Source organism: Altererythrobacter sp. MTPC7 (genome assembly GCF_042851395.1).
Lineage (GTDB): Bacteria > Pseudomonadota > Alphaproteobacteria > Sphingomonadales > Sphingomonadaceae > CAJXSN01.
Map to the genome: position 1 here is coordinate 1 of NZ_BTGS01000007.1, position 111,685 is coordinate 111,685.

107 protein-coding genes, 2 tRNA genes, 1 other RNA gene and 1 pseudogene (1 of these 111 cut by a window edge) are annotated in these 111,685 nt (G+C 64.7%); 52 read left to right on the top strand and 59 right to left on the bottom strand.

Annotated features, from left to right (window positions below):
* From ACGHJ7_RS07455 to ACGHJ7_RS07480, 6 genes are all read right to left on the bottom strand, one after another.
* A partial coding sequence (locus ACGHJ7_RS07455; protein WP_390475981.1) for an energy transducer TonB occupies window positions 1-1,317 on the bottom strand: 1,317 nt, incomplete at its 3' end.
* A 99-nt stretch (window positions 1,318-1,416) separates the two neighbouring features.
* The gene (locus tag ACGHJ7_RS07460) at window positions 1,417-2,205 is read right to left on the bottom strand and encodes a hypothetical protein (protein ID WP_390475983.1); all 789 of its coding nucleotides are present in this window, start codon (window positions 2,203-2,205) and stop codon (window positions 1,417-1,419) included.
* Between the two features lie 43 nt (window positions 2,206-2,248).
* An RNA gene (gene rnpB / locus ACGHJ7_RS07465) (RNase P RNA component class A) lies at window positions 2,249-2,655 on the bottom strand.
* Between the two features lie 7 nt (window positions 2,656-2,662).
* Complete coding sequence (locus ACGHJ7_RS07470; protein ID WP_390475985.1) at window positions 2,663-3,430, bottom strand: N-acetylmuramoyl-L-alanine amidase; 768 nt, start codon at window positions 3,428-3,430, stop codon at window positions 2,663-2,665.
* The gene (locus ACGHJ7_RS07475) at window positions 3,430-4,089 is read right to left on the bottom strand and encodes a histidine phosphotransferase family protein (RefSeq protein ID WP_390475987.1); all 660 of its coding nucleotides are present in this window, start codon (window positions 4,087-4,089) and stop codon (window positions 3,430-3,432) included. The genes ACGHJ7_RS07470 and ACGHJ7_RS07475 overlap by 1 nt, the downstream gene beginning before the upstream one ends.
* Window positions 4,090-4,267: 178 nt before the next feature.
* On the bottom strand, window positions 4,268-4,696 hold the full coding sequence (locus ACGHJ7_RS07480; protein WP_390475989.1) for a Mov34/MPN/PAD-1 family protein: 429 nt from the start codon (window positions 4,694-4,696) through the stop codon (window positions 4,268-4,270).
* A gap of 17 nt (window positions 4,697-4,713) precedes the next feature.
* On the opposite strand from ACGHJ7_RS07480, the gene ACGHJ7_RS07485 reads away from it, so the two are divergent.
* Together ACGHJ7_RS07485 and rpoH are read left to right on the top strand one after the other, a co-directional pair.
* On the top strand, window positions 4,714-5,670 hold the full coding sequence (locus ACGHJ7_RS07485) for an RluA family pseudouridine synthase (protein WP_390475991.1): 957 nt from the start codon (window positions 4,714-4,716) through the stop codon (window positions 5,668-5,670).
* A 125-nt stretch (window positions 5,671-5,795) separates the two neighbouring features.
* On the top strand, window positions 5,796-6,707 hold the full coding sequence (rpoH, locus tag ACGHJ7_RS07490) for an RNA polymerase sigma factor RpoH (RefSeq protein ID WP_390475994.1): 912 nt from the start codon (window positions 5,796-5,798) through the stop codon (window positions 6,705-6,707).
* A gap of 138 nt (window positions 6,708-6,845) precedes the next feature.
* Here the strand turns inward: rpoH and ACGHJ7_RS07495 are convergent, their stop codons facing one another.
* Window positions 6,846-8,258, bottom strand: a complete 1,413-nt coding sequence (locus ACGHJ7_RS07495) for an H-type lectin domain-containing protein (protein WP_390475995.1) — start codon at window positions 8,256-8,258, stop codon at window positions 6,846-6,848.
* Window positions 8,259-8,402: 144 nt separating this feature from the next.
* Window positions 8,403-9,746, bottom strand: a complete 1,344-nt coding sequence (locus ACGHJ7_RS07500; RefSeq protein WP_390475997.1) for an amidohydrolase — start codon at window positions 9,744-9,746, stop codon at window positions 8,403-8,405.
* 111 nt (window positions 9,747-9,857) lie between these two features.
* On the opposite strand from ACGHJ7_RS07500, the gene mtgA reads away from it, so the two are divergent.
* The 3 genes from mtgA (at window position 9,858) to ACGHJ7_RS07515 (ending at window position 12,206) form a co-directional block, all read left to right on the top strand.
* A complete protein-coding gene (mtgA, locus tag ACGHJ7_RS07505; protein WP_390476291.1) occupies window positions 9,858-10,526 on the top strand; it encodes a monofunctional biosynthetic peptidoglycan transglycosylase in 669 nt (222 codons plus the stop codon).
* A gap of 4 nt (window positions 10,527-10,530) precedes the next feature.
* Window positions 10,531-11,460 (top strand): cation diffusion facilitator family transporter, encoded by a 930-nt coding sequence (locus ACGHJ7_RS07510; RefSeq protein ID WP_390475998.1) that lies wholly within the window; start codon window positions 10,531-10,533, stop codon window positions 11,458-11,460.
* 155 nt (window positions 11,461-11,615) lie between these two features.
* Entirely contained in the window at window positions 11,616-12,206 is a 591-nt protein-coding gene (locus tag ACGHJ7_RS07515) for a fasciclin domain-containing protein (RefSeq protein WP_390476000.1), read from the top strand.
* 63 nt (window positions 12,207-12,269) lie between these two features.
* On the opposite strand, the gene ACGHJ7_RS07520 is transcribed toward ACGHJ7_RS07515, so the two are convergent.
* The 6 genes from ACGHJ7_RS07520 to ACGHJ7_RS07545 form a co-directional block, all read right to left on the bottom strand.
* Window positions 12,270-13,778, bottom strand: coding sequence for an ArnT family glycosyltransferase (locus ACGHJ7_RS07520; protein ID WP_390476002.1), 1,509 nt, complete (start codon window positions 13,776-13,778; stop codon window positions 12,270-12,272).
* Window positions 13,778-14,185 carry a GtrA family protein gene (locus ACGHJ7_RS07525; protein ID WP_390476004.1) on the bottom strand — a complete coding sequence of 136 codons (408 nt, stop codon included), beginning with the start codon at window positions 14,183-14,185 and terminating at the stop codon, window positions 13,778-13,780. Before ACGHJ7_RS07525 ends, ACGHJ7_RS07520 begins: the two co-directional genes overlap by 1 nt.
* Window positions 14,182-15,222 (bottom strand): glycosyltransferase family 2 protein, encoded by a 1,041-nt coding sequence (locus ACGHJ7_RS07530; RefSeq protein ID WP_390476006.1) that lies wholly within the window; start codon window positions 15,220-15,222, stop codon window positions 14,182-14,184. The genes ACGHJ7_RS07525 and ACGHJ7_RS07530 overlap by 4 nt, the downstream gene beginning before the upstream one ends.
* Window positions 15,223-15,339: 117 nt before the next feature.
* Entirely contained in the window at window positions 15,340-15,687 is a 348-nt protein-coding gene (locus ACGHJ7_RS07535; protein ID WP_390476007.1) for a hypothetical protein, read from the bottom strand.
* Window position 15,688: 1 nt separating this feature from the next.
* Window positions 15,689-16,957, bottom strand: a complete 1,269-nt coding sequence (gene clpX, locus ACGHJ7_RS07540) for an ATP-dependent Clp protease ATP-binding subunit ClpX (protein WP_390476009.1) — start codon at window positions 16,955-16,957, stop codon at window positions 15,689-15,691.
* A gap of 187 nt (window positions 16,958-17,144) precedes the next feature.
* On the bottom strand, window positions 17,145-17,849 hold the full coding sequence (locus ACGHJ7_RS07545) for an ATP-dependent Clp protease proteolytic subunit (protein ID WP_390476011.1): 705 nt from the start codon (window positions 17,847-17,849) through the stop codon (window positions 17,145-17,147).
* A 275-nt stretch (window positions 17,850-18,124) separates the two neighbouring features.
* On the opposite strand from ACGHJ7_RS07545, the gene ACGHJ7_RS07550 reads away from it, so the two are divergent.
* Together ACGHJ7_RS07550 and ACGHJ7_RS07555 are read left to right on the top strand one after the other, a co-directional pair.
* Window positions 18,125-20,242, top strand: coding sequence for a TonB-dependent receptor plug domain-containing protein (locus tag ACGHJ7_RS07550; protein WP_390476013.1), 2,118 nt, complete (start codon window positions 18,125-18,127; stop codon window positions 20,240-20,242).
* A gap of 116 nt (window positions 20,243-20,358) precedes the next feature.
* Complete coding sequence (locus tag ACGHJ7_RS07555) at window positions 20,359-21,729, top strand: cation:proton antiporter (protein ID WP_390476015.1); 1,371 nt, start codon at window positions 20,359-20,361, stop codon at window positions 21,727-21,729.
* Between the two features lie 66 nt (window positions 21,730-21,795).
* Here ACGHJ7_RS07555 and tig read toward each other — a convergent pair whose 3' ends face one another.
* The gene (gene tig, locus ACGHJ7_RS07560; protein WP_390476017.1) at window positions 21,796-23,337 is read right to left on the bottom strand and encodes a trigger factor; all 1,542 of its coding nucleotides are present in this window, start codon (window positions 23,335-23,337) and stop codon (window positions 21,796-21,798) included.
* Window positions 23,338-23,414: 77 nt separating this feature from the next.
* Window positions 23,415-23,499: transfer RNA gene (locus ACGHJ7_RS07565), tRNA-Leu, on the bottom strand.
* 207 nt (window positions 23,500-23,706) lie between these two features.
* Between ACGHJ7_RS07565 and ACGHJ7_RS07570 the strand changes: the two genes are divergently transcribed.
* The 3 genes from ACGHJ7_RS07570 (at window position 23,707) to ACGHJ7_RS07580 (ending at window position 24,580) form a co-directional block, all read left to right on the top strand.
* Window positions 23,707-23,991, top strand: coding sequence for a hypothetical protein (locus tag ACGHJ7_RS07570; protein WP_390476019.1), 285 nt, complete (start codon window positions 23,707-23,709; stop codon window positions 23,989-23,991).
* 11 nt (window positions 23,992-24,002) lie between these two features.
* Window positions 24,003-24,179 carry a hypothetical protein gene (locus ACGHJ7_RS07575; RefSeq protein WP_390476021.1) on the top strand — a complete coding sequence of 59 codons (177 nt, stop codon included), beginning with the start codon at window positions 24,003-24,005 and terminating at the stop codon, window positions 24,177-24,179.
* Between the two features lie 74 nt (window positions 24,180-24,253).
* Window positions 24,254-24,580, top strand: a complete 327-nt coding sequence (locus ACGHJ7_RS07580; RefSeq protein ID WP_390476023.1) for a DUF3297 family protein — start codon at window positions 24,254-24,256, stop codon at window positions 24,578-24,580.
* A gap of 42 nt (window positions 24,581-24,622) precedes the next feature.
* On the opposite strand, the gene ACGHJ7_RS07585 is transcribed toward ACGHJ7_RS07580, so the two are convergent.
* A complete protein-coding gene (locus ACGHJ7_RS07585) occupies window positions 24,623-25,396 on the bottom strand; it encodes a CHAP domain-containing protein (protein ID WP_390476025.1) in 774 nt (257 codons plus the stop codon).
* Between the two features lie 130 nt (window positions 25,397-25,526).
* Between ACGHJ7_RS07585 and der the strand changes: the two genes are divergently transcribed.
* Complete coding sequence (gene der, locus ACGHJ7_RS07590; RefSeq protein ID WP_390476027.1) at window positions 25,527-26,969, top strand: ribosome biogenesis GTPase Der; 1,443 nt, start codon at window positions 25,527-25,529, stop codon at window positions 26,967-26,969.
* Window positions 26,970-27,013: 44 nt separating this feature from the next.
* Window positions 27,014-27,571: a DUF2721 domain-containing protein gene (locus ACGHJ7_RS07595; protein WP_390476028.1), complete on the top strand. Its 558-nt coding sequence runs from the start codon at window positions 27,014-27,016 to the stop codon at window positions 27,569-27,571.
* Here ACGHJ7_RS07595 and bfr read toward each other — a convergent pair.
* Window positions 27,568-28,086 (bottom strand): bacterioferritin, encoded by a 519-nt coding sequence (gene bfr, locus ACGHJ7_RS07600; RefSeq protein ID WP_390476029.1) that lies wholly within the window; start codon window positions 28,084-28,086, stop codon window positions 27,568-27,570. The genes ACGHJ7_RS07595 and bfr overlap by 4 nt on opposite strands.
* Here bfr and ACGHJ7_RS07605 point away from each other — a divergent pair.
* Window positions 28,085-28,216 (top strand): hypothetical protein, encoded by a 132-nt coding sequence (locus ACGHJ7_RS07605; RefSeq protein WP_390476030.1) that lies wholly within the window; start codon window positions 28,085-28,087, stop codon window positions 28,214-28,216. The genes bfr and ACGHJ7_RS07605 overlap by 2 nt on opposite strands.
* 12 nt (window positions 28,217-28,228) lie before the next feature.
* Here ACGHJ7_RS07605 and ACGHJ7_RS07610 read toward each other — a convergent pair whose 3' ends face one another.
* The 3 genes from ACGHJ7_RS07610 to ACGHJ7_RS07620 form a co-directional block, all read right to left on the bottom strand.
* Window positions 28,229-28,417: a bacterioferritin-associated ferredoxin gene (locus tag ACGHJ7_RS07610; RefSeq protein ID WP_390476032.1), complete on the bottom strand. Its 189-nt coding sequence runs from the start codon at window positions 28,415-28,417 to the stop codon at window positions 28,229-28,231.
* A gap of 106 nt (window positions 28,418-28,523) precedes the next feature.
* On the bottom strand, window positions 28,524-29,837 hold the full coding sequence (locus ACGHJ7_RS07615) for a DUF418 domain-containing protein (protein WP_390476034.1): 1,314 nt from the start codon (window positions 29,835-29,837) through the stop codon (window positions 28,524-28,526).
* A 92-nt stretch (window positions 29,838-29,929) separates the two neighbouring features.
* Window positions 29,930-31,171 carry an SPOR domain-containing protein gene (locus ACGHJ7_RS07620; protein ID WP_390476036.1) on the bottom strand — a complete coding sequence of 414 codons (1,242 nt, stop codon included), beginning with the start codon at window positions 31,169-31,171 and terminating at the stop codon, window positions 29,930-29,932.
* Between the two features lie 237 nt (window positions 31,172-31,408).
* Between ACGHJ7_RS07620 and ACGHJ7_RS07625 the strand changes: the two genes are divergently transcribed.
* The 3 genes from ACGHJ7_RS07625 to ACGHJ7_RS07635 are packed head-to-tail and all read left to right on the top strand — an operon-like array spanning window position 31,409 to window position 34,202.
* Complete coding sequence (locus tag ACGHJ7_RS07625) at window positions 31,409-32,125, top strand: AAA family ATPase (RefSeq protein ID WP_390476037.1); 717 nt, start codon at window positions 31,409-31,411, stop codon at window positions 32,123-32,125.
* 26 nt (window positions 32,126-32,151) lie between these two features.
* Complete coding sequence (locus ACGHJ7_RS07630; protein WP_390476039.1) at window positions 32,152-32,757, top strand: hypothetical protein; 606 nt, start codon at window positions 32,152-32,154, stop codon at window positions 32,755-32,757.
* A 35-nt stretch (window positions 32,758-32,792) separates the two neighbouring features.
* Entirely contained in the window at window positions 32,793-34,202 is a 1,410-nt protein-coding gene (locus ACGHJ7_RS07635; RefSeq protein ID WP_390476041.1) for an SPOR domain-containing protein, read from the top strand.
* Between the two features lie 110 nt (window positions 34,203-34,312).
* On the opposite strand, the gene ACGHJ7_RS07640 is transcribed toward ACGHJ7_RS07635, so the two are convergent.
* The 3 genes from ACGHJ7_RS07640 to ACGHJ7_RS07650 are packed head-to-tail and all read right to left on the bottom strand — an operon-like array spanning window position 34,313 to window position 37,017.
* Window positions 34,313-34,684, bottom strand: coding sequence for a PilZ domain-containing protein (locus ACGHJ7_RS07640; RefSeq protein WP_390476042.1), 372 nt, complete (start codon window positions 34,682-34,684; stop codon window positions 34,313-34,315).
* A 45-nt stretch (window positions 34,685-34,729) separates the two neighbouring features.
* The gene (locus ACGHJ7_RS07645; RefSeq protein WP_390476293.1) at window positions 34,730-35,977 is read right to left on the bottom strand and encodes a dihydroorotase family protein; all 1,248 of its coding nucleotides are present in this window, start codon (window positions 35,975-35,977) and stop codon (window positions 34,730-34,732) included.
* Complete coding sequence (locus ACGHJ7_RS07650) at window positions 35,974-37,017, bottom strand: aspartate carbamoyltransferase catalytic subunit (protein ID WP_390476044.1); 1,044 nt, start codon at window positions 37,015-37,017, stop codon at window positions 35,974-35,976. The genes ACGHJ7_RS07645 and ACGHJ7_RS07650 overlap by 4 nt, the downstream gene beginning before the upstream one ends.
* Before the next feature lie 133 nt (window positions 37,018-37,150).
* On the opposite strand from ACGHJ7_RS07650, the gene sppA reads away from it, so the two are divergent.
* Window positions 37,151-39,037, top strand: coding sequence for a signal peptide peptidase SppA (sppA, locus tag ACGHJ7_RS07655; protein WP_390476046.1), 1,887 nt, complete (start codon window positions 37,151-37,153; stop codon window positions 39,035-39,037).
* A 77-nt stretch (window positions 39,038-39,114) separates the two neighbouring features.
* Window positions 39,115-39,189, top strand: a tRNA-Val gene (locus ACGHJ7_RS07660).
* Here ACGHJ7_RS07660 and ACGHJ7_RS07665 read toward each other — a convergent pair.
* The 6 genes from ACGHJ7_RS07665 to ACGHJ7_RS07690 are packed head-to-tail and all read right to left on the bottom strand — an operon-like array spanning window position 39,168 to window position 46,541.
* Entirely contained in the window at window positions 39,168-41,315 is a 2,148-nt protein-coding gene (locus ACGHJ7_RS07665) for a S9 family peptidase (RefSeq protein ID WP_390476048.1), read from the bottom strand. The two genes, ACGHJ7_RS07660 and ACGHJ7_RS07665, sit on opposite strands and share 22 nt — an antisense overlap.
* 17 nt (window positions 41,316-41,332) lie before the next feature.
* Window positions 41,333-41,989, bottom strand: coding sequence for an NTP transferase domain-containing protein (locus ACGHJ7_RS07670; protein ID WP_390476050.1), 657 nt, complete (start codon window positions 41,987-41,989; stop codon window positions 41,333-41,335).
* Entirely contained in the window at window positions 41,979-42,857 is an 879-nt protein-coding gene (locus ACGHJ7_RS07675; protein WP_390476051.1) for an XdhC family protein, read from the bottom strand. Before ACGHJ7_RS07675 ends, ACGHJ7_RS07670 begins: the two co-directional genes overlap by 11 nt.
* Window positions 42,854-45,043, bottom strand: coding sequence for a xanthine dehydrogenase family protein molybdopterin-binding subunit (locus ACGHJ7_RS07680; protein WP_390476053.1), 2,190 nt, complete (start codon window positions 45,041-45,043; stop codon window positions 42,854-42,856). Before ACGHJ7_RS07680 ends, ACGHJ7_RS07675 begins: the two co-directional genes overlap by 4 nt.
* A complete protein-coding gene (locus ACGHJ7_RS07685; protein ID WP_390476055.1) occupies window positions 45,040-46,026 on the bottom strand; it encodes an FAD binding domain-containing protein in 987 nt (328 codons plus the stop codon). The genes ACGHJ7_RS07680 and ACGHJ7_RS07685 overlap by 4 nt, the downstream gene beginning before the upstream one ends.
* Complete coding sequence (locus tag ACGHJ7_RS07690; RefSeq protein ID WP_390476057.1) at window positions 46,023-46,541, bottom strand: 2Fe-2S iron-sulfur cluster-binding protein; 519 nt, start codon at window positions 46,539-46,541, stop codon at window positions 46,023-46,025. The genes ACGHJ7_RS07685 and ACGHJ7_RS07690 overlap by 4 nt, the downstream gene beginning before the upstream one ends.
* 198 nt (window positions 46,542-46,739) lie before the next feature.
* Between ACGHJ7_RS07690 and ACGHJ7_RS07695 the strand changes: the two genes are divergently transcribed.
* Window positions 46,740-48,032, top strand: coding sequence for a sugar MFS transporter (locus ACGHJ7_RS07695; RefSeq protein WP_390476059.1), 1,293 nt, complete (start codon window positions 46,740-46,742; stop codon window positions 48,030-48,032).
* A 72-nt stretch (window positions 48,033-48,104) separates the two neighbouring features.
* Here the strand turns inward: ACGHJ7_RS07695 and ACGHJ7_RS07700 are convergent, their stop codons facing one another.
* The 3 genes from ACGHJ7_RS07700 to ACGHJ7_RS07710 are packed head-to-tail and all read right to left on the bottom strand — an operon-like array spanning window position 48,105 to window position 49,977.
* Entirely contained in the window at window positions 48,105-48,356 is a 252-nt protein-coding gene (locus tag ACGHJ7_RS07700) for a hypothetical protein (protein WP_390476061.1), read from the bottom strand.
* A 21-nt stretch (window positions 48,357-48,377) separates the two neighbouring features.
* A complete protein-coding gene (locus ACGHJ7_RS07705; protein ID WP_390476063.1) occupies window positions 48,378-48,692 on the bottom strand; it encodes a hypothetical protein in 315 nt (104 codons plus the stop codon).
* Window positions 48,664-49,977, bottom strand: a complete 1,314-nt coding sequence (locus ACGHJ7_RS07710) for a sulfotransferase family protein (RefSeq protein ID WP_390476065.1) — start codon at window positions 49,975-49,977, stop codon at window positions 48,664-48,666. The genes ACGHJ7_RS07705 and ACGHJ7_RS07710 overlap by 29 nt, the downstream gene beginning before the upstream one ends.
* A gap of 136 nt (window positions 49,978-50,113) precedes the next feature.
* Between ACGHJ7_RS07710 and serS the strand changes: the two genes are divergently transcribed.
* Genes serS through ACGHJ7_RS07730 form a run of 4 tightly spaced genes read left to right on the top strand, consistent with a single transcriptional unit; the run spans window position 50,114 to window position 54,061 of the window.
* The gene (serS, locus tag ACGHJ7_RS07715) at window positions 50,114-51,394 is read left to right on the top strand and encodes a serine--tRNA ligase (RefSeq protein WP_390476067.1); all 1,281 of its coding nucleotides are present in this window, start codon (window positions 50,114-50,116) and stop codon (window positions 51,392-51,394) included.
* A complete protein-coding gene (gene surE / locus ACGHJ7_RS07720) occupies window positions 51,391-52,152 on the top strand; it encodes a 5'/3'-nucleotidase SurE (protein WP_390476070.1) in 762 nt (253 codons plus the stop codon). The genes serS and surE overlap by 4 nt, the downstream gene beginning before the upstream one ends.
* The gene (locus ACGHJ7_RS07725) at window positions 52,152-52,925 is read left to right on the top strand and encodes a peptidoglycan DD-metalloendopeptidase family protein (RefSeq protein ID WP_390476295.1); all 774 of its coding nucleotides are present in this window, start codon (window positions 52,152-52,154) and stop codon (window positions 52,923-52,925) included. The genes surE and ACGHJ7_RS07725 overlap by 1 nt, the downstream gene beginning before the upstream one ends.
* Window positions 52,926-52,957: 32 nt before the next feature.
* Window positions 52,958-54,061, top strand: a complete 1,104-nt coding sequence (locus ACGHJ7_RS07730) for a potassium channel family protein (RefSeq protein ID WP_390476072.1) — start codon at window positions 52,958-52,960, stop codon at window positions 54,059-54,061.
* Between the two features lie 7 nt (window positions 54,062-54,068).
* Here the strand turns inward: ACGHJ7_RS07730 and ACGHJ7_RS07735 are convergent, their stop codons facing one another.
* Window positions 54,069-54,467, bottom strand: a complete 399-nt coding sequence (locus tag ACGHJ7_RS07735; protein WP_390476074.1) for a DUF1761 domain-containing protein — start codon at window positions 54,465-54,467, stop codon at window positions 54,069-54,071.
* Between the two features lie 74 nt (window positions 54,468-54,541).
* On the opposite strand from ACGHJ7_RS07735, the gene rimO reads away from it, so the two are divergent.
* Window positions 54,542-55,936: a 30S ribosomal protein S12 methylthiotransferase RimO gene (gene rimO / locus ACGHJ7_RS07740; RefSeq protein ID WP_390476076.1), complete on the top strand. Its 1,395-nt coding sequence runs from the start codon at window positions 54,542-54,544 to the stop codon at window positions 55,934-55,936.
* Window positions 55,937-55,942: 6 nt separating this feature from the next.
* Here rimO and ACGHJ7_RS07745 read toward each other — a convergent pair whose 3' ends face one another.
* The 3 genes from ACGHJ7_RS07745 to ACGHJ7_RS07755 form a co-directional block, all read right to left on the bottom strand.
* The gene (locus tag ACGHJ7_RS07745) at window positions 55,943-57,625 is read right to left on the bottom strand and encodes a hypothetical protein (RefSeq protein WP_390476078.1); all 1,683 of its coding nucleotides are present in this window, start codon (window positions 57,623-57,625) and stop codon (window positions 55,943-55,945) included.
* Window positions 57,626-57,770: 145 nt separating this feature from the next.
* The gene (locus tag ACGHJ7_RS07750) at window positions 57,771-58,076 is read right to left on the bottom strand and encodes a hypothetical protein (protein ID WP_390476080.1); all 306 of its coding nucleotides are present in this window, start codon (window positions 58,074-58,076) and stop codon (window positions 57,771-57,773) included.
* A gap of 257 nt (window positions 58,077-58,333) precedes the next feature.
* Entirely contained in the window at window positions 58,334-59,212 is an 879-nt protein-coding gene (locus ACGHJ7_RS07755; RefSeq protein WP_390476082.1) for a hypothetical protein, read from the bottom strand.
* A gap of 152 nt (window positions 59,213-59,364) precedes the next feature.
* Here ACGHJ7_RS07755 and ACGHJ7_RS07760 point away from each other — a divergent pair, with 152 nt between their 5' ends.
* From ACGHJ7_RS07760 to ACGHJ7_RS07770, 3 genes are all read left to right on the top strand, one after another.
* Entirely contained in the window at window positions 59,365-60,171 is an 807-nt protein-coding gene (locus ACGHJ7_RS07760; protein WP_390476084.1) for a transglutaminase family protein, read from the top strand.
* 85 nt (window positions 60,172-60,256) lie between these two features.
* On the top strand, window positions 60,257-60,901 hold the full coding sequence (gene eda / locus ACGHJ7_RS07765; protein WP_390476085.1) for a bifunctional 4-hydroxy-2-oxoglutarate aldolase/2-dehydro-3-deoxy-phosphogluconate aldolase: 645 nt from the start codon (window positions 60,257-60,259) through the stop codon (window positions 60,899-60,901).
* A gap of 115 nt (window positions 60,902-61,016) precedes the next feature.
* Window positions 61,017-61,796 (top strand): L,D-transpeptidase family protein, encoded by a 780-nt coding sequence (locus ACGHJ7_RS07770; protein ID WP_390476088.1) that lies wholly within the window; start codon window positions 61,017-61,019, stop codon window positions 61,794-61,796.
* A 16-nt stretch (window positions 61,797-61,812) separates the two neighbouring features.
* On the opposite strand, the gene tilS is transcribed toward ACGHJ7_RS07770, so the two are convergent.
* The 5 genes from tilS to ACGHJ7_RS07795 all read right to left on the bottom strand — a co-directional run bounded on the left by tilS (window position 61,813) and on the right by ACGHJ7_RS07795 (window position 67,583).
* Entirely contained in the window at window positions 61,813-62,784 is a 972-nt protein-coding gene (gene tilS, locus ACGHJ7_RS07775; RefSeq protein ID WP_390476090.1) for a tRNA lysidine(34) synthetase TilS, read from the bottom strand.
* A 55-nt stretch (window positions 62,785-62,839) separates the two neighbouring features.
* Window positions 62,840-63,805 (bottom strand): tol-pal system YbgF family protein, encoded by a 966-nt coding sequence (locus tag ACGHJ7_RS07780; RefSeq protein WP_390476091.1) that lies wholly within the window; start codon window positions 63,803-63,805, stop codon window positions 62,840-62,842.
* Window positions 63,806-63,975: 170 nt separating this feature from the next.
* On the bottom strand, window positions 63,976-64,908 hold the full coding sequence (locus tag ACGHJ7_RS07785; protein WP_390476092.1) for a helix-turn-helix domain-containing protein: 933 nt from the start codon (window positions 64,906-64,908) through the stop codon (window positions 63,976-63,978).
* A gap of 148 nt (window positions 64,909-65,056) precedes the next feature.
* Complete coding sequence (ptsP, locus tag ACGHJ7_RS07790) at window positions 65,057-67,327, bottom strand: phosphoenolpyruvate--protein phosphotransferase (protein WP_390476093.1); 2,271 nt, start codon at window positions 67,325-67,327, stop codon at window positions 65,057-65,059.
* A 100-nt stretch (window positions 67,328-67,427) separates the two neighbouring features.
* The gene (locus ACGHJ7_RS07795) at window positions 67,428-67,583 is read right to left on the bottom strand and encodes a YdcH family protein (protein ID WP_390476095.1); all 156 of its coding nucleotides are present in this window, start codon (window positions 67,581-67,583) and stop codon (window positions 67,428-67,430) included.
* Window positions 67,584-67,753: 170 nt separating this feature from the next.
* Here ACGHJ7_RS07795 and ACGHJ7_RS07800 point away from each other — a divergent pair, with 170 nt between their 5' ends.
* Window positions 67,754-67,951 carry a YdcH family protein gene (locus ACGHJ7_RS07800; RefSeq protein ID WP_390476096.1) on the top strand — a complete coding sequence of 66 codons (198 nt, stop codon included), beginning with the start codon at window positions 67,754-67,756 and terminating at the stop codon, window positions 67,949-67,951.
* Between the two features lie 89 nt (window positions 67,952-68,040).
* Window positions 68,041-68,508: a DUF1465 family protein gene (locus tag ACGHJ7_RS07805; RefSeq protein WP_390476098.1), complete on the top strand. Its 468-nt coding sequence runs from the start codon at window positions 68,041-68,043 to the stop codon at window positions 68,506-68,508.
* 29 nt (window positions 68,509-68,537) lie between these two features.
* Here the strand turns inward: ACGHJ7_RS07805 and ACGHJ7_RS07810 are convergent, their stop codons facing one another.
* Window positions 68,538-70,004, bottom strand: a complete 1,467-nt coding sequence (locus ACGHJ7_RS07810) for a glycerol kinase (RefSeq protein ID WP_390476100.1) — start codon at window positions 70,002-70,004, stop codon at window positions 68,538-68,540.
* A gap of 99 nt (window positions 70,005-70,103) precedes the next feature.
* Between ACGHJ7_RS07810 and ACGHJ7_RS07815 the strand changes: the two genes are divergently transcribed.
* The 5 genes from ACGHJ7_RS07815 to ACGHJ7_RS07835 all read left to right on the top strand — a co-directional run bounded on the left by ACGHJ7_RS07815 (window position 70,104) and on the right by ACGHJ7_RS07835 (window position 78,527).
* Complete coding sequence (locus ACGHJ7_RS07815) at window positions 70,104-70,988, top strand: MBL fold metallo-hydrolase (RefSeq protein WP_390476102.1); 885 nt, start codon at window positions 70,104-70,106, stop codon at window positions 70,986-70,988.
* The gene (locus tag ACGHJ7_RS07820; protein WP_390476104.1) at window positions 70,973-71,683 is read left to right on the top strand and encodes a DUF4230 domain-containing protein; all 711 of its coding nucleotides are present in this window, start codon (window positions 70,973-70,975) and stop codon (window positions 71,681-71,683) included. The genes ACGHJ7_RS07815 and ACGHJ7_RS07820 overlap by 16 nt, the downstream gene beginning before the upstream one ends.
* Before the next feature lie 161 nt (window positions 71,684-71,844).
* On the top strand, window positions 71,845-73,587 hold the full coding sequence (locus ACGHJ7_RS07825) for a BCCT family transporter (protein WP_390476105.1): 1,743 nt from the start codon (window positions 71,845-71,847) through the stop codon (window positions 73,585-73,587).
* A 212-nt stretch (window positions 73,588-73,799) separates the two neighbouring features.
* Window positions 73,800-76,448 carry a TonB-dependent receptor gene (locus ACGHJ7_RS07830; protein WP_390476107.1) on the top strand — a complete coding sequence of 883 codons (2,649 nt, stop codon included), beginning with the start codon at window positions 73,800-73,802 and terminating at the stop codon, window positions 76,446-76,448.
* A 105-nt stretch (window positions 76,449-76,553) separates the two neighbouring features.
* A complete protein-coding gene (locus ACGHJ7_RS07835; RefSeq protein WP_390476109.1) occupies window positions 76,554-78,527 on the top strand; it encodes a tetratricopeptide repeat-containing sulfotransferase family protein in 1,974 nt (657 codons plus the stop codon).
* Between the two features lie 215 nt (window positions 78,528-78,742).
* Here ACGHJ7_RS07835 and ACGHJ7_RS07840 read toward each other — a convergent pair whose 3' ends face one another.
* On the bottom strand, window positions 78,743-78,964 hold the full coding sequence (locus ACGHJ7_RS07840) for a hypothetical protein (RefSeq protein ID WP_390476111.1): 222 nt from the start codon (window positions 78,962-78,964) through the stop codon (window positions 78,743-78,745).
* 205 nt (window positions 78,965-79,169) lie between these two features.
* Between ACGHJ7_RS07840 and ACGHJ7_RS07845 the strand changes: the two genes are divergently transcribed.
* Window positions 79,170-79,370 carry a hypothetical protein gene (locus ACGHJ7_RS07845; RefSeq protein ID WP_390476113.1) on the top strand — a complete coding sequence of 67 codons (201 nt, stop codon included), beginning with the start codon at window positions 79,170-79,172 and terminating at the stop codon, window positions 79,368-79,370.
* Between the two features lie 72 nt (window positions 79,371-79,442).
* The gene (nadA, locus tag ACGHJ7_RS07850; RefSeq protein ID WP_390476115.1) at window positions 79,443-80,444 is read left to right on the top strand and encodes a quinolinate synthase NadA; all 1,002 of its coding nucleotides are present in this window, start codon (window positions 79,443-79,445) and stop codon (window positions 80,442-80,444) included.
* 30 nt (window positions 80,445-80,474) lie between these two features.
* On the opposite strand, the gene ACGHJ7_RS07855 is transcribed toward nadA, so the two are convergent.
* Window positions 80,475-81,218, bottom strand: coding sequence for a Brp/Blh family beta-carotene 15,15'-dioxygenase (locus ACGHJ7_RS07855; protein ID WP_390476116.1), 744 nt, complete (start codon window positions 81,216-81,218; stop codon window positions 80,475-80,477).
* 76 nt (window positions 81,219-81,294) lie between these two features.
* On the bottom strand, window positions 81,295-82,164 hold the full coding sequence (locus ACGHJ7_RS07860) for a bacteriorhodopsin (protein WP_390476118.1): 870 nt from the start codon (window positions 82,162-82,164) through the stop codon (window positions 81,295-81,297).
* Window positions 82,165-82,322: 158 nt separating this feature from the next.
* On the opposite strand from ACGHJ7_RS07860, the gene ACGHJ7_RS07865 reads away from it, so the two are divergent.
* Both ACGHJ7_RS07865 and ACGHJ7_RS07870 read left to right on the top strand, forming a co-directional pair.
* Window positions 82,323-83,621, top strand: coding sequence for a DUF2254 family protein (locus ACGHJ7_RS07865; protein WP_390476121.1), 1,299 nt, complete (start codon window positions 82,323-82,325; stop codon window positions 83,619-83,621).
* The gene (locus ACGHJ7_RS07870) at window positions 83,621-84,946 is read left to right on the top strand and encodes a DUF2254 domain-containing protein (RefSeq protein WP_390476123.1); all 1,326 of its coding nucleotides are present in this window, start codon (window positions 83,621-83,623) and stop codon (window positions 84,944-84,946) included. Before ACGHJ7_RS07865 ends, ACGHJ7_RS07870 begins: the two co-directional genes overlap by 1 nt.
* On the opposite strand, the gene ACGHJ7_RS07875 is transcribed toward ACGHJ7_RS07870, so the two are convergent.
* The gene (locus tag ACGHJ7_RS07875; RefSeq protein WP_390476125.1) at window positions 84,943-85,842 is read right to left on the bottom strand and encodes a DMT family transporter; all 900 of its coding nucleotides are present in this window, start codon (window positions 85,840-85,842) and stop codon (window positions 84,943-84,945) included. The genes ACGHJ7_RS07870 and ACGHJ7_RS07875 overlap by 4 nt on opposite strands.
* 64 nt (window positions 85,843-85,906) lie before the next feature.
* Here ACGHJ7_RS07875 and ACGHJ7_RS07880 point away from each other — a divergent pair, with 64 nt between their 5' ends.
* Complete coding sequence (locus ACGHJ7_RS07880) at window positions 85,907-86,998, top strand: alkene reductase (protein WP_390476127.1); 1,092 nt, start codon at window positions 85,907-85,909, stop codon at window positions 86,996-86,998.
* 35 nt (window positions 86,999-87,033) lie between these two features.
* On the top strand, window positions 87,034-87,915 hold the full coding sequence (locus tag ACGHJ7_RS07885; RefSeq protein WP_390476129.1) for an HpcH/HpaI aldolase/citrate lyase family protein: 882 nt from the start codon (window positions 87,034-87,036) through the stop codon (window positions 87,913-87,915).
* 7 nt (window positions 87,916-87,922) lie between these two features.
* Here the strand turns inward: ACGHJ7_RS07885 and ACGHJ7_RS07890 are convergent, their stop codons facing one another.
* Both ACGHJ7_RS07890 and lipB read right to left on the bottom strand, forming a co-directional pair.
* Window positions 87,923-88,186, bottom strand: coding sequence for a hypothetical protein (locus ACGHJ7_RS07890; protein ID WP_390476131.1), 264 nt, complete (start codon window positions 88,184-88,186; stop codon window positions 87,923-87,925).
* Window positions 88,183-88,842 (bottom strand): lipoyl(octanoyl) transferase LipB, encoded by a 660-nt coding sequence (gene lipB / locus ACGHJ7_RS07895; protein ID WP_390476133.1) that lies wholly within the window; start codon window positions 88,840-88,842, stop codon window positions 88,183-88,185. Before lipB ends, ACGHJ7_RS07890 begins: the two co-directional genes overlap by 4 nt.
* A 59-nt stretch (window positions 88,843-88,901) precedes the next feature.
* Here lipB and ACGHJ7_RS07900 point away from each other — a divergent pair, with 59 nt between their 5' ends.
* Window positions 88,902-89,750 (top strand): hypothetical protein, encoded by an 849-nt coding sequence (locus tag ACGHJ7_RS07900; protein ID WP_390476135.1) that lies wholly within the window; start codon window positions 88,902-88,904, stop codon window positions 89,748-89,750.
* 7 nt (window positions 89,751-89,757) lie between these two features.
* Here the strand turns inward: ACGHJ7_RS07900 and ACGHJ7_RS07905 are convergent, their stop codons facing one another.
* Window positions 89,758-90,387, bottom strand: a complete 630-nt coding sequence (locus ACGHJ7_RS07905; RefSeq protein WP_390476137.1) for a class I SAM-dependent methyltransferase — start codon at window positions 90,385-90,387, stop codon at window positions 89,758-89,760.
* Between the two features lie 169 nt (window positions 90,388-90,556).
* On the opposite strand from ACGHJ7_RS07905, the gene ACGHJ7_RS07910 reads away from it, so the two are divergent.
* Window positions 90,557-91,924: an MFS transporter gene (locus ACGHJ7_RS07910; protein ID WP_390476138.1), complete on the top strand. Its 1,368-nt coding sequence runs from the start codon at window positions 90,557-90,559 to the stop codon at window positions 91,922-91,924.
* Between the two features lie 52 nt (window positions 91,925-91,976).
* Here the strand turns inward: ACGHJ7_RS07910 and arsC are convergent, their stop codons facing one another.
* Window positions 91,977-92,321 (bottom strand): arsenate reductase (glutaredoxin), encoded by a 345-nt coding sequence (arsC, locus tag ACGHJ7_RS07915; RefSeq protein ID WP_390476141.1) that lies wholly within the window; start codon window positions 92,319-92,321, stop codon window positions 91,977-91,979.
* A gap of 191 nt (window positions 92,322-92,512) precedes the next feature.
* On the opposite strand from arsC, the pseudogene ACGHJ7_RS07920 reads away from it, so the two are divergent.
* A pseudogene (locus tag ACGHJ7_RS07920) lies at window positions 92,513-92,926 on the top strand (TonB-dependent receptor plug domain-containing protein); the annotation flags it as partial.
* A gap of 602 nt (window positions 92,927-93,528) precedes the next feature.
* Window positions 93,529-94,590: a TonB-dependent receptor gene (locus ACGHJ7_RS07925; protein ID WP_390476296.1), complete on the top strand. Its 1,062-nt coding sequence runs from the start codon at window positions 93,529-93,531 to the stop codon at window positions 94,588-94,590.
* A 14-nt stretch (window positions 94,591-94,604) separates the two neighbouring features.
* On the opposite strand, the gene ACGHJ7_RS07930 is transcribed toward ACGHJ7_RS07925, so the two are convergent.
* Both ACGHJ7_RS07930 and ACGHJ7_RS07935 read right to left on the bottom strand, forming a co-directional pair.
* Entirely contained in the window at window positions 94,605-95,150 is a 546-nt protein-coding gene (locus ACGHJ7_RS07930; RefSeq protein ID WP_390476143.1) for a (2Fe-2S)-binding protein, read from the bottom strand.
* A 32-nt stretch (window positions 95,151-95,182) separates the two neighbouring features.
* Window positions 95,183-95,947, bottom strand: coding sequence for a class II aldolase/adducin family protein (locus tag ACGHJ7_RS07935; protein ID WP_390476145.1), 765 nt, complete (start codon window positions 95,945-95,947; stop codon window positions 95,183-95,185).
* A gap of 131 nt (window positions 95,948-96,078) precedes the next feature.
* Here ACGHJ7_RS07935 and ACGHJ7_RS07940 point away from each other — a divergent pair, with 131 nt between their 5' ends.
* From ACGHJ7_RS07940 to ACGHJ7_RS07950, 3 genes are read left to right on the top strand one after another with little or no spacing between them, the layout of a single operon-like run.
* A complete protein-coding gene (locus ACGHJ7_RS07940) occupies window positions 96,079-97,461 on the top strand; it encodes an MATE family efflux transporter (protein WP_390476147.1) in 1,383 nt (460 codons plus the stop codon).
* Window positions 97,458-98,036, top strand: a complete 579-nt coding sequence (locus ACGHJ7_RS07945) for a TIGR04282 family arsenosugar biosynthesis glycosyltransferase (RefSeq protein WP_390476149.1) — start codon at window positions 97,458-97,460, stop codon at window positions 98,034-98,036. The genes ACGHJ7_RS07940 and ACGHJ7_RS07945 overlap by 4 nt, the downstream gene beginning before the upstream one ends.
* Window positions 98,033-98,767, top strand: coding sequence for a glycosyltransferase (locus tag ACGHJ7_RS07950; protein ID WP_390476150.1), 735 nt, complete (start codon window positions 98,033-98,035; stop codon window positions 98,765-98,767). The genes ACGHJ7_RS07945 and ACGHJ7_RS07950 overlap by 4 nt, the downstream gene beginning before the upstream one ends.
* 3 nt (window positions 98,768-98,770) lie before the next feature.
* On the opposite strand, the gene ACGHJ7_RS07955 is transcribed toward ACGHJ7_RS07950, so the two are convergent.
* Both ACGHJ7_RS07955 and ACGHJ7_RS07960 read right to left on the bottom strand, forming a co-directional pair.
* The gene (locus ACGHJ7_RS07955) at window positions 98,771-99,784 is read right to left on the bottom strand and encodes an SDR family oxidoreductase (RefSeq protein ID WP_390476152.1); all 1,014 of its coding nucleotides are present in this window, start codon (window positions 99,782-99,784) and stop codon (window positions 98,771-98,773) included.
* Window positions 99,784-100,839, bottom strand: coding sequence for a methyltransferase domain-containing protein (locus ACGHJ7_RS07960; RefSeq protein ID WP_390476154.1), 1,056 nt, complete (start codon window positions 100,837-100,839; stop codon window positions 99,784-99,786). The genes ACGHJ7_RS07955 and ACGHJ7_RS07960 overlap by 1 nt, the downstream gene beginning before the upstream one ends.
* 98 nt (window positions 100,840-100,937) lie before the next feature.
* Here ACGHJ7_RS07960 and ACGHJ7_RS07965 point away from each other — a divergent pair, with 98 nt between their 5' ends.
* From ACGHJ7_RS07965 to ACGHJ7_RS07985, 5 genes are all read left to right on the top strand, one after another.
* Window positions 100,938-102,365 (top strand): dihydrolipoyl dehydrogenase family protein, encoded by a 1,428-nt coding sequence (locus ACGHJ7_RS07965; protein ID WP_390476156.1) that lies wholly within the window; start codon window positions 100,938-100,940, stop codon window positions 102,363-102,365.
* On the top strand, window positions 102,362-103,360 hold the full coding sequence (locus ACGHJ7_RS07970; protein WP_390476158.1) for a radical SAM protein: 999 nt from the start codon (window positions 102,362-102,364) through the stop codon (window positions 103,358-103,360). The genes ACGHJ7_RS07965 and ACGHJ7_RS07970 overlap by 4 nt, the downstream gene beginning before the upstream one ends.
* Before the next feature lie 138 nt (window positions 103,361-103,498).
* Window positions 103,499-104,413, top strand: a complete 915-nt coding sequence (gene cysD, locus ACGHJ7_RS07975) for a sulfate adenylyltransferase subunit CysD (RefSeq protein ID WP_390476160.1) — start codon at window positions 103,499-103,501, stop codon at window positions 104,411-104,413.
* Complete coding sequence (cysN, locus tag ACGHJ7_RS07980; protein WP_390476162.1) at window positions 104,413-106,350, top strand: sulfate adenylyltransferase subunit CysN; 1,938 nt, start codon at window positions 104,413-104,415, stop codon at window positions 106,348-106,350. The genes cysD and cysN overlap by 1 nt, the downstream gene beginning before the upstream one ends.
* 29 nt (window positions 106,351-106,379) lie before the next feature.
* Entirely contained in the window at window positions 106,380-107,108 is a 729-nt protein-coding gene (locus ACGHJ7_RS07985; RefSeq protein ID WP_390476298.1) for a 3'(2'),5'-bisphosphate nucleotidase CysQ, read from the top strand.
* A gap of 3 nt (window positions 107,109-107,111) precedes the next feature.
* Here the strand turns inward: ACGHJ7_RS07985 and ACGHJ7_RS07990 are convergent, their stop codons facing one another.
* The 4 genes in view from ACGHJ7_RS07990 to ACGHJ7_RS08005 are tightly spaced (at most 54 nt apart) and all read right to left on the bottom strand, a layout consistent with a single transcriptional unit that may run on beyond the window.
* On the bottom strand, window positions 107,112-107,975 hold the full coding sequence (locus ACGHJ7_RS07990; protein ID WP_390476165.1) for an HpcH/HpaI aldolase/citrate lyase family protein: 864 nt from the start codon (window positions 107,973-107,975) through the stop codon (window positions 107,112-107,114).
* 3 nt (window positions 107,976-107,978) lie between these two features.
* The gene (locus ACGHJ7_RS07995) at window positions 107,979-108,431 is read right to left on the bottom strand and encodes a MaoC family dehydratase (RefSeq protein WP_390476167.1); all 453 of its coding nucleotides are present in this window, start codon (window positions 108,429-108,431) and stop codon (window positions 107,979-107,981) included.
* A gap of 54 nt (window positions 108,432-108,485) precedes the next feature.
* Window positions 108,486-110,030 (bottom strand): acetyl-CoA acetyltransferase, encoded by a 1,545-nt coding sequence (locus ACGHJ7_RS08000; protein WP_390476168.1) that lies wholly within the window; start codon window positions 110,028-110,030, stop codon window positions 108,486-108,488.
* 36 nt (window positions 110,031-110,066) lie between these two features.
* Window positions 110,067-111,685, bottom strand: partial view of a class I adenylate-forming enzyme family protein gene (locus ACGHJ7_RS08005; protein ID WP_390476300.1) — the 3' portion only. 124 nt of this gene lie beyond the right edge of the window; only the last 1,619 of its 1,743 coding nucleotides appear in the window; its start codon lies beyond the right edge, outside the window; its stop codon occupies window positions 110,067-110,069.

The window sequence follows — 111,685 nt, forward strand, 5'->3', positions numbered from 1 at the left end:
GCGCAGCTGAGCTTTCGGCTCAGTTTTCGCTAATCGAGGGGGGGTAATACGGAAGACAGGTGGGCCGTCAGTATCGGACGGAGCCTCGCTGAAGCTGTATTCGAACACGGCAAGCGGCGCGAGAACATACGCGCCGGTATAATTAGAGAGACGAAGCGTGCTTGTGTCACGAAGGATGTACCTCTCTGCATTCGTCAACGCCGACCTTTCGAGGGCGGATGAGGCGGTGCCTTGTAGCACGTGGAATGTGCGGAAGGTCCCGTCCGGATCGAAAAGCGCGCCGATCGCGACCCGGCCGCCCTCGCCCGTACGTATCGCCCGGGAGGGATAGCTATCGGCGATCCGCTCCATGGCTTTCTCGCCAAGCCAGGGCATGCCGAGCGCCTCTGGCCACTCCTCCAGCACCACGACCGTGCTATCCGCTGGAAGTAGGCCCTCGACCGGCTGCCCCAGCCGCGCATTGGGGTCGCCTGTGCGCAAGACCAGTTCCGCCCGTCGCTGTATCGCCGGATCGTCGCTGGCAAGGCGGCTCTGCGCGATCCTGTTTTGAAGTCCGATCAGCCGCTCAAGCATTGGGGCGTCCAAATCCGGAGCGGTGAAAGGGTTGAGGCTCCCGAGCGCATCAGAAGCAGCCTCGTAATCGGCAAGCCCCCGCTTGGGATCGGCCAGAGCCTCCGCCACGAGAATGCGCGTCCGCGCACCCTTTCGCATGGCGTGTCGGCTCGGCTGGGTCCGGTCTGCGCGGTGAAATTCGGGAAGCAGGCGCGCCGCTTCGCGCAGGTCGAACTTCGCATGTGCAGGATCGACAAGCGTTTCCAGCACCATGCGGTCGCGTGCCGGATTGTTGCCGAACTGCCGGATGGCCTCCGCCCAGTATTCGGGCTTCACGAGAAACGACTGCAGGCGTTCCTGCGGCACGCCATCCGGCAATTCGTCTCCCAGATAGGGCGTTGCACTGCATACGCCGCCATGAAAAGTCGGGGCCGGCGACATGATCCAGCTTCCTGCGATCGCCTCGATCCTTCGCGGCTCGGGCAGGCTCTCCGGCGCCCACTTCAGGAAATCTTCGACAGCTAGCGGTGCTGCGCCTGCTCTTACCGGCGAACCGAGTGCAGCATCGGCGAACGCAAATGCGGCCTCCCCTTGCTGCGGGCATTCATTCGTCCCGTTCACCAGCGCCCGCACGGCTCCGCCAATGTCCGAATAGGCAAGCGTGCCGGTACCCAGACGTTGCAAAACATCCTGTCGGCCCCTCAGCAAGGCGCGGCATTCGGCGCGAAGGCTGACCGGTTCCCCCTCCAGTTCGATAATCGGCATGAAAGAACACGCCGCAACCGAAGACGCCGATAGCAGGGCCGACAATGCAACCCCCGCCATGGCCGTTCGCATGGGCAGCCCGAGTTGCAAAAATGCCCCCTACCAGCCGGTCCAGAACCGGCGATTGGCAGGATCGGCCAGCCGTAGGATGGAGGTCGCTGCGACCAGTATGGCGGCAGCGATACTGGCATAGGCGACGGCAGGCGCTTCCTGCCCGCCGCGGAAATAGATCGCCAGCAGGGCCCACAGGAACACGAGCGCATAATACGGCGCGCCGCGGCTGCGCGAAATAGCGAGCGAGGCGATGCAGCCGCCCACCACGACGACGGCCGCGGTGATCATCGCCTCTGCGGCACCGAAATCGGCGCCGTGATATACCAGTGCGGCTGAGATGTTCACGATGCTCGCCGCAGTCAGCCAAGCGGCCAAAGCGGTGAACAGCAGCCCGACCAGCCACCGCTCCGCCGTCGTCATTACGCGGTGCAGCCCGGCGACTGCGCGCATGATGACGAGCAGGCAGACAAGAGAGGCCAGGATAATCAGGGCCGACACCGCGGTCAGCGCAGCGCCCTGCGTGTAGACGGCCCATACCCCTCGCGCGGCCAATGCCCCGGCGGACCACCAGCCGATCTTGCCCAGCAGCGCGTTGCCCCGCTGGGCCGGCAGCGCCTGCCAGATGGCGTAGCAGGCGGAGCCGAAGAACAACGGCCCCCAGATGGAAAACGCCCATCCGGACGGGGTAATCAGCGTCTGGATATCGTCGGAACGGCTGCCGATATTCTCGCCGAAGCCCAGCGCCGGCAGGAAGGTCGCGCCGATCTGGACGATGACGGCGAGGATGATGGCCACGATCTGGGCCATGCTGCGGCGGGCGTGCAAGTCTCTCATTTGAAAAGGGATAGACCCAACGCTGCACGGTAGGACAGCGAAAAGTGCCAGGGGGCCTGTAAGCCGGGTCCTGTCCAGCGGGCGGTATGCGCGCCTCGGTTTCCCAAGAACGCACCAGCCCCGCATGGGCAGCCATTCATCTGGTCTGCGGATTGCTCCGCAGCTCTAGCAGCCAACCCGGGCCTCTCGGGGCGAAACACCCCTGCCTGTGAAGGCGCGAGGCCCCTATTTGGCCTTGCTCCGGGTGGGGTTTGCCATGACGGTCGCCGTTGCCGGTTCCCCGGTGCGCTCTTACCGCACCCTTTCACCCTTGCTTCGCCGAAACGAAGCGGTCTGCTCTCTGTGGCACTTTCCCTCGGCTCGCGCCGGGCGGGCGTTACCCGCCACCCTTGTTTCGTGGAGCCCGGACTTTCCTCGCTTCGAAAGAAACGCGGCTGCCCGGCCCCCTGGCACGCCTCTATCTAGTCACGCCCCGGTCCCTGTCCAGCAGCAACTGGAACAGGATCGCCCGGACCTGCCCGTCGATCTCGCCATCTATCTTTTCAGGGCGCCAGCGGCGCTGGAAGGCCTCGACCGCCTTGTACCCGTCCGTCACATCGTATCCGAAGCGTTCGAGCGCGAGGTAGAAGCTGGCATCGTTGTCGAACGGATCGCCTTTCTCCAGCTTTTCCGGCCTCGGCAGGCAGAGGCCGTATTCGGCCAGGCGATCCCACGGGAACAGTTCGCCCGGGTCGATCTTGCGCGCAGGCGCCACGTCGGAATGGCCGACGACATTGGCGCGCGGAACATCGTAACGCTTCACCAACCGGGCCACCAGCGGGACGAGCGCCTCGAACTGGGCGTCGTTGAATTCGCGGTAGCCATAGGCATGGCCCGGATGGTCGAGCTCGATCCCGACGCTGATGCCGTTCACGTCCTTGTGTCCGCGCCAGTAGGACACGCCCGCATGCCATGCGCGCTTTTCCTCCGGCACGAGGCGCACGACCTCGCCCTGTTCGCCGATCAGGTAATGCGCGCTGACCTTGGCCTCCGGATCGCACAGACGCTCGATCGCGAACCCCTTGTCCTCCATCTCGGTGTAGTGGATCACCACCATCGAGATGGGATCGGTCCGCTCGTCGAAATTGGGCGAGAGGACCTCGCGGTCGACCAATTCGTCTTCGCTCAGGGGCAGGCGTTCGCCCGCCCTGCCGAAATCGCTCGCGCTGTTATCGCCGTTGCCCATCAGCCGATCATCCCTTCCCCTTCGGGAATGACGGCGCCCAGCAGCAGCGAATCTTCGCTGCGGTGATACTGGACGGAGCCGCCCATGTTCTCCGCCATCATCCCGATCATCCATGCAGGCGCGGTGCGGCCCGACAGGTCTGCGGGCGCAAGGTCCCCCTGCAGCGCCTGACCGATCGTGTCGTCGAAGGCGATTTTCGGCCCCGTCGCGCGCACCACAATCTCGCTCGCCCCGTTATTGCGTTCCGCACCGATATCCAGCGTGCCGCCGCGCACCAGCGATTCCAGCGCGATATGCGCAAGGTTCAGCATGGCCTTCACCGCCGGTTTGGGCAGCGTGTCGACATCCAGCGCCCAGCGCAGTTCGATCCGTTTCGCATCGCCTGCCAGCGCCTCTATCGCGGCGCGCGGTTCGGCCATTTCGACCTTGTCGCCAAAGCCGCCTGCGGCCCCGAAGGCGAGGCGGAAGAATTTCAGCTTGTCCGCGCTGGCCTTCGCGCTTTGGCCCAGCAATTCCAGGCACCGCTCGCGCATTTCGGGGTCGGTTTCGTCGGCCAGCAATTCCAGCCCGTTGGTCATCGCACCCACCGGGCTGAGGAGGTCGTGGCACAGGCGGGAGCACAGGAGGCTGGCGAATTCGACGGGATCAGGTTGGGTCATTCAGGAAGTCTGGCCTTTCAATGAACGCGCGAAGTTGACAATGTTGACAGCGCCCACGCCGCATCGAAACCGCTATCTGCCTGTAAGATAATGGCAAATCGCCGATATGCGAAATTGACACTTTGGCCGGGAGCCGGCGAAACTTCGCCCTTTCGTGGCGTTGGACATGGGCGCGACACTAGCCATCTGTTTCGCTGTAGGAAAGCGCCGCGAAGCCCTGCTCGCCATCTCTCCAGAACCGGATGTCCGATTTGGCGACGATGGCCCAGATCCGCCCGTCGCCGGATGCCGAGGCCCGGTCGGTCGCGGAAGGGCTGGCGGGTCCGCGCGGGTGCGAATGGTAATAGCCGGCGACCGCCTGCCCGTTCCCGTCCCCGGCCCCGTCCCCGTCCCCTGCCCCATCCCGCGCGGCGCGGTGGGCGTCGATCAGCGCCTGCGGGTCGATCTCGAAATGTGTGGCGGGCTTGGGATGGACATTGCGTGCCGGGCGGATCGCGGTAATCGCCTCGCCGCGCCCCAGCAGGATGCCGCAGCATTCCTCCGGGTGCGCCGCCCGGGCCTGTTCCAGCAGACCTGCGATAACCGCCCTTGTGACTCGTAGTGTCATTGCCCAAGACCGCTAGCATGACTTCGCCCGAAATCATCACCGGAACGATTCACCAGCCGGGCCGGCTGGACAAGACGCTGGCCGAGGCGAGCGGCCTGTCGCGCGAGCGGGTGAAGGCGCTGATGGCGGCGGGTGCGGTGTTGGTGGGCAAGAGGCCGGCGACCAACCCTTCGACGAAGATGCAGGCGGGCGCGCATTTCGCCATCACCCTGCCCCCCGCGCAGGAGCCGGAGGCGAAGCCGCAGGCCATTCCGCTCGACATCGTGTTCGAGGATGCGCACCTGCTGGTGGTGAACAAGCCCGCCGGCATGGTCGTGCACCCGGCTGCGGGGAACCCCGACGGCACGCTGGTCAACGCCCTGCTTCACCACTGCGCGAAGGATGGCCGGACCACGCTGTCGGGTATCAACGGCGTCGCGCGGCCGGGCATCGTCCACCGGATCGACAAGGATACGTCCGGCCTGCTGGTCGTCGCCAAGACCGATGCCGCGCATGAAGGGCTGGCCGCACAGTTTGCCGAGCATTCGATCGACCGGCACTACCTCGCGGTATGCGCAGGGCGACCCGACCCCCGGTCCGGCACCATCGCCACGCGGCTGGGCCGCAGCGACGCGAATCGCAAGAAGATGGCCGTGCTCCCCGATACCTCCAGAAGGGGCAAGCACGCGGTCACCCATTACGAGACGATAGAATTGCTTCGCGGCTGCACATTGATCCGATGCACGCTGGAAACCGGGCGAACCCACCAGGTCCGCGTTCACTGTGCGTCAATTGGTCATGCGCTATTAGGGGATCCACAATACGGACGCGATCCGAAGGATTTGCGACCTCTTCTCAAGCGGTTGGGTTTCGCCCGCCAGGCACTGCACGCAAGCACCCTGGGCTTCACCCATCCCGTCACCGGCGAACGGGTCGATTTCCGGGCCGAACTGCCGGCCGACATGGCGGAACTTATCGACGAAACCGCTCGTTGAAATCGACGAAGAGGACTGCAAACCGGCGGTGTTTGCATTTATATGTAACCCAGTGGCCCGTTTGACCGGATGCCTGTTGCAGGGTCCGGTTACGAGAGGTCGACGCTAGAAAGGTCAGGGACTACGTGAGCAATAGCAAGGCAGTGGCCATACCGGCCCTCGGCGGGGAGCAGAGCCTCAACCGCTATCTTTCCGAAATCAAGAAATACCCCGTGCTGACGGCGGAGCAGGAATACATGCTCGCCAAGCGGTACGAGGAGCATGACGATCCCGACGCGGCGGCGCAGCTCGTCACGTCGCACCTGCGGCTGGTTGCGAAAATCGCCATGGGATACCGCGGCTATGGCCTGCCGGTCAGCGATCTCATCTCCGAAGGCAATGTCGGCCTGATGCAGGGCGTGAAGAAGTTCGAAGCCGATCGCGGCTTCCGCCTCGCGACCTATGCGATGTGGTGGATCAAGGCGAGCATGCAGGAATTCATCCTGCGCAGCTGGTCCCTCGTCAAAATGGGCACCACCGCCGCGCAGAAGAAGCTGTTCTTCAACCTTCGCCGGATGAAGAAGCAGCTGGAAGCCTACGAGGATTCCGACCTGCATCCCGACGACGTGGCGCAGATCGCCTCCGACCTCGGCGTGCCCGAGCAGGAAGTGATCAACATGAACCGCCGCATGATGATGGGCGGCGACGGATCGCTCAATGTCTCCATGCGCAATGGCGAGGAAGGCTCGGGCGAATGGCTCGACTGGCTGACCGATGATCGCCCGCTGCAGGACGAAACGGTGGCCGACGCGCAGGAAGCGGAAGTCCGGCATGAAATGCTGACCGAAGCGATGGATGCGCTGAACGACCGTGAGAAGCACATCCTGACCGAACGCCGCCTGACGGAAAAGCCGCAGACGCTGGAGGAACTCTCCAAGGTCTACGATGTGTCACGCGAACGCATCCGCCAGATCGAAGTCCGCGCCTTCGAGAAGCTGCAAAAGGCGATGAAGGCGATTGCCGGCGAGAGGCTGCTGGGTTCGCCTGTGGCGGCTTGAGCCGAGGTTTCAGTGACGAGAAGGGGCGGTGGGCTATGCTCGCCGCCCCTTTTTTACGAATCGCGTAAGTTGATGCGATTGGTGAATCCAGCCGCGAGGCAACGACTATTGAATTCAGGCGAAAAGACTTCGTCCCATTCAAGGTATGACGGCGCGCAAACGCAGTTCGAAGCTCGGTGAGCCAGTACCATTGTCTGCGGCCATATAACCTGTCGGGACTATTCGAACGTGTGTGATTGCCGGGTCCGTGCCATCGCCACTATCCACCGGCGTGTAGTCGAAATTGGCTCCGTCGGTTGAAAAGGAATAACAATCGGTTGTGCTCGCCAATGAAACGAAAACACAGTTGAGACCCGTTGCCGGGCTGCCGTCAGTATATCGGATAGGTCCACTGCCCGGTCCGCCAAAATCGTTCACCACGAGTGAAAGATTTGGTGGCAATTGCTCTGTCACGATTACGCTATCGTAATTCGGCGGCGCGTTACCGGCGTTCGTTACGGTAATGGAATATTCGACCGTGGCACCTGGAACATTGAAATCGCCTGACGGGCCATCGGTCCCGAAACGAATTTTGGTAATATCCAGGTCGGCACGCAAATTGGCATGGAATGCTCGGGAGAATGCGATGATTCCGGCCCGTTCGGCATCGGCCGTCGCTACGCTACGCTCGTTGTCCTGATCACGGTCCTCATCCACGCGAAGGGTGATTGTGGAGGCATTCACTGCGCAATACCGCAGCCAACCGCCATCGGCATTTCGCCGCGACAACTTTTTCGCGACCACGACAGCGCTTCCGCTGGATTGACCAAATCCATTGGAAAAACATCCATTGTCCCACCCGCGGATGTTAAATCCCGTGGTAACGGCACTCCAAGTCACAGCAGTGCCGGCGGTGTCCGGAAACGTCCCTGCTTGTCCAGCAGGAAATGCGATCCAGCCTATCGTCTCGGCGCTGGGGAACGGACCGCTATTGGCCTGGCTGCGATCAATCGCGATTTGAAATCCGGTTGCCGAAGGGTTTTGGGCAATTGAAGTGATGTGTGGACGCGAAGATTCGTTGGCGACATTCCGCGTTTCGCTATTCGCAGACTGCAAGTGGTGCACCACGGTGGGCGTAAAGGGTAGGGCAGCACTGAAATTTACGTTAGCCCACCGTGCCACTCCCCCTGTGAAGCCCGAGCCGAACTGGGTGGCTGTCGTAGAGACTCTGCCGGCCTCGATAATCGTTCCGCCGGGCAGGACGTGTCGGCCCGGTTCCACCGCGATATAGTGCACCGTCATGGCGATATGGCGGCCATCCCAATTATCAGGTTCGAGAATGAGTTCATCGAACCCTGAAGTGGTGACATTCGTGATGCGAATGCTGGCAGAATTGTTTCCTTGTTGCGATGGCAAGGCGATGACGACCGGGGGGACGTCGAAAGTCTGCTGAAACGACACAAAATCTGGGGTTCGGTTTCCCCCTAATGTGTCATGAGCGGTGAAAGTACCCGCCTCGATCCGACCGGCAATGGCCGATGAGGGCGCTAAACACATCACTAGCGCCAGCATCAGAACAAGGCAGCATGCCCAATTGCGCATATCGAGAAAGCGAGGATGGGACACTGTCACATCATTACACCGCCATACTTAACAGAAAACTGAAAAATGGGTGTCTATCGGCACGCTTTGTTTGGCGAGAGTTGCAGATAGACTTCAACCACCCCCCGCCAGATCCATCACAGCCGCCACCATCGCCTGCGTGCCCAGCGTCACGCTTTCCCGCGGGGCGATCTTGAACAGGGGGCTGTGGTGGCTGGGCACCGGAGGGCCGCCGGCTTCGGCGGCGGCGAAGGCTTCGGGCGGTGTGCCGCCGACGGCGAAGTAGTAGCCGGGGACGCCGGTGTCTTCTTCGACGAAATAGGAGAAGTCCTCCGCGCCCATCGTGGTCTGCTCGAAATCGCGGAAGGTGCCCTCGCCGAATGCCTCGCGGAACACGCCGTTCAGCCGCTTGGCCAGTGCGGGGTCGTTGTTGGTAACGGGCGTGCCTTCGCTCACCGTCACTTGCACCGGCAGCTCGTCGGGCAGGCCGTGGGCCTTGCCGATGCCGACCGCGACCCGCTCGATGGCGGAAAGCAGCTGCGCGCGCGTCTCCTCGTCGTTCGCCCGCACCGTCACCTGCAGGTTCGCGCGGTCGGAAATGATGTTGTGCTTCGATCCCGCCTGGAACGAGCCGACCGTGATGACGGCAGGCGAGAGCGGCCCGACCTCGCGGCTGACGATGGACTGCATCGCGGTGACGATCTGCGAGCCGATATAGACCGGGTCCTTCCCCATATGCGGCGCCGCGCCATGCGCGCCGATGCCGGGCACCATGATGTCGACGCTGTCAGCGCTGGAATACTGGATGCCTTCGGATGCCGAAAGCTGCCCCGTCGGCAGCAACGAAGTGACGTGGAAGGCGAGCGCGTAGTCCGGCGTGCCGAACCGCTCGTACAGCCCGTCCGCCATCATTGCCTTGGCCCCCCCGACGCGTTCCTCCGCCGGCTGGACGACGAACATCAGCGTGCCCGACCAGTCGTCCTTCGCCGCCGCCAACGCGCGCGCCGTGCCGACCATCGAGGTGATGTGAACGTCATGCCCGCAGGCATGCATCACCGGGTATTCCTTGCCATCCTGCCCAGTTTGCGTGGCGGTGGAGGCATAATCGAGGCCCGACTTCTCTTCCACTGGCAGCCCGTCCATGTCGGCGCGCAGCAGGATCAGCGGGCCATCGCCGTTCTCCAGCATGCCGACCACGCCGGTGCCGCCGACGCCCTCGGTGACGGTGAGACCAGCCGCGCGCAGCTCGCTCGCCATTCGGGCGGCGGTATTGCTCTCCAGGAAGGACAGCTCCGGGTTCTGGTGGAAATGAACGAACAGGTCTTCCAGGTGTGCGTCGTAATCAGCCTCCACCTCGGCGGCGAAGGGCCCCTGCTGCGCCTGCAGCGATGTCGCCGCCAGCAATGCGCCCATGCCCAGCGCCGCCTTCCATGCTGCCCGCTTGCCCAGTCCCGTCATCACCTGTTCCCTTGCTCGAAAAATCTCTCCTGCCGCAGAAAGCACGCGCCGCGCCGGGCCGCAAGCTCTCCGATTGCCTGCACCGGGGCCGGAGGGTAGAGCATGGCCGCAATGTTCCGGGTCCTCTCCTTCCTCGTAAAGCTGGTCGTCGGCTTCCTCGCGCTCAGCCTGTTCCTCGTCTTCCTGTTCAAGTTCGTGCCCGTGCCGGTCACCGCGACCATGCTGCTGGACGACAACGGTTATACCAAGGACTGGGAGCCCCTGTCGGAGATCGACCGCGACCTGGTGCGCGCGGCCATCGCGGCGGAGGACGGCAAGTTCTGCACGCATAACGGCTTCGACGAGGAAGCGATTGCCAGCGCCATGCGCAGCAATGCGGAAGGCGGGCGGATCAGGGGCGGCTCCACCATCAGCCAGCAGACTGCCAAGAACGTCTTCCTGTGGCAGGATGGCGGCTATGTCCGCAAAGGGTTCGAGGCGTGGTTCACCGTCCTGATCGAACAGATCTGGGGCAAGCGGCGGATCATGGAAGTCTATCTCAACGTCGCGGAAACGGGCATCGGGACCTACGGCGTGGAAGCAGGCGCGGAACGCTATTTCCAGAAGGGCGCGGCGCAATTGAGCCCGTCGGAAGCGGCGCGCATGGTCGTCGCCCTGCCCCTGCCCAAGAAACGCAGCGTCGTGAACCCGACCGGCTGGCTGCGCCGCCACGGTAACACGATCGCTGCCCGGATCGGCGTCGTGCAGCGGGACGGGCTCGACGCCTGCATCTACGAATAGCGCGATGCACGGAAGTCACGGCCACTCACACGCACATGCGCACGGCGACGGGCATTCGCACGCGCCTGCCGATTTCGGCCGCGCCTTCCTGGTCGGGATTGTCCTCAACACCGGCTTCGTGGTGGTGGAGGCGGTGTACGGCATCCTTTCAGGCTCCATGGCGCTGGTGGCCGATGCGGGGCACAACCTCTCCGACGTGCTGGCCCTGTTGCTGGCATGGGGCGCGAGCGTCGCGGCGAAGAAACCGCCGACCGCGCGGTTTACCTACGGGTTCAAGAGCTCGACCATCCTCGCCGCGCTGGCCAACGCGGCGCTGCTGCTGGTCGCGATCGGCGCGATCCTGTTCGAAACGATCCACCGGCTGGGCAATCCCCAGCCCGTGCAGGGCATGACCGTGGTGGTGGTCGCGGGGATCGGCATCGTCATCAATGCCTTCACGGCATGGATGTTCATGCGTGGGCGGGAGCACGATTTGAACATTCGCGGCGCCTACCTGCACATGGCGGCCGATGCGCTGGTGTCGCTGGGCGTGGTGCTGGCGGGCCTCGCCATTCTTGCCACCGGCTATGTCTGGATCGACCCGCTGGTCTCGCTGGTGATCGTGGCGGTCATCGCTTGGGGCACGTGGGGGCTGGCAAAAGACAGCGTGAAGATGGGCCTCGCCGCCGTACCGGAAGGGATCGACGAGGCGGATGTCGACGCGTTCCTGAATGGCCTTTCCGGGGTCGAAGCGGTCCACGACCTGCATATCTGGCCGATGAGCACCACGGAAACCGCGCTGACGGCGCACCTGGTCATGCCGGGCGGCCACGAGGGAGACCCATTCCTCGCCGCGCTGTCGGAGGAACTGAAACACCGCTTCGGCATCGGTCATGCAACGGTGCAGATAGAGCAGACGCCCTATTGCGCGGGGGCGTGCGGCGGACCTTCCTGACCGGCAGCGATTTTTCGCAGCGACGCTTTTCCGGCACCTTTACCCCGCTTCGCGCGTTTGGGGGACGAACCTGGCCGATTACCGGGCAGGACATCGCAGAACATCGGGCCCGAAGCACGGGCCAAATGAACAGGCCAAACAAGCAGGGATTCCTCATGAAGAAACTGATCCGTAACTCGCTCGCCATTTCGCTCGCCGCCGTTCTGGCCTCGGGCTGTGCCTACAACACCGCCGACGGCATGGGCAGCACCAGTGCCGCGACCTCCACCATGGTCGGCGGCGTCGCGATGCTGCCGTCGCGCACGATCGTGGAGAACGCCTCGATGGCGCCGAACCTGTCGACGCTGGTCACCGCGGTAAAGGCTGCAGACCTTGTCAGCACGCTGTCGAGCCCCGGCCCGATCACCGTTTTCGCGCCGACCAACGAAGCCTTCGACGCGCTTCCGGACGGCTTGCTGGAAACCGCGCTGGAGCCGGCGAACAAGATGCTGCTGACCAATGTTCTGACCTATCACACGGTTGCCGGCGAAGTGACCGCCAGCGACCTGATGGACATGATCGAGGCAGGCAATGGTAGCGCACAGATCACCACCCTGTCGGGCGGCACGCTGACGGCGCGCATGGTCGATGGCCGCGTGGCAATCACCGATGCATCGAACCGCACCGCTTATGTGACCCAGGCCGATGTCATGCAGTCGAACGGCGTCGTCCACGTGACTAACGCCGTGTTCCTGCCGGAGATGTAAGTCTTCCCGCCCATCGGGACTTTTGAAGCCCGCCCCCGCGCAGCCGCGCCGGGGCGGGTTTTTTTATGGTACGCGGTAGAGCGTGGCCGGGGGATGTCGGTAGCGCAGTTTCTGCCACAGGCCCTGCGGCAGGCTTTGCGAAATGCCGCTTGCCTCCAGCAGGCGCGCAAGGATCCCCGCTTCCGGCACGTAGGTGCCGACCACCTGCCAGTCCGGCTGCGGACGATAGGCAGGCGCGGCGTCCTCGCTCATGAACGCATTGGGCACATCCGCGCGGGCGGGATTATGGAAATAGAGGTCGCCTGCACGTGGCGGCGCATCGCTCACCCTGTCCGCCGCATCGATCCAGCGCAGGGGTATGCGTGCACGGAAACGGGTCATGGGATCGGTGACGAGTGGCCCCTCGCTTTCCTCCAGCACCGCGACCAGCGTCTCTTCGCCGAATGCGGGCTCCTTGTTCTCCACCATGATGGCGACGAAGTTCGCGCCGACCAGGGCCAGCAGGACGACGAGCGCGCCCCAACGCAGCCTCGCCGCGCCGCCTTGCAGCAGCAGACCGATCGCCGTGCCCGCCAGGATGGCGAGCAGCGTGCTGGTGATCATGAAATAGCGGGGGTTGAGCGGAAGCAGGCTCTGCGCCGCGCCGACACAGACGAACCACACCGCCGCCAGCAGGCTCATCAACCGGGCCATGCGGCGAATGCGCGGGCCGACCGACCGTGTGGTGCACAGCCACGCTGCAGCAGGCACGGCCACGAAGGTCAGCAACATGAATTCCTGGTTCGCCAGCAGGACCAGCAGCGGATCGATTACAGGGTGGACGATCACGTTCCCGGCCAGGTCCACCGTCCGGTCGATGGTGGAATCGTGGTTCATCGCGATGTTGAAGCGGTAGAGCGGGTCGCCCGTCATCACGGTCAGATACAGGATCTCCAGCGACCACACCGCGAGGAAGCCTGCCGCCACCCACAGATAGTGCCAGCGCGCAAAACCGTAGCTGGCGAGGAACAGCAGCGCATAGAACACGGCGACGAACACCGCCGTCTCCCGCGTCAGGAAAGCGACACCGCACAGCGCACCGGCGGCCAGCAGCTTGCCACGCTCAGGCCCGTTTTCGATACAGTCCAGCGAAAGGGCGAAGGCTGCGAACAGCAGCGCCATCTCGATGATATCGACGCTGGCAATGCTCGCCTGCACCGCGATCAGGGGGCAGGTGACGACCGCAACCAGCGCGGTGAAGGCGGGTATCGCGCCCGCCCGGTCCCTCACAACTCGCCATGCGAGGTAGAGGAACCCGATCAGGAACAGCAGCGACGGCAGGACGAAAGCGAACTCGTTATCGCCCAGCAGCGTGAAGCTGAGCGCCATCGGGATGGTGATCGGATAACGGATCGTCCCGTGCCCGCCGACATAGGGAAAGTCGTCGATCCAGCCATAGGCCCCCACGGCATAGGTCGTGTCGTCCGACGCGATGAAGCCGACCCATGACAGGGCAACCAGACCGGCGAGCAGGACCAGCCCGGCCCACAATCCACGGCGCCCCGTGCCAAGGAATTGCAATGCCCCGTGCATCAGTCGGCCCTGAAGACGAGCGTGCGCGACAGCAGGAAGGCGGTGGAAATCACCGCCACCTCTGTCACCAGTTTTGCAGCGAATGCGTCCAGGCCCGCCTGCTCGACCAGGGCCCACAGCAGGGCGGAGGACAGCGCCATGTTGAAACCCAGCAGCGCGACATAGCCTGCGCCCTGACGCGTTCGCGAGCCGGCACTGGCCCCGCGAAAGGTCACATTGCGGTGGAGCACGAAACCTGTCGCCGCCCCCGCCGCCTTGCCCGCGATATTGGCGGGTAGCCATGCCCCGGGCAGGACCAGCAGCGATCCTGCATAGACCGCGATATCGGCAGCAAGGACAATCAGTCCCACCGCGCCGTAACGCAGCGTTTGCGGCACGACGTGATTGCTCTCCAGAAGGCTCTTCATCGCTCGGCCGTACCCGGCCTGGCCGGCTGCGGCGCTGCGCTGGCCAGCAGTTCCGCCAGCGATGGTGCGGGCTGGATCGGTGTGCGCGGCTCGTTCGACATGTCGAGCGCCAGGAAATTGAGGAACAGCTGGAAGCCCAGGATGATCGGCAGCACGGCCAGCATCACCGTGCCCGTGCTGGCCGGTGCGCCGGTGCTGATGGAAATATACCACTCGATTGCCCCGAACACGCCGCCAAAGGCGAGCAGGATCAGGCCGAGCAGCAACTGGGCGGAGGCGAGATTGAAGTCGCGCAGGAAGTAGGTGTAGAAAATCCGCTTCGCCAGTTCGCGCATATGCTTGGTGAAGAACTGCCCAAGCACGTTCCGGATGTGCAGATTGCTGGTCTCGTCGCCATAGACCGCCTCCATCGGCACATCGGCGACCACCGCGCGCGCATTGCCGAGATTGATGAGCATGTCGGTTTCGAAGAAATACCGCTCCGAAATGTTGCGGAATTCCAGCGCCTGCGCGGCTTTCGCATGGATGGCGGTATAGCCGTTGGTGGGATCGAACACGCGCCAGTAGCCGCTCGACAGCTTGGTCAGGAACGACAGCGCGGCATTGCCCCACAGGCGCACGCGCGGCATCTGGCGCACGTTCCAGAGCGAATGAAACCGGTTGCCCTTGGCATAGTCGGCATGGCCTTCCAGCACGGGCCGGGCGATGGTTTCGATCAGCGCCGGGTTCATCTGCCCGTCGCCGTCCAGTTTGACGATGACATCCGCCCCGGCCGCTATCGCGGCGGTATAACCGGTCATCACCGCTCCGCCGACGCCCTTGTTCTGCTCGTGCCGGATCACGGTCACGCGCGGGTCGGTGCAGCGCTGCTCCACCAGAGTGCCCGATCCGTCGGGACAGCAATCGTCGATCACGTAGATGGCCTGGACTTCCGGCCCGATCGCTTCGATCACGCCCAGCACGTGGTCGGTCACCTTGTAGCTGGGAATGACCACAGCCAGGCGTTTGTCGAAGCGTACGGGCGCGATGCGGCTCATGTTTCAGGCGGTTCCGATGCGAATGGCTCGGCCCCGCCCTAATCGGACCACGTAAACAAACCGTGTGGAAGGGTTAATGCACGGGGAAGGATGGGACCGGCGCTGGCCTGCCGGCATTCATCGCCGGGCGCGCACCCAGCGTTCGGTCAGCCAAAGGACGAAAGCGTAGGAGAGGACCATCACCGCTCCGGCGAACAGCAGTCCGCTTAACGCGTCGCCTGTCTGGTTTTCCTGCGGGACGAGCAGCGGTGTCAGGGAGAACACCACTAGAAACAGCGCGAACAGGATGGGGATCGCCAGCGTAATCGTGCGCCGCGATCCCATGCGCGTCACCTTCCCATCGAGGCCGTAATGGCCCGGAAGCTCGGCAAAATCGCGATAGCGCCGCTCCGCCCAGATACCGGCCGCGAGCAGGATGGCGGCGAAGGGCAGTGTCACCACGAATGGCAACCACTGCCCTGCCATGTCAGGCCGCTTCTTCTTTCTTGCCCTTGTCCGCGCTGACGACGCGGACCGGTTCCTTGCGCCCGTCGACCACGTCCTTGTCGATCACGACTTCGGTCACGTCGTCGAGATCGGGCAGGTCGAACATCGTGTCGAGCAGGATGCCCTCGACGATGGAGCGCAGGCCGCGTGCGCCCGTCTTGCGCTTGATCGCCCGTTCGGCAATCGCGCGCAGCGCCTCGTCGGTGAAGGTCAGTTCGGTGTCTTCCAGCTCGAACAGCTTGCCGTATTGCTTCACGATCGCGTTCTTCGGTTCCTGCAGGATTGTGACCAGCGCATCGACATCGAGGTCGTGCAGGGTCGCGATGACCGGCAGGCGACCGACGAATTCGGGGATCAGGCCGAATTTCAGCAGGTCTTCCGGCTCGCTCTTCTCCAGCAGCTCGCCAACGCGGCGTTTGTCCGGATCGGCGACATGCGCACCGAAGCCGATCGAACGCTTCTGCAGGCGGTCGGCAATGATCTTGTCCAGCCCGGCGAACGCGCCGCCGCAGATGAACAGGATGTTCGTCGTATCGACCTGCAGGAATTCCTGCTGCGGATGCTTGCGCCCGCCCTGCGGCGGAACGCTGGCCGTGGTGCCTTCCATCAGCTTGAGGAGCGCCTGCTGCACACCCTCGCCCGACACGTCGCGGGTGATGGAGGGGTTTTCCGCCTTGCGCGTGATCTTGTCGATCTCGTCGATATAGACGATGCCGTGCTGCGCCTTGTCGACATTGTAGTCGCTGGCCTGCAGCAGCTTCAGGATGATGTTTTCGACGTCCTCGCCCACGTAACCCGCTTCGGTCAGCGTGGTGGCGTCGGCCATGGTGAACGGCACGTCGAAGGTGCGTGCCAGCGTCTGCGCCAGCAGCGTCTTGCCGCAGCCGGTGGGACCGACCAGCAGGATGTTCGACTTCGCCAGCTCTACATCGCCGGATTTCCCGGCGTGCTTCAGGCGCTTGTAATGGTTGTGCACGGCGACGGACAGCACGCGTTTCGCGCGTTCCTGCCCGATCACGTAGTCGTTCAGCGTGGCGAAGATTTCGGACGGCGGGGGAACCTCGCCTTCCTTGCGGCCGGTCATTCCGGCCTTCGTTTCCTCGCGGATAATGTCGTTGCACAGCTCCACGCATTCATCGCAGATGAACACGGTGGGTCCGGCAATCAGCTTGCGCACCTCGTGCTGCGACTTCCCGCAGAAGCTGCAGTAAAGGGTGCTCTTGCTATCGGTTCCGCTCAATTTCGTCATATCCTGTATCGTCCCCGATCCGGCAGCAGATGGTGCGCGCGGATTCGGCCAACCTATCGCTGGTTTTCCATATTACAACCTGCCCCGTAGTAGCAGGCGCGCCTTAGCCACGCCTGAAGGGGCTAGGTTGCCAAGTTCTTATGCGCCCGTCCCGATGCGGGGCGGAAGCGCGCGGGCCGCCCCTTCCTTACGAAGGAGCGCCGCCCGAACCCTTGTCCTCGTCCGCCGTCGGCTCTTCACCTTCGGGACGGGTTTCGAAGACCTTGTCGACGAGGCCGAACTTCATCGCCTCTTCCGCCTCGAGGAAGGTATCGCGGTCCATCGCCTTCTCGATTTCGTCGAGGCTGCGGCCGGTATATTTCACGTAGAGGTCGTTCATGCGCTTCTTGATGCGCAAGATCTCGCGGGCCTGGATCTCGATGTCGGAGGCCATGCCGCGTGCGCCACCGGACGGCTGGTGGACCATGATGCGCGCATTGGGCAGCGCGATCCGCATGCCCGGCTCGCCCGCGGCCAGCAGGAAGCTGCCCATCGATGCGGCCTGGCCCATGCAGACGGTGGAAACGCGCGGCTTGATGTACTGCATCGTGTCGTGGATCGCCATCCCGGCCGTCACCACGCCGCCGGGCGAGTTGATGTACATGCTGATCGGCTTGGACGGGTTCTCGCTTTCCAGGAACAGCAGCTGGGCGGTGATGAGCGATGCCATGCCGTCTTCCACCTGCCCGGTGACGAACACGATGCGTTCGCGCAGCAGGCGGCTGAAGATGTCGAAGCTGCGTTCGCCGCGGCTCGTCTGCTCGACAACCATCGGGACCAGCGCGCCGGTCAAGGGATCGCGGGTGAACTGTCCCTGGGTTGCGTGTGCGTCGGAGCCGAAAAGATCGATCATGGGGTCAAGTGTCCTTGGGAAAACATGGAAATGCGAACAGCCATGTCGGACCTCGCGCGCCGATGTTCAAGGGGCTTAACCTTCACCCATCGGTGAAGGTATCGGGGACGGTGTGAAGCCGCGAGGAATTCGCCCGAGGTTTCGGTTGCATCCTGCCATCGGTATCGACACTGGTCGCGGCGACGGGCCGCTACGTCGAACAGGCGGTGACGCAGCGTTCGCGCGCGTTCAGGTCGCACGTGTTCTGGGCGGCCGCCAATTCCGGGAGAGAATGTTTGCGATTTCGTGTGCCGACCTGCGTGCTTGCCAGCGCATCCGCCCTGGCGATCGGCGTGACCTGCCCTGCTGCCGCGCAGGATACCGCAGCCGTGCCCGAAACGCCGGAGGCGGCGGCAGACGCGAACGACACGGTCCTGCCGACACCGGGCGGCACGGCAGGCGTGTTCGAGCCTGCCTATTTCACCCAGTTCGCCCCGCGCAACGCGCTCGACATGCTCCGCCGGGTTCCGGGCTTCACCATTTCGGACGACGACAATGGCCGCGGGCTGGGGCAGGCGAACCAGAACGTCATCGTGAATGGCGAACGGCTGGCCAGCAAGTCCGACAGCTTGCGCGACCAGCTGCGCCGCATCCCCGCCGACACCGTGCTGCGGATCGAGATCGTGGAGGGCAATTCGCTCGATATTCCGGGCCTCAACGGACAGGTCGCGAATATCCTGACGTCCAGCACCGGCACGTCGGGCCAGTTCAACTGGCGCACCGGCTTTCGCGCCTACAACACGCAGGCCCAGCTTTACGGCGGGGAAGTTTCCGTCACCGGCAGCAGCGGACGGCTCGACTACACCGTCGCGCTCAGCAACGACAACAACCGCTTCGGGGCGGATGGGCCGGTGGTCATCACCGATGCCTCGGGCGCGGTGATAGAAGTCCAGGACACGAAGTTTTCCGGCCGGTTCGACAACCCGAAGCTGGCGACGAACTTCAACTACGATTTCAGCGATAGCGTCACGGCGAACCTGAACCTTGCCTATGGCGAGGACTTCTTCACCCGCAGCGAACCGGAAATCGGCACGCCCCTGACCGGCCCCGTCCGCACACGCGATGCGCGGCGCGCGGAAGACGGCCCGGAATACGAGATCGGCGCCGACATCGAATTTCCCTTCGGCCCCGGACAGATTAAGCTGATCGGCCTGGAACGCTTCGAACGCGACAATTTCGAATCCCAGGTCGTGGACAGTTTCGACGACCTGTCGCGATCCCGCGGGTCCCGCTTCGTCCAGTCGAGCGGAGAGGGCGAACGGATCGGCCGCTTCGAATATGGCTGGTCCCTGTGGGATGCCGACTGGCAATTGTCGGGCGAGGCTGCCTTCAACCGGCTGAACCGTGTCGCCGGCCTGTTCGAACTGGCCCCTGATGGCGAATTCGTTGACCTGAACTTCGCGGGCGGCAATGGCGGGGTGACCGAAGACCGCTACGAAGCGATCCTGAGCTTCGGCAAGCAGCTGACCCCCGCCCTCGCCCTGCAACTGACCGGCGGGGCGGAATATTCGAAGATCGCGCAGACCGGGTCCGGAGCCAATGCGCGATCCTTCCAGCGGCCGAAGGGATCGGTCTCGCTGTCGTGGAAACCGCGCGAAGACCTCGACATCGCGGGCGAGATACGGCGCAGCGTCGGGCAATTGTCCTTCGGCGACTTCCTCGCCAGCGTATCGCTCGACGATGACAACGAACGGGGCGGCAACAACGAACTGGTCCCGAACCAGAGCTGGAATTTCGATCTCGAGGTGAACAAGGGCCTGGGCGCCTGGGGCTCTGCCAAGCTGGAACTCAGCCACGCGCAGTTCGAGGACTTCATCGACTTCTTCCCACTCGCCAATGGCGGGGAAGCGCGCGGCAATATCGGCGATGCGACGCGCACCCAGCTGGAAATGAACACGACGCTGCAATTCGATCCGCTGGGATGGAGCGGGGCGCGGCTGGAAATACAGGCGATCAAGCGCTGGATGAGCGTGACCGACCCGTTCACCGGCGAGGACCGCCCCTTTTCGGGCGACCTGATCGACCTCCTCGAAATGGACCTGCGGCACGATGTGCCGGGCACGGACTGGGCGTGGGGCGGCGGCATCTTCACGAACAACAACGCCCCCTATTCCCGCCGGTTCGAGACGGGACGCGAGAGCGAAGGACCGGTGTTCGCCAACCTGTTCGTGGAGCACAAGGACGTGTTCGGTCTGACCGTCAACGCGACCTATGCCAACGTGCTGAACGCCCGCAACAACTTCGTCCGCACCGTCTTCGACGGGCCGCGCCCCACCGCGCCCGTGCTTTTCCGCGAGGTCCAGGATCGACGGATCGGGCCGATCTTCCGCTTCGCCGTCAGCGGCAGTTTCTAGGCCTTGCAAGCCAAGGCGCCCGCCCGGTGCCCCGACGCCGCGAAACGGGGGAGCAAGTGGGCGGCTCGCACGTTATACCTCCTGCAATCTTGCGCTTTGGGGGGTAACCGGCGTTCATGGAACTCGATCCACGCATCTTGATGTTCGCGCTGTTCGGCATCGGCCTGATGGCTTCCGTCGGCCTGGAAAAATGGCTGTCGGACCGGTTCCTGTCGCTGCCGATCCTGTATGTCGGCATCGGCTGGGCTGTCTTTTCGCTCCCGCTCGGCCTGCCGGACATCAATCCGACCGACGACGCATTCGACGCGCAATCGCTGGAATACATCACCGAATTCATCGTGATCGTCTCCCTGATGGGCGCCGGGATCGCCATCGACCGGCCCGTCAGCTGGAAGAACTGGCGGCAGATATGGCCGCTGCTCGCCATTGCCATGCCGATTACCATCGCCGCCATTGCATGGCTGGGCTGGTGGTGGGTCGGCTTTGCGCCTGCCAGCGCAATCCTGCTGGGTGCGGCTCTCGCCCCGACAGACCCGGTGCTGGCGCGCAGCGTGCAGGTGGGTCCGCCCGGTGAGAACGAACGTCACGACGTGCGTTTTTCCTTGACGGTGGAGGCCGGACTGAACGACGGTCTCGCCTTCCCCTTTACCTATCTCGCCATTGCGGCGGTAGGGATGACGGCCATTGGCGGCTGGACGCTGGAATGGTTCGCCTTCGACTTCCTGTGGCGCACCTTCGCCGGGTGCGCGATGGGCTACATCGTCGGACGGGTCGGTGCCTGGTACGTGTTCGAACGCAAGGCCGACGAAGGTTACAAGGGCATGGACGAGGACGACAGCGTCGAGCGCGATGCCCTGCCGCTCAAATATTCGACCTCGGAAGGGCTGATCGTTCTCGGCACGCTGTTGCTGGCCTATGGTGCGGCCGAACTCGTCGAAGGATACGGTTTCCTCGCCGTGTTCATCGGCGCCGTAACCGCCCGGCAGAGCGAGAATGCCAGCCGTTATCACAAGATCAGCCACCACTTCATCGACCAGATCGAGAAGATCGTGCTGGTCGCCGTGCTGTTCGCTTTCGGCGGAATGCTCGCCAGCGGGGTGCTGGACGCACTGACCTGGCCGGCCGCGATCCTGGCACTTGTGCTGATCTTCGTGATCCGGCCGCTGGGCGGGCTGCTAGCCGAAAGCCTGAGCGGCCTTCCCCTGCCGGGAAAGCTGGCGGTCGCCTTCCTCGGCATTCGGGGAATGGGGTCGATCTATTACCTCGCCTACGGGCAGAACCACGCAGTGTTCACCGAATTGTCGCTGCTATGGGCAACGACATCCTTCGCCATCCTCGCCTCCATCGTGGTCCACGGCGTGCTGAGCGCGCCCTTCATCCGCATGGTGGAGGAACGCGGGGCGCACATCCACTTCGGCACCGACGGGACGATGGCCGCCTTCGAGGAGCGTCCGGCAGAGTCGAACGGACAGGCCGACAGGTCCTGAACGCAAGAAGGCCCGGCCTCGCTGATGCGGGGCCGGGCCTCCTGGTGTCTTGCCTGAAGCGGCGGCTTACTTGCTTGCCGGCTTATTGGCAGCAGGCTTCTTGGCGGGCGCCTTCTTCGCGGCGGGCTTTTTCGCCGGTGCCTTCTTGGCGGCAGGCTTCTTCGCCTCGTCCTTGTCGCCGGCGCCCTCTGCCTTCTTGGCCGTCGTCTTCTTGGCGGCAGCCTTTTTAGCCGGAGCCTTCTTCGCGGCGGGCTTCTTCGCCTTCGCTGCTTCTTCCTCGGCGTCGGCTTCGATCGCGGCTTCCAGTTCCTCGCGCGTCACTTCGCGGTCGGTGATTTCGGCCTTGTCGAACAGGAAGTCGACGACCTTGTCTTCATACAGCGGCGCGCGAAGCTGTGCTGCAGCCATCGGGTCCTGCTGGACGTACTGGAAGAAACGCTCGCGGTCTTCCTCGCGGTATTGCTGGGCAGCCTGCTGCATCAGCATGTTCATTTCCTGCCCCGAGACCTCGACGCCGTTCTTCTGGCCGATTTCCGACAGGAGCAGGCCGAGACGCACGCGGCGCTCGGCGATCTTGCGGTAATCGTCCTTCTCGGCCTCGATTTCCTTCAGCGCGGCTTCGGTATCTTCCTCGCCCTGCGCTTCCTGCTGGAGCTGGGCCCAGATCTGCTGGAATTCCGCGTCGACCATGCCTTCCGGCACGGCGAAATCGTGACCGGCGGCCAGCGTGTCGAGCAGCTGGCGCTTCATCTGGGTGCGGGTCAGGCCGGCGGTTTCCTGCTCCAGCTGGCCGCGGACCAATTCCTTCAGCTTGTCGAGGCTGTCGAGACCGAGCGATTTCGCGAAATCGTCGTCGATCTTGCCTTCCGCCTCGACCTTCACGGCCTGCACGGTGACATCGAATTCGGCTTCCTTGCCGGCCAGGTGCTGCGCCTGGTAATCTTCGGGGAAGGTCACGGTGATGGTCTTTTCCTCACCGGTCTTCACGCCCGTCAGCTGCTCTTCGAAGCCGGGGATGAACGTGCCCGAACCGATGACCAGCGGCGTGCCTTCAGCCTTGCCGCCTTCGAATTCGGTCCCGTCGACGCGGCCGACGAAATCGATGATCAGCTGGTCGCCGTCCTTCGCCTTGCGGGTCTTGGCAGCGTCCTTGTAGGTCTTGTTGCCTTCCGCGATGCGGCCCACGGTCTCGTCGACCGCTTCGTCGCTGACCGGGACCGTCAGGCGTTCCAGCGTCAGGCCGTCCGTATCGGGTGCCTCCACGTCGGGGAGCACTTCAAGCTCGACCGTGACTTCGGCGTCCTTGCCCTGTTCGTACCCTTCGCCCAGCGAAATTGCGGGCTGCATGGCCGGGCGCAGTTCCTTTTCCTTCATCAGCTCGTCGACGGAGCTGCGGATGGTGTCGTTGATGACCTGCGCGTGCAGCTGCTCGCCGTGCATCTTGCGCACCAGGTTGGCCGGGACCTTGCCGGGGCGGAAGCCGGGCATCTTGATCTGCGGAGCCACCTTCTTGATTTCCGCATCGATCTGCTTCTCGATGTCGGCGGCGGGGATGGTCAGCGCATAGGCGCGCTTGAGGCCCTCATTGGTGGTCTCGTTGATCTGCATGGGTCGTGCCTTTGAACCTTCAGGTAAATATCGATTCGATGCGGGTGGCGTCGCGACCGGGCCTGGGGCGGCGTAACTGGTGCGGGCGAAGGGACTCGAACCCCCACATCTTGCGATACTGGTACCTAAAACCAGCGCGTCTACCAATTCCGCCACGCCCGCATACCCGAACGAAGCCGCGCGCGAACCGACATGGTCCGCACGCGTGAACGAGCGCCTGTAGGCGGCAAGGGCTGAAAGGGCAAGCGCTTGCACGAATGCGCGCGCCCTCGCCTCGTCGCCGAACCGTCTCGTACCAGCCGTGGCGCGCGCGTCGCCGCGGAACGCTGCGACCCCGGACGGCGTTGCAAGGGGTGAAAGGACCACACCATGGGACAATACGACAAACCCCGCATCCCGCCATCCACGCCGCCGGTCATCGCGCCGGACGCGGATGACGAAGAAGCCGCGCATGCGCCTGTCGATGGAGACAGCGCGAAGAGCGGCAGCGTGGAATCGGCACACTCGCCGGTCGATGCGGATGCAGCCGAAAGCACGGGCGATCCGGGCGCCCGCAAACTTGCCGGTCGCAATGCCCTCAATGGCGGGGGCGAACAGACCCTTGACGAAACCGACCCCGATTATGAGCCGGATACCGGCCCGGAAAAGAAATAGAGGAATTCAGCATGGCAACCCAGCCCGATCCCGGTCCCGACACGATCGAACCCGTAGCCCCGCCCGAGCATACGCCGGATTCGCTGCCGGAAGCACCGCCCTCCCACCCGGGCGAAATCCAGCCGCCATCGCCCGATATCGCCGAGCCAGGCGTCCAGCCGCAGGAAACACCGCCTCCGGCACAATAGGAAAGCGGGAAAACGGGGTCGCCGCGTCACGCCGGGATTGTCACCGGGCGCCGGCGGCCTTATCCGCGCGGGCCATGAGCGAAGAAAACACCTCCCCCGACACCGGCCCCGAAACCGGTGCAGCCGGCAATGCCAGCGACACCCCGCCGATGACCCTTTCGGTGCACCCCCGCAGCAAGTTTTTCGACCAGGAAGCCCTGCAGCGCGGCGTCGCCATCCGCTTCAAGGGCAAGCAGCGCACCGATATCGAGGAATATTCGATACCCGAAGGCTGGGTCCGGGTGCAGGCAGGCAAGACCGTCGACCGGAAGGGCAATCCCCTGCTGCTGAAGCTGAAAGGCCCGGTCGAGGCATGGTATGAAGACCTGGGCGAAGACGCCCCGGTGGCCAAGGCCGACTGAGCGAGCACCGGCCCGCCGGTGGGCGGGCCTCAAGCCTGATTTCTAGTCGTAGCGCGCAAGGACCTGCGCGATGGGATCGCGTGCCTGCGCCCCGGTCCGCTGGCCCTGCGATTTCCGCTGGCTTTCCTGTTGCTGCGGCACAAGCGGTTTTGCCTGCCTGTAACCGCGCTGAGGCGGCAGCGGCTTCGCCTGGCGATAGCCAGCAGGCGAAGCACCGCCGCGAATCGCATCGAACGCGCTAGCAAACTGCCTGGAAGGCGCGCGCGTCACCGCGACATGGGTTGGCGGGGAAACGACGCGCGGGCGAGCAGCGGGTGCGCCGTCGCCGTAGATGAAGCCGTGAACCGGCCAGCGCGTCTTGCCCAGCGCCTGGAGCGGGGCATACCAGACACGCACTTCGCTCCAGTCATTGCCCGGCGACACGTCGATCGCCTTCACATCGCGTTCGATCTGTCCGCGGCGGCCGTTGATGGGCGACCAGTTCGCATGATCCAGAAGGACAGTGCGCGAATCGATGACTTTCGACACTGCAGCGACATGGCCCAGCTTCATCTTGCGATGCGGGCGGAACGCCATCACCGCGCCGACACGGGGCCGGTTGCCACGCTCGTACCGCGATGACGCCTGGCTCCACCAGGTATGGGCATCGCCGAATATCCGCACGCCGCTGACCTCGCGGGCATAAGGCACGCATTGGAGATAGGCGGGCAGTTCCCGGGCCTGCAATGCGCCTCCGCCTGCACCGGACGGCAGCGGGATCGCGGGCGCGCCGAGCAATGCGGCACCGATGGCGAGGGGTATGATCAGCTTCGACATGGGCGTACCAAATGCGCCGGTAACCTTCACACGCACCTTCGCGTTACGGTTAACGCGATTTTACGATTGGCGACCGATATGCCGCCAGCGCTTGCCAACGGCGTCCGGAGGGGCCACCTGCGGCAGCATAATGCGCCCGACAGTCATCATCATCGGCCGGCCCAATGTCGGCAAGTCCACTCTGTTCAACCGGCTTGTGGGCAAGAAGCTCGCCCTGGTCGACGACCAGCCCGGCGTCACGCGCGACCGGCGCATGGGCGATGCGGAACTGGCGGGGATGAAATTCACCGTCGTCGACACCGCCGGCTGGGAAGACGAGGACCGCGAGACCCTGCCCGGCCGTATGCGCGCGCAGACGGAGGTCAGCGTCGAAGGCGCGGACGCGGTGCTGTTCGTCATCGACGCGCGCGCCGGGCTGACCCCGCTGGACGAGGAAATCGGCCGCTGGCTGCGGACCGTGGACGTGCCGGTCGTGCTGGTCGCCAACAAGGCCGAAGGCAAGGCGGCCGAGGCGGGCATCCTGGAAAGCTATTCGCTCGGCCTCGGTGAACCGGCGGGCATTTCGGCCGAACACGGGGACGGCGTGGCCGACCTGTTCGAGGGGCTGTGGCCACTGATCGGGGAAAAGGCCGATGCCGAGGAAGAGGCAGCCAGCGCGGCCCGCATGGCGGACGATGGAGAGGATGACGAGGACGCTCCGCTCGGCCCGCTGAAACTGGCCATTGTCGGGCGGCCCAATGCCGGCAAGTCCACGCTGATCAACCGGATGCTGGGCGAAGATCGTCTGCTGACCGGGCCGGAGGCGGGCATCACCCGCGATTCCATCGCGATCGACTGGAAATGGACCGATCCCAAATCGGGCGAGGAACGCGACATCCGCCTGATCGACACGGCCGGCATGCGCAAGAAACGCAACGTGACGGAAAAGCTGGAGAAGCTGTCCGTCGCCGATGCCCGCCGCGCGGTCGATTTTGCCGAGGTCGTGGTGCTGCTGCTCGATGCGACGCAGGGGCTGGAGCACCAGGACCTGAAGATCGCCAGCTTGGTCCTGGAAGAAGGCCGCGCCCTGATGGTCGCGATCAACAAGTGGGATATTGCAGAGGATCCCAGCGCGCTGTTCAATGGCATCCGCGCCGCACTGAACGACGGGCTGGCGCAGGTACGCGGCCTGCCGGTGCTGGCTGTCAGCGCGAAGACCGGCAAGGGTATCGACCCGATGCTGACCGCCGCGTTCGAACTTCGCGAAAGCTGGTCGAAACGCGTGCCGACCTCCGCGCTCAACCGCTGGTTCGACGATGCGATGGAGGCGAACCCACCTCCCGCCCCGGGCGGTCGTCGGGTCAAGCTGCGCTATATCACGCAGGCGGGAACACGCCCGCCGCGCTTCGTCATTTTCGGCACGCGGCTGGAATCCCTGCCTACCAGCTATGAACGCTATCTTGTCAACGGCATCCGCGACAAGCTGGGCTTCGACGCGGTTCCGGTGCGCGTCGTGCTGAAAAGCCCGAAAAACCCCTACAACGCCAATCGCGGCGGGGGCGGCAATTACAGCACCGGGTCGAAGCGGGACTGACCACGCGGGATCAATCGGCCGATCACGGCCAAGCGGAACTGAGAATGCTCGAGATACTGGCCGAAATCGGTATTGCCGACGAAATCATCCAGCGCACGTCCAGCACGGCGCGCGTGCAGCAGATCGTGCAGCTAAGCCTTGCGCCGGCCTTCCTGCTGGCAGGCATCGGGGCCATCATGAACGTCATGACCAACCGGCTGATCTGGGTTGCCAACCGGATCGAGCGTATCACGCGGCTGGACGAAGAAGGCCGTGCCGGAACGTTGGTCAGGGACCTGCCTTCGCTCGAAAAACGGCGCAATTACGCGCAAGGTGCCGTGATGTTCAGCACGCTGGCGGCCCTTACCATCAGCGTGGTGATTGCCCTGCTGTTCATTTCCGCCTTCATCCGCCCGCAGATCGGGACGTTGACTGCCATTGCGTGGATCATCACCATGGCATTCCTGGTGATCGGCCTCGCCATGTTCGCGATCGAGACGCGCACGGCGGCGCATCGCAATCATGAGCGGTTGAAGGAAGCAAAGGCCCGTCGCCGCATGGACCGGGCAGAGGCCGAAGCCGAGGCCGCCGCAGAAGCCGCCTCGGCGCGCAAGACGGATTAGACGTTGTTGGCGCCCGGTGCGCCTGCGCCCGTGTGGCCCTCGCCTGCCGGGCTGCTCTGCAACTGGACGTAGTTCTGCAGGCCCATCCGTTCGATCATGTCGAACTGCGTCTCGAGGAAGTCGACATGCTCTTCCTCGCTGGCGAGGATGTTCTCGAACAGCTGGCCGGACACGAAGTCCTTCACGCTCTGGCAGTAATCGGCCGCCTCGCGCAGGAGCGGGATCGCCTCTTCCTCCATCGCCATGTCGGCGCGCAGGATTTCCTCCACCGTCTCGCCCACCTTCAGCTTGTGGATCGCTTGGAAGTTGGGAAGGCCGTTGAGGAAGAGAATCCGCTCCGCCAGCCAGTCGGCGTGCTTCATCTCGTCGATCGATTCGTGGCGTTCGTATTCGGCCAGCTTGTCCACGCCCCAATCGGCCAGGACACGGTAATGCAGCCAATACTGGTTGATGGCTGTCAGCTCATTGGTGAGAGCCTTGTTAAGATAGTCGATGACCTTGGAATCGCCCTTCATGGCGCTGCTCTCCAATATGGCGGAACGGGGGGTGCGTGCGCCGTATCATGGGCGCGCGCCATGGATTCTGGCAAGCCTGAAAATTCTAGAAAATGGCGGAAAACCGCCATTTGCGAATGGTTTTCAGTAGCGCCGGACCCGCTCAGGCCGCAGCCGGCTGCAGGCCCAGTTCGCGTTCCTCGAACAGAATGGCGTCGGCCTCATTCAGGCACGACCCGCAATTGGGACGCTTGCCCAGCGCGGCGTAGGCCGCTTCCGCATCACCATTCGTACGGCGCGCAACACGGCGCAACTCTGTCTCGCGGATGGCATTGCAAATGCAGACATACATTGGGGCGCGTCTCCTGCGATTGATTCGCAAGAGCATATTTATGCGACTACTTCGCAATAGCAAGCCCAGTGACGAAATTCGCCCCGGCTGTGTGTGCGCCTGTCCCTCAACGGCGGAGGGGAAACAGCTTCCCATAAGTCAGGCAGCGCCACAGCCATTCGAGCGGGCCGTATCGGAACCGCGCAAGCCACGGCGCCGACCAAGCAAGCATCGCCGCACAGCCGAGCAGGGCAACCCCGTACAGCTCCGTCCGCCCGAGCTCTCCGAACAGGCCGAGGCCCCAGCCGTGGAAGACCAGCATCATCACGGCCGATGTGCCGAGATAATTGGTGAAGGCAGCGCGGCCGGCGGCGCTGACCCGCGAACCGAGCCAGCCGGCCGCGTGCGGGGCCGCCAGAGAAAGCAGCGCGGCGAGCCCCAGGACCATGGGGAGCCGGGGCAGGAAGGAGAAGCCGACCATGGCCGCCTGCGTGCCGTAATAGGTGAAGCCGTTATCCCTGACCCACAGCGCAATCAGCAGCGAGACCGCTCCGCCGCCCAGCAGCCCGATCCAGCCCCACATTCGCTGACGCCCGGGTTCGAAGCCGCCGCTGAACAGCCCCATCCGGTACAGCGCCATGCCGACCAGCATCAGGGGAAGCGTCTCGAACAGCCAGATGAAGATGAAGAACCCAAGGTCCGCCGTGTGCGTCCCGACCATGTGCGCGACGTAATCTCCATAGTCGCCGCCCCGGATGAGCTCCGTCTGCACGGCGCCGTCGTCCAGGGCGATCTGCTTTCCTTCCTCCAGCGACGGCGCGACCATTTCCAGCGCGCCGCCTTCCTCGCCCATCGGGGTATCGGCGGCCAGTGTCAGCGGGGCCATCATCGCCCCGTACAGGACCGCACCGGCGACATAGCCGAGCAATCCCAGCACCAGTTGCTTGTGCGCCTCCATCCGCAGGAAAGCGAGCGCGACCAAACCGCAAACGGCGTAGGAAAACAGGATGTCGCCGCGCCAGATCAGGAAATAATGCAGCAGGCCGAACAGCATCAGCCAGAACAATCGCCGCGCCTGCAGGCCCCTGCCCTGCCCCCGCGCCCACGCCTTTTCCATGAACAGCATCATCCCGGCCCCGAACAGCAGGGTGAACAGACCACGCATCTTGCCATCGATCAGGACGAACTGGGCAACCCACATCCAGTCCTCCGCATCCGAGTGCGGGAAAGTGAAGGCATCGGGATACATGTAGGCGGCGAATGGCTGGCCGAAGGCGACGATATTCGCCCACAATATGCCCATCACCGCGATCCCGCGAATGAAGTCGAGGCTCGCAATGCGCTGGGTGTCGCCCGCGGCGATCGGCTGGGCCTGATCCGGCGGGGTCTGATCCGGCGGAGCATTGTCCGTCAAACCTACAAGCTGCGCATCTGTCGTCATGGTCACCCCCGCTCTGCCGACTGCTTTAGCAGTCCGGGGTGGGGAAGAAAGTCATTTGGCGGCGCAGGCCCCGCGCCCCGACCGCAGCGGTCCTACCGAGTGACGAGACAACTCTGCCCGCTGCGTTTCAATGCGTTGCATGCGCTCTGAGCGTCGCCGCGCGAGGCATAGCCGCCCGCCTGCAGCTTGGTCAGCCGCCCTGCATCCACGAGCAATTTCTCTCGCCCGAAAATCTCGCTGCGCGAGGAAAGCCGCGTCCACAGCCGCTCGGCATTGTTCCTGACGGAAAAGGCGCCGAGCTGCACCTTCCACGGACCGGTAGCTGCCGGGGCGGGTGCGGGGGCCGGTTGCGGTTCCGGTTTCGGCTCCGAACGCGGCGCGGGCGTGGCGGCAGCGATGGCCGCGGGCGCGGGCGCAGGGACCGGTGTCGCCGCTGCCGTGCCGGTCGCAGTGCGAACCGGAGGACCGCTGGCAGGCCTTGCGTAGTTCGCACCGGCCAGCGCCGGGCTTTGCGTCCCGGTCACGCGCTGGGCCTCTGCCACGGCAGCCTGCGCTGCGGCTACGGACGGCGCCACGCTGGCCGTCGGAATGGGCCGGGGTATGGCAGCCGCGCCGCCAGTGGCGCGTGCTGTTGGCATGGTCGCTGCCGCGCGGAGGGCTTGCGGGGCAGCGGCGGCCGGAGGCGGCGCAACGCTGTTCGCCGTGCCGCCGGCAAGGTCTGCTGCGGCAAGCTGGCTGGCGCGCCGCGCATCGGCATCCCGCTTTATCGTCGTGGCGACAGTCTGCGCCTGTTCGCGCTGCTCCAGCGGGATGAACTCGTCCATCTGCGTGATGGCAGGCGCGGCCTGCGGCAGGCCTGCGGAATTGGCAAGCGTGAGCAGCGCATAGGCGCGCACCCAGTCCTTCTCCACCAGGTCGCCGTTGAAATGGGCAATACCCAGGAGATACTGCGCACGCGGATCGCCGCGATCGGCGGCGGCGCTGACATAGGGCATTGCCTCCTGCCGGCGTCCGTCCTGGAACATCAGCAGGCCGAGATTGTCCGCCGCTTTCAGGTGGCCCTTATCGGCTGCCTTGGCGTAGAACACTTCCGCCTGCTTCTCGTTCGCCTCCACCCCGCGTCCGAGGCGGTAGGCCTGTGCAAGGTTGAACTGTGCGTCGGGGTCGCCCTTCGCCGCCGGGCCGCGCCATTCGGCCACCGCCGTGTCATAATCGCCCCTGCTCCATGCATCGACGCCGGTCTTCACGTCGGCAAGCGCCGGCGCGGCAACGGCCAGCGGCGTCATCGCGATACATGCCATCGCGGCAAGGCGGAAATGTGCTCTGGCAGCCATGATCGGCCCTTTTCTTCCCGGGATCCAGCAATCGAAGTAGCCTGACATAGTGAACAGCCCGTTAGCAAAGCATTTATGCCCCCGCGCCCGCACCGACCTTGTCCTTAACGGACCGTCATCGCTGCCCCCGGCACGCCAGTCTTAACCCAAAATTAGGGGTATCCTGCGATTTCCCTCCGCAGACCTCCGGCGACAGGCGCTGGGGACCGTTTTGGAATTTATCAGGGGGACCAGGCCTTGCGAGTACTGGCATTGGCATCGCAAAAAGGCGGATCGGGCAAGACCACCCTGTCCGGCCATCTGGCTGTTCAGGCACAGAGGGCCGGGGCCGGCCCGGTCGTATTGATCGACATCGATCCGCAGGGCTCGCTTGCCGACTGGTGGAACGAGCGGGAGGCGGAATATCCCGCTTTCGCCCAGACCACCGTGGCCCGCCTTGCAACCGACCTGCAGGCGCTGCGCCAGCAGGGGTTCAAGCTGGCCGTGATCGACACGCCGCCCGCCATCACCATGGCCATCCAGTCGGTCATCGGCGTGGCCGAACTGATCGTCGTACCCACCCGCCCCAGCCCGCACGACCTGCGCGCCGTCGGTGCAACGGTCGACCTGTGCGAACGCGCCGGGAAGCCGCTGGTGTTCTGCGTCAACGCGGCAACGCCCAAGGCGAAAATTACGTCCGAAGCCGCCGTCGCTCTCAGCCAGCACGGCACCGTCGCCCCGATCACATTGCACCACCGCACCGATTTCGCAGCCTCGATGATCGATGGCCGCACGGTCATGGAAGTCGATCCCAACAGCCGTTCCGCTGCCGAAGTGACCGCCCTGTGGGGGTACCTCGCCGACCGGCTGGAAAAGAATTTCCGCCGCACCGTGTTCGCCGCGCCGACCCAGGCCGCCGCGCAGCCCGGCACCTATCGTCCCGCAGGCGGTTTCGGCCGCCGCGTCGCGTCCTGATCGCCGCGGAGGGAAAAGGGACAGCCATGACAGAAACCAGCTTCGCCTCTCTCAGCCCCACGCTGCTGGCCCGCAAGGGCGGCGCGAAGCCGGCCATGCGTCCGCAGATCGCGCCGCTTCATGGAGAGAGACCTGCAGGGGCCGCTGCACTTGCCGCCAATCTGGAGGACCTGGGATGGAACGACATGGGCGAGCCCTATGACGACCGTTCGCAGGAAACCGGCGGCTTCGCCGGCCTGACCCCCGCGCCCGAGCCCGCCGAGGACGCGGGCGCAGCGCATACCGCCATCGCCAAGCCCTCGCCCGCCAAGGTGCAGCAGGAAGAACTGGCGAGCCGGATCTCCGCCGCTGCCGAACCTTCCGAGCACCACGGCGCAAAGGCATCGGATGATGCTGCCCCGAAGACCGAAGCACGCATCGCCTCGTCTTCGCAGCAGCGCCGTTCCGCCATTTCGCAAGGCAAACGGGCCGCCTTTACGCTGCGCCTCGATGCAGAGCGTCACCTCAAGCTGCGCCTTGCCAGCACCGTCAAGGGACGCAGCGCCCAGCAATTGGTGACCGAAGCGCTGGACCGCCTGCTGGGCGAAATGCCCGAAATCGATTCGATGGCCGCGCAAGTGGCCAACAAGTGAACGCCCGAAGAAGCACTGCCCGAAGGGGAATGACAATGATCCGCAAGCAAAGCTTTACCCGCCTGGCCCTCACGAGCGCGATTGCGACCGTGGCTCTTGCCGGGTGCACCTCTGCGGGCGGACAGCGCGCAGACCTCGCCGCCAGCGACGCCCGCACCGCCATCGCCTCGGGCGAGGCGCAGGCTGCCGTCGCCAGCGCCGAAAGCGCCGTCGCGCAGGAACCGCGCAACGCAACCTACCGCGCCGTTCTTGGCGCAGCCTATCTCGACGCCGGACGTTTCCAGTCGGCAGCCACCGGGTTCGAGGATGCGATTACCCTAGGCGACACCAGCCCGCGCACCGCGCTCGGCTATTCGCTCGCACTGATCGGCGCCGGTGACCAGAACGCTGCTCTCGGCGTGCTGGAGGACTGGCGCGACAGCATTCCCGCCGCCGATCGCGGCCTCGCGCTGGCACTGGCCGGCGATGCGGATCGCGGCGTCCATGTCCTTGCCAGCACCCTGCGTGCCGGAAACAACACCGCGAAGGTTCGCCAGAACCTCGCCTATGCCTATGCCCTGCAGGGCAATTGGCGGGCGGCCCGCGTCATGGCGGCAGAAGACGTGCCGGGCGACATGCTCGACGCACGTCTGTCCGAATGGGCCAAGACGTCCACCGGCGATGCCCACCGCGAACGCGTGGCAGCTCTGCTGAACGTGCCGGTCCGGCGCGATAGCGGGATGCCTGCCGCCCTCGCTCTGAACGTCGCTCCCGGTGCCGAGCAGCAGATGGCCGAAGCCGCCGCGATGGCCCCTGCCCTTGCCGAAGCGTTCGAGCCGAAGGCCGTGCCTGCGACTGCCGGCGCCTCGCGCGAATTGCCGCCACTGGCCGAAATTTCCGCGCCGCGCGGTGACACTACGCCTGCGCGCGCTGCTGCGCAGCCCGTTTCGCAAGCTGTCCCGCAGGTCGCAGCCGTCGTGCCGCCTGCAACCAAGCCGGAAAGTTTCGAGGACGCCTTCGCAGCGCCCGCTCCGCAAGGTGCCACTGTCGCGCAGATCGCTCGCAGTGCCATCGAATTCGTCACCAGCCCGGTCGTCCAGACCATGCCCGTCCGCAATGGCGCAAAGCCGGAACCGGTCCGCAAGGTTGCTGCGCAGGCGTCGATTGCAGGCGGCGACAGCCACCTGGTGCAACTCGGCAGCTTCAATTCCGAAGCGGGAGCGAAGCGCGCATGGGGCATCTACGCCCAGCGCTATTCCCAGCTGTCCGACCACCAGATGGTCATCACGAAAGCCCGCGTTCGCGGCAAGATCTATTACCGCGTATCGGCGGCCGGCTTCGACAATGCCGGTGCCCGCTCCATGTGCTCCAGCGTCAAGTCCAACGGACAGGGCTGCATCACCTGGGCCCGCAACGCCCCGCTGCCCGGCGCCATCGATACGGGCGTCCGCATGGCGAGCCGCTGATACCGGACACGATACCCTGCATCCTTACGCAAGGGGGTTCTATCGCCCCTCCCGGCCCACATGCCGGGAGGGGCTTTTTTGTCTATGGATGAGATGGGCGAAAAGGCTGCCTAGAGTCGGCTGAAATCGAGATGGGCCGGCGGCTTCTCCGACAGCTGCGTGCACACATGCTCGAACACCGAGATGTGAAGTGGCTCGACGAATTCCACGCCGTTGACCTGGTTGTCCCACCAGCGAACCACGGCCGGGATCGGGCCGAACGTGCCCAGCCTCAGGGTGATGGGCGTTCCGGCCTTCATGGTGCCGAAGCGGTCGTAGAAACGGCATCCGGTCTGTGAAAGGTCGGTAATCCAGACGTCCTTCGGAACACCGGAGCCACGGCGATACCGCCCTTGCAGACCGACTTTCTGCCGATCCTGCCGGCGTCGTCCGATATCCGGATTGTCGCCATCATCGCGGGGATCATCATGTCCGGTCATCATCGCGGTGTATCTGTTCCTGTAATCCCGAGAAGTAAACGACGTTGGTTAAGGCTTTAATCCCTTGTCGCCCGTCGCGATACCGCCTTTCCACGTAGCGATGGACCGGCCCTGCATCGGCTGGCCGTCGAACGGCGTGTTTCCTGCAGCCGCTTCCATCTTGCGGCTGTCGACGATCCATGGCTTGTCCGGATCGACGAGGGTGAGGTCGGCTTCCGCCCCTTCGCGCAGGACGCCGGCCTCGGCGCCGAGCAGGCGGGCCGGGGCACCGCAGAGAAGGTCCGCCATGCGCGGCAGGTCGATGATGCCGTCGCGTACCAGTGTCAGCGTCAGCGCGAGCAGGGTTTCGGCCCCCGCCATCCCGGCGGCAGCATCGGCATAGGGCAGGCGCTTGTCCTCCGCCCCGCGCGGATCGTGACCGCTGGAGATGACGTCGATCGTACCGTCGGCAATGGCGGCGCGCACGGCCTGCCGGTCGCTCTCGCTGCGCAAGGGAGGCGACAGGCGGGCAAAGGTCCTGAAACCTGCCGTCTCCAGGTCGGACAGCATGAAATGCGCCGGGGTGACACCGGCCGTCACGGCCACGCCCCGCGCCTTCGCTGCCCGGACCAGGTCGAGCGCGGCGGACGTCGTGATCTGCCGGAAATGAACCCGCGCACCGGCCAGTTCCGCCAGTGCGATGTCGCGCGCAACCGCAATCGCTTCCGCTTCGGCAGGCGCGCTCGGCAGGCCGAGGCGGGTCGCCATTTCGCCTGCCGTCGCCGCGGCGCTTCCGGCCAGGCTGGCATCTTCGGCATGGGCGACCACGACCATGTCCAGCATGGCGGCATATTGCAGCACGCGCAGCATGGTCGCGCTGTCGGCGATCCATTGCCGTCCGGTTGCGATGCCGCGCGCACCGGCCTCGCGCATCAGGCCGATTTCGGCCAGTTTTTCGCCCGAAAGACCGCTGGTTGCAGCGGCCAGGGGATGGACCCAGAGGTCGGGCTTACCGCTTTTGGAAATATAGCTGACCCGGCTCGGCAGATCGAGCGGCGGCGACTGGTCGGGCATCAGCGCGGCGCGGGTGATGCCTCCGAAATGAAAGGCAGGCTTGTCCACCGCGAAGACGCCGAAATCGACGAGGCCCGGCATCAGCGTGCGGCCCTGCGCGTCGTGAATCTCGTCGCCATCGGCCGGGGCCGCATCCCCGACCGCAGAGATCAGTCCCCCGGCACAGCGCACGGCCCCTTCGGCGATACCGGCCGGGGTCACTACCTGCGCATTGGTGATGGTAAGCGCGCGCACCTGCTTCATACCCATTGCCCCCGGCCCCGCTCGCCCGACCAACCCTCCACGCCGCGCGCGCGGCGCGTCAGGATGTCGAGGCATGCCATGCGGATCGCCACGCCCATTTCCACCTGCCGCGTGATGATCGACCGATCGAGCCGGTCGGCCACGTCGCTGTCGATTTCCACCCCCCGGTTCATCGGTCCGGGGTGCATGACCAGCGCGTCAGGCGCGGCGCGGTCCAGCCGGGCCTGCGTCAGCCCGTAAAGGTGGTGATACTCGCGTTCGGACGGGATGAACTGCCCGCTCATCCGTTCCGACTGGAGCCGCAGCATCATCACGACGTCGCTGCCGTCCAGTGCCGCGTCGAAATCATGGAACGCCGTTGCTCCCATCCGTTCGATGGCGGCGGGCATCAGCGCGGGCGGCGCACAGACCCGAACGCTGGCCCCCATGGCCTGCAGGCACAGAATGTTGGACCGGGCCACGCGGCTGTGCAGGATGTCGCCGCAGATCGTGACGGTCAGCCCGGTGAAATCCTCCGCCCCTTCGCCGCGTTCCTCCAGCGCATGGCGCAGGGCCAGCGCATCGAGCAGGGCCTGCGTCGGATGCTCATGGCTGCCGTCGCCGGCATTCAGGACCGGGCAGTCCACCTTGCTCGCAATCAGGTCCACCGCCCCGCTCGACCCGTGGCGGATGACGATGGCATCGGCCCGCATGGCATTCAGCGTGATCGCCGTGTCGATCAGCGTCTCGCCCTTCTTCGTGCTGGAAGTGGCGGCATGCATGTTGACGACGTCCGCCCCCAGCCGCTTGCCCGCGATTTCGAAACTCAGCAGCGTGCGCGTGCTGTTCTCGAAGAAGGCGTTGATGATGGTGAGACCGGCAAGCTCTCCCGAATGCTTGTCCGACTGACGGTTCAGTTCGACCCACTGCTCCGCCTCGTCCAGCAGATAGAGGATTTCGTGCCGTTCCAGCTGCGCGATCCCGGTCAGGTCGCGGTGCGGGAATGCGTGCGCGCCCGCCGGATAGCGGTCGCCGTGGGGGGAGGAGCCTGCCGATGTCATCAAAGCGATGCCACTAGTCGAGGGCTGTGGCCCGCTCAAGGGGAAAGCGGTGGCGCGCCCGCGCCTTCCGTCCTATCTTTGACGAAAGACGGGCGCACGGGTCGCTGCCGGCGCCGTCCAGCAAGGAAATCCAATGGCATTCGCAAAATCGGTGTGGCGGCTCCTCGTGGGGGTGAAGGACGCGCTGGTGCTCGTCCTCCTGCTGCTGTTCTTCTTCGCGCTTTACGGCGTGCTGACTGCCCGCCCCTCGCCCGCGCAGGTCACCGAAGGCGCGCTGCTCGTGGAACTGAACGGCTACGTGGTGGAGGAGAAGACTCCGGTCGATCCGTTCGATGCGTTGCTGTCGGGCACCGCCCCGGTCGGCGAATACGACGTGCAGGACCTGGTCCACGCGCTGGACACGGCGGCGACCGACGAGCGGATCAGTTCGGTCGTGCTCGACCTGTCCGGCTTCCTGGGCGGCGGGCAGGCTCACCTGCAGGATATCGGCGCAGCGCTGGACCGGGTGCGCGCCGCGGAAAAGCCGGTCCTGACCTATGCCGTCGCCTATGCAGATGACGGCATGATGCTGGCATCCCACGCATCGGAGGTCTGGCTCGATCCGCTGGGCGGCGCCTTCATCGCCGGGCCCGGCGGCGAGCGGCTGTATTACGCAGGCCTGCTCGAACAGTTGAACATCAATGCCCGCGTCTACCGCGTGGGCACGTACAAGTCCGCAGTGGAGCCCTATCTCGAAACCGGCATGTCGGAGCCTGCGCGGGAAAACTACACCGCCCTCTACGAGGCCTTGTGGGAAGAGTGGCAGGCCCATGTGAAGAAGGCGCGCCCCCGGACCGACATCGAACGCGTCACGGCCGATCCCGCCGCGTGGGTCGAGGCATCGTCCGGCGATCTGGCGACAGCGGCGCTACAGGCCGGTCTGGTCGACAAGCTCGGCAACAAGGTCGAATTCGGCCAGCGCGTCGCGGAAATTTCCGGCGAAGACCCGTATGGCGATGCGCCCGGCAGCTACGCCTATTCCGAACTCGATCCCTGGCTGGCCGACAATCCGCGCGATACGGGCGGCAGCGCCATCGGCGTGGTCACGATCGCGGGCGAGATCGTGGACGGGGAAGCCGGCCCCGGCACGGCCGGAGGCGACCGGATCGCCGCCCTGCTGGACGATGCGCTGGAAGACGACCTCGCCGGTCTCGTCGTGCGGGTGGATTCGCCGGGCGGGTCCGTCCTCGCCAGCGAACTGATCCGGGAGGCAATCCTGCGGCACAAGGCGCGCGATATTCCCGTCGCGGTCAGCATGGCGAATGTCGCCGCCAGCGGCGGCTACTGGGTCTCGACCCCCGCCGACCGCATCTTTGCAGAGCCGGAGACGATTACCGGCTCTATCGGTATCTTCGCCGTCATTCCCACCTTCGAGGACCTGGCGGCCGAATATGGCGTCAATTCGGACGGGGTGCGCACCACGCCGCTTTCCGGACAGCCAGACCTGATCGGCGGCTTCACGCCGGAGGTCGATTCGATCCTGCAAAGCTCCATCAGCGATGGCTACACCGATTTCATCCGGCTGGTCGCCACCTCGCGCAATTTGTCGGAAGAGCAGGCCGACCGCATCGGCCAGGGCCGCGTATGGGATGGCGGTACGGCGCGGCAGATCGGCCTCGTCGACCAGTATGGCGGCCTGCACGAAGCCGCCGAATGGGTCGCCGCGCAGGCTGGCGTTGTCGATGACGGCTGGCATCTCACATTCCTGGGCGACGGGGAGGCGACCTACGACACGCTCCTTCGCTCTCTCGTCATGCCGGACGCGGCGCGGGCCGTGCCGCAGGATGTCTTCGCGCTGATGGCAAACCGGCAGGCAGGCACGCTGGACCGGCTGGAGGCGGACGCCTCGCGCCTGCTGACGACGCGCGGAATGCAGGCCTATTGCCTCGAATGCCCCACCCCGCCCGCGCGTGGTACTTTGCTGGCGGCGGCCGGATCGCGCGCAGGTTTCTGGCAGAAACTGGCCGCCCTGCTCGACTAGGGCGCAAAGCCCCCTTGCCAATCTCGCGCCGCAATGCCATTGGCGCGCCCTTCGCCGCGTGCATCGGCACAGCGAGCGGGCGCGTAGCTCAGTGGTAGAGCACACCCTTCACACGGGTGGGGTCGCAAGTTCAATCCTTGCCGCGCCCACCATTTGCCGGTCCGGCCGGAGCGGCGCTTTTCTCCAAATCTGACCTCGACCGCGGGGCGCTTTCTTCTGCCGGAGTGCCGCTATCGGTGCGGTATTTCTCGAACCAGGCGAGGGTGTAGTCGGTCTTTGCATTCAGCAATGACGGGCGGGCTGCGATGCCGTGGCTGGTTCCCGGAATCCGGACCATGGCGCTGGGTATCCGGCGCAATTGCAAGGCCTGGTAGAATTGCTCCGTCTCCGAGATCGGCGTGCGGTAGTCGACTTCGCCGGTGATCAGCATGGTCGGCGTTTCCACGTTTCCGACCAGCGACAGCGGCGAACGCTCCCAGTAATGGTCGAGATGCTCCCACGGAGGGCCGGGAAACTGGTTGGCGATCTGGCCGATATAGCTGTCCGCCGTCAGCACCTTCGATACCCAGTTGATGACCGGCTTGGCCGCCACGGCCGCATTGAACCTGTTGGTCAGCCCTACACCATAGGCGGTCGCTATCCCGCCGGCAGAGCCGCCTGCGATGAACAGGTTCTGCGGGTCGGCGACGCCGTTGTCGATCGCCCAGTCCACGGCCGACATGTGGTCTGCAAAGTCGTCGGGGCTCGAATACTTGTATTTCAGCAGGTTCGCGAATTCGCTGCCGTAGCCGATGGAGCCGCGGTGATTGTCGTAGACGACGACGTAACCTTCCGCCGCCATGCGCTGCAATTCGGCGGAGAAGTGCGGACCGTAGGCGAGGTGCGGCCCGCCATGGATCTCCAGTATCAGCGGATAGGCCTGGCCTTCGACATAGCCCGGCGGCGTGATCATCCAGCCCTGCACCTCCAGCCCGTCGAGCGAGGAGGCGTAGGTAAACGATCGTACCTCGCCCAGATCGCGCTGTGCCAGCAGGTCCTCGTTGAGCGACGTCAGCCTGCGCGTGCGGCCGCCGCGATAGGAATAGAGGTCCGCCGGACGCTGCGCGCTGCCCTTCGTGTAGACCAGCGCCCCGCCGCGCCCGGCATCGTAGGTTCCGCTGACATAGGGCCGGCCGACCGTGGTGCCGCCAATGCCTTCGACCAAGGTCGAGCGCCTGCCATCGGTGCGGACCGTGCCGACATTGTTCTCGCCCCGGTTCTGGTAGGTGAAGGCGATTTCCCGGTTGCCGAGCCATTGCACGTCCCCTGCGCGGCGGTCGAGATCGGGGGTCAGGTTGCGCGCGTTCCCGCCGCTACGATCCATCAGGTAGACATCGGTCGGCAGGAAAGGCTCAGGCTCGTTCCCGGTCCTGAGATAGGCGACCAGGCCCCCGTCCGGCGAGACGGCGGGGCTTTCCTCCACCCCTGCCTCCGCCGTCAGTTGCCGCAGCGCGCCCGTCGCCACATCGACCGAAAAAATGTCCGCTTCGCGCGATTGCAGTTCCCAACCGGCATTGCGGTTCGCCGAAAAGAGAATCTCGCGCCCGTCCGGGGTGAAGGACAGCTGGCCGCCATGGTTGAAATCGCCGCTGGTCAATTGCCGCGCCGTGCCTCCGTCCGCAGGAATGACGAACACGTGGTCGTAGGCGAGTTCGAGGAACCCCTCCCCGTTGGAGCGGTAGCGGGCACGGTCGATGACCTTGGGCGGCTCTGCCCAGCTTGCGCCCTCGGGTTTCTTCGGTGCGCGCACCAGCGCCTCGCTTTCGCCCTTCACCGCCATGGTGAAGGCAATAGCAGAACCATCGGGCGACCACGCAAGATTGACAGGGCCTTCCTCGAACGTCCCCAGAAGAGCGTCCCTGCCGCTATCCAGGTAATGCACGTAAAGGCCCGTGCGACCGGATGCGGACTTCAGATAGGCAATGCGTTCCCCATCGGGCGCCCATCGGGGCAAGCGATAGGAACCGCCATCGGCAAGCAGCGGCTCGTGCGAGGTGCCGGCAAGATCGACGATCCAGACCTGCGACACGGTGCGGTCGGTCATGATATCGTTGGACCGGCGCACATACAGCGCGCGGTCGCCGTCGGGTGAGATTTCCGGCTCGTCGGCCCATTCCAGTTCGAACACGTCCTCTGCCGTGAACAGGCGCGGGGCCTCTTGCGCGCAGACCGGCGCAGCCATCGCGGCGGCGAGACAGGCAGCCGATGCTGCGGCGGCGAAATACTGTTTCATAATCATCCCTAGACCCGAATGTCCTATTCTCTCTCGAAACGAGGGTGCGGCATGACTGCCGCCATGGCAACAGGACCGTGCGGGGCTTCGGGGGGATCGAGAGATTCCTCGGCTGCCGGGGAAAGGCGGGCGAGGTCCGCTGCTGTGTCGATGTCGGCCAGCATCCTGCCGGGTCCGCCATCTGTCGGCGCAATGGCCTGCGCCCCCGGCAGGTCGAGCGATGCCGCGCCCTTGTCGCCGGTAATGGACATGAGTGCGCCATATGTTTCAGGCGGAAATGCCGCCGGGCAGCCACGACGCCCGTCCGGATAGCGTGTGAACACCGTGCCCTTACCTTCGGCCAAGCGGGTAAGGTGCGCCGCCGTGACGAAGGGCATGTCGCCCAGCGCGATCACAATGCGGCTACATTTGCGCAAGGCATCGACTCCGGCGCGAATAGACGTCGACTGCCCCTCTTCCGCGCGAGTGTTCACGACGACCTGCCAGCCTTTGGGTGGGTCAAGGGCGCTGTCCTCTCGCACCACCAGCACCTTGCGCGCGATGCCGGATTCGCCGCACGCTTCCATCGCCCATGAAAGGAGCGGCCGGCCGGCGAGCGAAGCGCTCATCTTGTTGCCTCCGAACCGGCTGGCCTTGCCTGCGGCAAGCAGGATCAGGCCGACCCCGCCCTCATGCGCCATCGCGCATCCGGTCTTTCAGCCCCTCGTATTCTCCGACGATTTCCGACAGCACGGAAAGGGCGAGCGCTTCGGGCGTCTTGCATGACGGGATAAGGCCAACGGGGCTTCGCAGGCGAGCGATGCTGCCTTCATCGACTCCGCGCGCCAGCAGATCGACTGTGCGGCCGATACGCGCATTCTCGCCGCCTTGTGCGCCGATATAGAATGCGCTTCCCTCCAGCGCTTCCTCGATCAGGGCGAGTTCCCATTCATGGTCGTGGAACAGGAACACCGCCGCAGTCCATGGATCGGCCGGCGGAAGGCCCGAAGCCCTGCCGAGCATCAGGTCGTCGGGGGTAAAGGTCTCGATCCCGATACTCATGGCATCGGACAGACGGGCGAGCATCTCCAGCTCGGCTCCCTCGCCGAACGCGCGGATTGCCAGGCCGGGAAGGTAGCGTCGTTCGCTGAGCGGCGAGACCTGCGGAAGGGGAAGCGTGGCACTCCGCCGCTCTTCCAGATCGCGCATCGACCTGCGGCAGGCCCCGCGATCCGGTGACGGGTCCAGCACGATGTCCAGGCCGCCGCCGCACGGCAGCCGGAAATCGATGAAGTCCGAGCCGCGCCCGTAACGGCGCAGCACCGGCTCGCGCAGTTCGAGTATGTCGGCGGCGAGTTGCCGGTCGAGACACCTGTCGGCCAGGCTGCCTGCCGTCCGCCCGTCGGGATAGACGGCCAATTGCGCCCCCGCCCGGCGGGAGAAGCTGCCATCGATCCCGGCTACGGTGCAAAGGGCGACGCCTTCCTCACACGCCGCTGCCAACGCTGCGTGGTCACTGTCGGCGTGTGTGTCGGCGACACGCGGCCGTTGTGCAGCTAGCGTGCTCATTTCTGCATGGCAGCGAGGACGCGGTCGGGTGTCATCGGGTATTGGTACAACCGAACCCCGGCAGCATTATAGACCGCGTTGGCAATCGCCGCCGCGCCGCCGCACATGCCCAGCTCGCCGATACCCTTCGCCTGTATCGGGCTGGCGACCGGATCGCGTTCCTCGACCATGACGACTTCGACATCGGGAATGTCGCGGTGCACGGGCACGTGATATTCGGCAAGATCGCAGTTGACCAGATGCCCGTCTATGGGATCGAAATGCAGCGCTTCGGTCAGCGCCACCCCGATGCTCCACGTGATACCGCCAAGGCATTGCGAGCGCGCAGTCTTGGCATTCAGCACCCGCCCAAAGCCGAAAGCGCCCAGCATCCGGTCGACGCGGGTTTCCCCGGTGAAACGGTTGACCCGCACCTGAGCGAAGAATGCACCGAAGCCCGAAGCCGTGTAGTCGTCCGCGATGTCGCCGGGTTCGTAGTGGCCTTCCTCGGACAGGTCCGCGCCATGCAGCAATGCGACAAGGTCCTCCCCGCCTTCGATGGATCCGTTCGAAAGATGCAATTCGTCCGCCGATTTGCCGGCCTTTTCCGCAATGGCGTCGCGCAGGCCCCGGCAGGCGAGATAGACCGCCGATCCAGCCGACGCGGCCCCCCAGCTACCACCTGAGCCCGGCCCGCGAGGGTGCGCGGTATCGCCAAGGTCGACCAGCACCTTGTCCACCGGCAGGCCCAGCATCTCCCCGGCAATCTGCGCCAGGATGGTATAAGTCCCGGTGCCGATATCGGTCATGTCGGTCTCGACGATCGCGGTCCCGTCCGCCTTCAGCGTAACACGGGCCTTCGCCTCCCCGACGTTGTGGACCCGGGCGGCGCTGGCCATGCCGGTGCCGACCCACCATTCGCCTTCGCGCGTGTGGCGCGGGCTGCGGGCGCCGCTGTCCCAGCCGAAAGCCTCGGCGCCCTGCCGAAGGCATTCGGCCAGCTTGTGAGAGGAGAACGGCAGGCCCTGCTCGGGATCCTTCTCCGGAATGTTGCGCAGGCGGAATTCCACCGGGTCGAGCCCGGCTTTCTCCGCCATTTCGTCCATCGCCGCTTCGAGCGCCGGCATCCCGACCGCCTCACCGGGTGCGCGCACGGACCCTGCGGTCATGCGGTGAATGCGCGCAAGTTTCAGCTTCAGCGCGCGGTTCGGTGCGCCATAGAGGAAATGTGAGGATTGCAGGACCGGTTCGGCAAATTCCTCGCCGGGCAGGTTCGACACCAGCGCGTCATGGCCGAACGCCGTCAATTTGCCGTCGCTGCCACTGGCAAGCCGCAGGCGCTGCTTGGTTTCGGACCGCCGCATGACGGTCTGGAACACCTGCTGGCGGCTCATTACGACTCGCACCGGACGGCCAAGCTGCATCGCGGCGAGCGAAGCCGCGACCGTTTCCTCGCTGACGCCCAGCTTCGATCCGAAGCCGCCGCCGACAAAGCGCGAGAGGATACGAACCCTGTCTTCTTCCAGCCCCACCGCGTCGGCGAGTTCGGAGATGTTGTAGTTCAGCATCTGGAGCGAGGCGTGAACCGTCAGGTTTTCCCCGTCCCATTGCGCGATCGCGGCGTGCGGCTCCATCGCGGCGCTCGCATGGCCTTCGGTCTCGATCGTTACGTCGATGCTATTTTCGGCGGCGGACATGGCAGCGGCGAAATCGCCCTGGTCGATGGTATCGCCGTCCTGTTCTTCCGGCTCGACTGCTCCGGGGTCGAGCGCGGCGCCTTCCTTTGTGTTGTATTCGATCTCCAGATGTTTCGCGGCATCGCGGGCCTGTTCGAACGTCTCGGCCACGACGAGCGCGACCGGCTGCCCCCAGTAGCAGACCGTGCCGGGTTCCTGCTTGGGCGCTTCGTTGGCGGTGCCCTGGGCAGCGCGGGTTGTCATCCGCTCGTCCTCGATCACCGCAATGACGCCCGGCTTGTCCATGATGCCCGGCGCATTGATCGATTTCACTGTCCCGCGCGTAATGGTGGAAGTGACGATCACCCCTTCGGCAAGGTTCTCCACCGGGTATTCGGCAGCATAGGGGGCCGTGCCCGTGACCTTGGCCAGCCCTTCGACACGGGGCAACGGTTTGCCGATGATGCCCTGATTCATCCCGTCGAGGCGGTTTGCGCTGTCGGGCTCGTCCTGTTTGAGATGCGTGGTCATAGTTCGGTCTCCGTCGCCTCTGCCAGAACCGCCTTCAGCGTGCTCCGGGTCAGCGGGATCTTGAAATCGTTCTCGCCATATCCCTGCGCGTCTTCGAGCAGCAGGTCGGCAGCCTTGTCGAACAGCGCTTCGGACGGCTCTTTCCCGATAAGCAGCCCCGGCAGGCGGGCATCGTGCCACGGCTTGTGCGCAAGGCCGCCAAAGGCGAGGTCGGCGCGGGTGAACCGCCCGTCCTCCAGCGCCACGATCGCAGCAATCGAGACGAGCGCGAACGCATAGGACGACCGCTCCCGCACCTTCCGGTAAAGCTGCTTGCCCGGGACAGGCGCCGGCAGGATCACGCCGGTGATGATCTCGCCATCCTCCAGCACATTGTCCTTCCAGGGTGTATCGCCGGGCAGGCGGTGAAAGTCGCGGACCGGGACCGAGCGGCTATCCCCGCCCTCGCCTGCGATCTCGACCGTCGCATCCAGCGCGGACATCGCCACGGCCATGTCGCCGGGATAGGTCGCGATGCATTCCCGGCTCGTACCCAGCACGGCGTGAAGCCGCGCAATGCCCGGGATGGCCCCGCACCCGCTACCCGGTTCGCGCTTGTTGCAGGGCTGGTCGATATTCGTGAAGTAGAAGCAGCGGGTCCGCTGGCACAGGTTTCCGCCCGTGGTCGCCTTGTTCCGCAATTGCTGGGTCGCCCCGGCAAGGATGGCACGCGAGAGGACGGGATAGTCGGCCCGTACCCGCGCATGGTTTGCCGTAGCCGTATTGGTCGCCAGCGCTCCGATACGCAGGCCGCCATCGTCCATGTCCTCGATGGAGGTCATGCCCAGCCGGCCGATATCGACCAGCCGCGATGGTGCTTCCACCTGCAGCTTCATCAGGTCGAGAAGATTGGTCCCGCCGGCAATCGCCATGCTGTCCCCGGATGCGGTGAGCTGCGAACCGTGCTTGAGGCTGTCGGGGCGCTGGTAATCGAAAGGCCTCATGCCGCGCCCTCCTTCGCCGACGTGCCGGCCGCCGTTTCGCGAATGGCAGCAACGATATTCGCATAGGCCCCGCAGCGGCACAGATTGCCACTCATCCGCTCGCGGATTTCCTCGTCCGTCGCATCGACCGAGCCTTCGAGGTCGCCCGTCGCATCGCTTGGCCAGCCATTGGCGATCTCCTCCAGCATCGCCGTCGCGGCGCATATCTGGCCGGGCGTGCAATAGCCGCACTGGTACCCGTCATGTTCGACGAAGGCTTTCTGCAAGGCAGAGGGGTCGTCCGGCGTGCCCAGTCCCTCGATCGTGGTCACCTCGTCGCCGTCATGCATTGCTGCCAGCGTCAGGCAACTGTTGATCCGCATCCCGTTGACGATGACTGTGCACGCGCCGCACTGGCCATGATCGCAGCCCTTCTTCGTGCCTGTCAGGTGCAAATCGTGCCGCAGGAAGTCCAACAGCGTCGTCCGGGGGTCGCCTGGCAGGGGATGGGCTGTGCCATTGATACTGACGGTCACGAAAATCTCCTTCGTGAACCTAACCTGCAAGCGAGCCGATGGGTCCGGCGCGAAGCAAACCTTTTCGCCGCACCGCCCACAAACCCGTCATCCGGCGGATCACATACGAATGCAGATGGACGCTGGCCGAATTTGGAATACCATTCCCGATACAAGACAAATCATGGCGGCAGTCCCGACCGCCCGAGGGGGAAGATCATGGCACTGGCACCCGATTTCGCGGCAAACAGCGATTCCGATCCGGCAGGCAGAGGCGACACGCACATCAACGCGCCGGGCCTGCAATATTTCGTCTTCGGCCTCTTCTTCATCTTCGGCGGGATTACCTCGCTCAACGATGTCATCATCCCGAAGCTGAAAGAGCTTTTCACGCTCAATTACACGCAGGCCATGCTGGTCCAGTTCTGTTTCTTTGCAGCCTATCTCATTATCGGGATACCGGGCGCGAAGCTGGTCAAGAAGATCGGATACATGCGCGGCGCGGTGGCGGGCCTGCTGACCATGATGGTTGGCTGCCTGCTGTTCATCCCGGCCAGCCAGACGGCGACCTACGCCATCTTCCTGTTCGCCCTGTTCGTGCTGGCGAGCGGCGTCGTCATCGTGCAGGTCGTGGCCAATCCGCTGATCAGCCTGCTGGGCCCGCAAAAGACCGCGCATAGCCGCCTGACCTTCGCGCAGGCGTTCAATTCGCTGGGCACGACCGTCTTTCCGATCATCGGCGCGGCCGTCATCCTGGGCAGTCTGGCCAATGTGTCCGCAGACCAGCTGTCCGGGGCGCAGCTGCAGGCCTATCGCCAGGCGGGAAGCGAGGCGATCTGGCAGGGCTATCTCGGCGTTGCCGTCCTTATCGCGCTGGTCGCGGCCGCAGTATGGATGTTCCGCAACCGGCTGCAGGGCGAGAAGCACGGGGCATCGTCCGGACTGGCCGGGCTGGACCTGCTGAAGCGCGGACGCTTCGGATACGGCGCGCTGTGCATCTTCCTTTATGTCGGGGCCGAGGTTTCGATCGGGTCGATCATCATCAACTATCTTGCGCTGGAACGGGTGCTGGGCCAGCCGGAAAGCGTCATCGGGTGGATGATCGGATTGTATTGGGGCGGCGCGATGGTCGGGCGTTTCATCGGCTCTGCATTCCTGCGGATATTCTCGCCCGGCAAGATCCTCGCGTTCAATGCGGCCGGCGCAATTGCCCTCATCGCGATCAGTTCGCTCACCAACGGCACGGTGGCGGCCTATTCCCTGCTGGCGGTCGGCCTGATGAATTCGATCATGTTCCCGACGATCTTTTCGCTCGCCTGCGAGAAGCTGGGACCGCGCGCGGCGGACGGATCAGGCATCATCAATGTCGCAATCTTCGGCGGCGCGGTCGTGCCGCTGCTTTACGGGATTATCGCAGATGTCAGCGGCAGCCTGACCTTCGCCCTGGTCCTGCCCATCGCCTGCTATCTGGTCATCGGGGGTTTCGGCATTTTCGCCCGGCGCCCGGCCTGAGCCAAGCTCGCATTAAAAAGCCCGCCTTCCACATTGGAAGACGGGCTTTTTGCGTTGATACTGCCTACTTGATCAGACAGCGGCCTTCGGAAAATCGCCGTTCGCCGTGTCGACCTTCTTGGTGGGCGAGGTGCGCTCTCCGTTGTCGAGGACCTTCTTCATGATGTAGCCGCCGGCAGCCATCGCGGCCATTGCCGGCAGGCTGATGCGGCGCAGCACCATGGGCGCGATCACGCCAAGCGCTGCACCGGCGGGGCCGCCGATCGCGCTGGTTTTCTTGGCAGCCTGGCCGCCCACATATGCTCCGATAATCTTGCCGATCATTGTCGTATCTCCTTTGCCCTATCAACGACTTCGTCCTGATCGGGTTCCGGATAGGGCCCGCCGCGCACGGCGATTTTCTTCCGCTTCCGTGCTGAAACTGCGCGGCATATCGGTCCATTCGCCGCGTGCGTGGACGACGATGTCGCCTTCGGCCACGTCGTTGGCCGCATAGACGTCCCAATTGCGATGGATCATGTCGGGCGGTCCGAAGACGCGCACCGCATTCCAGTACCGGTCGTCCCTGAACCCCACGAAATGCACCAGCCGCGCCGGGCCCGGACGGGGCCGCGGACGCTCCGGAGCGCCCTCAGCGAACCCGTGCGGCACGCCTGTCATTGCCCGCACCGAAGGCGTTCTCCATCGGGACATCGAACGCCTCGATATAGGATCGCATGCGCTCCAGTACCTCGTCCGGCGTCAGCCCGAACATTTCGAGGCTGTAGCGGTGGGGTCTGCGCTTGAGCGCCTTGGCCCGTTCGACATAGTCTTCCATCGCCGGCACGGACGGTTCGATGTCGAGGTCGAGGAAGCGGTAGATCCGGTCCATGGTGCCGCGCCAGTCGCGGTCCATCTCGTCATACTGGACGTCGATCATCCGCTCTGCGGGAATGGATTTTCGCGCTTCCATCATCCGTTCGACCTGCAGATGGGTCTTGCGCAGCCATTCCCGGCCGATGGCACCTGGCTCGACATCGTCGGAATAGATGATGGTCTGGTTCCAGGCCAGGCTGGCGGCACTGCCCGTAACCTGCCGCGGGTCGCGGTGGGTGAAGATCAGCCGCGCATCGGGGAAGACGTTCAGCAGGGCGGGCAGGTCCAGCATGTGCTGCGGGGTCTTGAGGATCCATGGGCGGATGCTGCTGACCTGCTGGCTCCACCCGATCAGGCGGAGCTGGTCGGCCAGGTAGGCGTAGGCGGGCGTCGCATCCACGCTTTCGCACCATCGGCCATAGCTTGGCACCTGCCACTGCGCCTCGTGCTTCATGCCGTACATGCTGGCGACCAGCAGGCCGAGCTCTTCCTCGGGCTCCATCGGGCCAGTCGGATGGATCGACAGCGTGCGCGGATTGGCCAGCCGCGCGACCCGCATGATGCGCTTGGCAAGAAGGGGGCGGAAATCTTCGGCGCGCCCTTCCAGCACATCCTCGAAATCGCGGCGCGGCACGTGGCTGATCGTCTCGAAACTGCGCATGTGGCTGAAACGGTGGTCGCTGGCCAGCAGGCGGTGCAGCCGGGTCGTACCGGACCGCATGGGGCCGACGATCACCACCGGACTGCGCATCGGGCGTTCCAGGATTTCGGGATGCCGCTTGTACCAGTATTCGCTCAGCAGGCGGTGGAACAGGACCTGCCGGAATTGCAGCATGGCGGAAAAATCACCGGCGGCATTCAGCTTCGCCTCGCCCTCGATCGCCTCCAGCAGCTTCGCCAGCGGTTTTTCGAACCACGGGTCGCCGAAATCGTCCAGGCCGCCCGCCTGCTCGATCGCCTGCGCCTTCAGATGCTCTGCATCCAGCCGGGCAGGCGCGACTGCGCCCATCTTGCGGCCAAGGCGCACACCCTTATCCACGATGTCGATGAACGGGGTCCGGCGGGGCGGTACTGTAGGATTTGTTGCCAAGTATTCGTCCCTGCCTGAGCCAAGGCGCATTGCCATAGCCATAGAGGGCCAGCGTTCAAGGGCAGGCTATGTTCCTGCCAACAGGGCTTTACGCCGCACTTTTCATTTCACCGCTTGCGCGCCATAGCTTCGCGCCATGCATGATATACGCCTGATCCGTGACGATCCCGCCGCTTTCGACGCCGCCCTTGCCCGCCGGGGCCTGGAACCGCAATCCGCCCACCTGGTCGAACTGGACGAGAAGCGCCGCGCGCTGACCACGAAGGTGCAGGAAGGCCAGGCCCGCCGGAACGAAGCATCCAAGGCCATCGGTCAGGCGATGGGACAAGGCGATACGGAAAAGGCCGAAAGCCTGAAGGCCGAAGTCGCGCGGTTGAAACAGGACATGCCCGCGCTGGAGGAAGAGGCAAAGGTGCTGGACGCTGAGCTTCGCGATGCGCTGGCCCGCATTCCGAACCTGCCTGCAGACGATGTGCCGCAGGGCAAGGACGAGGCGGACAATGTCGAGCTGTCGACATGGGGCGATAAACCGCAATTCGACTTCGAGCCGAAGGAACACGCCGATTTCGCGCCCGCGCTGGGCATGGACTTCGAAACCGGTGCGAATATCTCCGGCGCGCGCTTTACCTTCCTGCGCGGCGACATGGCGCGGCTGCACCGGGCGCTGGGCCAGTTCATGCTGGACCGCCAGACGCGCGAAAACGGCTACACCGAATGCAACCCGCCCGTACTGGTCCGCGACGAGGCGATGTACGGCACCGACAAACTGCCGAAGTTTGCCGAGGACAGCTTTCGCACGACCGACGATCGCTGGCTCATCCCCACATCCGAAGTCAGTCTGACCAGTTCGGTCATGGGCGAAATCCTGGGCGAAGATGCCCTGCCCCAGCGGCTTACCGCGCTGACCCTGTGCTTCCGCTCCGAAGCCGGCAGCGCAGGGCGCGATACGCGGGGGTTCATCCGCCAGCACCAGTTCGAGAAGTGCGAGCTCGTCTCCATCGTGAAGCCGGAGGACAGCGAGGCCGAGCACGAGCGGATGACCGAGGCGGCCGAAGGTATCCTGCAAGCGCTCGGCCTGCCCTATCGCAAGATGCTGCTATGCACTGGCGACATGGGCTTCGGCGCGCGCAAGACCTATGATCTGGAGGTCTGGCTGCCGGGACAGGATGCCTACCGCGAGATCAGTTCCTGCTCCAATACAGGCGATTTCCAGGCGCGGCGGATGAATGCGCGCTACCGGCCTGAAGGCTCCAAGAAGACCGAATTCGTCCACACGCTCAACGGCTCCGGCCTCGCGGTCGGGCGCACGCTGGTCGCCGTGCTGGAGAACTACCAGCAGGCCGATGGCAGCGTCGCTGTCCCCGAAGTGCTGGCCCCCTATATGGGCGGTGTCACGAAGCTGGAGCCGCGCGCATGAAGATCCTGCTGACCAATGACGACGGCATACGCGCGCCGGGGCTGGAGGTGCTGGAGGCCATAGCGCGCGAATTTTCCGACGACATCTGGATCTGCGCCCCGGACGAGGAACAGTCCGGCATGGGCCATGCCCTCACCCTCACCCGCCCGGTTCGCCTGCGCCAGCACGGGGAAAAGCGTTTTTCCGTCACCGGCACCCCGACCGACAGCGTGACGATGGGGATGCGCAAGGTGATGGACGGCCCGCCGGACCTGATCCTGTCGGGCGTCAATCGCGGTGCCAATCTGGGGGACGACGTCACCTATTCGGGCACGGTATCTGCCGCGATCGAGGGCGCGCTGGCCGGAATCCGATCGATCGCGCTGAGCCAGGTGACCAGCCGGGAAGGCGCTGCCGACAGCGACACTTTCGATGCCGCGCGCAAATGGGGCGCGAAGGTCGTGGCCCCGCTGCTGGAGACGCCGCTTCCCACGCGCACGCTGATCAATGTGAACTTTCCGCCCCTGCCCGGAGCCGAGGTGAAGGGAATTCGCGCCGTACGGCAGGGTTTTCACGACTACTCGCGCGGAACGGTCGTCGAAGGGCGTGACCCGCGCGGCTTCACCTATTACTGGTTCGGATTGCAGGCGATCGAGCACACGCTGGATCACGGCACCGACCTTGAAGCCATCGACGAGGGGTATATCGCAGTGACGCCTTTGCAACTGGACCTGACCCATCACGCCTCGCTCGGCGATCTGGGGGAGCGTTTCTCGTGATGCTGCGGCCCCTGCTCGCCGCCGCTGCCGCAACCGCGCTGCTGGCAGGCACTGCCGCCGCCAATCCGCGGACCGAAACCGTCCACACGGTCGAGGAAGGCGAAACGCTGGGCGGCATCGCCAACCGCGCCGGGGTTTCAGCATCGGTCATCGCTGCAGCGAACGGGCTCGTCGAACCCTACGACGTGCAGAAGGGGCAGAAACTCGCCATCCCCCGCCAGCGTATCTACACCGTGAAGGCCGGCGATACGCTGGGCGGCATTGCCAACCGGACGGGCGTTGCCGCGCAGAACATCGCCATTGCCAACGGTCTGGACGATGGCAATGCGATCCGGGTCGGCCAGAAATTGATCATCCCGGCGCAGGTATCCATTGCCGTGCGCCCGCAGGCGCCGCGATCCGAACCTTATTTCCGCTGGCCGCATGACGGGCGCGTAATGCTGGGCTTCGGACGCGGGCATGACGGGATCGACATAGAAACCGGCATGGCGGACATGGTGCGCGCGGCGGCCAGCGGCACGGTCGTCTTCGCAGCGCCTGAGAAAACCCGTTTCGGCCGTCAGGTCCTGATCGATCACGGCAATGGCTGGCAAACCAGTTACGGCCACCTCTCGCGCATTACCGTGAAGAAGGGCGACGTCATCAAGACGGGCGAGCGGATCGGCCTGTCGGGCGATGCCGGTGTCGCCACCCGGCCCGAACTGCATTTCGCAATCCGCCACAACGGCCGCGACGTCGATCCGGCAAGCAAATTGCCGCGCCGTGGCAATTGAGCTAACCGCCTGCGAATGGCGGTAAAACCCGAATGAGCGACCAGATCGAGCGGATTGGCGAAGGCGCCGGACGGCGTCATTACAAGGGCCCGCGTTTCCAGCCGCTGCGCCGCGCGGTCGACATACCCGTATGGGGCGATCTCGGCATCCGGCTGGGGCTGGCGATCTTCCTGATCGCAATCGTGGTCATGATCCACTGGTGGGACCGCGGCGGCCTGGTCGACAATCTCGACGGCGAAGTCAGCTTCACCGACGTGATCTATTTCACCATGATCTCCATCACCACGACAGGTTTCGGCGACATCGCGCCCATAACCGACCGCGCCAGGCTGGTGGAGGCGGTGATCGTGACGCCGATCCGCTTCGCGGTGTTCTTCATCTTCGTCGGCACGGCCTACAATTTCATCATCAAACGCAGTTGGGAGAGCTTCCGCATGGCGCGTATCCAGGAACAGCTATCGGATCATATCGTCGTGCTGGGCTATGGCGTCTCCGGCTCCGAAGCGGTGGCAGAACTGATTGAGCGGGGGACCGACCCGGCGCAGATCGTGGTCGTCGATCCGAGCGAGGAACGGCTGGCAGAGGCCGAGGCGCAAGGCTGCAACGTCATGACCGCCGATGCCACCCGCGACGGCACGCTGCGCGCCGTGCGGATCGAAAAGGCGCAGAACGTGCTGGTTTCGGCAGGGCGCGACGACACCTCGATCCTGATCGTGCTGACCGTGCGGGCGCTGGCCCCCAACGTGCCGATCAGCATGGTGGTGCGGGCGGACGACAACGAGCACATCGCCCGCCAGGCCGGGGCCAACAATGTCATCAACCCCGTCCGATTTACCGGCCTGCTGCTGGCCGGCAGTGCCAAGGGCGCGCATATCGCCGAATACCTGGCAGATCTCGCCTCCGTCTCGGGACGGGTCCAGCTGGTAGAGCGGGAAGTGACGGACGAGGAATGCGGCTGCGCTATCAACGAGCTGCCGACGGGTGGCCGCGGCTTGCGCGTTTATCGCAACGGCAGGGCACTGGGCTTCTGGGAAGACGAATGCCAGAACCTGCAGAAAGGCGACATCATCGTGGAAATCGTGCCCACGCCCTCGGGCGAGGAACGCGGCGACGGCCACAATGGCCGCCACGAATGATGGGCTCCTAGTTCATCAGGGCGAACACTGCGCCCATCGCGGTCATGCCCAGCACGAAGTGCCCTGCATCGATAAGGAAGAGCGCGCCGCTCTTGCGAAGATAAAGGTAATTGATCCCGATGGCAGGGATCATCACGCCCAGAGCAAAACCGACCGAGATCATCATGATCGCCCGGTCGCTGGCTCCGGTCATCGCGAACTGGTGGGCAAGCACGGTCGCTATCAGCAGTTCGAACAGCAGGGTCAGGCCGAATATTTTCAGCATGTTGCCGGACCGGACCTCGGCATCGTCCAGCCCCGCGGCCTTCTGCCATACCTTCCCGAACAGCACACCGTACCAGAGCGCGCCGACGACGAAGAACGCCAGCCCGGCCAGAATGATCGTGAAGAGGCTGGTATCGCCCATGATATGCCTTCCTGCTCGTGCAATCGCCTGCCCTATAGCGCGTGCGCCCTTGCAGGTGTAGGGGCGCTGGCATCATGAGCAATGCCACCCCCGTTTCCCCGACCATCCTGCCCGACGCCAGGAAAGTCGGCATGGTGTCCCTCGGCTGCCCCAAGGCGCTGGTCGATTCCGAACGCATCCTGACTCGCCTGCGCGCCGATGGCTACGCGATGAGCGCCGATTACGCGGGCGCCGACGTCGTGCTGGTCAACACCTGCGGATTCCTCGACTCTGCCAAGGAAGAAAGCCTGCAGGCCATAGGCGAAGCGATTGCGGAAAACGGCCGCGTCATCGTGACCGGGTGTATGGGCGACGAGGCAGACGCCATCCGCGCCGCCCATCCGCAGGTCCTGGCCGTAACGGGCGCCCACCAGTACGAACAGGTGGTGGAGGCCGTGCACGAACACGCCCCGCCCGGCCAGGGGCCCTATGTCGACCTGATCCCGCAGCCCGATGTCAAGCTGACGCCGCGCCATTACAGCTATCTGAAGATCAGCGAAGGCTGCAATCACTCCTGCGCCTTCTGCATCATCCCGGACCTGCGCGGGAAACTGGTCAGCCGCCGGATCGATGCCGTCCTGCGCGAGGCCGAGAAGCTGGTCGCGGCCGGGACGCGGGAATTGCTGGTCATCAGCCAGGACACCTCTGCCTATGGCGTCGATACGCGCCACGAGGTGCGAAGCTGGAAGGGGCGCGAGCCCCGCGCCCACATGACCGATCTGGCACGCGAACTGGGGCAACTTGACACAGGTGACGGGACGCCGCCCTGGGTGCGGCTGCATTACGTATACCCCTACCCCCATGTCGATGCTGTCATCCCGCTGATGGCGGAAGGTCTGCTGACACCCTATCTCGATATCCCGTTCCAACATGCGAGCCCGTCCGTCCTGAAGCGCATGAAGCGCCCCGCCAACGAGGCGAAGGTGCTGAAACGCCTGAAGGGCTGGCGGGATATCTGCCCCGATATTGCCGTGCGCTCCAGCTTCGTCGTGGGCTTCCCCGGCGAGACGGAAGACGATTTCCAATACCTGTGCGACTGGCTGGAAGAAGCGCAGCTCGACCGGGTGGGCGCGTTCCGCTTCGAACCGGTCGAAGGCGCGCAGGCCAATGCCCTGCCGGATCCTGTGCCCGAAACGCTGAAGGAAGAACGCTACGCCCGGCTGATGGAACTGACCGCGCGGATCAGTGCGGAAAAGCTGGCGGCCAAGGTCGGGCGCACGCTGCCCGTCATCATCGACGAGGTGGGCGAGCCGGACGAGGATGGCGATATCGGCGCCACGGGCCGCAGCCAGGCCGATGCGCCGGAAATCGACGGCCAGGTCTTCCTGCGTAATGTCACCGCCGACCTGTCGGCCGGGGATGTTCTCGATGTGCGGATCGAGGACGCCGATGCGCACGACCTGTTCGCAGTTCCGGTGCAGGCGGACTAGGCCGGTCTACAAACCCCGCGCGATGGCAGCGACCCGGCCGAGGACCGCGTCGGTCTGGTCCTGCATCACGAAACTGCCCGCATCGGCTATGAACTCCGGCGCGCCGAAGCCGAAATGCGTGCAGGCGCGGACCGCCTCGGCGCGGGCGATGGTCGCATCCTCTTCGCCATACAGCATGTGGACCGGGACGGTGATCCCGCTGCACAACCTGCTCCAGTCGGCAGACCAGGTCACCATCGTCTCCGCCGTGCCCACGAACCGCCCGCGCACGACATAGGTGGCCGCGCTTCGCAGCATCTGGACCATGCCGGGCCGCTGGATGGCTGAAAGCTCGCGCGGGCAGCCCTGGTAAAATTCTTCCACGAAGCGGTGAAACTCGCCCGTCCCGATGGTCGCCAGCATGGCGCGCTGGTATACCTTGGCAAAGGTCGGGGCGAGCCGCACCAGCCTGATCTGCCGGCGATGGGTCGGCCTGAGCGATGCCATCGCAATCTTATCGAAGATCGGCAGGAAAGCCCCGATGCCGATGGCCGCGTCGATCATGGCGGGCTGTCTCTGCGCGAAGGCGAACATGTATGGCGCGCCCGCATGGGTAGTGATCGCCGTGCAGCGGTCCACCCCAAGATGCCGCAGGAAAGCCGGCAGACGATCGGCGAACTCCTCTGCCGCTGCCAGTCCATGGGCCGCAGCCGTGGTCGCGCCATGATGCGGCCGCCACGGAGCGATAATGCGCAAGCCGTGGCGGCGGGCCGCATTGGCCTCTTCGGGCGTCAGCAGTGCGCCTTCGATCGGGTGGAAGAACAGCACCGGGTGGCCGGTGGGATCGCCATGCTCTTCCCACGCGATGCAGCCGCCCTGTTCCTCTTCATAATGCAGGCGGCAATGATGCGTCTCGATGCCGGGCCGCTCCGCCGGGATTTCCAGCGAATGGACGAAACCTGCGTAGAGCAGCAGCAGCTCTTCCTTGGAATTGACCGACAGTTTTCGCTGCAGGGCCTTCATCTGGTTGCGCGCCGTCCCAAGCGACCGCCCGCGCAGTTCGGCAAATTCGCGCACCGTCCCGCCCGACACCATGTGCCGGACCAGCGCGACCTCCGTCTCGGTCAGGCGCAGCGCCTCGCTGAAGGCCTTGCCGCTCCGCTCGCTCCAGCGGAGGCGCACGGCATCGAAAGCGACCAGCGCGCCTGCATCCCCCTGCTCCAGCCGCGCAGCGAACCACCAGCCCTTCTCGTCTTCTTCCGAAGTGTAGAAATGGAAGAACCCGCCGAACCCTTCCTCGTCCGCGCCTGCGCCTGAAAACAGGTCGGCCAGCCGCTGGCGATCGGCCCGTTCGCTTCCCGGTTCGAACAGCCATTCGGGCAGTTCCCCGCCAGGCGCGACATCGTCTGCTGCGAAGACCCCGGTATTGCACTGCGCGATCCGGAATGCAGGCCCGATCGCCAGGTCGCATGTGAGCGTTTCCGCCTTGCGCGTGTTCAGGAAGCTGTGGTCGATCCGGTCGTTGGGATAGACATTGTCGAGGATTTCCGCCGCATTGGCGAAATGGCGTTCGGCCCGGTCGCCCAGATCGCCCGACGCGTTTTCGAACGCGCTTAAATCTTCCAGGATGTCGACGAAGACATCGGGCCGGGCTATCGCGCTGTATGCGCGCGCGACGATGGATTCCAGATCCGGCTCTTGCCCCGCCACCGTCAACGCCCCGCTCTCAATGCTCTGTCCGCGACCGGCTTACGCTGCGCCCGGAAAACCTCAAGGGGGAGGCCATGTGGCAAGAGGGCGCGCCCGGCAGGCGCGCCCTCCTCTATGGCAGGATGCCCGGGGCATTGCCCCATGGTCATTTCACGCAATATTTGCCGCTGGTCTTGAGACCTGTCGGGCAGTCGCCGTCGCGCACTTCGGCATAGTCGCCGCTGTCGCCGACGCAGTATTTCGCCGAGGATTTGAAGCCGCTGGGGCATGAGCCGATTTTGGTGATGGCAACCTTCCCGCCGGTCGAGACACAGGACGATCCCTTCGACTTGAAGCCAGTGGGACACGACCCGTCACGGTCGACTTCCGTGCCGCTCGACTGGGCCATTGCCGTCTGCGGCATGGTCCCGATGGCAAGGGCAGCGGCGAAAGCGGGTATGAGAAACTTCATGGTGTTTTCCTTCGATTGTGATGATGGGGTGGCCCCGCCCGCCGTGGAGGCGGGGCCTGGACAGGAGGCCTGAACATGGGGTCTGCTCCGAACGCCCAGGTCAGGCGCGCAGCCGGTACACTTGGAAATACCGTCCGCGCGCCCGGTAGGACCGGAAGGGATCAGACCCCGGCGCTACCCCCTGTCTGTTTCGTGACGGACGTGCGAAGCGTGCGACGCGCAATTCATCAGGTGCGACGCGTGCGACGCGCAAATCATCAGGTGCGGCCGGCGCTCAAGCGCCAGTGGAACCCGACCAGGCTGGTGCCCGTTTTGCGGTTGTAGAACTGGCAATAATAATCACGGCCCGATTCCTGGTGGTAATCGTGCATCGTGAAAGAAATGGCGGTCTTGCCGCGCTGCTTGAGCTTCTTTTGATAGGCCGTCTGCCGGTCGCGGTTGCTGCCCGTCGCGCATTCGGCGATCCCTTCCGAATTGCCACAATGCAAGAGCATGTTGCGGCCCTTCACGCTGTTCATCGCCGGCTCGAGGGTGATCTGGTCCCACGGTTCGCCCGTCAGGGAATCGAGGCACTGCATGTCCCAGTCGTCGCTATTGCCCATGGCCTTGTACTGCTGCTCGTCCACCTCGAAATAGATCGAGTCATAGGTTCCCATCGAGGGCAGGATGCAGCCGTCGCTTACCGCCGCAGGCTGCCTGTTGATGAGGCCGGTCCGCTTCTGCATGCTGATGCCTTCCTGGTAGGTATATTCGCCCAGCCGTCCCATCATGACGTTGGTCAGTTCCAGAGTGGAGCATTTCGTCATGGCCGTGTATTTCGCCGGCGCGGGCCCGGCGCGTCCACCGTGCCCCTTGCCCTTGGCCGTGCAGGCAGAGGCGCTGGAACTGCCGCTGTGCGAGGAGAAGCAGCCGCCACCGCTGCTTGAACCGGCCGATCCGGCGATACCGCGCAGCACGCTGCGGCCCTTCGTACGCTCCGCATCCTCGACCGCGTCCTTCACGCGCTTGGCATCCCTTGCGGTCTGCTCGACCGAGCGGGCGGCCTTCTTCAGCTTGTCGAACGGGCCGGCCTGGGCCTCGGCAGGCATGATTGAGATGAGCGTCATGCCGGTCGCTGCGAGAATGAGGTTCTTCATGATCGTGATCCCTTGCACATCGTGTGTCGGTGCAAGCGGAGTATGCCGGCCGGCTGAGTGCCTGAATGTCCCACATGGTACAAATGGCAGGGTTTTTTCGTATCCTGCGTTCTGCGCCCGCAACGTAAGCGGTTTTCACGCGTTGGTGCCCCATGCCCTTCAAGATCAACGCCAGCTTCGCATTCGAGGCCAAGCAACCGACCGATGTCCTCCTCCAGTTCGAGGCGGCGGCGATCCCCGAACAGCGTTTCCTCTCGACCGATACCTGGCTGACGAAAAGCGAACAGTTCGCCCGCGTACCGGCGCAGGAAAATATCGGGGAACGCATCTGGGTCCGGGCCGAAGGGCACTTCAAGGTAGACTATACGTGCGAGATCGAGGTGGACCGCATGTTGACCGAGATCGAGCCGCTGCGACAGATGGACGCGCACGACCTGCCGGGCGAGACGGTGCAGTACCTGTTCGACAGCCGATACTGCCAGGGCGACCGGTTCCAGTCCTTCGTGGATGCCGAATTCGGCGACCTCGTCGGCGGGAAACGCATCATGGCGATGCACGACTGGGTGGCCGATCATTTCAGCTACGTCCCCGGGGCCAGCGGCCCGCAAACGACTGCGCTCGACAGTTTCGTGGAGCGGCGCGGTATCTGCCGCGACTATGCCCATGTGATGGTCACCCTCGCACGGGCCAGCGGCATCCCTGCCCGTTTCGTCAGCTGCTTCGCGCCCGGCGTGAACCCGCCCGATTTTCACGCCGTTGCAGAGGTCTTTCTCGAAGACACGACCACGCCGGGCGGCGGGGCGTGGTACCTTGTCGATGCGACCGGCATGGCAACCCCATCCGACATCGTGAAGATCGGGGTGGGACGCGATGCCGCCGATGTCAGCTTCATGACGAGCTTCGGGCTGACCGATTTCCTCGAGAAAACGATCAGCGTCGAAGAGACGAACAAGGAATAGCGGCGCGCCGCCGAAGGCAGCTCCGGCGGCGAATAGCTATGCGGCAGGCTGGTCGATCCTTTCAGGCACTGGTATCGCTGCTGCCATGAACACGCCCAGCACCACGCAAGATATCGGCGCCCTGATGCGCGCTGCTCCGGTCATTCCCGTCATCGTGATCGACGATGTGAAGCAGGCCGTCCCGCTGGCCGAAGCCCTGGTCAAGGGCGGCCTCCCGGTCCTGGAAGTGACATTGCGGACCGACGCGGCGCTGGACGCGATCGCGGCGATGAAGACGGTCGAGGGCGCGATTGTCGGCGCAGGCACGGTGACCGGACAGGCCGACCTCGCAGCCGCGCTCGATGCGGGAAGCGAGTTCATCGTTTCTCCGGGGCTGACCGAACCGCTGGCAAAGGCCGCCATCCGTGAAGGCGTGCCGTTCCTGCCGGGCGTGTCGAGCGCCGGCGACATCATGCGCGGGCTCGACCTCGGGCTCGATCATTTCAAGTTCTTTCCGGCCATGGCGTCGGGTGGCCTCCCGGCGCTCAAGGCGCTCGCCGCGCCGTTCCATGCCTGCAAATTCTGTCCCACGGGCGGCATCGGTCCCGACAATGTCGAGGAATGGCTGGCCTTCGATCCGGTGCTTTGCGTCGGCGGCAGCTGGGTCGCCTCGCTGACGTCCGCTGCCGGTTCGGTCGACTACATCGCCATCGCGGAAACGGCGCGCAGGGCCTCGATGCTGGGCAAATGAGGCAGTGACGCGTCGCCGCGCGCGGCGTTAAGAACTCGCCGTGGCGCGTCTCTTTGCGGGACGGGGCAATTCGCCCCATTGGCAAAGAGCGGGTTCAGGGCGCATACCGCATTTCATGAACCCGATGCTCAAATGGATTGGCGGTGCGACCGCCGCGACGCTGCTGGTCTTTGGCGGGGCGACCCTCGCCAGCACCATGCTGGATTCACAGGCTGCCACCGGCGCTGGCGACAGTGAAGATGCGGCAATGGACGCGGTGACCGCGATCGACCGCGCAATACCAGTCGACGAAGCGAAGCTCGACGGCAGCGATGTCTCGGCGCAGGCGCTGTCCAGCGAAACCGTCCCGTCAAACGCCGCTTCGGGCCCTTCCGGGCAGGCCGATGGCGAAGCCCGGTTGCAGCAGGCATCGGCCAGCGACGTAAAGGACGACGATTTCGTCGTGAAGAGCATTCTGCCAATCGACGGCCCGATCAAGTATGGCGAATACCACTGGGATGCCAGCCGCGCGCCTGCCGATGGCAAGCTGGTAATGACGGTCGACTTGCAGGCCCGCGTGATCTCCGTCTTCAAGGGCGGGCACGAGATCGGCGCTTCGGCTGTCCTGCTGGGCACGGACAAGCATCCCACCCCGCTCGGCACGTTTCCGATCCGCTACAAGATGCGTCACAACGTGTCGGAGAAATACAACAATGCGCCCATGCCCTATTCGATGTTCCTGACCACGGACGGCATTGCGCTGCACGGCTCGGATGTCGAGAACGGCTATGCCAGCCACGGCTGTGTCGGCATGCCGGACGAGTTCGCGGCGAAGGTCTTCGCCCTTGCGAAGAAGGGCGACAAGGTCATCATCACCGATGGCGAGACGCTGGAAATGGGCGAGCAAATCCTCTGAATGAAGCGCTAGCCCGCTACTCTGTCCTTCGGGGCGGCTCCCGTTCGAATTTCCACGCATCGACGCTGTCGCCGGGCGCTCCGGAATAGAGCGCCCGCTTTGCAGCCACGCCGCCGAGCGAACCGGCACCGTGCGCGTATAACCGCTCCACCAAGCGTGCCGTTGCCGATCCACGTGCGCTTGCGCCGAACGAGCGCAATATCCGCTGCACGACCTCGATCTCGACCGCGCGCGGATGATCGAATTCGAACCAGACAATACCATCGTCCCGATCGGCATCCTGCCTGTGAACGCAGTCGCGCCACGCTTGTGCGACCGCATCTTCGATGACCGGTTCGGCATCCTGCAGGTTGCGCGCACTCATCGCGATCGCCAGGGGGTCGAGCCACGGGAGGCCCGCCAGCGCCTTGCGGACCTGTACACGGTCGAAACGCTCGTCCTCGTTGGACGGGTCGCGTACCGGCGTCAGTCCGCATTCGGCCACGATCCCGGCGAGTTCGTCCCGCCGCCAGTGAAGCAATGGCCGCACGACCAGATATTCCTGCGCCCCGGAAGGTAGGGGTCTGACCGAGCGCGCCCTGATTCCGGCCAGCCCGGCCAATCCGCTGCCGCGGTTCAGCCGCATGAGGACCGTTTCCGCCTGGTCGTCGGCATGGTGCGCCGTCGCAATCGCATCGATACCCCGGGATGCGAAATGCTGCGCCAGCGCGTCATAGCGCGCCTGCCGCGCACGGTCCTGCAAATTGCCGGGGCCGACGTCGACGGTCAGAACGCCGCACGGAATGTCCAGAGTCTCGCAGACCTGCGCCACGAACGCGGCCTCGCTCGCGCTTTCCGCGCGCAGTCCGTGATCGACGCTGGCGACCTCTATTCGCCCGGGCAGGGCAGCATGGGCCAGAACCAGAAGAGCAAGGCTGTCCGGCCCGCCCGATACGGCGAGGCCGAGGCGGCGGTCCTCTCCATCGGGGCCGTGCCCTTCCTCCCACACGCGCAGCAGGTCGGCGCGAAACCGCGCGATCAGTTCGGTGGGAGGGGCCTTCAGGTCAATTGGTGCAGGTTACCTTGGCGCGGTTCGCTTCGTACTGCGATTGCAGCCGGCCGGCCGCAACCGCCGGATAGGTCTCGCCGAACTCGGCGAGAGCGATGCAGGCCCGGTCCGTATCCCTGAGCGCAATCATCGATTCCGCGAGATAAAGCAGGCTGTCCGGCGAGCGTGCCGCATTGCGGTCCGCCTGGTAGTTGTTGAGGAACCACGGCGCCGCTTCGCGCGCCTTGCCATCGTCGAGATAGGCACGGCCCAGCAGGTTGCGGCCATAGGTCGCGCGCCAGTGGTCGGGGTACTGCTCGACGAACAGGGTCAGCTGCTGCTGAGCCTCCGGATAATAGCCGGCATCCCACAGGCGGAAGCCGTAGGAATATTCATCGTCTCCGGCATCGTCCGTCTTGGGCTTCGCAATGGCCTGGACCGCCGCCAGACGCTGGCTGCTGGGTCCGCTGGCCGCAGGTGCCGGACGTGCAGGCTGCGACGACGCGCCGCCGGTCATGGCGGTCAGGTTGTTGGCCGTGGTGGTCGAAGCTTGGCTTGGGGAGGACGCGGCGGGCGTCGGGGTCGGGGTCGGGGCCGAAGCGAGGGTCGGCGCAGCGCCGCTCTGCTCGAGCGCGGCCATGCGGGTGGTCAGGCCCTGCAACGTATTGGCGTTGACCTCGACCTGCCCGGTCAATGTCTGCAGCGATGCCTCCATCGCATCGAGCCGGGCGAGGATATCGGTCAGGGCCGTGGTCGAAGGAGTTCCCGCCGTGACAGTAGTCCCCTGCGACGTTCCGCCGATTTCGGGTTCGAAATACCGGCCGTCACCGCCAGGGAAGACCCGGCGTTGCAGGGCGCTCACCTCTGCTTCCAGCTTGCGAATACGCTGCTGTTCGTCGCTCTGCGCGAGCGCGGGTGCGGCGGGCAGCAGGAGCCCTGCCACGATAGCGGCAGAGATCACGTTGCGGGCGCGGGTCGTCATGGTCAGGCTCCTGTCGATTTTCGGGTCAACATGGCGCATCGCGGTCGAACCGCGAATGAACAGCCACGCACCATCGGTTGGCAGGCTTAAGCGCAGTGGCGCGCATGTCCACATTGCGAGGCCGGTTTTTCGGGGAAATGCCCCAATGCGCTGTTGGTCCGCTCGCGGCGTCAGCCGGCGGTCGTGTCTGCATTGGCAGCTTCGGCATCGCCGGCAGCATCGGTGCCGCTGTCCGGCGCCCGGCCGCGTGCAAGCAGGGCCTCGGCGGAAACCGGTACGTCCTTCATGATCTCGTCTTCTTCGGACAGCTTGGGCACTTCCTGCCCGCCGACCGTGATGGCGAGGGCAAACGGGCGGCCGGTCCAGATCTGCGGACCATCCGCATCCGCCGGAACGGTATAGGTCTCGCCTTCGGACATCTGCTTCTGCATCAGCTGGTCGCCATTCGCATCGTAGAACTTGACCCAGGTATCGTCCTGCAGCGCGGTGAAGACCACCGGACCGCCGGTCGGACCGTCTGCGGCCGCGGCATCGCCTTCGCCCCGCGCAGCCAGCCTTTCCTCCAGCGCTTTTGCTGCGGCTTCGCGCTGCTGTTCGGCCGTCAGGATCGAACCCGGACCGGAACCGGCAATGAAATAGGTGCGGTAGAACAGGAAACCGCCCGACAGCAGAAGGACCAGGGCCAGCGCGGACAGCAGGACCAGTCCGCGCGACGGTACGCGCGCAGGGTCGCCCGGCTCGAACTTGCCATCACGGTCGGCGCGCCGTTCCGACGGGTCTTCCGCCCCCAGCTCTTGCCGCACCTGATCGACGATCTCGCGGGAATCGAGGCCGACCTGCTTGGCATAGGTGCGAGCAAAGCCGACGGCATAGGTACGCGCAGGGAGATTGGCGAATTCGCCGGTCTCGATCGTCTCGAGATGCCGCTGCGGAATGCGCGTCTCGCTCGACAGCTGTTCGAGCGACATTCCGCGCGCCTCGCGGGCAGCCTTCAGCCGTCCGCCCGCCGTTCGCGGAGCGGTCTCCTCTACATGCGCGGCTTCACCGTCAAACTCGCTGTCCGGCGCCGACATGTCGTGCGCCCCCTCGTCATTCTCTACCATGATTTCCCATCGACCCGTTTTCTTAACCCTCTTTTTCCGCCCTGAGAGGGTCTCGTGTCAAGCGCGCGAACAGCCGGAAACCGTGGTTTCATCGGCCTGATGCCTCGTGTGGCCGCGAAGCCATAAAGGCGCGCGGCGCGTAAGTGGCTCAGTCGACGTCTATTTCGCGTTCTTCGGCCCAGGCAGTCAGGGCCTCGCGGATGGACGCAGGAGGATGCAGGAGCCAGCCGTTCATGGCCTCCTCGATCTCGCCCAGGTCCACGCGGCGGATCAGTTCCTTGATCGGGCCGACGGAAACGGGCGTAATCGACAGGCGGCGATACCCCAGCCCGAGCAGCGCCAGGGCTTCCAGGCGGCGTCCGCCCATTTCCCCGCAGACGCCTACATCGACCGGATGGCCAAGGGTCGATCTTGCGATTCTCTGCAGGAAACGAAGGATCGACGGGCTGAGCCAGTCGTATCGCTCGGCCAGCTTCGGATTGGACCGGTCGGCTGCGAACAGGAACTGGGTCAAATCGTTGGTCCCGACCGACAGGAAGGAAAGCTTCGGCATCAGCAGGTCGAGCACCTCGGCCAGCGAGGGAACCTCCAGCATTGCGCCGTAACTGATGCTTTCCGGCAGGACTTTCTTCTGGCTCCTGAGGAATGCGAGCTGGTTTTCGAACACGTCCTTTGCCGCGTCGAATTCCCACGGTTCGGACACCATCGGGAACATGACCGAAAGCGGCCTGCCCGCACTTGCCTCCAGCAAAGCGCGCGCCTGCGCCTTCAGCAGGCCTTCGCGGTCGAGCGCGAGGCGAAGCGCGCGCCAGCCCATCGCCGGGTTCTCGTCCCCCTCGATCGTTTCATCCGCGAGATAGGGCACGGCCTTGTCGCCGCCGATATCGACCGTCCGGAAGATGACCGGCTTGCCCCCGGCGGCATCCATCACGTCCTTGTAAAGGCGGGTCTGCCGCTCGCGCTGGGGCAGGGTTGCGGAGACGAGGAACTGGAATTCGGTACGGAACAGCCCGACCCCGTCCGCACCGACGAGGGGCAGGTTCGCCATGTCGTCGCGCAGACCGGCATTCATCATCACCTGTATGCGCGTCCCGCACCGCGTAAACGGTTCGACATCGCGCATCTCTGCATACGCCGCCTGTTTCTGGCGGGTCCTGGCGAAGCGTGTTTCGAACGCCTCGAGCAGGGAGGGTGCCGGCCGGACATGAACCTTGCCCGCATTGGCATCGACCAGCACGTGATCGCCTTCCGCGACCATGCCGCGCAGGCTGCGGGTACGGCCAAGGACCGGGATACCCATGGCCCGTGCCACGATGACCACGTGCGCGGTCAGGGATCCTTCCTCCAGCACGACGCCTTTCAGTCGCCTCTGGTCGTATTCCAGCAATTCGGCCGGTCCCAGATTGCGTGCGATAAGGATAGCATCCTTGCGCAGGCCCTGCGTCGCCGCCGTGCCAAGCTGGCCCGACACGATCCGCAGCAGCCGGTTGGACAGGTCCTCCAGGTCGTGCATCCGGTCGGCCAGCAGCGGATCGTCGATCTCGCGCATCCGCATCCGGGTTCGCTGCTGCACGCGCTCGATCGCCGCCTCGGCGGTCAGGCCGCTGTCGATCGCCTCGTTGATGCGGCGGCTCCAGCCCTCGTCATAGGCGAACATCTTGTAGGTCTGGAGCACTTCCTCATGCTCCGTCCCTGCGCCGAATTCGACATCGCGCGCCATGCCGTCGATCTGGTCGCGCATCTTGGCAAAGGCGCGGTAGACGCGCTGCCGCTCGACCTCGATATCCTCCGCCACCACCTGGTCGATGGTGACCCGGGGCTGGTGGAACACGGCCATGCCGGCGGCCAGCCCCTTCACCAGCGTCAGTCCATCGATCGTCTGCGGCCCGGTCGGCTTGTCGTCGAGATCGGCCACCGCCTCCCCGTCGACCAGTTCGGCATTGGCGATCAGTTCGGACAGGACCATGGCGGTGGTCTGCAGCGCCTCGATCTCGACCTCTTCATAGCGGCGGGGATCGACATGCTGCACGTTGATCGCCCCCACCGCGCGTTCGCGGTAGACGATCGGGACCCCGGCGAAGGAATGGAATTTCTCCTCCCCCGTTTCCGGCCGGTACTGGAAGTCTGGATGCGCCGTCGCCTCTGCCAGGTTCAGCGTCTCGTTGTTCGCAACCAGCGTGCCGGTCAGGCCTTCGCCCATGGCCATGCGGGTGACATGGACGGCTTCCTTGTTCAGACCCTCGGTCGCGAACAGTTCCAGCATCCCCTCCCGCAGGAGGTAGATCGAGCAGACCTCGCTATCCAGAGCCTCTCCGACGATCTTCACCACGCGATCCAGCTTGCCCTGCGCATGCATGCGCGAGGCCATGACTTCATGGAGGCTGGTCAGTATTTCCCGGGCGGATGCAGCTGCTGTCATGGGACAAAGTCCCTAGACCATGGGACTGCATATGGGAAACGGCTCTTGGCTCCGGACAGGATAGAAAAACAGCCGATGCCTGGCAGAGACGCGGCGCTCCCTATTGCGCGGCGATCTCTTCCTTTATTCGCAGCTTTCGGCGCTTGAGCGTCTGGATCGTCGTTTCGTCAGGCGCCGGTCGGTTCATTTCTGCTGCGATGGCCGCTTCGAGGCCGGCATGCTTGGACTGAAGGGCGTTGACGTGGGACGATGCCATAGAAGTGCTCTCCTCATGTGAAAGCGACTCGCCCGGTCGCGGGCGGGCCGCGTTTCGATAATGAACCACAAAACATGGTGCATGCGAAGTCCTGACAAATCCCTATGCGACGGGTAAGGCCGGACGCGCGACGAATTGAGACGCGGCCAGACAAGGGATTTTCTCCAGCCATGACCGAAGCGGAACTGCGCAAGCGGCTGGAAACATTGAGGACGGAGCACCGAGACCTCGATGCCGCTATCAACGCGTTGACGGAAACGGGCTCGACCGACCAGCTCCAGATCGCGCGGCTGAAAAAACGCAAGCTGCAATTGCGGGACCAGATCGGCATGGTCGAGGACGAACTGATTCCCGATATCATCGCCTGAAACTGTCCCGAAACAGGACACCCGTTGTTCCGGTACGGGATAGTGCGAATCTGCCTCTTCCCGGCCCGGTCCGGCGAGTCTAGCCCGGCATGACCATGGGGCACACGGCAGACATGAACCCGGCCATAATCGAGGCACTGTACGGCGAAGCATTGCTTCTTGCCGACGATGTTCGCGCCGCCTTCGACCTCGCACCGGCGAAGGAGACGGGGCTGCCCCGCGACCACTGGCGGATTGCCCTGTCGGCGGAAGGGCTGAAGGCGACCACCCGCGTGATGCATGTCCTGGCATGGCTGCTGAACCAGCGCGCCTATCTGAAGGGCGACATGACGGAATTCCAGCTCAAGCGGACGGGACAGCTGCCACCCGACCGTGCGCCCGATTCGGAATCGCTGATGATGCTGGAGCCGATGACGCGGGAGCTAATCGTCGATACGCAGCGCCTGCACACACGGGTGGCCCGACTGGATGCCGCGTGGCGCGCCGAAAACGGCGGGGAAGGCAGCGCCGTTCACAGGCTGCGCGAGCGTCTCGGCAGGGCAGTCGAGGGGCTCTGACCCCTGCCACCAGCTTCCTGGCGCAGGTGTCAGGCTGCCGAGAGCGCGCGCCTCCACCTCGCAAGACGCGCCCCGCGAATATCCTGTTCCATGTCCGGCTCGAACACGGTCAGCCCGCCCCGCATGGCTTTTGCTGCGGATGGCAAGTCAGGATGCAGTCCTGCACCGACCGAGGCGGCGATGGCCGCACCAAGGGCCGTCGTCTCGACGAAATCCGGACGCTCGACCGCCAGTTGCAGCATGTTCGCAAGGTCCTGCGCCATCCAGTTGTTGACGCTCATCCCGCCATCGATCCTTAGCGTCTTCCAGTGTGCGCCATCGGCCGCAAAAGCTTCGGCCAGATCGTGCGTCTGATGCGCCATCGCCTCCAGCGCGGCGCGGGCGATCTGCGGCTTGCCGCTATTGAAGCTGAGGCCTGCGATCACGCCCCGCGCTTCGGCGCGCCAGTGCGGCGCGCCCAACCCGGCGAGCGCAGGCACGATCACGACCTCCCCGCTATCCTCGACCGACCGGGCCAGCGCCTCGGTCTCCGCCGCCGACCCGATGATGCCGAGAGAGTCGCGCAGCCATTGGACGAGGCTGCCGGCTACGAAAACCGATCCCTCGATGGCGTAGGTCCGCGTCCCGTCCTGCTGATACAGAACGGTGCCCAGAAGCCGGTGCTGCGAACGGGGCAATGCCGTACCATTATTGGCGAGGATGAAGGCGCCGGTGCCATAGGTCGCCTTCGTCTCGCCGGGGGCGAAGCAGCCCTGGCCGATAGTGGCCGATTGCTGGTCCCCCACCAAGCCGGTGATGGGAATGGCCCTGCCAAAATGGTCGGGCGACGTCTCGGCAAGACGACCCTGCGTATCGGTAACCTCGCCCAGTGTGCCGGCCGGCACGCCAAGCAGGTCGCACAGTCCGTCATCGAACCCCTGCCCATCGAGGGCAAGCAGCATCGTGCGGCTGGCATTGCTGGCATCGGTCAGATGCGCCCCGCCAGACAGGCGCGCGACCAGCCAGCTCTCCACCGTGCCGAAGGCCAGCCGCCCCGCGCGCGCCGCATCGGCGACCCCCGGTTCGTTGTCGATCAGCCAGCGCATCTTCGTGCCGGAAAAATACGGGTCGAGCAGGAGGCCGGTCGCGTCCTGCACGGCCTCTTCGTGCCCCGCGTCTTTCAATTCCTCGCAAAAGCGCGCGGTCCGGCGGTCCTGCCACACGATTGCGCGCGACAATGGCTCCAGCGTCGTGCGATCCCACGCCACGACCGTCTCGCGCTGGTTCGTGATGCCGATGCAGGCAATCCGGTCGACGCCCGCCCTTGTCACCAGTTCCTGCGCGCAGGCCAGGGTCCGCTCCCATATCTCCGCCGCATCGTGTTCGACCCAGCCGGGCCGCGGGTAATGCTGCGTCAGGTCCTTCTGGGCCGTGCCCTGCACGCGTCCGGCCAGGTCGAACAGGATTGCCCGCGTGGACGTGGTGCCTTCGTCCAGAACGAGGATGAGGTCGGCCAAATTGTCTCTCCCGTAACAGGTGCGCAGCGCGGCCATCGCAGGCCCGCGTCGCAGTCGGAGGCGTGGACATGGCGCACCCGTGCCCCCATATGCAAGGCCATGGCTGAAATCCCGCCCCGACCGTGGCCGACCGGCAAGGTCGAGCGTCCTGAACCCCTCGTCGCCCGGGTCCTTGCACCCAACCCGTCGCCCTACACTTTCACCGGCACCCAGACCTATATCGTCGGGACCGGCGATGCGGTCGCCGTCATCGATCCCGGGCCGGACGATGCGGATCACATTGCCGCCATCATGGAAGGTGTGGGGGATGCGACAATCGCCGCCATCATGTGCACGCACACCCACCGCGACCATTCGCCCGCCGCAGCGCCGCTGGCGAGGGAAACCGGTGCGCCGGTCGTGGGCTGCGCGCCGCTGGTGCTGGCCGATAACGGCCCGCGCGCCGACGAGAGCTTCGATACCACCTACATGCCCGACCGGGTGCTGGAGGATGGCGAGGCCATGACCGGGCCGGGCTGGACCCTGCGGGCGATCCACACGCCCGGACACACCTCCAACCATTTGTGCTTTGCGCTAGAGGAAACGGGCGCGCTGTTCACCGGCGATCATGTCATGGGCTGGTCGACCAGCGTCGTCGTCCCGCCGGACGGTGACATGGGCGATTACATGAAAAGCCTGGAAAAACTGTATGCCCGGACCGAGGACGGGACCGACCGCGTCTATTATTCGGCCCACGGTGCCCCGATCGAAAAACCGCGCCAGCTGGTGCGCGGCATGATCGGCCATCGCCGCCAGCGAGAGAACCAGATCATGCGGCTGGTGACCGAGAAACAGCGCACGCTGCCGGAATTCATTCCGCTGATGTACAAGGGTCTGGACCCCCTCCTCGACAAGGCTGCCCAGATGAGCGTGCATGCCCATCTCATCGATCTGGAACGCAGGGGGATGGTCGTCCGTTCAGGCGACATATGGCAGACCGTTTGAAGACCGAAGACCGCAGCGCACAAAGCAGTGCGGAGACACTCGTGCCCAAGGCGGAGCGGCAGAAGTCGCTCGCCCGGGTCCAGGGCGTCCCATGGCTTATCGTAATCCTGCTGCTCGCAGCCGTTGCATGGCTGGGATACCGCGCCTTCATTTACCAGGAAGAAGGCGATCCCGTCGGCAGCGCCATGCTCGCTTTCGAGAAACAGAACTCGCTTACCGTATTCAGTTCGCGGTTCGAGGTCGTTGCGGAAAGCGAGGACCAACGCGGCGTTTTCGGCGTTCCGATCCTGCAATCGAGGCAGGCAGCCATCGTCCCGGCCAGCGTCGAATACCGGCTGGACCTGTCGGAGATGGACCGCGGCGACTTCGTCTGGGACGAGGCAGCGGAAACACTGACCGTCACCCTGCCACAGATCCAGACCAGCACACCCAATATCGACGAAGGCAGCGCGCGTGTTTTTACCGAAGGCGCGTGGGTCACGCGCGACGCCTCGACAGACCTCGCCCGCAACAATTCGCGGCAGGCGGAACGCAAGGCGACGGCCTTCGCGAAAAACCCCGAAATCCTGGCCCTTGCGCGCCAGTCGGCCAAGGATGCGGTGCGGCAAAACCTCGCCATCCCTCTGCAGGTTGCAGGGTATGGCGACGTGACGGTCAATGTGCGTTTTGCCGATGAGGTAAACGCAGCCAGCTGACGCCCTGCGCCAGCCTCTCCCAAAGGCCGGGGGTTGCCCATGGGGGCGCAAACCTGCCATCAGGGCCCCGATATCCGGCACGGCGCGCTGCGGCGCTCGGCACGGTCGCAGCCAGTTGCCATCCCGGCGGCGTGCGCGCGCAACGGGGAAGAGGACACAACTTGACACAGACACCGGCAAACGCCGCCGCCAGCAAGGACGGCATGGAACCGCCTCTGTGCGAATTGCCCATCACGATCGCCGATGGCGGTTTCTACCACGGCTTCAACAAGCTGGTCAGCGTCTCCTCGAAAGTCATCGTCAGCGCCCTGATCCTCTGGACGATCCTGTTTCCCGTGCAGGCTGGCGAGACGCTGGCAGAGGCAAATGCGACGCTGATCCGCGAATTCGCCGGGTGGTACGTATATCTCGTGGCATTCGTCATGCTGGTGGCGCTGGTGCTTGCACTGTTGCCGCAGTCGGGCTCGCTCAGGCTCGGCGCCCCGGGGGAAGAACCGGAATTCAGCCGATTCTCGTGGTTCGCCATGCTGTTCGGCGCAGGCATTGGCGTCGGGATGCTGACCTATTCCACCGGTGAGCCCTTGGCGCATTTCGCCGCCAATCCCGACACGATCCGCGGCGTGGTCGATCCCGTCACGGCCGAAACGGTCAGTTCCGCCTATCGCTACACCTTCCTCCATTGGGGTTTTGCCGCTTGGGCGACCTACGCGCTGGTCGGGCTGGCCGTGGGCTATGTCGCCTATCGCCGGGGCCTTCCGCTGACGATCCGGTCCAGCCTCGCACCTCTGTTCGGCCTGAGGATGTCCGGTTTCTGGGGCCACCTCGTCGACCTGGTGGCGGTGGTCGCGACCGTGCTGGGCGTGGCCGTGACCATGAGCTTCGGGGTCGAGCAATTTGTTGCCGGGCTGAACCGACTGGGCATGGGAGACTGGCTGTTGAACGATGCCGGCACAGCCTCTGCCGCGGCCATCGTGATTGCCCTCGTCGTGCTGGTCGGCGCATCGACCCTGTCCGCGATTTCGGGTGTCGGGCGCGGGATCAAGTGGCTGTCCAATCTCAACATGGCGCTCAGTGTGCTGCTGCTCGCCGTGTTCCTCCTTTTCGGCATCGGCCTTGGCGGCATCACCCTGCTGCTGACATCGATCGAGAATTACCTGCTGTCGCTCCCCGCCGATGCGCTGACGCTCTACACGGCGGACGGGACGCAGACCGGCGACGCGCTGGCGCAGTGGCAGCTCGACTGGTCGGTGTTCTACTGGGCGTGGTGGATCGCCTTTGCGCCCTTTGTCGGGATGTTCATCGCCCGCGTGTCGCGCGGCCGCACGATCCGCGAATACGTGCTGGGCGTCGTGCTCGTGCCCTCGCTCATGTGCTTCATCTGGATGGCGCTGGCCGGCGGGACCTCTATCGAGCTGGTGCTGGATGGAAGCGATGGCGGTGCGATCATGGCAGCCAATATCTCCGACCAGCTTTACGCGACGCTCGACGCGATGTTCGACAGCGGGATTGCGGCCGTCCTGTCCGGACTGGTGGTGGTGCTGCTGACGACGTACCTCATCACGTCCGCCGACAGCGCGATCCTGATCGTGAACACGATCAACGGGGCCGGCAACGATACCGGCGGCGACAATGAAAAGGGGGCCGAGCGCCGCCATCATATCCTGTTCTGGGGCGCGGCCATCGCCCTCGTCGTCGGCAGCATGCTGATACTGGGCGGCACGGATGCCATCCAGATCACGATGATCCTGGGTGCGCTGCCGTTCTCGCTGGTCGTCGCGCTGATGGCGGTATCGATCCTGAAGGCGGTGATCTTCGATGTCCGGCGCAAGCGCGACGGCGTGGAAACCCATTGTCCCGTCATTCTCGCCGACGCGGCGGCCAAGGCCGACGGCAACGCGACCTGAACTTTCGGCCATAGTGGCACGAAGGTCACAGGTTTCGACCGATTCCGGAATTTGCCCGGGGCTACTGTGGCCAGCCCGCCACACGCTTGTTACGCGATTTCGGCACGAGGCCCGCTGAGTACGTTTCTCGCAGGCCCGACCTTGGCCCGATCCGGGGCCTATTCTCTGGTGCGGCGGCACCGCAATAATCCGACCCGAAGGGGGAAACATCGATGAAATCTCTGCGTACCAGCGTATCGCTGGGCGTGTTGGCGGCTGTGACCGCTACGCCCGTATTCGCCCAGGACACCGCTTCACCGGCCCAGCCGGCTGCCCGTCAGGGCGGTGTCCAGACGATCGTCGTGACCGCGACGAAGCGCAGCGAAGACCTGCAGGACGTCGCCATCTCGGTTAACGCCATCGGCGCGGAAGCGCTGGACGAACTGGGCGTCGCCACGTTCGACGATTATCTCGAGCAGCTGCCGTCGGTAACGGCCGGTGGTTCGGGCCCGGGCCAGAGCACGATCTACGTCCGCGGCCTCGCCTCGACCACGCCGAACCTCACCACGGCAGGCGTTGCCGGCCTCGCGCCGAACGTCGCGCTGTATCTCGACGACCAGCCGTTGGCGCAGCCCGGCCGTAACCTCGACATCTACGCCGCCGACCTGGAACGTATCGAAGTCCTCGCCGGTCCGCAGGGCACGCTGTTCGGTGCCAGTTCGCAGGCAGGCGTTGTCCGCCTCATCACCGCCAAGCCTTCGCTCAGCGGTTTTGATGCAGGGTTCGACGTGGAAACGTCCTTCACCAAGGGCGGCGAGACCAGCTACAAGGCGGAAGCCATGGTCAACGTGCCGGTCACGAACACCATTGCAACCCGCTTCGTCGCCTATCTGGACGACCAGGGCGGCTACATCGACAATGTCCGCGGCGTTCGTAACCTGCGCGACAGTGCGCGTTTCCGCCCCGCCGGAACCGTCCGTTCGAACGGCGTGCCGGTCAACGCCCTGCGCGGCGGTTTCCAGGCCGGACAGGACCTGTCGGACGTCACCTTCCTCAACACCCGCAATGACGGCCTGGTCGAGGAAAACTTCAACGACACGCAATATGCCGGTTTCCGTGCCAGCGCGCGCTGGGAAATGACGCCGGACTGGCAGCTGACCGTCAGCCATGCGCGCCAGAGCGTCGAGAGCGACGGCGTCTTCTTCGCCGATCCGAACCTGAACGGCCTCGACGATCTCGAAATCCAGCGTTTCGAAGACGACCGCCTGGAAGACGATTTCTCGAACACCAGCTGGACGGTCGAAGGCCGCCTCGCCATGCTCGACGTCGTCTATACCGGAGCCTACACCGACCGCGAGACGCAGCAGCGCGTGGACTACACCGACTATCTCTTCGTCGGCCAGTACCTGCCCTATTACATCTGCGACGGCTCGGTGACCTATCCGGGCAGCGCCGATCCGGCCGGCACCTGCCAGCCGCCGAACCTGTACGTGACCTCGGACAGCGAAACGACCGTGTTCACGCAGGAACTGCGCTTCAACACCCCGGCCGAAGAGCGCTTCCGCGTGACCGCCGGTGCGTTCTATTCCGACCTGGAACTGAAGGAGCGCAACGACTTCAACTATCCGGGCAATGTCGCCGCGGCCCCGTTCGGCCCGTTCAAGCCGAACTTCCCGCAGGACGGCTTCACCACCGATCCGGGCCCGTTCCCGCAGGACACCATCTTCCGTAACGACATCCGCCGTACGGACGAGCAGTTCGGCATCTTCGGCGAAGCCAGCTTCGACGTCGTGCCCGACCTGCTGACGCTGACCTTCGGCGCGCGCTACTACAACATCGAAGTCGATTTCGAAGGCAGCGCCAACGGTTCGTTCTGCAACAGCTTCAGCGCGGTCGACCAGGATGCCTTCGGCACCGACCTCAACGACCTGTATGACGGCGACGGCCAGTACACCTTCATCGGTAGCTGCAACCCGGCGCTGCGCCAGACGTTCAACCAGGGCGACACGCTGGCCGATATCCAGGCTGCTGGTCTCTCCGCAGGCCAGGCACAGCAGGTCTTCAACGCCCTGCAGGCACCCGACGTCGCAAAGGCCGAAGGCGCGATCTACAAGGGCACGGTCACGCTGACCCCGACGCCTGATACGCTGTTCTATGCGACTTATTCGGAAGGCTTCCGTCCCGGCCTGCTGAACCGTCCCGGCGGCGCGACCAACGGGGCGGGCTTCACCGTCCCGTTCGAGCTGGAGACCGACGAGGTCAAGAACTACGAACTGGGTGCGAAGCTCGACCTTCTGGACGGCCAGCTGCGCTTCAACGCATCGGCGTTCTATGTCGACATCAGCCGCCTGCAGACGACGATCTTCGATCCCAGCATCACCAACCTGTTCTTCAGCGACAATGCTGCGGATGCGGAGATCAAGGGCGTCGAGGGTGAATTCACCGTGGCCCCCTATTCGGTGCCGGGCCTGACGCTGACCGGCGCGTTCAGCTTCCTCGATACCGAGATTACCGAGGTCCTGACCCCGACCACCGACGTCATCGTGGGCAGCGAGCTGGCCTACGCGCCCAGCTTCCAGGGCAATGCCCGCGCGCGCTACGAATGGATGTCGGGCGATCTCGACTACTTCGTGCAGGGGCAAGCCACCCACTCGTCCAGCAAGAACACGGACATCATCACCATTAACACGATCGAGCTCGACAGCTACACGACCTTCGGGTTCTCGCTGGGTGTCCAGAAGGATGAATGGTCGATCGAACTGTTCGGCGAAAACGTGACGGACGAGCGGGCAGAGATTGCCGGCAATTACGTCAACGATCGCGAGCGTATCACGACGAACCGTCCGGCGACCTTCGGTATCCGCGTCGGCTTCGACTACTAGGCAGGGCCGGCCGCGCTTTTGGCGCGGCAGCACACAGGCGGCGGGCAGGCTTCGGGCCTCGCCCGCCGTTTTGCGTTTGGCGGCAATTCTGGCACGGGAGCCTGCATGGAAAAGAGCGATGAATTGAAGGCATCGGCGCAGTCGGCGTTGCAGGGCGGGGATTTCGCCAGGGGACGCGATCTCGCCCTGAAAGCCCTGGAAAGCGCGCCGGACGACCAGGAAGCGCTCTACATGGCGGCGGTCGCGCATCGTTATTGCAGGGAATACGACAAAGCGGATGCCGTGCTCTCGCACCTTCATGCCGTCTCACCGGAATTCGGCCGTGCGTGGCAGGAAACCGGCCACCTGCTGCGCGACAGGGGTGACGGAGATGCAGCCGTCGCGGCCTATGCGCGGGCGGTAAAGTTCAATCCCGCGCTGGAGGCAAGCTGGCGTGCGCAGGCCGATCTGCTGGCCTCGGCGGGCCGCACTGCAGAAGCGAACGCCGCGATGCAGCAGAGCCAGCGCCTGCGCGCCCTCCCCCGCGAACTGGTCGCGGTTACCAACCACCTGCACGAGGGCCGCGTGCTGCGGGCAGAGCAGATCTGCCGCGCCTTCCTGCTGGAGCATCCGCGCAATGTCGAGGGAATGCGCCTTCTCGCCCAGATCGGCATCAAGCTGGGTATTCTCGACGATGCGGAATTCCTGCTGGAAAGCGCCGTTTCGTTCGAGCCGGACAATGTGCAGCTACGGCTCGATTACATGGACGCGCTGCGACGCCGCCAGAAGTTTGCCCGCGCCCGCGAGGAGGCGGAGGCGCTCTATGCACGCGATCCGGACAGCCCCCTGTTCCAGTCGCATCTGGCCGTGGAGAGCATGCAGACCGGCGATTACGAGCGGGCCTTTTCCCTGTTCGACCGCGTGCTGGAAAAGCTTCCCAGCGACCCCGCCACGCTGACCAGCCGCGGCCATGCGCTCAAGACCACGGGCAGGACCGAAGAGGCGGTCGACAGCTACCGCGCGGCTTTCGCAGCGAAGCCCGATCACGGCGATGCGTGGTACGCGCTGGCCAATCTCAAGACCTATCGCTTCACGGATGACGAGATGGCGGCGATGCGGGAGCAGGCCGCGCGGGCCGACCTCGCCTTCATGGACCGGGTCCACCTGTCTTTCGCCCTGGGCAAGGCGCTGGAGGACCGGGAGGCGTATGAGGAAAGCTTCGGCTTCTACGAACAGGGCAACGCGCTCAAACGCGCGCAGACCCGGTACAGCGCCGACCAGATGAGCGAGGAACTGGCGAAACAGCGCGAAATCTGCACGCGGGATCTGTTCGCGAAGCACGAGGGTTCGGGGCACCCCGCCCCCGACCCGATTTTCATCCTCGGCCTGCCGCGCGCAGGCTCCACCTTGCTGGAGCAGATCCTTGCCAGCCACAGCCAGGTCGACGGTACGCTGGAGTTGCCCAATATCCTCTCGCTCGCCCATCGCCTGCGCGGGCGGAAGGCAGGCCAGTCGCGCTATCCCGAAATCCTGCACGACCTGCCGGGCGAACGTCTTGCCCAGTTCGGCGAGGAATTCATCGAGAACACGCGCGTCCACCGCGCCGGCGCGCCCTTCTTCATCGACAAGATGCCGAACAATTTCCGGCATATCGGCCTCATCCACCTGATCCTGCCCAACGCGACCATCATCGATGCCCGCCGCGACCCGATGGATTGCTGTTTCTCCGGCTTCAAACAGCTGTTCGCGGAAGGGCAGGAGTTCACTTACGGACTGACGGAAGTCGGCCGCTACTACGCCGATTATGTCGAGCTGATGGACCACTGGGACCGTGTGCTGCCGGGCAAGGTCCTGCGCGTGAACCACGAGGACGTGCTGGACGACCTTGAGGGACAGGTACGGCGCATCCTCGATCATTGCGGCCTGCCGTTCGAACAGGCGTGCGTCGAGTTTCACAAGACCGACCGCGCGGTTCGCACGGCGTCGTCGGAACAGGTCCGGCGTCCCATCAACCGCTCCGGCCAGGGCGCATGGAAACCTTACGAGCCGTGGCTGGGCGACCTGAAAGCGGCCCTGCAAGGCGTGGGCGCACAGGCTTGACCGCCGGGTCTCCTGCGGCGTAGCCAGGTCAGCGGGTCGTTCGCTCTGGGGGGAAACATGGCAACGATATCCGAAGATGCGCGCGTAACCGGCCGCGGCGAATTGCACGACACACGGTTCTTCCTGATCATGGCGATCGTCATGTCGGCGATTGTCGTGGCGGGTTTCATCGTCAATCTTGCAGCCGGCCGTTCGAGCTTTGCCGTGCCCCTAGCCTACCACGTACATGGCGCGGTCTTCATGGGCTGGATCGCCCTGTTCCTGGCACAACATGCCACCATCCATTCCGGCGCGAGAGCACTCCATGTCCGGCTGGGCAAGCTGGCCTGGTTCTGGATACCGGCCATGGCCGTCACCGGGACATGGGTGATGTTGGTCGTCGCCCGGCGAACCGGCGGGCCGTTCTTCTTCCACAAGAGCGAGTTCCTGTTCAGCAATCTGGCGGTGCTGTGGTGCTTTGCAGGGCTGGCATGGTGGGCCCTCAGGCGTCGGCGCTATACCGGCTGGCATCGCCGGCTGATGCTTTGCGCGATGGCGGTCCTGATGGGGCCCGGTCTTGGCCGGTTGCTGCCCATGCCGCTGATGATCCCCAATGCGTGGCTGGTGACGCAGGTCGTCACGTTCGCGTTTCCGGTCATCGGAATGATCGCGGACTTGCGCGCCCGAGGCCGCGTGCATCCCGCCTATTTCTGGAGTCTGGGCATCTATGTCGCAGTGTTTGCCGCGTCGATGCTGCTCGCCTATTCGCCGGTCGGGATCGCCCTGACCGAGAGTTTTCTCGCCGGAACCCCGGGCGCCGAGCGTCCGATGGAAGCGTTCCTGCCGCCGGGTTTTGCGATGTAGGCGGAACGCCCTGCCATTGGCGCCCGTTACGTGTATGAAGCGCGCATATCGCGCCACCAGACGGGACACGACATGACTGCACAAACCACGCTGCCCACGGGCGAGGACCTGCTCGCCGAGATCAACCGCCTGCGTAAAGAGAAGAACGCGGTGATCCTGGCGCATTACTACCAGACGCCGGATATCCAGGACCTCGCGGATTTCGTCGGCGACTCTCTCCAGCTGTCGCAGATGGCGGCGGAAACGGACGCCGATGTCATCGCGTTTTGCGGGGTCAAGTTCATGGCCGACACGGCCAAGATCCTGAGCCCGGAAAAGATCGTCGTCCTGCCCGACATGGATGCAGGATGCAGCCTGGAAGACAGCTGCCCGCCGGAGAAATTCAAGGCTTTCCGCGAGAAGCATCCGGATCACATCGCGCTGACCTACATCAATTGCTCGACCGAGGTGAAGGCCCTGTCGGATGTGATCGTGACCAGTTCCAGCGCGGAGACGATCCTCGAGCAGATCCCGAAGGACCAGAAGATCATCTTCGGCCCCGACCGCCATCTGGGCGGTTACCTGTCGCGCAAGTTCGACCGGGAGATGCTGCTGTGGCCAGGCGTTTGCATCGTGCACGAAGCCTTCAGCGAGACGGAGCTCCTGAAGCTCAAGGAACAGCACCCCGGGGCGCCGATCGCGGCCCATCCCGAATGCCCGCCCACCATTGTCGACCATGCCGATTACGTGGGTTCGACCAGCGGCATCCTGCAATTCGCGGAGACTTTCGAAGGCGACACGCTGATCGTCGCGACGGAGCCGCACATCATCCATCAGATGGAAAAGGCGCTGCCGAGCAAGACCTTCATCGGTGCGCCGGGAGCAGACGGGAACTGCAGTTGCAATATCTGCCCGTACATGGCGCTGAACACGATGGAGAAGCTTTACACCTGCCTGCGCGACCTCGAACCGCGGATCGAGATCGAGGAAGGTTTGCGCCTGAAGGCGAAGCGCAGCCTCGACCGGATGCTGGAAATGGCCAGCGGCACGATCGGTCACGGCGATCTGGGCAAGGTGGCCTTCACCGCGGACTGACCTAAACCTGCTACCGGGCGGACGAAAGCCTTATCGTTCGAGCCGCTCGGTCAGCATGTGCGGCGTAGCCAGCCCTATGCCGAGCGCTGCAGCGACCGCGGTAGCGAGCAATCCTGCCGTGGTTGCCGCTACAAGCATTGCGGCTCCCGCCAGTGCGACCAACGTCGGGACCGCGCTTGCCCGCCAGACTGCATCGGTTCCGTAACGGGCCAGTTGTCGCTTTTGCACCGGCAGGGCGTGACCGGTCAGGAATATGACCCCGACGGCAAGCACGGGATGAAGCACGGCGGTTGCCGCCAGCGCGAGAAGCGCAGGGAGCCGCCCCGCGTCCCCGCGCAAGGCTGCAAGGCCCGCCAGCGCCGCGCCGCCTGCCCCGACCAGCGCGAGGATGGCCAGCATGGGTGCAGGTATGACCATGCCCGTGATACCAGTGAAAATGGCGGCGGTTTCGGTCGGTCGGAAAAGGACGCTGCCGCCCGTCGCCAGACTCGCGATTGCCAGCCGGGACGAGCGCGCAAAGCCGCACTCGGTCCGCGCGAAATGCCAAGCGGACAGGGCGAGGAACAGCGCCAGGCCCGCTACCGGTGCGGCCAGGAACAGACCGGCAAAGGCAAGGCCGACGGCGACATAGGCGCCAGCATGCAGCAGGCCAAAGGGGCGGATCGCGTCCTGTTGTTCGTCCCCGGCCCCATGCGCCAGCCCCGCTGCGAAGAGGCAGAGGCCGATGACGACCGGCGCCGCCCCGCCTGCAATCTGGGCAACACATGCAACCAAGACGGCCCCGCACGCGAAAAGGGCCCCGGCATCATGCCAGGGCCCCCTTTCACCGGCGTGCCGGACACGCTGCAAGTCAGTCGCCCCGGGCGGAAGCGATCTTGCTGCCGAGCGGACTGGTTTCCAGAGCCTCTGCTGCAGGGACGTAGCCTTCCAGCGCGCTGCGGCGCAGGACGTAGCGGGACAGGATCACGCCGTAGATCAGCTTGGTCGAGATGTCCGCAATCGAGAACAGGAGCTGGCGCACCACCACGACATCGCCGTTGAAGCCGAGCTGCGGCAGGGCGTAGGCGATGGGGTAGAGGCCCCAGGTGGCAAGGAAGTACCACCAGATGTTCTTGGGCCAGGCCACCAGTGACGGCGGGCTGTTGGCAATCGCTGCCGAGATCACGCCGCGCACCTCGATGATAAGCCACACGAAGAACAGGGTGGAGATGACGCCCCAGATATTGAGCCGCGAGAAATCGCCGGTTTCGCCGAACTGCCCATACAGGCCGGTCCAGATCATCAGCAGCGCCGGAATGCTCATGCGCAAGGCCCGCTTGTGAAGGTCGGGCCGCGACAGGGCGAAGGCGATGGGAAGCTGCGTCAGCAGGATCGGCACCGTGATCGTCCAGTTGCCGTAGCGATAGGCATTGGTGAAGGTCTCGCCATCGGCCAGCGGGGTGTAGACGCCGCCCGCGAACTCGTACGCCGCCTGCCAGGTCGAAAATTCGCGCAGCAGGCTGAGGCCTGCGCTGGCCATGACGATCGCCGACAGGACCGGCACGATCCGGTAACGCGGGGCAAGCTGCATGCTTGTCATGAGGAAATAGAGAATGAAGGCGAAATGCGCGCCGTAGCTGACCATCAGGATCAGCGAACCGGTCGTGTATTGGCCGGAGGTAAGTGTAACCAGATTCTCGATATTGCCCACCATGGCAGCACCGTTTTCCGAAAGAGCCATGTCAGCCCCCTTTCTTGAATGCACGTGGCATGCACATCGGTCTGCCCCGGCGAGATACGCGCCTGCTGCGCGCTGCAACTTAATTCGGCGTGGGCCGTTGGGTTCCTTACAAAATTACCCACGCAACAATTCTTGGTATGGTCAGGGGGCACTTGCCGGTGGACTTGCAACGTATTTCCGGACTGCCCGGTTGGATCCTGCACAGGCTGTTTGCCAGTTACTGGCTGCTGGCAGTGTGCGCAGTGCTTGCTGCGCTGCCCTTCGCGCTCGCTGTCCTGTGGCTGGACCGAGAGCTGACGACCGAGTGGCTTCTTACCCGCGATCTCGCGACTGTGGCCACCGCCGATACGGCCAAGGATTTCACCGGCGTCGCGGCCGGAGTGAATGCCGCCTTCATCACGCTTTATTTCTCCATCACCCTGATCGTGCTCAGCATGGCGGCAGGCAATCTGGGCGCGCGCCTGATCGACCGCTGGATCGAGCGGCCGCTGGTACGGGTGAGCCTGGCCGGATTGTCCTTCTCCATGATCGTAAGTCTGGTGGCCATGCTGGCGACAGATGCCGAGGCCGATCTGGCCGACACGCCGCTGCTGCTGGTCGGGGTCGTCGCGCTTCTACAGGCGATAAACGTCGCCATGCTGTCCGTATCGCTCCACGATCTGGGCCGGACCATGTTCGTCGATACCTCTATCGACCGGTTGTGCGTCGATGCCTGCAAGCGGTCGATAGATCTGGAACCCGTGGAGCGCAGCGCAAGAAGCGAGCACGTCGTATTGCGCGCCCCGCGAGAGGGGTATTTCGAGGACATCGACCTTGCAAAACTGCGGGACATTGCCTGCGATGGACGTGCGGTAACCCTGCACGTCGCGCCCGGTCAGCACGTCCTGAAGGGAGAGCCGATCCTGTGCTCTCCTTCGGATATGGATAAAAACCAGGTCAAGTCGGCCATCGCCATCGGCCCGTACCGCTCGGACGCGCAAGGCCCGGTCTTCCGCATCCGCCTGCTGGTGGAGATCGCGGCGCGGGCACTGTCTCCGGCGATCAACGATTTCTACACCGCCATCGCCTGCGCCGACAAGCTGGCCGCCGTCATGGAAAGCCAGGTCGATAGCTGGATCGACGACGACCGCGATCCGGCGCTGAAAGGCTGTCCCGAACTCGTCCTGCTGGGCCAGGATTTTCGCGGACTGTTCGAGGACCCGATGAGCGCATTCCGCCAGGCTGCATGCCAGTATCCATCGGTATCGATCCGCATGATCGACAATTATGGCCGCATTGCCGCGCGGATCGAGCGGGAGGACGGCCCGGCCCAGCTCGTCGACTTCATCCGCGACCTTGCCAGGCACTTGCGCGATCACGCGGATAGCGTCACGCAATACGGCATGGACAAGAGATCGATAAACGCTGCGTTCGACAACGGTTTCGGCGACGGGAAAACTGCGGGCGGGCACGCCTGATGCCGAGCGATATCCGTTTCTTCCTAGCCCGGCTGAACGCCAATTACTGGTTCTATCCCGCGACGTTTTCGCTCGCAGCGGCGCTGCTTGCGCTTGGCGCAGTCTATCTCGTCCGGTCCGGCTTCACCTCGTTCCTGAACGACGTCGAATGGCTTCTCCCGGCGCGGCCGGACGGTGCGTCGAACATGCTGACCGTCATGGCCAGCAGCATGATCGGCGTCGCATCGACCGTGTTTTCCATAACCATCGCGGCGGTCGCCTATGCCAGCGGCAATTACGGGCCGAGGCTGCTCACCAACTTCATGGAAGACCGCGGCAACCAGTTGAGCCTGGCGACCTTCATCGGGGCGTTCGTGTATGCGCTCGTCGTGCTGCGAAATGTCAGGGGTGAGGACGAGACCCCGGCCGCTGATGCGGCAGCCAGCGCCTTGCCCGGCTTCGTTCCCCAGCTGTCGCTGCTGATCGCCTATGTGCTCATGGCCGTATGCGTGGCGGTGCTGGTTTTCTTCCTCAACCACATCCCGTCCAGCATCCGCATCAACAAGGTGCTGGAAGGCATCGGTCGCCGCCTGCTGGACGCCATACGGTCAACCTACCCGGTCGAGGACGAATTCTCCGAAGCCGTGGTGCCAAAAGGCGGGGAACCGCTGACCGCGTGGGAAACGGGTTATGTCCAGTTGATCGATTTCGAAGATCTCCTGTCCATCGCCAAGGACTGTGAAGGCACGTTCAGCCTGAAGGTTCGCACCGGCGATTTCGTCCACCGCGACCTGCCATTGATGGAAGTCGACGGGTGCGATCCCGGTTCTATCGAGGACAAGGTACGGGAATGCTTCACCCTCGGCCCGACGCGCACGCCGGAACAGGACCCGCAATTCCTGATCGACGAGCTGGTGGAAATCGGCCTGCGCGCGCTGTCCCCGGGGATCAACGACCCTTTCACCGCGATCACCGCACTCCACTGGCTGGGCGCTGCCACGTCCGACATCGGACGCCGCGATTTGCGCAAGAATATCTGCGGGCACGACGAGGACAACTGCCCGATCATTCCCGCGCCGGACGATTTCGCCCATTACCTGAAGCGCGGATTCGGCTCCATTCGTAGCGGGGTCGCAACTTCGCCGATCGCGGCGGAAGTCATGCTAGACGTCATTTCAAAGGCATCGACCCCGCTCGGCCATACGGACCGGCAGGAGCAATTGCGAATGGAAGGACACCGCCTGGCCGAACAGGCCCGCCTCCACCTGGTCGGCCCCGACCTCGAGAGGTTCGAGCAGCACAAGGCGGCGTTCGACCGGACGTTCTGGCAGTCCAGTACGGCCTAGGGACGCGGCGTGCGATCTTCCTGCGACTTGCGGGCGAAGACCAGCGCGCTGCCGAGCATCGCCATGCCGACGATGTCCGGAATGCCAAGGATCTCGCCGAAGACGGCCGCGCCGTAGATTGCCGCCACGGCGGGCTGCGTCAGCAGGGCCAGCCCGATCACCAGTGGCGGGAAATGGCGCAGGCTGAAGACCAGCAGGCCCTGCCCCACAACCTGGCTGAGCAGCGAGAGCACGATCAGCGGCGTCCAGTCCGTAGGCCAGACAGGCTCGCCCAGCAGCAGCGCCATTGCCAGCAGAACCGGCGATGCGATCAGCGCGACCCAGGTCAGCAGCGACCACCCGCCGAACTGGCCGCGCACTCCCTGCAAGGTGAGCAGGTAGACGGCATAGGCCAGACCTGCGGCAAGGCAGAAGATGTCGCCGATCAGGGTCCCGACGCTGATTTCCAGGCTGCGCCCCATCAGGATCGCCGCGCCTCCCAGCGCAAGCGCGATGGCCAGCCAGTCGGCACCGCGCGGCAGCATCCGCCCCATGATAAAGCCCCAGAAGAGCAGCACGATGCTGCCTGCATTGCCGAACAGCGTCGCATTGCCCAGCCGCGTGCGCTCTATCCCAATATGCCAGCTGCCGAGGTCGAAAGCGAAGGCGACCGCGCCCAGGGCAACAAGGCCCAGCGCGCGCCGCGGCATCCCGCCCAGCCGTTGCCCCGACCTAGCCGCAATCAGGGCGAGGAAGGGCAATGCCAGGACCATGCGCCAGAAGGCCGCCGACACCGGCCCGCTATCGGCCAGCCGCACGCTCCACGGCCCCAGGGCCAGCGCCACGTTTCCTGCGAGCAACGCGGCCAATAGCAACCATCGTCTGCCTGAAACGGTTTCTTCGGTTGCGGCCTTCATGCCCGCTCCCTAGCTCCGGGACCACAAACGCACAGCATTAATTCAACGCAGGACAGGTACTGGCATGGCACACGACAATCTTCTCGAGCCGATCACTATGGGCGCTCTGGAGGCACGCAACCGCATCTTCATGGCGCCGCTGACTCGTGGCCGCGCAACCGTGCCGGGGTCGGTTCCGAACGAAATGATGGCGACGTATTACCGCCAGCGCAGCGGTGCCGGGCTGATCATAAGCGAAGCGACCGGTATCTCCCGGGAAGGCCTGGGCTGGCCCGCCGCGCCCGGCATCTGGTCCGACGAACAGGTCGAAGGGTGGAAGCAGGTCACACAGGCAGTGCACGAGGAAGGCGGCCTGATCGTCCTGCAATTGTGGCACATGGGGCGGATCGTCCATCCCGACTTCCTGGACGGTGATGCGCCGGTCTCTGCCAGCGCGACCACCGCGCCCGGCCATGCCCACACGCCTTCGGGCCGCCAGGATCACCAGCAAGCGCGTGCGCTGTCGGTGGCCGAGATTGCGCGAGTGGCGGAAGATTACCATCACGCTGCCGAGAATGCGAAGAAAGCCGGTTTTGACGGCATCCAGCTTCACGGCGCGAATGGGTATCTGGTCGACCAGTTCCTGCGCTCCAGCACCAATTTGCGCGAAGACGAATATGGCGGTTCGGCAGAAAACCGTGCGCGCTTCCTTGACGAGGTGCTGACCGCCCTGGTCGATGTCTGGGGCGCGGACCGGGTGGGCCTGCGCCTGTCGCCCAATGGCGAGACGCAGGGCTGCGACGATCTCAATCCGGCGGAAACCTTCGGCGTCGCCTCGGCGGTGGCGCAGAAGCACGGGCTCGCTTTCCTTGAACTGCGGGAGCCGGGGCCCGAAGGGACCTTCGGTTCGACCGACGTGCCCAAGCAAAGCCCGATGATCCGCAGCACCTTTATGGGGCCGCTGGTGCTCAACAGCGATTACACCGCGGAAGAAGCCAGCGCCGACCTGGCAGCGAACCGCTGCGACGCGGTCAGCTTCGGCCGGCCCTATATCTCGAACCCCGACCTTGCGAACCGCATTCGCGAAGGCGCGGAATGGGCCGAAAACGTCAATGTCCCGAAAAGCTGGTATCTGCCGGGTCCGGAAGGATATATCGACTATCCGGCAATGGACTGAACGGCCGGCCTGCCAAGGCAATCCCGGGGGAGATAATGGGAAAAGCACTGCGATCCTGGCTGGTGGTCCCGGCTGACGAACCGGCGAAGCTGGAAAAGGTCGCGGCGCTCGACGCCGATGTTGTCCTGCTCGATCTTTCCGGCGTGGCCGAAGATGCGAAATCGCAGGCGCGGCAAATGGCGGCCGATTATCTCACGGGTCGCCCCTCCCCCGCCCCGGGAATGCCGGGGTCGCAGCGCTGGGTCAGGATCAACCCGATGGGCAGCGCCCATTGGCGCGAGGACCTCGTCGCCGTGATGCCCGCCGCGCCCAATGGCATCGTGTTGCCGCGTGCAACCGGAGCCGAACAGGTCGCCCAGCTCGCAAGCGAGATCTACGAGTTGGAGCAGACAAGCCCGGCAGAGCACAATTCGGTCCGCATCGTCCCGCAACTGGGCGATACCGCCGCAGGGGCATTGTCCGCGCCGGACGTTATCCGCGAACCGCATCCGCGCCTTGCCGGACTGGCATGGGACGCCGATGCGCTTATGCATTCAGCAGGCCTGCGCCCCTTCGGGAAAGGCGCACGCCGCTGGCCTGCAACCGTCAATCACGTTCGCGCTCAAGTCGTCCTGGCAGCCCGCGCTGCCGGGCTGTTCGCGCTGGAAACCGGCAGCCACGTGACGAAGGACGCCGACGTCTTCCGTGCACTGGCAAGCGAGGCGCGGTCAGCCGGTTTCGAAGCCATGATGGCCCGTCATCCCGCCCAGATCAGGCCGATCGCCGACATCTTCTCGCCCACCGAAGAGGAACGCGCCCGAGCCCGGTTGATCGTCGATGCGTTCGAGCGCCAGCCCGAAGCGCAGGTCGTATCGGTCGACCGTTTTGCCGCCGACCGCAGCGAACTGGCACGCGCCCGCACGATATTGGGCGAGTGACGCCCGATCAGTCTCCCGCAGATTCTTCGGTCGTTTCGTCGCCGGCTTCTTCGTCATTGCTCGCGGAACCCTCTCCGCCGCGTGGCGGCGAGGTGGAGGTGACCGATTCCAGGGGCAGCATGGAGTCGCTGATCACACCGCCCTGCACATCCCCGGCCGCGCCTGAGCCGCCGGCGCCGCCTGCAGCAGGCGCGCTATCGTCGCCGCAGGCCGCGAGGCCTGTCACCACCAGGAGCGCGGGGGCAAGGAATGTGACGTGTTTGCGGGTCATGCCGTTTCTCCGGAAAGGGCCGCCAAAAAGCCGGGCGCGGTTTTCATGAGCTGCGCATCCCACTGCTCGGCCGACATGGCAATACCGAGCTTTTCGAGACTGGTGACGCCCAGCGTATCGATACCGCATGGCACGATACCGCCGAAATGGGACAGGTCGGGCGACAGGTTCACGGAAAATCCGTGCATGGTCACCCACCGCCGCACGCGCACGCCGATGGCACCGATCTTCGCCTCAGCCCCGTCCACATCGCGCGTCCATATCCCGACGCGGCCATCGACCGCCCAGCTTTCGACGCCCAGCTGCGCCAGCGTGGCGATCACCCAGCCTTCCAGCGCATGGACGAAACGCCGGACATCGCGGCCCCGCTTTTTCAGGTCGAGCATCACGTAGCCGATCCTTTGGCCCGGGCCGTGATAAGTGTAGCGCCCGCCCCGGCCCGTCTCCACGACGTCGAATTGCGGGTTCAGCATCTCTGCCGGATCGGCGCTGGTTCCGGCGGTGTAGACGGGCGGATGCTCCAGCAGCCAGATCATCTCTCGCGCCTCTCCGGCGGAAATGGCGGCATTGCGCTCTTCCATCTCGGCCAGCGCGGCGCGATAGGGCACCGCCGCGCGGTCCTGTTGCCAGTCGATAGTATCGTCGGTTCCGGTCATCACCGGCATTGCTGGGGCCTGCCGCCCCGCTTATCAAGAGGGCTGACAGGGAGTTACCGATGGCACGCAGCAATTCGTTCGACATGACCCGCGCCTGGGAAGAGGCGGTGGCGCTTCTTTCCGCCAATCGCCAGACGGTGTTCGTGGTCGCCGGCGTCTTCTTCTTCCTGCCCTATCTGGCCGTCGTGTTGCTGGTCCCGGAGCTTGGCTCCATCATGGCCGGGCAGTCGGAGACGGCCGATCCCGATGCAGCGATGGCTGCGATGCAGGCGACGATGGCGCAATACTGGTGGGTCGTCGTGCTGTGGTCGCTGGTGCAGATGGTCGGTTCGCTCAGCCTGCTGGCATTGCTCGGGAAAAGCGGGCGGCCCACGCTGGGCGATGCCCTGAAGGAAGGGCTTGCCGGCCTCCTTCCCTATGTCGCGGCCTATGTCGCCGTGGCCCTGGGGCTGAGCCTTGCGCTCGGCCTGCTGATCGCGCTGTTCGCAGCCACCGGGTCGCAGGCTCTCGCGGCCATTCCCGTTTTCCTGTCGCTGCCGGTCATGATCTACGTCTTCGTGAAGGTATCGCTGGTCGCCCCGCTGATCGGGGCGGAAGGCCTGCGAAATCCCGTCGCCTCGCTGCGCCGGTCCTGGTCGCTGACGAAAGGCAATTCGTTTCGCCTGTTCCTGTTCTACGCCCTGCTGTTCACCGCCTACATCGTCCTGAGCCTGGTGGTGACGCTGGTGCTCGGGCTCGGCCTGGCCCTGTTCGGGGAAGGCATCGCGCTCATCGGAGACGCGCTTGTCAGTTCGGCGGTCAGCGCGCTGGCGTCCTGCATATCGCTGGCAGTCCTTGCCGCGGTCCATCGCCAGTTCACAGGCCACGCCACACGGGCAAGCGTGCCGCGCGTGACGAAGGACAGCTGAGCCTGCCTCAGTCCTTCCAGCCCCAGAACATCTTGCAGGGCAGAATATTCCAGAACTCGAAACCGGAATCGATCCGGTCGAACCGGGTCGCCATCAGGTCGCGGACCGCCGCCGTGAACTGATAGGCCATGAAGGCACCGCCCGGGCGCAAAATGCGGTGGGTGGCCGCCATGATGGCTGGACCGACACCGTCCGGCAGGGTGGAAAAGGGCAATCCGGACAGGATGTAGTCGGCATGGGAATGCCCGCCCGCATGGACGATCTTCTCCACGTCCGCAGCCGAGCCCAGGACGGCGGTAAAGCGGCTGTCGCGGATCGTGTCGTTCAGGTAATCCACGAATAGCGGATTGGTATCGATCGCGATCAGCGCGCCATCGGCCGGCAGGCGTTCGAGCACGGGCAGGCAGAACGTGCCGACGCCGGGGCCGTATTCCACGAACACCTTGCACTGCGCCCAGTCGACCGGCGCCAGCATGCGTTCGATGGTGAAGCGGGACGAGGGGATGACCGATCCGACCATGCGGGGGTGCTCGACAAAGCCGCGGAAGAATACACCCCACTGCCCCGCCAGCCGCGAAGCCTTGCGCGACAGGCGATCGCGCAGGCGGGTCGAGGCGAGAATATCGTTATCGGTCAATCTGATCCTCCGGATGGCCACACTGGCCCTTGGTCGCGGTTCGCTCGCGAACTGACAAGGGTCGCGCAGCAATGCAAGCCTGCTCGCACCCATAGTCCCATTGCCAGAGCCGCATGTGCGGCGTAGCGCTGCTGGCAACGCCATGGTCGATGCCGAACCACCTCCCCGCATGACAGCAGCAGCCCCGCAGGCTCGCCCTCGCACCATATCGCGCGGACGGCTGGTCCTGCTCTTCACCGTCATGCTGGTGACGGCGGCAGGCAATACGGCCATGCAGTCGGTCATGCCCAGCATCGGCACCGCGCTGGGGGTTTCGGATGTGTGGATCAGCCTCGCCTATAGCTGGTCGGCGATCCTGTGGGTGACCTGCGCGCCCATATGGGCGAAGCGCAGCGACCGGCGCGGCCGCAAGGCGATGATGGCGCTGGGGCTCGTCGGTTTCGCGTCGTCCATGGCCCTGTGCGGGATCGTATTGTGGGCCGGCCTCGCCGGATTGATCCCGGCGCTGTGGACGCTGGTGCTGTTTGCCCTGTGCCGCTCGCTCTACGGCCTGCTGGGATCGGCTGCGCCGCCCGCCGTGCAGGCCTATGTCGCCAGCCGCACGCCGCGCGCGGAAAGGACGCAGGCGCTATCGCTCATTTCGTCCAGTTTCGGCCTGGGGACCGTTGTCGGACCGGCCCTGGCGCCGCTCCTGATCTTCCCGCTGGTAGGCCTGACCGGCCCCTTCATCGCCTTTGCCGCTGTCGGCCTTGCTACGCTAATCGCCCTGCGTCTGCGCCTGCCCAATGACGAGCCGCAATTCGAGGCGCGCGGACGCGCTTTCGACGCTCCCTACGGCAACAGCGGCAGCGCGCGCGAGGCACGGCGTTCCGATGCGGCGGCCGGGGACCCCATCGAAGAAGAGGACGACGACAGCGGCGATCTTCCCGGCGACATCCCGGACCTGCTGTGGAAAGATCGCCGGACCTGGGGCTGGTACGTCTCCGGCCTGCTGGGCGGTCATGCGCAGGCGATGATCCTCGGCATCTCGGGATTCCTCGTCCTCGACAGGCTGGGCCTTAGGGACGATCCGATGGCAGGGGCCGGCCCGGTCGGCATCGTGCTGATGGTCGGCGCGGTCGCCACCCTGCTGGCGCAGTGGGGCCTGATCCCGACGCTGCACATGGGACCGCGCTCGGCGACACTGTGGGGCATGGCGCTTTCCATTGCCGGCGTGGCGCTTTTCGCCGTGGGCGGCGATTTGCACGCCATCGCTCTGGGCTTCGCGATCGCCTCGCTCGGCTTCGGTCTTTTCCGTCCCGGTTTCACTGCCGGGGCCTCGCTTGCCGTGACGCGGCCCGAACAGGGGCAGGTGTCGGGCAAGGTCGCGGCCATCAACGGCGCCAGCTATGTCTATGCACCCGCCCTCGGCGTCTGGCTGTATGGCTTTTCCGAGACCGTGGCATTCGGCGTGGTCATCGGGTTCTGCCTGTCGGTACTGATCCTGGGCTGGCGCAGCCTGCAGGCGGATGAGGACCTGACGCAGGAACGCCGCTGACGCCCGGCCCGAGCGAACCCAACCGGACCGGGGTCAGCTGGCATAATCGTTGTTAGAGGATTTCCTCGACCTTTTCCTTTGGTCGGCACAGCCGCACGCCCTTCTCCGTTTCCACCAGCGGGCGCTCGATCAGGATGGGGTCCGCCACCATCGCATCCAGGATCGTGTCGGCATCCGCACCGGGCAAACCGCGTTCCTCTGCGTCTGTGCCGCGCAGGCGCAGGCCGTCGCTGGGGCTGATACCGGCATCGGCGTAAAGCTGGGCCAGTTTCTCGCGCGTGGGCGGTTCCTTCAGATATTCAACCACGGTCACGTCGACACCGTCCCGCTCCTGCAGGATGCCAAGCGTATTGCGGGACGTCCCGCATTTCGGGTTGTGCCAGATCGTTGCTTTCATGCGGGGGACTCCTTTGCTGGACACGGCGCGCGCGGGCGGCCTGTTGCGCAAACGCTAATCGATTGCGTCGGTCAGATCCCCCTAATCGATGCGAATTTTCTCACAAGGCCAAGGCTGCGCTTGCAATTGCGAATTACTCTCAATAGCAGGCCCGCAATATTGAGAATAATTCGCAAGAAAGTCCCGATTCGATGAAAAGCACAGTGCGCGCAGCCCTCCTGACCGGCGCCGTCGTCCTTCATGCCGTCCCCGCCCTCGCCAGCGCGGATGCCGCGCCGGAGCGCGAATACCTACCGTCCGAAATCGTCGTCACCGGGGAAAAGGACGGCTATGGCGACAGCGATGGATCGACCGGGACGAAAACGCCGACGCCGCTGGTCGATGTGCCGCAGACCGTCACCTTCATCACCGAAGACCAGCTGGAAGACCAGTCGGTGCGCCAGCTGGGCGAAGCTCTGCGTTACGTGCCGGGCGTCAGCCTGGAAACGGGCGAAGGTCACCGCGACGAAATTTTCATTCGCGGACAGGAAACGACCGCCGACTTCTATATCGACGGCCTGCGCGACGATGCGCAATACTACCGCTCGCTCTACAATATCAGCCGGGTCGAGGTTCTGAAGGGCGCCAATGCGCTGATCTTCGGGCGCGGCGGCGGCGGCGGTGTCGTCAACCGCGTGAGCAAGCGCGCGACCTTCAGCGATGCCTTCACCCAGGGCGAGGCGTCGGTCGATACGTTCGGCGCATTTGCTGGCGTGGTGGACGTCAACCAGCCGGTCAGCGATACCGTGGCCCTGCGCCTGTCCGCAACCTACGAGGAATTCGACAGCCACCGCGATTTCTACGAGGGCAATTTCGTCGGTATCTCGCCGACGATCACCGCGGCCCTCGGCCCCGACACCACCCTGACTTCGCATTATACCTATGACGAGGACAACCGCCTGACGGATCGCGGCGTGCCCGCGTTCAATGGCGGTCCCTTGCGCGGTTATGACGAAACGCTGTTCGGCGACCGCGACTTCAACGACAGCGAGGTAGAGGCGCATATCGCCCGTACCCGTCTTGAGCACGAGTTCTCCGGCACGCTGTCGGCCAATGCCAGCATCCAGTACGCCAATTACGACAAGACCTACGCCAACATCCTGCCCCGGGGCACGGATGGCACGACCGTCCAGCTGGGCGGCTACCGGATGCGACGCAGCGCGAGAACCTGTACGGTCAGGCGAACCTCGTCTGGCAGGTCGATACCGGCCCGGCCAGCAACACGCTGCTGCTGGGTGTCGAGGCCGGGCGACAGGATACGCAGAACCAGCGCTGGAATGTCAATTTCGACACCACCGACACGGTGACGCTGGCCGATGTGATCAGCATCCCCGCCTTCACCACCGCCCAGTCGCGTTCGCGGGACAGCAATCTCGATACGTTCTCGGCCTATATCCAGAACCAGCTCGATATCGGCGATCATTTCGAAATCATCGCAGGCCTGCGCTTCGATCGCTTCGACCTCGATACCGTGGACCTGATCAGCGGAGTGGACGGCAGCCGCGTGGACGAGGAAGTCTCGCCGCGCGTGGGCCTCGTTTTCAAGCCGCAGGAGAGCCTTTCGATCTACGCGTCCTACGCCGAAAGCTTCCTGCCGCAGGCCGGCGACCAGTTCCTGCTGCTGTCGCCGACCGATGCCGCATTCGAACCGGAGGCGTTCCGCAATTACGAAATCGGCGTGAAGTGGGCCGCGCGTCCGGGCCTGCTGGCAACGGCATCGGTTTTCCGCCTCGACCGCGACAACACCACCGCTCCCGATCCGGCGAATACCGGCCTCACCGTGCTGACCGGCGCCAGCCGGGTCGAAGGTTTCGAGGCCAGCATCATCGGCGAGATCACGCCGTTCTGGGAAGCCAGCCTCGGCTACACCTATCTCGACGGTGAAATCACCGAAACCACGGACAGCGCGGCTGCGGGGACCCGCCTGCAGCAGCTGCCGGAGCACCAGTTCAGCGCGTGGAACCGCTTCAACCTGAACGAAAAATTCGGAATCGGCTTCGGCGTGATCTACCAGGACGAGCAGTTCGCCAGCTTCTCCAACAATGTGGTGTTGCCCGATTACTGGCGCGTCGACACCGCCGCGTTCTACGACGTGAACGAGAACGTGTCGCTGCAGGTCAATATCGAGAACCTCTTCAACGAGGATTACTATCCCAGCGCACACGGCGACAACAACATCCAGCCGGGCGAACCCTTCAGTGCCCGCTTCGGTGTGCGCGTGAAGATGTAACCGGTTGCCCGGTGTCAGTCCGGCCGGGGCGCCGCCATCGCAGGCACCGCCTCGGCGGCGTCCTCTGCCGTGATACCCGGCGCGGGCGCGGCGCTGATACGCTCTTCCCGCCGGGTCACGGACGCTGCCCTCTGGATCGCCCGGACCAGCCGGGGCTGCACCCCGCAGGGGCAGAGATTGGGGATCGCAGCCTCTATTTCGGCTTCGCTCGGCCCGGCATTGCGATCGAGCAGGGCGGCCGCGGCCATCGCTATTCCGGGTGTGCAGAAACCGCACTGAATCGCCTGGTTCGCGACCAAGGCCTGCTGGACCGGATGCGACCGGTCACGCGACAGCCCTTCGATCGTGGTGATGAAGCGCCCTTCCGCTTCCTCGATCATGATCAGGCAACTGCGCAGGGCCGATCCGTCGACCAGCACCATGCAGGCCCCGCAATCCCCCTTGCCGCAGCCATTCTTTGTGCCTGTAAGATTGGACGCCTCGCGCAGGGCGACGAGCAGGGGCGTCTGCCCGTCGAGCAGGTATTCGACCGGACGGTCGTTCACGGTCATGCGCGGCATGGCGCCCTGCCCCTACCTTGAGTTGCCCGGCCTCAGCTGCGCCAGCTGTCGTCGATGCGGTCGATCTTGCGCTTCCAGGCCTCGAAATCGAACAGGCCTGCACCGCCTTGAGTCTGCATCACGGACAGGTCGCGCTGGTGAACATCGACCACTTCCTGCTTCACGATATTGGCATTGCCCTGGCTCAGCGTTGCGATCTGGATCTCGCAGGCACGCTGCAGGGCCCACATCTTCACGAACATGCCGGGAATGGTGCGGTCCATGACCACGGGTCCGTGATTGCGCAGCATCAGGATGGAGTGCTTGCCCAGGTTCTCGACCAGCCGCTCGCCCTCTTCCTCGCGGACGGTGACGCCTTCGAAATCGTGGTACCCGATCTGGCCCTGGAAATTGCAGGCGTAGAAATTGGTCGGCAGCAGGCCGTCCTTGTGGCTGCATACCGCCATCGTCGCCGTCGTATGGACATGGCAGATGGCATTCGCACGCTCGCCCAGATGCTTGTGAAAATAGGCGTGCTGCGTGAAACCGGCCTTGTTCACCGGATAGGGCGAACCGCCGATATTGTTGCCCTCGACGTCGATCTTGACGAGGTTCGAGGCGGTCACCTCCTCGTAAAGAAGGCCGAACGGATTGATCAGGAACGCGCCCTCTTCGCCGGGCACGGCCACGCTGATGTGGTTGTAGATCGATTCCGACCAGCCCAGGTGATCGAAGATGCGGTAGCACGCCGCCAGGTCCAGGCGGGCCTGCCATTCTTCCTTGCTGTACTCTTCCTTGGGCTTGAGCTGCGTGGCCATCGGTATCTCTCCTTGTCTTCGTTGCCCGCCATATCGCACGGATGGTGCGTTTCGCACAAGCTGGCTCGCGGTCTTTGCCCTTTCCCACCGGGCGCCCCGCCGCTAACGCGGGAGGGTATGAGCAAGCCTCTATGAGCGACAATGCCAAGCTGACACGCGGCAGCATTCCGGGTCATCTCGTTACCCAGACCGCCCCGATGGTGATCGGGGTCGCCGCCATCATGTCCATCGGACTGGTCGACACCTACTTCATCGGCCAGCTCGGCGCGCCGCAATTGGCGGCCATGTCGTTCATCTTCCCGATTAGCGTGGCCCTTTCCAGCCTGGGTGTCGGCATCATGGTCGGCATCAACTCGGTCGTCGCCCGGGCGCTGGGCGCAGGAGACGACGAGCGCGCAGCACGGCGGGCCAATTTCGGCATGGTCTTCGCCGTGGGATGCGGCATTGCGCTGGGCGTTGCCCTGTTCCTGCTGATGGACCCGCTGTTCCGCCTGATGAACGCGGAAGACGACCTGCTGCCCTTCATCCGGACCTATATGCGCCCCTACGCGGTCAGCTTTCCGCTGCTCCTCGCCATCATGGGGATCAACGGCGTCCTTCGCGGCCAGGGGGAGGCGAAGAAGACCTCGCTGATTTCCGTCACCTATGCTGCGGCAAACTGGGTGCTGGATCCGATCCTGATTACCGGGGCATTCGGTTTCGGCGGGCTGGGTATCGTCGGCGCGGCCTATGCGACGGCCATCGGCTGGGCGTGCGGTATTGCGGTCGGCTTCGTCCTGCTGAGGAAGACCGCCCTGCCTTTCGACCTTACCCTGCTGAAACGCTGCGGCGTCGGCGAATCGGCCGCTGCGATCCTGAAGGTCGCCGGGCCTGCCGCCTTCTCCAATGCGATCAATCCGATCGGCCTGTCGATCCTGACAGCGCTGATCGCGATAGAGGGCCAGGCCGCGGTCGCAGGGTTTGGCGCAGCGGGCCGGTTGCAGAGCTTCGCCGTCGTGCCGCTGCTTGCCCTATCGGGGGCCATCGGCGGTATCGTGGGCCAGAACTGGGGCGCGGACCAGCATGGCCGGGCCCGCAAGGCGGCAGCCTATGCCGGCGGTTTCAGCATCGTCTACGGCCTTGCAATTGCCGTGTTGCTGTTTGCCTTCGGGGACTGGTTCGCCGATATCTTCACCGAAGAGGCGGCGGTTATCGAACAATTCTCCCGATATCTGACCATCGCCGCCTGGGGTTATGCCGGATATGGCCTCCTGATTGTCGGCAATGGCGTACTGAACGCGGTCGACAAGGCATCGCTCGCTCTGTTGCAAAGCTGCGCGCGCGTTTTCCTCGTCATGCTGCCCTTCGCCTGGTTCCTGCGTTCGAGCTGGGGCGCCGATGCCATCTATGCAGCGGAACTTGCGTCCAATGTCGCAGGGGGCGCCGTTTCCGCCGCTGTCGTCTGGTGGGTCCTGCGTGATCGTTCGACCACGGCGCCTGCCAAGTCCGTATCGGCGGAACCGGAGGCAGGATGAGCGCGCCCGTCGTTTCCATCTTCGCGCGATGGCCGACACCGGGTGCGGCAAAGACGCGGCTGATCCCCGGCTTTGGCGAGGATGGGGCCGCTGCGATCTATACCCGTTTGCTGGAGCATACGGTACGCGAGGTGCGCGGCTCCGGATTGCCCTTCACCTTGCGCACGACAGGCAACGAAGGCCGCGCTTTTCGCGAATGGCTGGGCGAGGACGTGTCCGTCACCGACCAGGGCGATGGCGACCTGACGGACAGGCTATACCGGGCGCCCGCGCCCGGGATTTGCATCGGCAGCGATTGTCCGGGCCTTACAGCCGGTCTGCTGCAGGATGCTGCCAGTGCGCTGGAAAACGCGCCGGTGGTCATCGGCCCTGCGAGGGATGGCGGATACTGGTTGATAGGTTTCTCGCACCCCTCGCCCTGGCTGTTCGCAAAGATGCCGTGGAGCACCGATGCCGTCCTGCCCACGACACTGAAGAGATGCGCGGCACGCGGCATCGAACCGGTCCTTCTCCCGCAGCTTACCGACGTGGACGAGCCTGAGGACCTTGCCGACTGGCCGGAATTCCTGCCGTGACAGGGGATGAAGCGAGCGTCGCGCTGGTCATCCCGGTGCTGGATGAAGAAGCCGCCCTGCCCTCGCTGATACGAACCCTGGCGAGGCTCGAGCCCGTGCCTTCCGAGATCATCGCCGTAGACGGCGGCTCCATGGACGGGACGGCGCATCTGGTCCGGGAGGCGGGCTGGACGCTCATTGCCGGCGAGAAGGGCCGGGCGCGGCAAATCAATGCAGGCGTCGCAGCAGCCACGGCGGATCATGTCTGCGTGCTGCATGCCGACACGATCCCGCCCGCCGACATGGTGCAGGTGATCCGCGACACGCTGGCCGATCCGAAGATCGCCCTCGCCAGCTTCACGCCGCTGATCACCGGGCAAAAGACCCGCTGGATCACCAGCGCGCACAATTTCATCAAGACCTGGTACGCCCCCCTCATCACCCGGCCGCATCACTTCGTGCGCGGCGTCCGGCTTCTGTTCGGCGATCATGCGATGTTCTTCCGGCGGAGCGATTTCCTGAAAATCGGGGGATGCACGCCGGGCGATGCCATCATGGAAGAAGCCGATCTGTGCGTGAAATTCGCCGCACTGGGCCGCACGAAAATGGTCCGCCGCATGGTGCGTACTTCGGACCGGCGCATTGCCGCATGGGGTCCGCTCAAGGCGAACTGGATCTATTTCAAGGTCGGGATGCTCTGGGCTTTCGGGATGCGCGACAGGATGGGCGCGCACTATCCCGATATCCGTTGAGCCTCAGGCTTTCAGGAAGCCGACATCGATGCAGTACTGGATCAGTTTTCGCAGCATGGCGTGGTCCATCGGCGGCGGCTCGAGGCCGGTCACCGCGCGCGTGTTCGCATCGTCGAACCGCGGATCGCGCTGGAAATAATTGGCGTAAACCCCGGCCACCCGCCGGAACAGCCGCCGCTCCATCGCAGGCAGCGTTGCCGGGTCGAAATCCTCCGCCTTCACCAGCGTCGGCGCATCGAACGCATCGAAGCTGCCTATGGCATCGGCAAACGCCTGCACGGGAACCGGGCCTCCCGATACGAGGTGATAGGTTCCGCCATTCGCTGACCTCATGTCCTGCGCGAGCGCTACGATCCCGGCAGCCACATGGTCGACCGGCACGAAGTCCAGGGTCGCGCCTTCGGCGACCGGCATGTGGCGCACCCGGCCCTCGGCAATCAGCTTGAACGCCGCGTAGATGGTGTCGAACTGGCGGATCGCGCCGGTCCTGCTGTCGCCCACGACGATGCTGGGCCTCGCTATGGCATGGGTGAGGCCGCTCTCGCGCACCAGCGTCTCGGCCTCGGCCTTGCTCGCCTCGTAGCCATTGGTGAAACCGGTGGACGGCAGGGGATCGCTTTCCAGCACCGGCCCGCTCCGCGCGCCGCAGACATAGGCGGTGGAGACGTGCAGCAGCGCTGCGCCGCTGGCCGTGGCCAGCTCGACGACGCACCGCGTACCCTCAACATTGGTCGCGCGATAGGCGTCCTCTTCCAGGTCGAAGCGGGTGAGCGCCGCGCAGTGGATAATCACGTCCACACCCTCTGCCAGCCGGGCGTACGTCTCTTCATCCAGTCCCATTCCGGGGAGCGACAGATCGCCTTTCACCGTCTCGGCAACACCGGCGGGCCGCCCGTCATTGGCGGCGACTTCCGGCTTCGAGCGCACGAGCGCAGTGACCGTGTGCCCTGCATCCGACAGGCGCGCGCTGACCTCTCCGCCGATCAGACCGGCGGCCCCCGTAACCAGTATATGCATCAGCAGCAGGCCGCGGGACTGGCCGGAGCCGTTCCTTCATCCGCCCCGAAGGGGACGGCGATGCCGCAATCGGGAAATACGCCGTAATGGGTCGTAAAATCGCCGAAGAAGTCGAAATGTCCGGCAAAGCGGGTATCGGCCAGCATCTTCCAGCTATTGCCGCAGATGGGAAACATCCGCCCGGCCTCGATCCGGTGGTGCCCGTCGAGTTCGAAAACGCGCTCCTGCCCCTCTACCGTGCCCCTGTAGCGCACGGCCTGGCCGTAATCCTCGCACTGCGTTTCGAGATCCGGCAGCTTGAACAGGCGATAGGTCGCGGAATGGAAGGCAACGCCGTCCAGTTTCTCCGCGACCTGCGGATTACCGATTTCCAGCGGCCGGCTGGTTACCAGCCGGGGATCGGCAAAGCCTGCTTCCTTTGCCAGCGCAAGGAAGTCACCCCAGTAAAGCGCGCCCGACAGGCATTCGCCGTGCAGTACGGGATCGTCTTTCAGGGCATCCGGAACGCGACGTTCCGCATAGACGTCGGAAAAATACAGCTCGCCGCCTTGCTTCAGCAGGTCGTGCGCGGCGGCGAATACCACGCGCTTGTCCGCGACGAGGTTGATGACGCAGTTGGAGACGATGACATCGTAATGTCCGGCCGGCAGGTCCAGCGCGCCCAGTTTCTCGATATCGCCTTCCACGAAGGACACGTTGCCCTCTGCGTAACCGAAGCGTTCCCGGTGCCAGTCCAGATGTTCGCGCGCGACGGCGAGCTGCTCGGGCGTGGCATCGACGCCGGTGACCGTTCCGCGCTCTCCGACCATCTGCGCGAGGATATAGGCGTCCTGCCCGCTGCCCGATCCAAGGTCGAGGATATGCGCACCCTCGATCGCCTGAGGAGCGACGAGACCGCAACCGTAATAGCGGGCCCGAACGTCCTCGTGCACGTTCATCATCGCCTTCAGGATGGCGGGCGGCGGGGCCTCTGCCGTGCAGCACGCATCGGTTTTCAGGTCCGACGACCCTTCCAGCACGCGGCCGTAATAATCCTGACTGTTTTCCAGATTCATGTAACTACGCACCCTTCCGGTTCGAAACGCGATGTGGTCGGCATGCGGGCATTCGCATGGCGAGACTTTTGGTTACAGGCCGTCTACAAGGGACGCATATGAAATTCACCCATGATGTCATCGTTATCGGCGGCGGAGCGGCCGGGCTCACCGCCGCGGGCGGCTGCGCGCTCTTCGGCCTGAAGGTAGCCTTGATCGAAGGGCACAAGATGGGCGGCGAGTGCCTGAATAATGGCTGCGTCCCGTCGAAGGCACTGATAACCGCGGCCCGGCGCGCGGCGGAGGCACGCACCGAAACGCTGCACGGCGTGACGCTCGCCGCACCTATAGTCGAGTGGAGCGGCGTCCACCGGCATATTCACGACGCCATCGCTCATATCGCTCCGCATGATTCCGAAGAGACATTCGAGGAGATGGGCTGCGAGGTCATTCGCGACTGGGCGAAAGTGACGGGAAAGCACGCGGTCACGGTCGGCGGCAGGACCCTGACCGCACCGCGCATCGTGGTGGCCACCGGATCGAAGCCGTTCGTGCCCCCGATAGACGGGCTGGACGCCGTACCTTACCTGACCAACGAGAACCTGTTCGACCTGACGGAGCAGCCCGGTCACCTCCTTATCATCGGTGGCGGTGTCATCGGGATGGAGATGGCGCAGGCCTTCCGCCATCTGGGCAGCGAGGTCACGGTCATCGAACCGGACACGCCCATGGGCCGCGACGATCCTGACAATGTGCAGGTCGTCATAGACACGATGGAGGCGGAGGGCGTCCGCTTCGTGAAGGGCAAGGCCAGCGCCGTCTCCGGCACTGCCGGTGACATCCGGATCACGCTCGACAATGGCGACACGGTCGGCGGCACGCACGTGCTGGTGGCAGTGGGTCGCCGCGCCAATACGTCCGGCTTCGGGCTGGAAGAACTGGGCGTCGAGATGGCCGGAAACGGCATCAAGGTGGACGATCGCAGGCGCACATCGGTCAAGTCCATCTACGCGATCGGCGATTGCCGTGACGGTCCGCGCCTGACCCATGTTTCAGGCTATGAAGGATCGAACGTGGCGTTGGAAATCGTCACCGGCCTGCCGACAAAAGTGGACTGGAAAGCGCTTCCATGGTGCACCTTCACCCAGCCCGAGGTCGCGCAGATCGGCATGACCGAGGCAGAGGCGCGCGAGAAACTTGGCGACAAGGTCACGGTCGTGACCGAAGGGTTCGACGACAATGAGCGCGCCATCGCGGAAGGCTCCACGAAGGGTCGCCTGAAGGTCATCTTGAAAGGCAAGAAGGTCGTCGGAGCGAGCATCGTGGGCAAGAACGCCGGCGAACTGCTCCTGCCCTTCACCCAGATGATTACCGGCAAGAGCGGGACCTTCGACATGGGCTCTGCCATCATCAGCTACCCCACTCGCAGCGAAATCACGAAAGCTGCCGCATTCAGCGCATGGGAACCGACGGTTTTCGGATCGCTGCCGAAGAAATATGCGGCATTCGTTGCCAAGATGCGCCGGACGTTTAGCTCGGCATCATGAGCACAGGCACACGCACCAAAGGCCGCAACGCGCCGCAGGGCCCCTCCCCCTTCGCGGTGGAGGCGGATGAGCTTCAACCGGCGAAATTTACCGACCCCGACATCACGGCCAAGGGCGAGGCCCGCGCGCAGGTCCCGCTGACCGGGCTGGAAACGCTGTGGTTCAACACCGGCACGCTGTGCAATCTCGCCTGTGCCAGCTGCTATATCGAGAGCAGTCCGACCAACGATGCGCTGGTCTATATCCGCCACGCCGACGTCGCCGCCTATCTGGACGAGATCGCGAGTGGCGGCCTCGACACGAAAGAGATCGGCTTCACTGGCGGCGAACCGTTCATGAACCCCGAATTCCCTGCCATGCTGGCCGACACGCTGGACCGGGGGTTCGAGACGCTGGTCCTGTCCAACGCCATGAAACCAATGCGCCGCCACGAAACCGCTTTGCTCGCCCTGCGCGAACGCCACGCGGACCGGCTGACCATCCGCGTGAGCCTCGATCACCACAGCAAAGCCGTGCACGAGGCGGAGCGCGGACCGAACAGCTGGGATGCGGCAATCGGCGGCCTCAAATGGCTGAGCGATCACGGCTTCTCGATCGCCGTCGCGGGCCGGATGCTGCCCGGCGAAGGAGAAATGGACGAGCGGCAAGGTTACGCCGCCTTGTTCGACAGCGAAGGCATCGCCATCGACGCCTACGATCCCATGCGCCTCGTCCTGTTTCCCGAAATGGACGAGGACAAGGACATTGCCGAGATCACCACGGCCTGCTGGTCCATCCTTGACAAGAATCCCGCCGACATCATGTGTGCGACCAGCCGCATGGTCGTCCATCGCAAGGGCGAGCCGGCCCCGCGCGTCGCGGCCTGCACGCTGATACCCCACGACCCGGGTTTCGACATGGGTGCGACCCTGGAAGAGGCAAGCGCGCCGGTTAAGCTGAACCACCCGCATTGCGCGCGCTTCTGCGTCTTGGGCGGGGCGAGCTGTTCCGCCTGAATAGGTATGCTACCGGGCAGGCTCGGACTTCTAGGGCATAAAGCTCTTCGCAATTGCAAAACGAGATGCCATGGGGCGTAACCGTCGCATCGCCGGGCGCATTGCCCCGAAAACGCCAGACGGATAAGCCTTCGCCCCATGACAAAATCCCTGACCCATCTCGAACGCCTCGAGGCCGAGAGCATTCACATCATGCGCGAAGTCGCCGCAGAGGCACAGAAGCCGGTGATGCTTTATTCCATCGGCAAGGATAGCGCCGTGATGCTGCACCTTGCGAAGAAGGCGTTTCATCCCTCGCCCCCGCCCTTTCCCCTGCTCCATGTCGATACGACCTGGAAGTTCAAGGCGATGTACGAACTGCGCGAACGCAGCGCGCAGGAAGCCGGGATGGAACTGCTGGTGCACCAGAACCCGGAAGCCGAAGAGCGCGGTATCAATCCGTTCGACCACGGCCCGCTCCACACCGACATGTGGAAGACGCAAGGGCTGAAGCAGGCGCTCGACAAATACGGCTTCGATGCAGCCTTCGGCGGCGCGCGCCGCGACGAGGAAAAAAGCCGCGCGAAGGAGCGCATCTTCTCGTTCCGCACGGCTAGCCACGGCTGGGACCCGAAGAACCAGCGCCCCGAGCTGTGGAACATCTACAATGCTCGAAAAGCCAAGGGCGAAAGCATCCGCGTATTCCCGCTCAGCAACTGGACGGAACTCGATATCTGGCAGTACATCATGGCCGAGAATATCGAGATCGTGCCGCTGTACTATTCGGCCAGGCGCCCGACCTACGAATATGAAGGCGGCCTGTTCATGGCCGACGATCCGGAGCGGCTGGAAAAGGTGCTGGGCTACATGCCCGAACTGACCGAACGTTCGGTGCGCTTCCGCACGCTGGGCTGCTTCCCGCTGACCGGCGCGGTCGAAAGCGAAGCGGCGACATTGTCCGACATCGTGCAGGAAATGCTGCTGACGACCACCAGCGAGCGACAGGGCCGCGTCATCGACAAGGATTCGGGCGACGCCTCGATGGAGAAGAAGAAGCAGGAGGGCTATTTCTGATGACCGAACAGGCCACCTCCACGGATCCCGTCTACAAGACCGACGCGCTGATCGCGGAAGATATCGACGCCTATCTCGATGCGCACCAGAACAAGACCATGCTGCGTTTCATCACCTGCGGTAGCGTGGACGATGGAAAGTCGACCCTGATCGGGCGGCTGCTGTACGATTCCAAGATGATCTTCGAAGACCAGCTTGCCGCGCTGGAGAACGATTCCAAACGTGTCGGCACGCAGGGGCAGGACATCGATTTCGCCCTGCTGGTCGACGGTCTCGCGGCGGAGCGTGAACAGGGCATCACGATCGATGTCGCCTACCGCTTCTTCGCGACCGAGAAACGCAAGTTCATCGTCGCGGATTGTCCGGGCCACGAGCAGTACACGCGCAACATGGTCACGGGCGCCAGCACTGCCGATCTCGCGGTGATCCTGATCGATGCGAGGAAGGGCGTTCTGGTCCAGACGCGCCGCCACAGCTTCCTGTGCAAGCAGCTGGGCATCCGCAATATCGTGCTGGCGGTGAACAAGATGGATCTCGTCGATTACGACCAGTCCACCTTCGAAACCATCGTTGCCGATTACCGCGCCTTCGCAAAGAACATCGGGATCGAGGATTTCACCGCCATCCCCATGTCGGGCCTGGCGGGCGACAACATCACCGACCGGTCGGACAATACGGACTGGTATGACGGCCCGACCCTGCTGGAAGAGCTGGAAAGCGTCGAGGTGCTGAGCGCGGTTAACGCGTCCAAGCCGTTCCGCATGCCGGTGCAGTGGGTGAACAGGCCCAATCTCGACTTCCGCGGTTTCTCCGGCCTGGTCGCGACCGGGACGATCGCGCCGGGCGACACCGTCCGCTCGCTCCCATCGGGCAAGACCAGCACGGTCAAGTCCATCGTCACATGGGAAGGCGAACTGGAGGAAGCACAGGCCGGCCAGTCCGTGACCATCACGCTGGAAGACGAGATCGACTGCTCGCGCGGCGATGTGCTGGCGACAGCCGATGCTCCGCCCGAGGTATCCGACCAGTTCGAGGCGACGCTGGTGTGGATGGATGACGAGCCGATGACGCCGGGCCGTGCCTACTGGCTGAAGCTGGGCACGCAGAACGTCTCCGTGACGGTGCAGGCGCCGAAATACGAGATCAACGTCAACGACCCGGGCAATACGGGATCGCATCTCGCTGCCAAGACGCTGGAGCTCAACTCCATCGGCGTGGCCGAGATCACGACCGACAAGCCGGTGGTTTTCGAAGCCTATGAAGACAACCGCGCACTGGGCGGTTTCATCCTTGTCGACAAGATCACCAATCGCACCGTGGCCGCCGGGATGCTGCATTTCAGCCTTCGCCGTGCGCAGAACGTGCACTGGCAGGCAACCGATATCGGGCGCGAGCACCATGCAGGGCTGAAGAACCAGACGCCGCGCGTCCTGTGGTTCACCGGCCTGTCGGGCAGCGGAAAATCGACCATCGCCAACGAGGTGGAAAAGCGCCTCAGCCTGATGAACCGGCACACTTTCCTGCTGGATGGCGACAATATCCGTCACGGCCTGAACAAGGACCTGGGCTTCACCGACAGCGACCGGATCGAGAATATCCGCCGCATCGGCGAAGTGGCGAAACTGATGGCCGATGCGGGCCTGATCGTGCTGACAGCCTTCATCAGCCCCTTCCGCGCGGAACGCCGGATGGTGCGGGACATGTTGCCCGAAGGCGAGTTTATCGAGATCTTCGTCGACACCCCTCTGGAGGTCGCCGAGGAACGCGATGTGAAGGGTCTCTACAAGAAGGCCCGCGCAGGCGATCTCAAGAACTTCACCGGCATCGACAGCCCGTATGAAGAGCCGGAGAATGCCGAGATCCGCGTCAACACGGTCGAGATGACGCCGGAAGAGGCCGCGCGTTATATCGTCGACCAGATCATGCCGCTGAAATGACGGACACCGCCCCCATGACACCCGCCGACATGAACGACGCGCAGCTGGCCGCGCATCTCGCCCATCACGCGGGCCGCATTCTGATGCAGGTGCGCGAAGCAGGTGTGTTCGAAGGCAAGGCGCTGGGCAATGCAGGCGATGAAACCGCCAACCAGTTCCTCGTCCATGCGCTTCGGCATCTGCGTCCCGATGACGGTCTGCTGTCCGAAGAAAGCAAGGACACCCAGGACCGCCTGTCGAAGGAACGTGTCTGGATCGTCGATCCGGTCGACGGCACCCGCGAATATGGCGAGGCGCGCACCGACTGGGCCGTCCATGTCGCACTGGCGGTCGGCGGCAAGCCGGAAACGGGTGCCGTCGCGCTGCCCGGTCTCGACCTCGTGCTGCGAACAGACGAACCGCAGGCAGTTCCCGCCGCAGCGGACAAGCCGCGCCTCGTCGTCAGCCGCACGCGTCCTGCCAAGGAAGCGGTTGCCGTTTCGGAGGCCATTGGCGGCGAACTTGTCGGCATGGGCAGCGCAGGGGCGAAGGCGATGGCGGTCGTGCGAGGAGAGGCGGAAATCTACCTCCACACGGGCGGCCAGTACGAATGGGACAGCTGTGCGCCCGCTGCGGTGGCACTGGCGCATGGCCTGCATGCCAGCCGCGTCGATGGCAGCCCGCTCGATTACAACCAGGCGGACACCTATATGCCCGACCTGCTGATCTGCCGCCCCGAATGGGCCGAGCGGGTGCTGGCCGAGGTCGCCAGGCTTTAAGGCTTAGTCGTCCAGAGCGGCCAGCAATTGCCGCGCGCGCGACAGATGCGGGCGGTCGTACATCTTGCCGCCGTGGCCGATCGTGCCGACACCGGGATTGTCCTCGAACAGCGCAACGACCTTGCGCGCTTCCTCGATTTCGGCCTCGCCGGGCGTGAAGGCCTCGTTGATCGGGCCGATCTGCGCCGGGTGAATGGCGAGCATCCCGCCGAAACCCTGCCGCCGGACAGTCGCCGCACGCTTCGCCAGCCCGTCCAGATCGCGGAAGTCGGTCGCGATCGTCTCGATTGCCGGAACGCCTGCCCTCGCCGCGCCCAAGAGGCATAGGGTACGGGCCAAGATATAGGCAGGGTCGTATTCTCCCGCCTCGTCCACATTGGCCTGCGCCCCGATGGAATCTGAAAGGTCCTCCGCCCCCCAGCTCATCGCAGCCAGCCGCGGTGCACCTGCATAATTGCCAGCTTCGAACATGGATGCAGCGGTTTCCGTGACCAGCGCCATGACCGGCGTCGAACCGGCTTCGATCCCGTTGGCGACCTCCAGCGCGGAGAGGTAATTATCGAGCCGCGCGACCTGCTCGGGCCCTTCCGCCTTGGGCAGCATGATACCGCCCGGCCGCGCAGGCATGACAGCAGCTAGGTCGGCCAGCGGCATCTCGGTATCGAGCGGATTGATGCGAACCCACAGCCGCTCGCGATCGCCTGCGCCTGAAAGACTATCAGCGACCATCTTGCGAGCATCGGATTTGACCTCCGGTGCGACCGCGTCCTCAAGATCGAAGATGGCGATGTCGGCATCGCCCGCGGCCGCCTTGCTCATTTTCTTCTCGCTATCGCCCGGAGCGAACAACCAGCTGCGCATCTTCATCGCTCAGGCTCCCTTCTTCTTGAGGAGCGCCATTCGCAGGCAGCTGCACACGATTTCGTCACGCTGGTTCAGGCATTCGTGGCGGAATGTGACGATGCCGGCTCCGGGCCGGGACTTGCTTTCCCGAAGGTCGGTCACCTCGCTGGTGGCACGCAGGGTATCGCCGATGAAGGTGGGTTTGGGATGGACCAGCTTGTCGTATCCCAGATTGGCCACCAGCGTTCCCAGGGTCGTATCGCCCACGCTGACACCGACCATGAGGGAGAAGGTGAAGGTTCCGTTGACCAGGATCTGCCCGAACTCGCTCGCCTTCGCCGCCTCCAGATCGAGGTGCAACGGCTGCGCATTGTGCGTCATGGTGGTGAAGAGCAGATTGTCGGTCTCGGTGACCGTGCGCCGGATCTCGTGCTCGATCCTGTCGCCCACACTCCATTCGTCGAAATACCGGCCTGCCATTACCAACTCTCCAATTCTTTCCGGTCCGGCTAGTCGTCGCTGCACCCGGCGTGGTCAACCCTGCGGCGCTTGGGGCCCCGCGTGCCGGAAGACATTCTTCCCGTCGGCCATGGCAATAGTCACCGACAGCCCGAACGGCTCGCCGCCCTCCAGCAGGGACAGCGCGTCGGCATCCGCAGGGACGGCAGCGACCCTCTGCCCGCCCGGGATGCGCGCGACGATGGTGCCCGATGCACCTTCGCGGCCGTGCTGAATCGTATAGGTTTCGATGGTTGCCGGGCCGGAATAGCTGTCGAGGCTCTCCACGCCATCCGGCTGGTCGGGGCAGGTTCGCACCCTCTCGCGTGACCAGTCCGCGGCTTCGGTGGAATAGATGCCGCAGGCATATTTGCTCATGAAGCCGCCATTGGCGACGACCATCGCGGTGCTGCCCGGCTGGTTTCGGCACCGAGCAACCGCTTCGGCGATAGCATGGGCCGAGTAGTTGTTACCCGCGCCGCCGAAATAAGGCAGCCCTCCTGTCAGGGTGAGCCCTCGCGGATCGTCCGGCGCTATCCCCATCGCCTCGATCAGGTTGGATACGGGAATCGGGAAACAGCTGTAGATGTCGAAATGATCGACTTCTCCTTGGGCTATTCCGGCGATTTCCAGTGCAGCATTGGCGCAATCGACCGCGCTTTGCGCAAGGTGGAGATCGGCGCGGTGCAGTACGCTCGCTTCCTTCGCGTCGGTCGCGGCGTGGATATGCACCCAGCGGCCGGGCGGAATGCCCAGCTCACGAGCCTTCCCGGCAGAGGCGATCACGATGGCCGCAGCCTGGTTCACCTGGTCGCGCGCGATCATGTCCTTCGTATAGGGTTCGGCCACGATGCGGTTGCGCTGCGTCGGTGTCGCGATGGCGTCCGCCGATTTCTCCTGCGGCGACGCTGCATGTGGATTGCCAGCCGCGACTTTCGTGAACGGCGCGAACAGCTCGGCCATGTGGCCCCGATGCTCTTCGAGCCAGCGACCCAGAACGCTGCGCCGCGCGTTTTCCATCAGCGCATAGACCGGGATCGCGCCGCGCACCCCGTGTGCGACCAGCGTCTGGTCGAGCAGGCCCTTCATTCCGAAGCCGCGATCCTCCAACTGGCCGCCGATCTCCTCGCGCCAGTCGGGCTTTTCGCCCTTCGCTGCCAGCGAAAGCGTGGTGGAAATGGCCTCCGCCCCGACGATAGCGGCCATGTCCGCCCGCCCGTCGGCTATTTCCTGGGCAAGCTCGCCGACCAGTTTCTGCGGCCCCTGCCCGCCGACATATTCGAGAATTGCGCGCGCAGGATTTGCGCCGACGCGCCTTGCAATCGCGCGCGGCGGATTGTCGGCCCGTCCGAATGGAGCCACCGCTGCAGGGGTCGAAATCTCGAATTGCCTTATAGCTGCAAGCACATCGATTGCACCCGCGACATCGCCTCTCGCCTGCGCATCGGCAATCGCGGCGCCCAGTGCCTTCCCGCCGAGGTCCATCGGCGAAAGGGCCGCATAGCCGGAATCGTCCAGCCTTTCCGAAGCCTGTCCCACCCCGATGAAAACCGGGGTGCGCGGGTCGAGTTCGTCGGTCATGTGCGCTTGGTATCCTGCGTTGCGGGAACGGGTCTGTCAGGCCTCTTCGAACATGGCTTTGAGGTCCTTCTTCAGGATCTTGCCATTGGCGTTTCGTGGCAACATTTCTTCCGCAAACAGGATGCGGACAGGCACCTTGAATTTCGCGAGACGGGCCGCGACCCATGCCATGAGCTCGGCCTCGTCCGCATCTTTACCGGGCGCCAGGTGTACCATCGCCACCGGTTCCTCGCCCAACGTGCGGTGCGGCCGGCCCAGAACGGCGGCATCGGTGACTGCGGGATGATCGTAGAGGACGTTCTCCACTTCGGAGGAATAGATGTTCTCTCCTCCGCGGATCACCATGTCCTTCGCCCGGTCGACGATGTAGCAGAAGCCTTCTTCGTCGATGCGGGCAAGATCGCCGGTGTCGACCCAGCCATCGCGGAAAGTTTCCGCCGTCGCATCGGGCCGCCCCCAATATCCCATCACGACCTGCGGACCGCGCGCATGGAGCGTGCCGATTTCACCGGGGGGGAGCGCGTTGCCCTGCTCGTCGACAACCTTGATGTCGCTGACCGGGACCGGCGGACCGGCGCTTTGCGGGCGATGCAGATAGTCCTCCGCCGAATGGCTGGTGACCGTCGCCATGGTCTCCGTCATGCCCCAGCCATTGCCGGGCATGCATCCGAAGGTTTCATGAATCTTCCGGACCAGTTCCGGCGCTGCCGGCGCACCCCCATAGGCAATCGCCTCGAGGCTCGAGAGGTCGAAATTGTCCCGCTCCGGATGCTCGATCATCTGCCAGGCGATGGTCGGAACGCCGCCGGTAATGTTGACCTTCTCGCGTTCGATGATGCCGAATGCCTCCACTGCATCCCAGCGGTGCATGTAGATGAAGGTATGCCCCGAAAAGACCTGCCCCATCAGGCCGGCGGAACAGGCAGTGACGTGGAACAGGGGTATGACCGTCAACCCGACCTTGGGCGCGGGAGCCGGAATGGCTTCACCCCGGCGCAACAATCCGCGCGCTGCTGCATATGCGCTGGAGAGGATGTTGGTGGTCAGGTTGCGATGACTTCCCAGGGCCCCCTTCGGCTGGCCGGTCGTTCCGCTGGTGTAGAAAATCGTTGCGGGATCGTCTGGCGCGATTGCGACGTCGGGTATGGATGTGTCGGGCAGGTCGCCCCATTCGTGCGGCGTCCCGATTATGCTTTCAAGCGCCCGCGCATCGCCGTCCAGGGTCCCGGCCCGGGATACCAGTACGCGCTCCAAGTCCGGACATTCGCTGCGTTCGGGCGCGATGCGTTCCCATCGCTCGGCATCGCAAATCAGGAGGCGGGCGCCGGAGTCCGACAGGCCGTAGGCCAGCTCCTGCCCTGTCCACCATGCGTTCAGCGGAACGCAGATCGCGCCGATCGAGGTCGCGGCAAAGAACGCCACGGGCCATTCCGGCAGGTTGCGCATCGCCAGCGCCACGCGGTCGCCCTTCTCGACACCGCAGGACTGCAATTCCCCTGCTAGCGCAGCGACCGCGCGGTACCACGCTTCGTACGGGACACGCTCGTCCTCGTAGATGGTCATCAGGCGCTCGCCATGACCGCGTGCATGATCGGCCAGGGCGCGCAGCGACGGGGGCGCGTTTTTCCACGTGCGGGTCGGCACGCCGCGAATGT

Coding starts and splice junctions, on each gene's coding strand:
- ACGHJ7_RS07645 (WP_390476293.1), bottom strand. CDS start 35,977: ATGAAGCAGGTGCGCGCGCTTACCATCACCAATGCGCAGGTAGTGACC.
- ACGHJ7_RS07620 (WP_390476036.1), bottom strand. CDS start 31,171: ATGGCTGCCAGAGCACATTTCCGCCTTGCCGCGATGGCATGTATCGCG.
- ACGHJ7_RS07845 (WP_390476113.1), top strand. CDS start 79,170: ATGATCGCGGACTTGCGCGCCCGAGGCCGCGTGCATCCCGCCTATTTC.
- ACGHJ7_RS07880 (WP_390476127.1), top strand. CDS start 85,907: ATGGCACACGACAATCTTCTCGAGCCGATCACTATGGGCGCTCTGGAG.
- mtgA (WP_390476291.1), top strand. CDS start 9,858: ATGTTCCGGGTCCTCTCCTTCCTCGTAAAGCTGGTCGTCGGCTTCCTC.
- ACGHJ7_RS07495 (WP_390475995.1), bottom strand. CDS start 8,258: ATGCTGGCGCTAGTGATGTGTTTAGCGCCCTCATCGGCCATTGCCGGT.
- ACGHJ7_RS07945 (WP_390476149.1), top strand. CDS start 97,458: ATGAGCGCGCCCGTCGTTTCCATCTTCGCGCGATGGCCGACACCGGGT.
- sppA (WP_390476046.1), top strand. CDS start 37,151: ATGGCATTCGCAAAATCGGTGTGGCGGCTCCTCGTGGGGGTGAAGGAC.
- ACGHJ7_RS07870 (WP_390476123.1), top strand. CDS start 83,621: ATGCCGAGCGATATCCGTTTCTTCCTAGCCCGGCTGAACGCCAATTAC.
- ACGHJ7_RS07760 (WP_390476084.1), top strand. CDS start 59,365: ATGCCCTTCAAGATCAACGCCAGCTTCGCATTCGAGGCCAAGCAACCG.
- ACGHJ7_RS07935 (WP_390476145.1), bottom strand. CDS start 95,947: ATGGCCACGCAGCTCAAGCCCAAGGAAGAGTACAGCAAGGAAGAATGG.
- ACGHJ7_RS07890 (WP_390476131.1), bottom strand. CDS start 88,186: ATGACCCGCAAACACGTCACATTCCTTGCCCCCGCGCTCCTGGTGGTG.
- rimO (WP_390476076.1), top strand. CDS start 54,542: ATGAGCAATGCCACCCCCGTTTCCCCGACCATCCTGCCCGACGCCAGG.
- ACGHJ7_RS07770 (WP_390476088.1), top strand. CDS start 61,017: ATGAACCCGATGCTCAAATGGATTGGCGGTGCGACCGCCGCGACGCTG.
- ACGHJ7_RS07475 (WP_390475987.1), bottom strand. CDS start 4,089: ATGACCCAACCTGATCCCGTCGAATTCGCCAGCCTCCTGTGCTCCCGC.
- ACGHJ7_RS07985 (WP_390476298.1), top strand. CDS start 106,380: ATGAACGACGCGCAGCTGGCCGCGCATCTCGCCCATCACGCGGGCCGC.
- ACGHJ7_RS07570 (WP_390476019.1), top strand. CDS start 23,707: ATGGGACAATACGACAAACCCCGCATCCCGCCATCCACGCCGCCGGTC.
- ACGHJ7_RS07785 (WP_390476092.1), bottom strand. CDS start 64,908: ATGGTAGAGAATGACGAGGGGGCGCACGACATGTCGGCGCCGGACAGC.
- ACGHJ7_RS07995 (WP_390476167.1), bottom strand. CDS start 108,431: ATGGCAGGCCGGTATTTCGACGAATGGAGTGTGGGCGACAGGATCGAG.
- ACGHJ7_RS07545 (WP_390476011.1), bottom strand. CDS start 17,849: ATGATCGATCTTTTCGGCTCCGACGCACACGCAACCCAGGGACAGTTC.
- ACGHJ7_RS07910 (WP_390476138.1), top strand. CDS start 90,557: ATGACAGCAGCAGCCCCGCAGGCTCGCCCTCGCACCATATCGCGCGGA.
- ACGHJ7_RS07650 (WP_390476044.1), bottom strand. CDS start 37,017: ATGACATCGGCAGGCTCCTCCCCCCACGGCGACCGCTATCCGGCGGGC.
- ACGHJ7_RS07885 (WP_390476129.1), top strand. CDS start 87,034: ATGGGAAAAGCACTGCGATCCTGGCTGGTGGTCCCGGCTGACGAACCG.
- ACGHJ7_RS07695 (WP_390476059.1), top strand. CDS start 46,740: ATGGCACTGGCACCCGATTTCGCGGCAAACAGCGATTCCGATCCGGCA.
- eda (WP_390476085.1), top strand. CDS start 60,257: ATGAACACGCCCAGCACCACGCAAGATATCGGCGCCCTGATGCGCGCT.
- ACGHJ7_RS07730 (WP_390476072.1), top strand. CDS start 52,958: ATGAGCGACCAGATCGAGCGGATTGGCGAAGGCGCCGGACGGCGTCAT.
- surE (WP_390476070.1), top strand. CDS start 51,391: ATGAAGATCCTGCTGACCAATGACGACGGCATACGCGCGCCGGGGCTG.
- ACGHJ7_RS07815 (WP_390476102.1), top strand. CDS start 70,104: ATGGCTGAAATCCCGCCCCGACCGTGGCCGACCGGCAAGGTCGAGCGT.
- ACGHJ7_RS07480 (WP_390475989.1), bottom strand. CDS start 4,696: ATGACACTACGAGTCACAAGGGCGGTTATCGCAGGTCTGCTGGAACAG.
- ACGHJ7_RS07835 (WP_390476109.1), top strand. CDS start 76,554: ATGGAAAAGAGCGATGAATTGAAGGCATCGGCGCAGTCGGCGTTGCAG.
- ACGHJ7_RS07860 (WP_390476118.1), bottom strand. CDS start 82,164: ATGGCTCTTTCGGAAAACGGTGCTGCCATGGTGGGCAATATCGAGAAT.
- ACGHJ7_RS07595 (WP_390476028.1), top strand. CDS start 27,014: ATGCTCGAGATACTGGCCGAAATCGGTATTGCCGACGAAATCATCCAG.
- ACGHJ7_RS07735 (WP_390476074.1), bottom strand. CDS start 54,467: ATGGGCGATACCAGCCTCTTCACGATCATTCTGGCCGGGCTGGCGTTC.
- ACGHJ7_RS07875 (WP_390476125.1), bottom strand. CDS start 85,842: ATGAAGGCCGCAACCGAAGAAACCGTTTCAGGCAGACGATGGTTGCTA.
- ACGHJ7_RS07580 (WP_390476023.1), top strand. CDS start 24,254: ATGAGCGAAGAAAACACCTCCCCCGACACCGGCCCCGAAACCGGTGCA.
- ACGHJ7_RS07615 (WP_390476034.1), bottom strand. CDS start 29,837: ATGACGACAGATGCGCAGCTTGTAGGTTTGACGGACAATGCTCCGCCG.
- ACGHJ7_RS07555 (WP_390476015.1), top strand. CDS start 20,359: ATGGAACTCGATCCACGCATCTTGATGTTCGCGCTGTTCGGCATCGGC.
- ACGHJ7_RS07485 (WP_390475991.1), top strand. CDS start 4,714: ATGACTTCGCCCGAAATCATCACCGGAACGATTCACCAGCCGGGCCGG.
- ACGHJ7_RS07800 (WP_390476096.1), top strand. CDS start 67,754: ATGACCGAAGCGGAACTGCGCAAGCGGCTGGAAACATTGAGGACGGAG.
- ACGHJ7_RS07970 (WP_390476158.1), top strand. CDS start 102,362: ATGAGCACAGGCACACGCACCAAAGGCCGCAACGCGCCGCAGGGCCCC.
- ACGHJ7_RS07610 (WP_390476032.1), bottom strand. CDS start 28,417: ATGTATGTCTGCATTTGCAATGCCATCCGCGAGACAGAGTTGCGCCGT.
- ACGHJ7_RS07605 (WP_390476030.1), top strand. CDS start 28,085: ATGGCGCTGCTCTCCAATATGGCGGAACGGGGGGTGCGTGCGCCGTAT.
- ACGHJ7_RS07795 (WP_390476095.1), bottom strand. CDS start 67,583: ATGGCATCGTCCCACGTCAACGCCCTTCAGTCCAAGCATGCCGGCCTC.
- der (WP_390476027.1), top strand. CDS start 25,527: ATGCGCCCGACAGTCATCATCATCGGCCGGCCCAATGTCGGCAAGTCC.
- ACGHJ7_RS07705 (WP_390476063.1), bottom strand. CDS start 48,692: ATGACAGGCGTGCCGCACGGGTTCGCTGAGGGCGCTCCGGAGCGTCCG.
- ACGHJ7_RS07500 (WP_390475997.1), bottom strand. CDS start 9,746: ATGACGGGACTGGGCAAGCGGGCAGCATGGAAGGCGGCGCTGGGCATG.
- ACGHJ7_RS07755 (WP_390476082.1), bottom strand. CDS start 59,212: ATGAAGAACCTCATTCTCGCAGCGACCGGCATGACGCTCATCTCAATC.
- ACGHJ7_RS07750 (WP_390476080.1), bottom strand. CDS start 58,076: ATGAAGTTTCTCATACCCGCTTTCGCCGCTGCCCTTGCCATCGGGACC.
- lipB (WP_390476133.1), bottom strand. CDS start 88,842: ATGACCGGAACCGACGATACTATCGACTGGCAACAGGACCGCGCGGCG.
- ACGHJ7_RS07685 (WP_390476055.1), bottom strand. CDS start 46,026: ATGAGGCCTTTCGATTACCAGCGCCCCGACAGCCTCAAGCACGGTTCG.
- ACGHJ7_RS07510 (WP_390475998.1), top strand. CDS start 10,531: ATGCACGGAAGTCACGGCCACTCACACGCACATGCGCACGGCGACGGG.
- ACGHJ7_RS07900 (WP_390476135.1), top strand. CDS start 88,902: ATGGCACGCAGCAATTCGTTCGACATGACCCGCGCCTGGGAAGAGGCG.
- ACGHJ7_RS07535 (WP_390476007.1), bottom strand. CDS start 15,687: ATGGCAGGGCAGTGGTTGCCATTCGTGGTGACACTGCCCTTCGCCGCC.
- ACGHJ7_RS07520 (WP_390476002.1), bottom strand. CDS start 13,778: ATGCACGGGGCATTGCAATTCCTTGGCACGGGGCGCCGTGGATTGTGG.
- serS (WP_390476067.1), top strand. CDS start 50,114: ATGCATGATATACGCCTGATCCGTGACGATCCCGCCGCTTTCGACGCC.
- arsC (WP_390476141.1), bottom strand. CDS start 92,321: ATGAAAGCAACGATCTGGCACAACCCGAAATGCGGGACGTCCCGCAAT.
- ACGHJ7_RS07640 (WP_390476042.1), bottom strand. CDS start 34,684: ATGATGACCGGACATGATGATCCCCGCGATGATGGCGACAATCCGGAT.
- ACGHJ7_RS07830 (WP_390476107.1), top strand. CDS start 73,800: ATGAAATCTCTGCGTACCAGCGTATCGCTGGGCGTGTTGGCGGCTGTG.
- ACGHJ7_RS07940 (WP_390476147.1), top strand. CDS start 96,079: ATGAGCGACAATGCCAAGCTGACACGCGGCAGCATTCCGGGTCATCTC.
- ACGHJ7_RS08000 (WP_390476168.1), bottom strand. CDS start 110,030: ATGACCGACGAACTCGACCCGCGCACCCCGGTTTTCATCGGGGTGGGA.
- ACGHJ7_RS07665 (WP_390476048.1), bottom strand. CDS start 41,315: ATGATTATGAAACAGTATTTCGCCGCCGCAGCATCGGCTGCCTGTCTC.
- ACGHJ7_RS07930 (WP_390476143.1), bottom strand. CDS start 95,150: ATGCCGCGCATGACCGTGAACGACCGTCCGGTCGAATACCTGCTCGAC.
- cysD (WP_390476160.1), top strand. CDS start 103,499: ATGACAAAATCCCTGACCCATCTCGAACGCCTCGAGGCCGAGAGCATT.
- ACGHJ7_RS07680 (WP_390476053.1), bottom strand. CDS start 45,043: ATGACCACGCATCTCAAACAGGACGAGCCCGACAGCGCAAACCGCCTC.
- ACGHJ7_RS07525 (WP_390476004.1), bottom strand. CDS start 14,185: ATGAAGAGCCTTCTGGAGAGCAATCACGTCGTGCCGCAAACGCTGCGT.
- bfr (WP_390476029.1), bottom strand. CDS start 28,086: ATGAAGGGCGATTCCAAGGTCATCGACTATCTTAACAAGGCTCTCACC.
- ACGHJ7_RS07725 (WP_390476295.1), top strand. CDS start 52,152: ATGCTGCGGCCCCTGCTCGCCGCCGCTGCCGCAACCGCGCTGCTGGCA.
- tig (WP_390476017.1), bottom strand. CDS start 23,337: ATGCAGATCAACGAGACCACCAATGAGGGCCTCAAGCGCGCCTATGCG.
- ACGHJ7_RS07630 (WP_390476039.1), top strand. CDS start 32,152: ATGACAGAAACCAGCTTCGCCTCTCTCAGCCCCACGCTGCTGGCCCGC.
- clpX (WP_390476009.1), bottom strand. CDS start 16,957: ATGACGAAATTGAGCGGAACCGATAGCAAGAGCACCCTTTACTGCAGC.
- ACGHJ7_RS07530 (WP_390476006.1), bottom strand. CDS start 15,222: ATGAGCCGCATCGCGCCCGTACGCTTCGACAAACGCCTGGCTGTGGTC.
- ACGHJ7_RS07670 (WP_390476050.1), bottom strand. CDS start 41,989: ATGGCGCATGAGGGCGGGGTCGGCCTGATCCTGCTTGCCGCAGGCAAG.
- ACGHJ7_RS07635 (WP_390476041.1), top strand. CDS start 32,793: ATGATCCGCAAGCAAAGCTTTACCCGCCTGGCCCTCACGAGCGCGATT.
- ACGHJ7_RS07965 (WP_390476156.1), top strand. CDS start 100,938: ATGAAATTCACCCATGATGTCATCGTTATCGGCGGCGGAGCGGCCGGG.
- ACGHJ7_RS07955 (WP_390476152.1), bottom strand. CDS start 99,784: ATGCATATACTGGTTACGGGGGCCGCCGGTCTGATCGGCGGAGAGGTC.
- ACGHJ7_RS07990 (WP_390476165.1), bottom strand. CDS start 107,975: ATGAAGATGCGCAGCTGGTTGTTCGCTCCGGGCGATAGCGAGAAGAAA.
- ACGHJ7_RS07675 (WP_390476051.1), bottom strand. CDS start 42,857: ATGAGCACGCTAGCTGCACAACGGCCGCGTGTCGCCGACACACACGCC.
- ACGHJ7_RS07780 (WP_390476091.1), bottom strand. CDS start 63,805: ATGACGACCCGCGCCCGCAACGTGATCTCTGCCGCTATCGTGGCAGGG.
- nadA (WP_390476115.1), top strand. CDS start 79,443: ATGACTGCACAAACCACGCTGCCCACGGGCGAGGACCTGCTCGCCGAG.
- ACGHJ7_RS07460 (WP_390475983.1), bottom strand. CDS start 2,205: ATGAGAGACTTGCACGCCCGCCGCAGCATGGCCCAGATCGTGGCCATC.
- ACGHJ7_RS07700 (WP_390476061.1), bottom strand. CDS start 48,356: ATGATCGGCAAGATTATCGGAGCATATGTGGGCGGCCAGGCTGCCAAG.
- ACGHJ7_RS07515 (WP_390476000.1), top strand. CDS start 11,616: ATGAAGAAACTGATCCGTAACTCGCTCGCCATTTCGCTCGCCGCCGTT.
- ACGHJ7_RS07585 (WP_390476025.1), bottom strand. CDS start 25,396: ATGTCGAAGCTGATCATACCCCTCGCCATCGGTGCCGCATTGCTCGGC.
- ACGHJ7_RS07960 (WP_390476154.1), bottom strand. CDS start 100,839: ATGAATCTGGAAAACAGTCAGGATTATTACGGCCGCGTGCTGGAAGGG.
- ACGHJ7_RS07805 (WP_390476098.1), top strand. CDS start 68,041: ATGACCATGGGGCACACGGCAGACATGAACCCGGCCATAATCGAGGCA.
- cysN (WP_390476162.1), top strand. CDS start 104,413: ATGACCGAACAGGCCACCTCCACGGATCCCGTCTACAAGACCGACGCG.
- ACGHJ7_RS07575 (WP_390476021.1), top strand. CDS start 24,003: ATGGCAACCCAGCCCGATCCCGGTCCCGACACGATCGAACCCGTAGCC.
- ptsP (WP_390476093.1), bottom strand. CDS start 67,327: ATGACAGCAGCTGCATCCGCCCGGGAAATACTGACCAGCCTCCATGAA.
- ACGHJ7_RS07470 (WP_390475985.1), bottom strand. CDS start 3,430: ATGGGCAACGGCGATAACAGCGCGAGCGATTTCGGCAGGGCGGGCGAA.
- ACGHJ7_RS07820 (WP_390476104.1), top strand. CDS start 70,973: ATGGCAGACCGTTTGAAGACCGAAGACCGCAGCGCACAAAGCAGTGCG.